The 115,343-nt window shown below is 65.4% G+C and carries 82 protein-coding genes, 2 tRNA genes, 3 rRNA genes and 1 pseudogene (2 of these 88 only partly in view); 43 read left to right on the top strand and 45 right to left on the bottom strand.

Features of this window, described 5'->3' with window-relative positions:
* Positions 1-522, bottom strand: partial view of an aldose 1-epimerase gene (locus tag CA260_RS00710; RefSeq protein ID WP_111980565.1) — the 5' portion only. The gene continues 483 nt to the left of window position 1, outside the view; the window shows 522 of its 1,005 coding nt (coding positions 1-522); the start codon lies at positions 520-522; the stop codon falls past the left edge of the window.
* Positions 523-588: 66 nt separating this feature from the next.
* Here CA260_RS00710 and pepN point away from each other — a divergent pair, with 66 nt between their 5' ends.
* Complete coding sequence (gene pepN, locus CA260_RS00705) at positions 589-3,246, top strand: aminopeptidase N (protein WP_111980564.1); 2,658 nt, start codon at positions 589-591, stop codon at positions 3,244-3,246.
* Positions 3,247-3,471: 225 nt separating this feature from the next.
* On the opposite strand, the gene CA260_RS00700 is transcribed toward pepN, so the two are convergent.
* Positions 3,472-3,657 (bottom strand): hypothetical protein, encoded by a 186-nt coding sequence (locus CA260_RS00700; RefSeq protein ID WP_111980563.1) that lies wholly within the window; start codon positions 3,655-3,657, stop codon positions 3,472-3,474.
* 579 nt (positions 3,658-4,236) lie between these two features.
* On the opposite strand from CA260_RS00700, the gene mnmG reads away from it, so the two are divergent.
* The 5 genes from mnmG (at position 4,237) to CA260_RS00675 (ending at position 12,766) form a co-directional block, all read left to right on the top strand.
* Positions 4,237-6,111: a tRNA uridine-5-carboxymethylaminomethyl(34) synthesis enzyme MnmG gene (gene mnmG, locus CA260_RS00695; protein WP_111980562.1), complete on the top strand. Its 1,875-nt coding sequence runs from the start codon at positions 4,237-4,239 to the stop codon at positions 6,109-6,111.
* Between the two features lie 122 nt (positions 6,112-6,233).
* Complete coding sequence (locus CA260_RS00690) at positions 6,234-7,010, top strand: RDD family protein (RefSeq protein ID WP_111980561.1); 777 nt, start codon at positions 6,234-6,236, stop codon at positions 7,008-7,010.
* 333 nt (positions 7,011-7,343) lie between these two features.
* A complete protein-coding gene (locus CA260_RS00685; protein ID WP_172461681.1) occupies positions 7,344-8,090 on the top strand; it encodes a winged helix-turn-helix domain-containing protein in 747 nt (248 codons plus the stop codon).
* A 92-nt stretch (positions 8,091-8,182) separates the two neighbouring features.
* Positions 8,183-10,531, top strand: coding sequence for a Tex family protein (locus tag CA260_RS00680; RefSeq protein WP_111980559.1), 2,349 nt, complete (start codon positions 8,183-8,185; stop codon positions 10,529-10,531).
* A 210-nt stretch (positions 10,532-10,741) separates the two neighbouring features.
* Entirely contained in the window at positions 10,742-12,766 is a 2,025-nt protein-coding gene (locus tag CA260_RS00675; protein ID WP_111980558.1) for an autotransporter outer membrane beta-barrel domain-containing protein, read from the top strand.
* Between the two features lie 180 nt (positions 12,767-12,946).
* Here the strand turns inward: CA260_RS00675 and CA260_RS00670 are convergent, their stop codons facing one another.
* Together CA260_RS00670 and CA260_RS00665 are read right to left on the bottom strand one after the other, a co-directional pair.
* Entirely contained in the window at positions 12,947-13,834 is an 888-nt protein-coding gene (locus CA260_RS00670) for a YbaY family lipoprotein (protein WP_111980557.1), read from the bottom strand.
* A 216-nt stretch (positions 13,835-14,050) separates the two neighbouring features.
* A complete protein-coding gene (locus CA260_RS00665) occupies positions 14,051-16,942 on the bottom strand; it encodes a TonB-dependent receptor plug domain-containing protein (protein WP_111980556.1) in 2,892 nt (963 codons plus the stop codon).
* A 351-nt stretch (positions 16,943-17,293) separates the two neighbouring features.
* Here CA260_RS00665 and CA260_RS00660 point away from each other — a divergent pair, with 351 nt between their 5' ends.
* Positions 17,294-17,860, top strand: coding sequence for a helix-turn-helix domain-containing protein (locus CA260_RS00660; protein WP_111980555.1), 567 nt, complete (start codon positions 17,294-17,296; stop codon positions 17,858-17,860).
* A gap of 59 nt (positions 17,861-17,919) precedes the next feature.
* Here CA260_RS00660 and glyS read toward each other — a convergent pair whose 3' ends face one another.
* A complete protein-coding gene (gene glyS, locus CA260_RS00655; RefSeq protein ID WP_111980554.1) occupies positions 17,920-20,067 on the bottom strand; it encodes a glycine--tRNA ligase subunit beta in 2,148 nt (715 codons plus the stop codon).
* Complete coding sequence (glyQ, locus tag CA260_RS00650; protein ID WP_038622893.1) at positions 20,064-20,975, bottom strand: glycine--tRNA ligase subunit alpha; 912 nt, start codon at positions 20,973-20,975, stop codon at positions 20,064-20,066. The genes glyS and glyQ overlap by 4 nt, the downstream gene beginning before the upstream one ends.
* 94 nt (positions 20,976-21,069) lie before the next feature.
* On the opposite strand from glyQ, the gene CA260_RS00645 reads away from it, so the two are divergent.
* The 3 genes from CA260_RS00645 (at position 21,070) to CA260_RS00635 (ending at position 24,854) form a co-directional block, all read left to right on the top strand.
* A complete protein-coding gene (locus CA260_RS00645) occupies positions 21,070-22,881 on the top strand; it encodes a GspE/PulE family protein (protein WP_111980553.1) in 1,812 nt (603 codons plus the stop codon).
* A gap of 39 nt (positions 22,882-22,920) precedes the next feature.
* Complete coding sequence (locus CA260_RS00640; protein ID WP_111980552.1) at positions 22,921-23,643, top strand: glutamine amidotransferase; 723 nt, start codon at positions 22,921-22,923, stop codon at positions 23,641-23,643.
* An 86-nt stretch (positions 23,644-23,729) separates the two neighbouring features.
* Positions 23,730-24,854: a hypothetical protein gene (locus tag CA260_RS00635; protein WP_238149577.1), complete on the top strand. Its 1,125-nt coding sequence runs from the start codon at positions 23,730-23,732 to the stop codon at positions 24,852-24,854.
* A 5-nt stretch (positions 24,855-24,859) separates the two neighbouring features.
* On the opposite strand, the gene CA260_RS00630 is transcribed toward CA260_RS00635, so the two are convergent.
* The 8 genes from CA260_RS00630 to tyrS all read right to left on the bottom strand — a co-directional run bounded on the left by CA260_RS00630 (position 24,860) and on the right by tyrS (position 33,279).
* Positions 24,860-25,183, bottom strand: coding sequence for a DUF1820 family protein (locus CA260_RS00630; RefSeq protein ID WP_111980551.1), 324 nt, complete (start codon positions 25,181-25,183; stop codon positions 24,860-24,862).
* A gap of 9 nt (positions 25,184-25,192) precedes the next feature.
* A complete protein-coding gene (locus CA260_RS00625; RefSeq protein ID WP_111980550.1) occupies positions 25,193-25,876 on the bottom strand; it encodes a rhomboid family intramembrane serine protease in 684 nt (227 codons plus the stop codon).
* Between the two features lie 456 nt (positions 25,877-26,332).
* A 5S ribosomal RNA gene (gene rrf / locus CA260_RS00620) occupies positions 26,333-26,445 on the bottom strand.
* A 178-nt stretch (positions 26,446-26,623) separates the two neighbouring features.
* Positions 26,624-29,502, bottom strand: a 23S ribosomal RNA gene (locus CA260_RS00615).
* Positions 29,503-29,703: 201 nt separating this feature from the next.
* Positions 29,704-29,779: transfer RNA gene (locus tag CA260_RS00610), tRNA-Ala, on the bottom strand.
* 64 nt (positions 29,780-29,843) lie between these two features.
* Positions 29,844-29,920 (bottom strand) — tRNA-Ile (locus tag CA260_RS00605).
* 147 nt (positions 29,921-30,067) lie between these two features.
* Positions 30,068-31,612: ribosomal RNA gene (locus tag CA260_RS00600) — 16S ribosomal RNA — on the bottom strand.
* Together the 16S, 23S and 5S rRNA genes with 2 tRNA genes alongside form the textbook arrangement of a ribosomal RNA operon.
* 455 nt (positions 31,613-32,067) lie before the next feature.
* Complete coding sequence (tyrS, locus tag CA260_RS00595; protein WP_111980549.1) at positions 32,068-33,279, bottom strand: tyrosine--tRNA ligase; 1,212 nt, start codon at positions 33,277-33,279, stop codon at positions 32,068-32,070.
* Between the two features lie 183 nt (positions 33,280-33,462).
* Between tyrS and CA260_RS00590 the strand changes: the two genes are divergently transcribed.
* Together CA260_RS00590 and CA260_RS00585 are read left to right on the top strand one after the other, a co-directional pair.
* Entirely contained in the window at positions 33,463-34,902 is a 1,440-nt protein-coding gene (locus CA260_RS00590; protein WP_111980548.1) for an OapA family protein, read from the top strand.
* Between the two features lie 6 nt (positions 34,903-34,908).
* On the top strand, positions 34,909-36,027 hold the full coding sequence (locus CA260_RS00585) for an anhydro-N-acetylmuramic acid kinase (protein WP_111980547.1): 1,119 nt from the start codon (positions 34,909-34,911) through the stop codon (positions 36,025-36,027).
* Here CA260_RS00585 and CA260_RS00580 read toward each other — a convergent pair.
* The 3 genes from CA260_RS00580 to CA260_RS00570 form a co-directional block, all read right to left on the bottom strand.
* Complete coding sequence (locus CA260_RS00580) at positions 36,024-36,323, bottom strand: hypothetical protein (protein ID WP_111980546.1); 300 nt, start codon at positions 36,321-36,323, stop codon at positions 36,024-36,026. The two genes, CA260_RS00585 and CA260_RS00580, sit on opposite strands and share 4 nt — an antisense overlap.
* Positions 36,324-36,409: 86 nt before the next feature.
* Positions 36,410-37,735 carry an AmpG family muropeptide MFS transporter gene (locus CA260_RS00575; protein ID WP_425479667.1) on the bottom strand — a complete coding sequence of 442 codons (1,326 nt, stop codon included), beginning with the start codon at positions 37,733-37,735 and terminating at the stop codon, positions 36,410-36,412.
* Entirely contained in the window at positions 37,725-38,495 is a 771-nt protein-coding gene (locus CA260_RS00570) for an exodeoxyribonuclease III (protein WP_111982932.1), read from the bottom strand. Before CA260_RS00570 ends, CA260_RS00575 begins: the two co-directional genes overlap by 11 nt.
* 46 nt (positions 38,496-38,541) lie before the next feature.
* Here CA260_RS00570 and CA260_RS00565 point away from each other — a divergent pair, with 46 nt between their 5' ends.
* The 3 genes from CA260_RS00565 (at position 38,542) to CA260_RS00555 (ending at position 40,472) form a co-directional block, all read left to right on the top strand.
* Positions 38,542-39,039 (top strand): GNAT family N-acetyltransferase, encoded by a 498-nt coding sequence (locus CA260_RS00565; RefSeq protein WP_111980545.1) that lies wholly within the window; start codon positions 38,542-38,544, stop codon positions 39,037-39,039.
* A 22-nt stretch (positions 39,040-39,061) separates the two neighbouring features.
* Complete coding sequence (gene pyrE / locus CA260_RS00560) at positions 39,062-39,709, top strand: orotate phosphoribosyltransferase (protein ID WP_111980544.1); 648 nt, start codon at positions 39,062-39,064, stop codon at positions 39,707-39,709.
* Between the two features lie 109 nt (positions 39,710-39,818).
* Positions 39,819-40,472 (top strand): DUF4124 domain-containing protein, encoded by a 654-nt coding sequence (locus CA260_RS00555; protein WP_111980543.1) that lies wholly within the window; start codon positions 39,819-39,821, stop codon positions 40,470-40,472.
* A 70-nt stretch (positions 40,473-40,542) separates the two neighbouring features.
* Here the strand turns inward: CA260_RS00555 and CA260_RS00550 are convergent, their stop codons facing one another.
* The 5 genes from CA260_RS00550 to CA260_RS00530 all read right to left on the bottom strand — a co-directional run bounded on the left by CA260_RS00550 (position 40,543) and on the right by CA260_RS00530 (position 46,547).
* Complete coding sequence (locus CA260_RS00550; RefSeq protein ID WP_111980542.1) at positions 40,543-42,873, bottom strand: phosphomannomutase/phosphoglucomutase; 2,331 nt, start codon at positions 42,871-42,873, stop codon at positions 40,543-40,545.
* A 46-nt stretch (positions 42,874-42,919) separates the two neighbouring features.
* Complete coding sequence (gene dut, locus CA260_RS00545; protein WP_111980541.1) at positions 42,920-43,375, bottom strand: dUTP diphosphatase; 456 nt, start codon at positions 43,373-43,375, stop codon at positions 42,920-42,922.
* Positions 43,372-44,577 carry a bifunctional phosphopantothenoylcysteine decarboxylase/phosphopantothenate--cysteine ligase CoaBC gene (gene coaBC, locus CA260_RS00540; protein WP_111980540.1) on the bottom strand — a complete coding sequence of 402 codons (1,206 nt, stop codon included), beginning with the start codon at positions 44,575-44,577 and terminating at the stop codon, positions 43,372-43,374. The genes dut and coaBC overlap by 4 nt, the downstream gene beginning before the upstream one ends.
* Positions 44,578-44,838: 261 nt before the next feature.
* Positions 44,839-45,738 (bottom strand): SDR family oxidoreductase, encoded by a 900-nt coding sequence (locus CA260_RS00535; protein ID WP_111980539.1) that lies wholly within the window; start codon positions 45,736-45,738, stop codon positions 44,839-44,841.
* 68 nt (positions 45,739-45,806) lie between these two features.
* A complete protein-coding gene (locus tag CA260_RS00530; RefSeq protein ID WP_111980538.1) occupies positions 45,807-46,547 on the bottom strand; it encodes an SDR family oxidoreductase in 741 nt (246 codons plus the stop codon).
* Positions 46,548-46,664: 117 nt separating this feature from the next.
* Here CA260_RS00530 and CA260_RS00525 point away from each other — a divergent pair, with 117 nt between their 5' ends.
* The 5 genes from CA260_RS00525 (at position 46,665) to CA260_RS00505 (ending at position 53,263) form a co-directional block, all read left to right on the top strand.
* Positions 46,665-47,567: a LysR family transcriptional regulator gene (locus CA260_RS00525; RefSeq protein WP_111980537.1), complete on the top strand. Its 903-nt coding sequence runs from the start codon at positions 46,665-46,667 to the stop codon at positions 47,565-47,567.
* Between the two features lie 96 nt (positions 47,568-47,663).
* Positions 47,664-48,338: a RadC family protein gene (gene radC, locus CA260_RS00520; protein ID WP_111982931.1), complete on the top strand. Its 675-nt coding sequence runs from the start codon at positions 47,664-47,666 to the stop codon at positions 48,336-48,338.
* 192 nt (positions 48,339-48,530) lie between these two features.
* Positions 48,531-50,303 (top strand): tetratricopeptide repeat protein, encoded by a 1,773-nt coding sequence (locus CA260_RS00515; RefSeq protein WP_111980536.1) that lies wholly within the window; start codon positions 48,531-48,533, stop codon positions 50,301-50,303.
* A 515-nt stretch (positions 50,304-50,818) separates the two neighbouring features.
* Positions 50,819-52,507 carry an arginine--tRNA ligase gene (gene argS / locus CA260_RS00510; RefSeq protein WP_111980535.1) on the top strand — a complete coding sequence of 563 codons (1,689 nt, stop codon included), beginning with the start codon at positions 50,819-50,821 and terminating at the stop codon, positions 52,505-52,507.
* Positions 52,508-53,263 (top strand): SPOR domain-containing protein, encoded by a 756-nt coding sequence (locus tag CA260_RS00505; protein WP_111980534.1) that lies wholly within the window; start codon positions 52,508-52,510, stop codon positions 53,261-53,263. It abuts the gene before it with no gap.
* 149 nt (positions 53,264-53,412) lie between these two features.
* Here the strand turns inward: CA260_RS00505 and CA260_RS00500 are convergent, their stop codons facing one another.
* The 5 genes from CA260_RS00500 to speA form a co-directional block, all read right to left on the bottom strand.
* Positions 53,413-57,765, bottom strand: coding sequence for an autotransporter outer membrane beta-barrel domain-containing protein (locus tag CA260_RS00500; RefSeq protein ID WP_111982930.1), 4,353 nt, complete (start codon positions 57,763-57,765; stop codon positions 53,413-53,415).
* A 308-nt stretch (positions 57,766-58,073) separates the two neighbouring features.
* Positions 58,074-58,934 carry an NAD(P)-dependent oxidoreductase gene (locus tag CA260_RS00495; RefSeq protein ID WP_111980533.1) on the bottom strand — a complete coding sequence of 287 codons (861 nt, stop codon included), beginning with the start codon at positions 58,932-58,934 and terminating at the stop codon, positions 58,074-58,076.
* A 15-nt stretch (positions 58,935-58,949) separates the two neighbouring features.
* Positions 58,950-60,128 carry a DUF3734 domain-containing protein gene (locus CA260_RS00490; RefSeq protein WP_238149576.1) on the bottom strand — a complete coding sequence of 393 codons (1,179 nt, stop codon included), beginning with the start codon at positions 60,126-60,128 and terminating at the stop codon, positions 58,950-58,952.
* A gap of 6 nt (positions 60,129-60,134) precedes the next feature.
* Complete coding sequence (locus CA260_RS00485; RefSeq protein ID WP_111980532.1) at positions 60,135-60,920, bottom strand: 3-hydroxybutyrate dehydrogenase; 786 nt, start codon at positions 60,918-60,920, stop codon at positions 60,135-60,137.
* Positions 60,921-61,102: 182 nt separating this feature from the next.
* Positions 61,103-62,992: a biosynthetic arginine decarboxylase gene (gene speA / locus CA260_RS00480; protein WP_111980531.1), complete on the bottom strand. Its 1,890-nt coding sequence runs from the start codon at positions 62,990-62,992 to the stop codon at positions 61,103-61,105.
* 276 nt (positions 62,993-63,268) lie between these two features.
* Here speA and speE point away from each other — a divergent pair, with 276 nt between their 5' ends.
* Complete coding sequence (gene speE / locus CA260_RS00475) at positions 63,269-64,123, top strand: polyamine aminopropyltransferase (RefSeq protein WP_111980530.1); 855 nt, start codon at positions 63,269-63,271, stop codon at positions 64,121-64,123.
* A gap of 143 nt (positions 64,124-64,266) precedes the next feature.
* Here the strand turns inward: speE and CA260_RS00470 are convergent, their stop codons facing one another.
* Complete coding sequence (locus CA260_RS00470) at positions 64,267-64,467, bottom strand: hypothetical protein (RefSeq protein WP_038622858.1); 201 nt, start codon at positions 64,465-64,467, stop codon at positions 64,267-64,269.
* Positions 64,468-64,632: 165 nt separating this feature from the next.
* Here CA260_RS00470 and CA260_RS00465 point away from each other — a divergent pair, with 165 nt between their 5' ends.
* The 5 genes from CA260_RS00465 (at position 64,633) to CA260_RS00445 (ending at position 69,632) form a co-directional block, all read left to right on the top strand.
* Complete coding sequence (locus CA260_RS00465) at positions 64,633-65,667, top strand: hypothetical protein (protein ID WP_111980529.1); 1,035 nt, start codon at positions 64,633-64,635, stop codon at positions 65,665-65,667.
* Positions 65,668-65,738: 71 nt separating this feature from the next.
* Positions 65,739-66,371 carry a ParA family protein gene (locus tag CA260_RS00460; RefSeq protein ID WP_111980528.1) on the top strand — a complete coding sequence of 211 codons (633 nt, stop codon included), beginning with the start codon at positions 65,739-65,741 and terminating at the stop codon, positions 66,369-66,371.
* A 44-nt stretch (positions 66,372-66,415) separates the two neighbouring features.
* Positions 66,416-66,889, top strand: coding sequence for a SixA phosphatase family protein (locus CA260_RS00455; protein ID WP_111980527.1), 474 nt, complete (start codon positions 66,416-66,418; stop codon positions 66,887-66,889).
* Positions 66,889-67,452: a YceI family protein gene (locus CA260_RS00450; RefSeq protein ID WP_111980526.1), complete on the top strand. Its 564-nt coding sequence runs from the start codon at positions 66,889-66,891 to the stop codon at positions 67,450-67,452. The genes CA260_RS00455 and CA260_RS00450 overlap by 1 nt, the downstream gene beginning before the upstream one ends.
* A gap of 314 nt (positions 67,453-67,766) precedes the next feature.
* Complete coding sequence (locus CA260_RS00445) at positions 67,767-69,632, top strand: phospholipase D-like domain-containing protein (protein ID WP_111980525.1); 1,866 nt, start codon at positions 67,767-67,769, stop codon at positions 69,630-69,632.
* A 667-nt stretch (positions 69,633-70,299) separates the two neighbouring features.
* Here the strand turns inward: CA260_RS00445 and CA260_RS00440 are convergent.
* Entirely contained in the window at positions 70,300-70,803 is a 504-nt protein-coding gene (locus CA260_RS00440) for an energy transducer TonB (protein WP_172461680.1), read from the bottom strand.
* 34 nt (positions 70,804-70,837) lie between these two features.
* Positions 70,838-72,121: an acetyl-CoA C-acetyltransferase gene (locus tag CA260_RS00435; RefSeq protein WP_111980523.1), complete on the bottom strand. Its 1,284-nt coding sequence runs from the start codon at positions 72,119-72,121 to the stop codon at positions 70,838-70,840.
* A 118-nt stretch (positions 72,122-72,239) separates the two neighbouring features.
* Here CA260_RS00435 and CA260_RS00430 point away from each other — a divergent pair, with 118 nt between their 5' ends.
* Complete coding sequence (locus tag CA260_RS00430) at positions 72,240-73,367, top strand: hypothetical protein (protein ID WP_111982928.1); 1,128 nt, start codon at positions 72,240-72,242, stop codon at positions 73,365-73,367.
* Between the two features lie 126 nt (positions 73,368-73,493).
* Entirely contained in the window at positions 73,494-75,968 is a 2,475-nt protein-coding gene (locus tag CA260_RS00425) for a sensor domain-containing protein (RefSeq protein WP_238149575.1), read from the top strand.
* Positions 75,969-76,665: 697 nt separating this feature from the next.
* Here CA260_RS00425 and CA260_RS00420 read toward each other — a convergent pair.
* The 5 genes from CA260_RS00420 to CA260_RS00400 form a co-directional block, all read right to left on the bottom strand.
* The gene (locus CA260_RS00420; RefSeq protein ID WP_111980522.1) at positions 76,666-77,121 is read right to left on the bottom strand and encodes a GNAT family N-acetyltransferase; all 456 of its coding nucleotides are present in this window, start codon (positions 77,119-77,121) and stop codon (positions 76,666-76,668) included.
* Positions 77,122-77,132: 11 nt separating this feature from the next.
* Complete coding sequence (ntrC, locus tag CA260_RS00415) at positions 77,133-78,533, bottom strand: nitrogen regulation protein NR(I) (RefSeq protein WP_425479665.1); 1,401 nt, start codon at positions 78,531-78,533, stop codon at positions 77,133-77,135.
* Entirely contained in the window at positions 78,520-79,533 is a 1,014-nt protein-coding gene (locus tag CA260_RS00410) for a two-component system sensor histidine kinase NtrB (RefSeq protein ID WP_111980520.1), read from the bottom strand. The genes ntrC and CA260_RS00410 overlap by 14 nt, the downstream gene beginning before the upstream one ends.
* A 355-nt stretch (positions 79,534-79,888) precedes the next feature.
* Positions 79,889-80,116 carry a tautomerase family protein gene (locus CA260_RS00405; RefSeq protein WP_111980519.1) on the bottom strand — a complete coding sequence of 76 codons (228 nt, stop codon included), beginning with the start codon at positions 80,114-80,116 and terminating at the stop codon, positions 79,889-79,891.
* A gap of 119 nt (positions 80,117-80,235) precedes the next feature.
* Positions 80,236-81,147 (bottom strand): LysR family transcriptional regulator, encoded by a 912-nt coding sequence (locus CA260_RS00400; RefSeq protein ID WP_111980518.1) that lies wholly within the window; start codon positions 81,145-81,147, stop codon positions 80,236-80,238.
* Positions 81,148-81,267: 120 nt separating this feature from the next.
* Here CA260_RS00400 and CA260_RS00395 point away from each other — a divergent pair, with 120 nt between their 5' ends.
* Entirely contained in the window at positions 81,268-81,687 is a 420-nt protein-coding gene (locus CA260_RS00395) for a (R)-mandelonitrile lyase (protein WP_338065706.1), read from the top strand.
* Positions 81,688-81,758: 71 nt separating this feature from the next.
* A complete protein-coding gene (locus CA260_RS00390; protein WP_111980517.1) occupies positions 81,759-82,775 on the top strand; it encodes a zinc-dependent alcohol dehydrogenase family protein in 1,017 nt (338 codons plus the stop codon).
* 245 nt (positions 82,776-83,020) lie between these two features.
* Here the strand turns inward: CA260_RS00390 and CA260_RS00385 are convergent, their stop codons facing one another.
* On the bottom strand, positions 83,021-83,500 hold the full coding sequence (locus CA260_RS00385; RefSeq protein ID WP_111980516.1) for a hypothetical protein: 480 nt from the start codon (positions 83,498-83,500) through the stop codon (positions 83,021-83,023).
* 112 nt (positions 83,501-83,612) lie between these two features.
* Between CA260_RS00385 and CA260_RS00380 the strand changes: the two genes are divergently transcribed.
* A complete protein-coding gene (locus CA260_RS00380; RefSeq protein WP_111982925.1) occupies positions 83,613-83,954 on the top strand; it encodes a zinc ribbon domain-containing protein YjdM in 342 nt (113 codons plus the stop codon).
* A 15-nt stretch (positions 83,955-83,969) separates the two neighbouring features.
* Here the strand turns inward: CA260_RS00380 and CA260_RS00375 are convergent, their stop codons facing one another.
* The 3 genes from CA260_RS00375 to CA260_RS00365 are packed head-to-tail and all read right to left on the bottom strand — an operon-like array spanning position 83,970 to position 87,313.
* A complete protein-coding gene (locus CA260_RS00375; protein ID WP_111980515.1) occupies positions 83,970-86,387 on the bottom strand; it encodes an ATP-binding cassette domain-containing protein in 2,418 nt (805 codons plus the stop codon).
* 28 nt (positions 86,388-86,415) lie between these two features.
* The gene (locus CA260_RS00370; protein WP_111980514.1) at positions 86,416-86,826 is read right to left on the bottom strand and encodes a VOC family protein; all 411 of its coding nucleotides are present in this window, start codon (positions 86,824-86,826) and stop codon (positions 86,416-86,418) included.
* 37 nt (positions 86,827-86,863) lie between these two features.
* Entirely contained in the window at positions 86,864-87,313 is a 450-nt protein-coding gene (locus CA260_RS00365) for a helix-turn-helix transcriptional regulator (RefSeq protein WP_111980513.1), read from the bottom strand.
* A 175-nt stretch (positions 87,314-87,488) separates the two neighbouring features.
* On the opposite strand from CA260_RS00365, the gene CA260_RS00360 reads away from it, so the two are divergent.
* A complete protein-coding gene (locus tag CA260_RS00360) occupies positions 87,489-88,964 on the top strand; it encodes an FUSC family protein (protein ID WP_111980512.1) in 1,476 nt (491 codons plus the stop codon).
* An 18-nt stretch (positions 88,965-88,982) separates the two neighbouring features.
* Here CA260_RS00360 and CA260_RS00355 read toward each other — a convergent pair whose 3' ends face one another.
* Both CA260_RS00355 and CA260_RS00350 read right to left on the bottom strand, forming a co-directional pair.
* The gene (locus CA260_RS00355; RefSeq protein ID WP_111980511.1) at positions 88,983-89,501 is read right to left on the bottom strand and encodes a 2'-5' RNA ligase family protein; all 519 of its coding nucleotides are present in this window, start codon (positions 89,499-89,501) and stop codon (positions 88,983-88,985) included.
* A 77-nt stretch (positions 89,502-89,578) separates the two neighbouring features.
* Complete coding sequence (locus tag CA260_RS00350; RefSeq protein ID WP_111980510.1) at positions 89,579-91,453, bottom strand: family 43 glycosylhydrolase; 1,875 nt, start codon at positions 91,451-91,453, stop codon at positions 89,579-89,581.
* 164 nt (positions 91,454-91,617) lie between these two features.
* Here CA260_RS00350 and CA260_RS00345 point away from each other — a divergent pair, with 164 nt between their 5' ends.
* On the top strand, positions 91,618-93,165 hold the full coding sequence (locus tag CA260_RS00345) for a GH39 family glycosyl hydrolase (RefSeq protein ID WP_111980509.1): 1,548 nt from the start codon (positions 91,618-91,620) through the stop codon (positions 93,163-93,165).
* Positions 93,166-93,405: 240 nt separating this feature from the next.
* Entirely contained in the window at positions 93,406-94,554 is a 1,149-nt protein-coding gene (locus tag CA260_RS21420; protein ID WP_111980508.1) for a M23 family metallopeptidase, read from the top strand.
* Positions 94,555-94,629: 75 nt separating this feature from the next.
* On the opposite strand, the gene CA260_RS00335 is transcribed toward CA260_RS21420, so the two are convergent.
* Together CA260_RS00335 and glnA are read right to left on the bottom strand one after the other, a co-directional pair.
* A complete protein-coding gene (locus CA260_RS00335) occupies positions 94,630-98,145 on the bottom strand; it encodes an autotransporter outer membrane beta-barrel domain-containing protein (protein ID WP_202864032.1) in 3,516 nt (1,171 codons plus the stop codon).
* Positions 98,146-98,543: 398 nt separating this feature from the next.
* Complete coding sequence (gene glnA, locus CA260_RS00330; protein ID WP_038622829.1) at positions 98,544-99,959, bottom strand: type I glutamate--ammonia ligase; 1,416 nt, start codon at positions 99,957-99,959, stop codon at positions 98,544-98,546.
* A gap of 341 nt (positions 99,960-100,300) precedes the next feature.
* Here glnA and CA260_RS00325 point away from each other — a divergent pair, with 341 nt between their 5' ends.
* Together CA260_RS00325 and CA260_RS00320 are read left to right on the top strand one after the other, a co-directional pair.
* Positions 100,301-101,095: an undecaprenyl-diphosphate phosphatase gene (locus CA260_RS00325; protein WP_202864031.1), complete on the top strand. Its 795-nt coding sequence runs from the start codon at positions 100,301-100,303 to the stop codon at positions 101,093-101,095.
* A 49-nt stretch (positions 101,096-101,144) separates the two neighbouring features.
* Positions 101,145-102,719 carry a winged helix-turn-helix domain-containing protein gene (locus tag CA260_RS00320; RefSeq protein WP_111980506.1) on the top strand — a complete coding sequence of 525 codons (1,575 nt, stop codon included), beginning with the start codon at positions 101,145-101,147 and terminating at the stop codon, positions 102,717-102,719.
* Between the two features lie 145 nt (positions 102,720-102,864).
* On the opposite strand, the gene CA260_RS00315 is transcribed toward CA260_RS00320, so the two are convergent.
* Together CA260_RS00315 and CA260_RS00310 are read right to left on the bottom strand one after the other, a co-directional pair.
* Positions 102,865-103,986 carry a serine hydrolase domain-containing protein gene (locus CA260_RS00315; protein ID WP_111980505.1) on the bottom strand — a complete coding sequence of 374 codons (1,122 nt, stop codon included), beginning with the start codon at positions 103,984-103,986 and terminating at the stop codon, positions 102,865-102,867.
* Between the two features lie 176 nt (positions 103,987-104,162).
* Positions 104,163-105,116, bottom strand: a complete 954-nt coding sequence (locus tag CA260_RS00310) for a LysR family transcriptional regulator (protein ID WP_111980504.1) — start codon at positions 105,114-105,116, stop codon at positions 104,163-104,165.
* A 145-nt stretch (positions 105,117-105,261) separates the two neighbouring features.
* Between CA260_RS00310 and CA260_RS00305 the strand changes: the two genes are divergently transcribed.
* The 7 genes and pseudogenes from CA260_RS00305 to CA260_RS00275 all read left to right on the top strand — a co-directional run.
* Positions 105,262-106,458 (top strand): efflux RND transporter periplasmic adaptor subunit, encoded by a 1,197-nt coding sequence (locus CA260_RS00305; RefSeq protein ID WP_111980503.1) that lies wholly within the window; start codon positions 105,262-105,264, stop codon positions 106,456-106,458.
* 252 nt (positions 106,459-106,710) lie between these two features.
* Positions 106,711-109,912: pseudogene (locus CA260_RS00300) on the top strand (efflux RND transporter permease subunit).
* A gap of 112 nt (positions 109,913-110,024) precedes the next feature.
* Entirely contained in the window at positions 110,025-111,506 is a 1,482-nt protein-coding gene (locus CA260_RS00295; protein WP_111980502.1) for an efflux transporter outer membrane subunit, read from the top strand.
* Complete coding sequence (locus CA260_RS00290) at positions 111,503-112,264, top strand: SDR family oxidoreductase (RefSeq protein ID WP_111980501.1); 762 nt, start codon at positions 111,503-111,505, stop codon at positions 112,262-112,264. The genes CA260_RS00295 and CA260_RS00290 overlap by 4 nt, the downstream gene beginning before the upstream one ends.
* 23 nt (positions 112,265-112,287) lie before the next feature.
* On the top strand, positions 112,288-113,322 hold the full coding sequence (locus CA260_RS00285; protein WP_111980500.1) for an NADP-dependent oxidoreductase: 1,035 nt from the start codon (positions 112,288-112,290) through the stop codon (positions 113,320-113,322).
* Positions 113,323-113,454: 132 nt separating this feature from the next.
* Positions 113,455-114,399, top strand: a complete 945-nt coding sequence (locus CA260_RS00280; protein WP_111980499.1) for a TolB family protein — start codon at positions 113,455-113,457, stop codon at positions 114,397-114,399.
* A gap of 94 nt (positions 114,400-114,493) precedes the next feature.
* Positions 114,494-115,343 carry the 5' portion of a sensor histidine kinase gene (locus CA260_RS00275; RefSeq protein ID WP_238149574.1) on the top strand. It continues 242 nt past the right edge of the window, so only the first 850 of its 1,092 coding nucleotides appear in the window; its start codon is at positions 114,494-114,496; its stop codon lies beyond the right edge, outside the window.

The following is a 115,343-nucleotide window of genomic DNA, read 5'->3' as shown; positions in this document are numbered from 1 at the left end:
CGCCGTCTGATCACCCACGTTGCGCATGACCGCCTCCAGCGTGAGGCCGGCGGCATCGAGCGTGTAGGTCACCGTGAGGTCGATCGCGAACGGATAGCCGGCATGCAGGCCGGGCCGGATCGCCTGCGTGCTGAAGGTCGCGCGCGCCGACTGGGCGTCGGCGGAAAGGTCAGCGAGCTCGAAATCCACCCCGCGCACGAAACCGTGGCGTGCTGCACGCGCGTCGCCTTCCACGCCCGGCTGCAGGTCGTACGACTTGCCTTCGAACTGGTATCGCGCATCGGCGATGCGGTTGGCGAACGGAACCATGACCGCGAAGCGCGAGCTGGGACGCGCGTCCAGTTCCTCCGCATCGCGGTATCCGTCCGCGATATCCCACGCGCCATCCGGCGCCGGTACTTCGAAGCTCAACAGCGTGGCGCCACGCCGGGCAATGCGAACGCGTCGGCCATGGGCCACGTCGGTCAGCACCGCCAGTTCGTGGCCCTCCAGTTGGGTACGTTCCGCCAGATAATCGGCCATCGACTTGTCCTGCCTGGAAAGGGCCGCATGTTAGCCTGACTGGTCCCTTCCACCCCAGCCGTCCCGATGAACAACCGAAGCGACACCTCTCCTACCCTGGTCCGGCTCAGCGAATATCGCGCCCCTGCATGGCGCGTTTCGCAGGTGGAACTCACCTTCGACCTCGGCATCGACACCACCGAGGTCACCTCCCGCCTCCACCTCCAGCGCGACCCTGCGCAAGATGCACCGCTGCGGCTGGATGGCGAAGGCCTGGAGCTGCTGTCGATCGCCCTGGATGGCGAACCGCTTGCCGGTGACGCCTGGCGCTACGCGGACAACGTGCTCGAAGTGGATGGCGCCCGCGACGGCAGCGTGCTGGAGACGCGCGTGTGCCTGCGCCCGGCGGCCAATACGGCGCTGGAAGGCTTGTACCTCTCCGGCCCGCGCGAGCGCGGCTTCCTGCTCACCCAATGCGAGGCCGAAGGCTTCCGCCACATCACCTTCTTCCCCGATCGCCCCGACGTGCTGGCGAGCTACACCGTCACCCTGTGCGCCGACCGCGACCGCTTTCCGGTGCTGCTGGCCGGCGGCAATCCGGACGGCCAAGGCGAGCTGGAAGGCGGCCGTCACTGGGCGCGCTTCGTCGATCCGCATCCCAAGCCCAGCTACCTGTTCGCCCTGGTGGCCGGCCGCCTGCAGAAGATCGAGCGCGATTACGCCACCGGCGGCGGCCGCGCGGTGAAACTGGTGATCTGGGCCGAGCCCGACGCGATCGGCCAGTGCGGTTACGCCATGGATGCGCTGGAGCGCTCCATGCGCTGGGACGAGGAAGCCTACGGCCGCGAGTACGATCTGGACGTGTTCCATGTCGTCGCCACGCACGACTTCAACATGGGCGCGATGGAGAACAAGGGTCTCAACATCTTCAACGCGAAATACCTGCTGGCCGACCCTGATTCCAGCACCGACGACGAATACCGCGCAGTGGAAGCGGTGGTGGCGCACGAGTACTTCCACAACTGGAGCGGCAATCGCGTGACCTGCCGCGACTGGTTCCAGCTGTCGCTGAAGGAGGGGCTCACGGTATTCCGCGAACAGCAGTTCTCGGCGGACATGAATTCGGCCGCGCTCAAGCGCATCGAGGACGTCGCCCTGCTGCGCCGCGCCCAGTTCCCGGAAGACGCCGGCCCGCTCGCCCATCCGGTGCGTCCGGCCCAGTACAGCGAGATCAACAACTTCTACACGGCCACCGTCTACGAGAAGGGCTCGGAGCTGGTGCGCATGGTCGCCGGCCGTCTCGGGCGCGACGGCTTTCGCCGCGGCATGGATCGCTACTTCGCACGCAACGACGGGCAAGCCGCCACGCTCGAAGACTTCCTCGGCGCGCTGGGCGAAGCCAACGGCATCGACCTCATGCCGTACCTCGCGTGGTACGCGCAGGCGGGCACGCCGCGCCTTTCCGCTCGCGGCCTCTACGATGCCGCGCACCGCACCTACACGCTCACGCTTTCGCAGCACACGCCGCCGACACCGCACCAGCCGCACAAGCAGCCGCTGCCGATTCCGGTGAAGCTGGCGCTGTTCGACCGCGCCGGACAGATAATGCCGCTGCACCTCACCGACGACAGCGCGGAGACATCGGGCGCCACCGAGCGTGTCGTGGTGCTCGACCGCGCCGAGCAGGCGTTCGTGTTCCAGCAGATAACCGAGGCACCGGTGCCCTCGCTGCTGCGGGGCTTCTCCGCGCCGGTGATCCTCGAGTGCGCCTACGAGCCGGCCGATCTCGCCCTGTTGCTGCGCCATGATCCCGACGGCTTCAATCGCTGGGAAGCGGGCCAGCAGCTCGCCGCACGCGCCTACGACAACCTGCGCGAGGGCAACGAGACCAGCGCGCTGGATGCGTGGTGCGACGCGCTCGAGGCGCTGTTCAACGACGGTGCCATGGATCCCGCGCTGCTGGCCGACCTGCTCACGCCGCCCGGCGAAATCGAACTCGCCGAGCGCGAGCGCCAGGTCGACCCTTCGCATGTCCATGCGTTGCGCCAGCAGCTGCAGGAACACCTTGCGTTGCGCATCGGCCAGTCCACCCTGCAGCATCGTTACGAGTCGCTGGCGGCGCATGCCAGTCTCCAGCTCGACGCCAGCAACCAGGCGCGGCGCCGGCTCAAGCGGCGCGTGCTCGAATTGCTCTCGCGTATCGATCCCTGGACCGCGCATGCGCAGGCCACCTTGCAATACGACAACGCGCCCAGCATGACCGATCGCCTCGCGGCGCTGGCCGTGCTCGTGCGTGGCAACGCTTCGCAGGCGCACGCGGCACTGGCGCATTTCCGCGAACGCTATGCGGACAACCCGCTCGCGATGGACAAGTGGTTCTCGGTGCAGACGCAGTTGCCCGGCGAACTCGTACTCGATCGCGTACGCGCGCTCGAAGCGGACGAGGCGTTCACGCTGAAGAATCCCAACCGCGTCAATTCGCTGTTCGGCGCGTGGGCGCGCAACAATCCGGATGGCTTCCATCGACCCGACGGCAGCGGCTACCAGTTGCTCGCCGAACGACTGAAGCAGCTCGACGCGCTCAATCCACAGGTCGCGGCGCGCATGGCCACCGCGTTCAACGGCTGGCAACGGCTGGAGCCCGGACGCCGCGCGCTGGCACGCAGCGCCATCGAATCGGTAGCGGCGCACGCAGCCCTGTCGCGCAATCTCAACGAGATCGTGCAGAGCATGCTGCATAGCTGAGGGCTTCGCGGGCATCCCGGTCTTGGATGTCCCGCAAATAACAACGCCCGAGTGCGGCCCGTCCATGACGGGGCACCCGGGCGTAATCTCGATCAGCGAGGGATGGACCGATCCGGCGGAATGGTCACGCCGATGGGCGCCGAGGCTTCTCGTCCATCTTCGCTCGGGCCGCCCATCGACGTTTGGACGTCCAAGGGCGATGAAGCGGATGCGTCGCCTGCGTGATCAGACTTCCAGGCTCTGCAATTCGTCACGCAAGCGGCTGATGCGCGACATCAGGCGCGGGCGAAGCACCTGACGCTCGTCTTCGCTGCGGGCATCCAGATGTTCCATCGCCATCTCGACGCGACCGAGCTCGATCAGCAGGTCGTGATGCGGATAAACGGGTTGGAAATCGAAGCTGAAATCCATGGCTGGCTCCTCCAAAAACGATGTGTCTTGTCGGCACTGTTTGGAAATGCAACGGCCATGCCAGCAATGTGATGCGGCTCACATGCAAAATGGTCTTCGATCACGAAATGACGCTGTACGTCATCTCCTGCCAAGACTCGGCACAAACAGGCGTTTTAGTCACTCCACGTTCACGCTGCAGGCCCGAATATCCACCCCACGCACAGCGACATAAAACCTCGCTGCCAGCCACCGAATCTCCGGTTTCTGGCGCCCGGCAACACGGTCATCCTGGATTCCCCCTGTTCCTGAGACCGCCGGGCGCCAGATCTTATCTAGGCCCGAAAAGCCCACGCTTGGGCAAGGCCAAAAAAAACGACGGCGCCCCGAGGGGCGCCGTCTTGCTTCCTCTCCCCGGCACGCGATCAAGCCCCTGTCGCTTGATCTCGGCGCGCGTTGTCGCGCAGCTTCTGCCCGTGGAAAGTGCGTGAAGAGTAAAGCAGGAAGCGTGCCAGCGGCCAGGACGCCGCCGTGGCAGTACCATAGCGTCGTATTTGGTCCATTCCTGCGCTTGCAGGGCAAGTTCTCAGGGCAGCTCCCATGTTTCATCCCACTCATTACGACGTCATCGTGATCGGCGGCGGCCATGCCGGCACCGAGGCCGCGCTCGCTTCGGCCCGGACCGGTGCGCGCACGCTGCTGCTGAGCCACAACATCGAGACGATCGGGCAGATGAGCTGCAACCCGGCCATCGGCGGCATCGGCAAGGGCCATCTGGTGAAGGAGATCGATGCCCTCGGCGGCGCCATGGCGCATGCAGCCGACCTCGCCGGCATCCAGTGGCGCACGCTCAACGCCTCCAAGGGCCCGGCGGTGCGCGCCACCCGCTGCCAGGCCGATCGCGCGCTCTACAAGGCCGCGATCCGCCGGATCGTCGAGACCCAGCCGAACCTGGAGCTGTTCCAGCAGGCGGTGGACGACCTGATCCTGGAAGGCGATCGCGTCACCGGCGTGGTGACCCAGATGGGCCTGAAGTTCCGGGCCCGCTCCGTGGTGCTTACCGCGGGTACCTTCCTCGCAGGCAAGATCCATATTGGACCCGCGCAATACGCCGGCGGCCGTGCCGGCGATCCGCCGGCCAGCACGCTCGCCCAGCGCCTGCGCGAACTGCCGGTGGCGGCCGAGCGCCTGAAGACCGGTACGCCGCCGCGCATCGACCTGCGCAGCATCGACTTCACCGGACTGGAAGAACAGCCCGGCGACGATCCGGCGCCGGTGTTCTCCTATCTCGGCTCGCGGGCCGAGCATCCGCGCCAGGTGAGCTGCTGGATCACGCACACCAGCGAGCACACCCACGAGCTCATCCGTGGCTCGCTCGATCGATCGCCGCTCTACAGCGGCCAGATCGAAGGCGTCGGCCCGCGCTATTGTCCGTCGATCGAAGACAAGGTGGTGCGCTTCGCGGAGAAGAGCTCGCACCAGATCTTCATCGAACCCGAAGGCCTGGACACCTTCGAGGTCTACCCCAACGGCATTTCCACCTCGCTGCCGTACGACGTGCAGCTCGCGCTGGTGCGCTCGATCAAGGGTTTCGAGAACGCGCACATCACGCGACCGGGCTATGCGATCGAGTACGACTACTTCGATCCGCGCGGCCTGCACCCGTGGCTGGAAACCAAGACGATCCCCGGCCTGTATTTCGCCGGGCAGATCAACGGCACCACCGGCTATGAGGAAGCGGGCGCGCAAGGACTGATCGCCGGACTCAACGCCGCGCTCGCCGTCAAGGGCGAGTCGCCGTGGTATCCGCGACGCGACGAGGCCTATATCGGCGTACTGATCGACGATCTCACCAGCAATGGCACGATCGAGCCCTATCGCATGTTCACGTCGCGCGCGGAATATCGTCTGCACCTGCGCGAGGACAATGCCGATCTTCGCCTCACCGAATCCGGCCATCGGCTTGGCGTGGTGCCGCAGGCGCGTTATGACGCGCTGTGCGCGAAGCGGGAGGCGGTGGAGCGCGAAACGCAGCGCCTGGGTGCGATCTGGGCCGCGCCGGCCAATGCGCTGGGTGCGGCCATCCAACAGCAGCTTGGTATCACACTCAGTCGCGAGACGAGCGCGCTCGACCTGCTTCGTCGCCCGGAGCTGGACTACACGAAGCTGACATCCGTCAACGGCGTCGGCCCGGCCGTGGACGACGACGATGTCGCGGCACAGGTGGAAGTGCAGACCAAGTACGCCGGCTATCTCGATCGGCAGCGCGAAGAGATCGCGCGCCAGCGTCGCCACGAGCAGACGGCCATTCCCGGCAGTTTCGATTACGACAAGGTGCGCGGCCTGTCGGCCGAAGTGCTGCTCAAGCTCAAGCGCGTGCAACCGGAAACCATCGGCCAGGCTGCGCGCATCAGCGGCGTGACGCCGGCCGCGATCTCGCTGCTGCTAGTGCATCTCAAGCGCTCGGCGGCCTGACATCCTCCGTGTGCCCGGCCATTGGATGATGGGCACCACGCTCCCTTCGCACATGCACCGCGAGAGGGAAATCATCGCCACCCATGGCATCATGCACGCCATTGATCTGTGGAGCGGCACGTATGGAAGTCTGGATCGGTCGGGATGGCGAGCGACACGGCCCCTACAAGGAAGTGGACGTGCGCCAATGGTTGCGTAGCGGCCAGGTGAGTCCGCAAGACCTGGGCTGGTACGAAGGCCTGGCCGACTGGCAGCCGCTGTCGGTGCTGTTTCCCGATGAAGTCCACGCCGCGCCACCTGCCTTCACGCCACCAGCACCGCCGTACGATGCCGGCCTGCGCGCGACCGATGCATCGGCCGCATTGACCGACTACGCCGGTTTCTGGAAACGCGTCGCCGCGTACATCCTCGATGCGCTGGTGCTGTGGATTCCCAACATGCTGCTGAGCGGCATGCTCGGCGCGAACGAAGCGGCGGAAACCTATCTGCAAGCCAAGCTCGTCGCGGGCAGCGATCCACAGTTGGCCTTGCAGGCGTTCGATACCTATCTTCATGCGCTCGGTCCGGCACTGATGGCGCAGACCGTGGTGACCTGGCTGTACTTCGCGCTGTGCGAAAGCTCCGCCTGGCAAGGCACGCTGGGCAAGCGTGCACTCGGCATCCGTGTGACCGATCTCACCGGCGCGCGCATCAGCTTCCTGCGCGCCACCGGGCGTTATTTCGGCAAGCTGATCAGCGCCTTCATCCTGTGCTTCGGCTTCCTCATGGTCGCGTGGACACAGCGCAAGCAAGGCCTGCACGACATGCTCGCGCAAACGCTGGTGCTCAACGGCCGCCCGGGTGAGCAGCCCTCGCGGCCGACGCCATCCTCCCGCGACCAGGGCTCGCTCAGCGCGTGAAGAGCGGACGCGCGCCGGCCGTCGCGGCGCGCGCTTTCCACGCATGTAGAACGAAAGCACGAGCGATCGCGACACGCGATTCTGCATGCGCCGCGCCCTGCGGCATGACGTCATCAGCACGCACCGTTTACGGCGCGCTCGCACTTGCTCGACACAAGGCGAACACACGCGCTTGATCGCGCACGCATGACGCATGTTCGATGTGTACGCGCCTGGCATGCGCATTCGCCGTCGCCCTGCGAGGACATCGCCACGTTATGACCTATGGCGGATGCGCAGGCACGCCGCAAGAGCGCATTCTCGTCATTGCAGGGGGCCTCACCTGGCAAGGTCATGGCCCATCCCCAACCTGATGACGGCTGGATCTATCAGTGCGAAGACATTGTGGTCGAGCCGCGTGCACATCGCCTCGAACGCGCAGGCGTCGCTCTTTCGGTGGAGCCGAAGGCTTTCGCCGTGCTGGTGGTGTTGCTGCAGCAAGCCGGCGAAGTCGTCGGCAAGGATGAACTGCTGGATGCGGCGTGGGGTCACCGGCACGTTACGCCCGGCGTGCTCACGCGCGTCATCTCGCAACTACGCCACACGCTGGGCGATTGCGCCGGCAACCCTCGCTACATAGCCACCGTACACACGCTCGGCTATCGCTTCATCGGCGACGTGCAGCGTGTCGCCCCACCCTCCGCCACGTTCGCCATGCCTCCTGAGGCGGCGGCTCCCGGCGCGCGACCCGATGTCATTGCCTTGCCCCGGGACCGGCCTTCGGCACGTCCTGAGCCACCGCCCTTGCCGTGGCTGGCGGCGGTGATCATGGTCGCCGCCATCGTGGCGATGCTCGCTGCGGCAAGCCTGTGGCATCCGCCGCGTGACCAGGCTCGTGCGCCGCGTGCGACGCCGCAGCCGGCGGTCGTGGTGCTGCCCTTCATCCACGCGGCCAGCGCGCAGTCCGCTCACGCCAGGCGCTGGCCCCATGCCCGCCGCATCGCCATCCGTTACCCGAGCGCCCACCGCGAGCCGGCGCCAGCTGAAGGCGGCGCCTATCTTCACGTCCGCCCTGAACAGGCTCCCGCCGCCCGCGACTGAGCGCGACGGCCATCTTGCTATCATCGATGGTTCGATGCGCCGCCGCGGTGTGGCGCATTCATCGTCGAACGCCAAGGAATCGTTTCAGCCTCATGCTCAGCATCGAACAACGTATTGCCCAGGACATCGCCGCCAAGCCGGACCAGGTCCATGCCGCGGTGGAATTGCTCGACGGCGGCGCCACCGTGCCGTTCATCGCGCGCTACCGCAAGGAAGCCACCGGCGGTCTCGACGACACGCAACTGCGCCTGCTGGAAGAGCGCCTGCGCTACCTGCGCGAGCTCGAAGAGCGCCGCGACGCGATCCTCGCCAGCATCGAGGAACAGGGCAAGATGACCGATGCGCTGAAGGGCGACATCCTCAGCGCCGACACCAAGGCACGCCTGGAAGACCTGTACCTTCCCTACAAGCCCAAGCGTCGCACCAAGGCGCAGATCGCGCGCGAGGCCGGGCTCGAGCCGCTGGCCATCGGCCTGCGCGAGGATCCCACGCAGTCACCCGAGGCATTCGCCGCCGCATTCGTGGATGCGGAAAAGGGCGTGCCCGACGTGCGCGCCGCGCTCGATGGCGCGCGCGCCATCCTGATGGAAAGCATCGCCGAAGACGCCACGCTCGTCGGCGAGCTGCGCGACTGGCTGTGGGAGAAGGGCCAGATCCGCGCCAAGGTGGTGGAAGGCAAGGAGAACGAAGGCGCGAAGTTCCGCGACTACTTCGATCACGTCGAGCCGATCGGCAAGATTCCCTCGCATCGCCTGCTGGCACTGATGCGTGCGCGCAACGAGGGCGTGATCGAACTGGAACTCTCGCCCGCTCTCGACATGGAGCAGGGTCACCAGGAAGGCGAAGGCCGCGTGGCCGCGCGCGCCGGCATCCTCGATCGCGGTCGTGCCGCCGATGCATGGCTGCGCGAAACGGTGCGCCTCACCTGGCGGGTGAAGCTGCATCTGCACCTCACGCTGGACCTGTTCGGCCGCGTGCGCGAGGGCGCCGAAGACGAAGCGATCCGCGTGTTCGGCGACAACCTCAAGGACCTGATGCTCGCGGCGCCGGCCGGCGCCAAGACCGTGATGGGCCTGGACCCGGGCATCCGCACCGGCGTGAAGGTCGCCGTGGTCGACGCGACGGGCAAGCTGCTCGCCACCGACACGATCTATCCGCACGAGCCGCGCAGGCAGTGGAACGAATCGCTGGCCGCGCTGGCACGGCTGTGCCAGAAGCACGGCGTGGACCTGATCGCGATCGGCAACGGCACGGCATCGCGCGAAACCGACAAGCTGGCCGGTGAACTGATCAAGGGCCTGGCCAAGACGCATCCGGACCACAAGCTGTCGAAGGTGGTGGTGAGCGAAGCAGGCGCGTCGGTGTATTCGGCCTCCGAAACCGCCGCCAGGGAGTTCCCCGATCTCGACGTGAGCCTGCGCGGCGCCGTCTCGATCGCGCGCCGCCTGCAGGATCCGCTGGCGGAACTGGTGAAGATCGAGCCCAAGGCGATCGGCGTCGGCCAGTACCAGCACGACGTGAACCAGGTGAAGCTGGCGCGCGCACTCGACGCCAAGGTCGAGGACTGCGTGAACGCCGTCGGCGTGGACGTGAACACCGCTTCCGCCGCCCTGCTCTCGCGCGTCGCCGGCCTTTCCGCCAGCGTGGCGGAGAACGTGGTGAAGCATCGCGATGCCAACGGTCCGTTCGCCAACCGCAAGGCCCTGCTCAAGGTGCCGCGCCTGGGCGACAAGGCGTTCGAGCAGTGCGCCGGCTTCCTGCGCGTACCCAGCGGTGACAACCCGCTGGACGCCAGCGCGGTGCATCCGGAGGCCTATCCGGTGGTCGAGCGCATCATCGCGCAGTGCGGCCGCGAGGTGCGCTCCATCATCGGCGACACCGCCTTCCTGCGTGGCCTCAAGGCCGAGCAGTACACCGACGAGACGTTCGGCCTGCCGACCGTGCGCGACATCCTCAAGGAACTGGAAAAGCCCGGCCGCGACCCGCGCCCGGAATTCGTCGCGCCCAGCTTCGCCGAAGGCGTGGAAGACCTGAAGGACCTGCGCCCCGGCATGGTGCTGGAAGGCCGCGTGACCAACGTAGCCGCGTTCGGTGCCTTCGTGGACATCGGCGTGCACCAGGACGGCCTCGTGCACGTCTCGGCGCTCTCGCATACCTTCGTGAAGGATCCGCGCGACGCGGTGAAGGCGGGCGATATCGTCAAGGTGAAGGTGATGGAGGTCGACATCCCGCGCCAGCGCATCGGCCTGTCGATGCGCTTGGACGACGAACCCGGCCAGCAGGCCCGCGGCGGTCGTCCGGCGGCCAGCGGCAACGAGGCCCGTGGCGGCGGCCCGCGCGACAACCGCGGCCCGCGTCCCGGCGGCGGTGCGCCCAAGCCCGCGGCCGCCCCGGCCAACAACGCGTTTGCCGACGCGTTGGCGAAGGCGATGAAGCGCTGAGTGGATGACCCACCCGCCCGATGAGGAGGCTTGTTCTGAGCTTCCCCATCGGGCGACCCCGGCACCCCGGCATCGGCGGCCGGAGCCGCATCAAGCTCCCCTGTTCGCGCCCGAAATGCTGCGATGCACCGCAGCATGCGCTGACGTATGGGCATGCATTACCGTAACAACGGAATAACAAAGACCATCCCGGTCCCAGGAGCGTCATTCATGCCCCGTACTCGCCTTATTGCCGGCGCCATTACCGCCGCCCTGATTTTCAGCTCGTCCGCCATGGCGGCCAATTCGCAGTTCAGCAACGTCATCGCCTTTGGTGACAGCCTCAGCGATGCGGGCAATATCTCGCTGGCGACGGCCCCCAGCATCCAGCCGCCGCTGGAGTTCACCACCAACCCGGGCGCGGTGACCGTCCAGAACGTGGCAAGCCACTACGGCTACAACCTGACGGCATCGCAGGCGGGTGGTAGCGACTTCGCCTGGGGCGGCGCCGGTGTGCTTACCAATTCGCCGGGCACGCCATCGGCCGTGCCGACCCTCTCGACGCAGGTGAACTACTACCTCGCCACCGGCAAGGTCGACGGCAAGGCGCTCTATTCCATCTGGGGCGGCGCCAATGACATCTTCTACGCCGCCACCGCCGCCGGTGCAGGCGCGACGGCCCAGCAGCTGATCCAGCAGAACGTCGCCGCACAGATCGCGCAGCTGCAGGCCGCCAACGTCCCGCCCGCCCAGATCGCCGCCATGACGCCGGCGATCACCCAGGCCGTCACCGCTGCCGTCACCCAGCAGGTGCTCGCCGCAGCGGGCGTCTCGGGCTTCATGACCGCGGACCAGGCGCAGGCGTCCATCGCCGCCGCCGCGCAGCAGGAAGTGAAGCTCATCGGCCAGCTGCAGGCGGCCGGCGCCAAGAACATCCTGGTGTTCAACCTGCCCAATATCGGCCTGACGCCTTCGGGCCTGGAACAGGGTGCCTCCGCCGCATCCTCGCTCACGGCGCTCAGCCTCGTGTTCAACGGCCAGCTCAACGCCGGCATCGCAACGTTGGGCAAGGGCATCATCCCGGTCGACACCTACAGCCTGCTCAATGAAGTGGTCGCAAACCCGTCGCTGTACGGATTCACCAACGTCACCAACGAAGCCTGCGGCGTGGGCTCCAGTTCGGTGCAGTGCGGCCCGCAGGGCTCGGGCCTGCCGTACACCTATGCGGCCGGCACCAACCAGACCTATCTGTTTGCCGATGGCGTGCATCCGACGACCGGTGCAGACGTAATGCTGGGCCAGTACGTGGTGTCGATCCTGAGCGCGCCGGGTTATGCCTCGCTGCTTGCCGAAGCACCGCTCGCGTCGATTTCGGCGCAGAACCGCGCGATCCGCAACCAGATGCTGGCCGATGGCCAGGGCAGCGATACCCGCGTGTTCGCCAACGTGGATTACGGCGACCAGCGTTTCGACGCCAGCAGCGGTTCGCCCAAGACCACCAGCAACAACGTCAACCTCACCCTGGGTGCGGATGTGCGCTTCAACGAGAACCTGTCCGGCGGCGTGGCCATGAACATCGGCCAGCACAATGCCGATTACCAGGGCGGCGGCGGCTACAAACTGCAGGACATCTCGGGCCTGGGTTACCTGACCTATCACCAGGGCGGCGGCTACATCGGCGGTTACCTCGATTTCGGCCAGGACAACTTCTCCGACATCGAGCGTCGCATCCAGATCGGCGCCGCGCAGCGCGGCGAAACCGCCAAGGCCGACGGCAACCACGTGGGCGGCGGCGTCACCGGCGGCTGGTGGTTCGACTTCTCCAGCCTCCGCACCGGCCCGTTCGCCACCTTCGAATGGCAGTCCATCAAGGTCAACGGCTACAGCGAGAACGGTAGCGACAGCACGGCGATGTGGTTCGGCCGCCAGCAGCGCGACGCACTCATCTCCACGCTGGGCTGGCGCCTGGAAGGCCACTGGCAGGCGGGCAACACGATGCTCACGCCGTACGCCGAAGTCGCCTTCAACCACGACAGCAAGGCGGATCCGCGCGAAGTCACCGCCGGCCTCAACGGCATGCCCGGCACGTTCTCGATGGTGGGCTTCACGCCCGACAAGACCTGGGGCACCGCCGACCTGGGCGTGGCTGCGCAGTTCACCCAGACGCTCAGCGGCTGGCTCGGCTACAGCGGTCGCTTCAGCGACAACAGCCAGAAGTACAACAGCGTGAATGTCGGCCTGAAGTACGCCTTCTGAGGCAACGGCATCGCGTTGAAAGGCCGCCTGCGCAAGTGGGCGGCCTTTTCTTTGCATGCATGCCGCTGGCAGGCGCCCAGCGTGGGAACGAACTGCCGGCAATGGCCGTCTGGATGGCCAAACGACGGGCACAAAAAAGCCGCCTCATGGGCGGCTCTTTCGTTGCGGCGATGGCTGGACTTACTTGCCCTTGCCGTTGGTCGCGAGCTTGAGGATCGCCTCGGCCTGCTTCTGCAGGTCGGCGGCGGCATCATCGCCGAGCGGCGAGGTCTTGCCGCCAGCCTCGACGGTCTTCAGCACCAGCTGACCATCCTGGCCCCAGGCGGCGCGATCGGTTTCGTTCGGCTTGGCGTCCTTGCTGGACTTCTTCTGCTGCACGACCACCCACGGCTTGCCATCCTTGTAGGCAAAGTCGGTGCTGGTGAAGCCCTTGTCGCCGTAGTCGACCTGCTCGCGGATGAACTTCACTTCACCTGCTTCGCGGAACACCTGCCAACCGCGGGAGACCTTGTCTTCGAGCTTGGTGCCGTTGCTGATCTTCATGCCGCCGATCTGCTTCTGCACGGCGGTGAAGGCAGCCAGTTCCTTCTCGCCGGCGGTCTGCTCGGCCACCAGCTGGATGTTCACCTGCGTCGGGGCGCCCTTGGTCAGCACCTGGGTCTGCAGCGGCGGGGTGTAATGGCGGTCGCCGTCGACCAGGTCGGCCTTCAGCACGTACAGGCCATTGGGGTTCACGTCGGGCGCGTTGAACTCCAGCTCGAACGTCAGCGGGAAGGTGTTGGCGGGCTGCACCGTCTTGGTGGCCAGCGGCGCGGCGTCCTGCGTCGACACGTCGACCAGGGTCAGCTGCAGCTTGGCGTCGGCGGACACCTGGGCGGCATCGCGCAGCGTCACCTGACCGGTGATGGCATTGGCCTTGGCGGGCGCGGCCGCCGGCGTAGCAGCCGAACCGGGCGCGGCAGCGGTTTCGCCGCCCTGCGTGGCGCTCTGGGAAGAATCGGAAGAATTGCCGCAACCGGCGAGAGCCAGTGCCGCGACCGACATCAGCGACCAAACCAACCTGCGCATGGGAAACCTCTATCGACTGTCAGGACTTAACGCGAGAACCAACAGGCGCCCAACACGCCTCGACTCTACACGGGGGAAGCACGCAGGATAGCCCAAAATCAAAGGCTTGTAAAAGTTGGCCCATGCGCGACCGTATGCCGCGGGTTTAGGCGTCTAAATGTCCGATAAACAAAAAGGGGCCCGTTTCCGGGCCCCCTGTAACACCTTCGATACAGCTTAGAAACGCTGCGTGTACTTCAGGTAGTAGAAGCGACCGATGTCGAAGCCACCGTAGTACACGAACGAGCTGTTCGGCTTCGAGTACATGATCGGACCTTCCTTGTCGAACACGTTGTTCGCGCCGACCGACACGATGCCCTTCCACGGCAAGGTCCAGCGGAACTGCACGTCATTGAACGTGGTGCTGGCGACATGGCGCATCGGCTGCACGCCGTAGAACGGATCGATGTGGTTCGGGTCGTTGCACTCGGCCATCGCCACGGCCACGCACTTCTCGGTCATGCCCGAGTAGTAGCGCACGGTCCAGCTCGCGCCGAAGATGCCGCGGGTCCAGTCGACCGTGAGGTTGGAACGCACGCGGAAGTTCGCACCCATGCCCGTGAACGGCTGCACCTTCGTGCTCGGATTGTTGTCCGACTTCACGTTGAGGTAATCGACGTACGTGGTGTTCCAACGCGTCGCGAACTGGCCGATCGAGTCAAACGAGAAGCGGTAGTTCACGCCGAAGTCGTAACCTGCCGTCTCTTCCCAACCCTTGTTGGTCAGGCCGTAGAACATGTTGGTGATGACGCCGGTGGACGCGTCGCGGCTGAAGCCCGAGCAACGCGACGCGATGCCGGCCTGGTAGCAGTCGTCCAGGATGTTCTGCACGGAGTCGGTGCTGATCACGTTCTCGATGCGGATCTTGTACCAGTCCAGCGAGACGTCGAAGCCTTCCACGTAGTGCGGGCTGTAGATCAGGCCCAGCGTACGGGTGGTGGCCGTTTCCGGCGTGAGGTTGGCGTTCGAACCGTTGGTGAAGGCGTAGTTGGTCTGGCACGGATAGGTCGTGCAAGCAATGCCCGCCTGGCCCAGCTGCACGAAGTTCGCGGCGACCGGCGTCTGGCCGCCGAAGCCGCCGGTGCAACGCGCCGCCACGGCCGGGTTACCCTTCGCCGCGCCGCTCTTGGTATCGCACGGGTCGATGTACGACTCGAAGCTGCTGCCCGCGCCGCCGTACAGGTCGGAAATGGTGGGAGCACGGAAACCCTGCGCCCAGCTGCCGCGCACGAGCAGGTCGTCGATCGGCTTCCACTTCAGGCTGGCCTTGCTGTTGGTGGTGCTGCCGAAGTTGTCGTAGTTCGAGTAGCGGGTAGCCACGTCGACCGACAGCTCGCGAGCCATCGTCATGTCCTTCAGAAGCGGCACGTCGAACTCGATGTAGGCCTCGTCCACCGAGTACTTGCCCTTGGTGGTGGTCGCTGCCAGGCCCGAGCTCAGGCCCGCCTGGTTGAAGGCGTCCGGCACGAAACGACCGTCTTCCTGGCGGTGTTCCACGCCTGCGGCCACGCCGATCTCACCTGCCGGCAGGGCGAACAGCGTGCCCGCGATGTTGGCGGTGTAGTCGGTCGTGGTGGTCTTGCCGAGATCATGGAATTCCGGGAACAGGAACGACTGCAGGTCAGAATCGGCCAGTGAACCGGCGCCCGCCTGGCCGTACGGCAGCAGCGGATTCCACGGCACGCAGCCGGCGATCGGATTGGCGGCGGTGCCGCAATGGACCTTGCCGTCCGAACCCATGAAGGAGGGGCCCAGCGCCTTGCCGGCTGCGACCAGGCTGAAGTCGCCGTGGCCGGTCTTGGTCATGTCGTTGCGATTGGTCATCGCGCCGACGTCCCAGTTCCACGTACGGCCGCCCAGCTCGAAGTAACCTTCAAAGCCAGCCGTCCAGCGGTAGGTCTCCAGTTCGCTGTCGGTGGTACGCGGCATTTCCCAGCCACGACGGGCGAACTGCAGATCCTTGCCCAGCGGGTTGAAGTAGCTCTGGCCGGACAGCGGCGTCTTCGGATTCCACGAACTCGACTGATACGGATAACCCGCGATCTGCTGGAGCGTGCTGCGCTTGTTGTAGAGGAAGTCGGTCTTGAACGCGATGTTGTCGGACAGGTTGTACTTGCCGGCGGCAAACAGCGAGGTGCGCTCGGTACCGGTCTGCAGCGTCATCTGCTCGTTCGAGTTGGCGTACTCGGCCGACGTGATCGGGTGGTAGTTCGCGATGTTGCGCGGATCAGTACCGTGGGTAAGGGTACAGGTGGCCGACTTGCCCCCCGGGCCGCACGGGCCGGTGAACGAGCCATTCTGGCTCACGCCGCTCCAGCCGGCGGTCGGATGGTTCGGACCCGACGGATAGGCGCTGAAATCACGGTCCTTCGCCCATACCGGATCTTCCTTCTGGTACTGCGCGCTCACCATGATGGAGCCGCGATCGTTCGCCGTACCGAAGGTGAAGTCGTAGCTCTGCTTCTTGCCGTCGCCCTGGTCGTATTCGCCCACGTAGGCGTTGGCTTCGGCGCCGGTGAAGTTGCTGCGGGTGATCACGTTCACCACGCCGGCGATGGCGTCCGAACCGTAGATCGACGAGCCGCCGTCCTTGAGCACTTCGATCCGCTCGATGGTGGACACCGGGATCTGGCCGAGGTCCTGCAGGCCGGAGGTATTGGCACCCAGGCGCTTGCCGTTGACCAGGATCAGGGTGCGGTTGGCGCCCAGGTTACGCAGGTCGATGTAGTAGCCGCCCACGTCTTCGCCCGACGACAGCGCGTTGGCGCGGCTGATCGGCGGCGTGCCGACTTCGGTCAGGTTCTGCAGGATATCGGCGACCGAGGTGAAGCCCTGGTTTTCGATCTGCTTGCGGTCGATGGTCACGACCGGCTGGGCGGTTTCGATATCGACGCGCGGAATGCGCGAACCGGTGACGGTCACCGTCTCGAGCTTCTTGGCGTTGTCCTGGCTGGCCGGGCCGGTGGCGTCCTGCGCCAGGGCGGGACCAACGATGGCGAAAGTACCTACGGACAGCGCAATACGTACGGCGACCGTAAGTTTGTTGTCGAGCATCTTGCGGAACTGCATGTCTTCTCCCCAGATAAATGACCCCGGCCCCAACCGGCGTCGAAAAAACTCGCCTTCGGGGCGAGATGCAGCGTCGAGGGTTCTGCCCGTCGACGCTTGCTGTCTGCCGGCTGAACGGGCCGGCGTGTTCTTGATCACCAATCAACGACAATTGCGTTGTCTGGACACGGCCGGCGTCTTCCCCAGAGGAACGCGGGCCCATCAAGAATTTACGAACCTAGTAGAGAAATCTTGCGAGTGTCAACAAATTCCTAACACTTGCTTCACGCTGACGCGACGCTTGCTTCACGCTGACATCTCGAACTCGGGTTCACGCTCCCCAAATTGGTCGCCATCCGTCAGGAAACTGCGATGAACATGCAAAAAATTTCGCCCAACGAGCCCTCAAATACCTTCGCGGATCGCATCAAGGTGCTGATCCAGCGCGTGGGCAGCGTCACGGAGATCGCGCGTATGTGCGGCTTCTCCGAGGGCGTCGTGCGCAGCTGGCGCGACGGCAATACCGACCCTTCGCGCGCGCGCTGCGTCACGCTGGCCAAGACCCTTGGCATTTCGCTGGTGTGGCTGGTGGCCGGCGAAGGTTCGATCCAGGCGGATGCGATCGCCTCGGGCGAGGAGCTGCCGAATGCAGAGGCTTCGGCCAACCGGCATCGCTCCAAGTTGCGCACGGCGGCCGATACGCTGCATGCGAGCGGCATGGCGATGGATCCGCAGCGCCTCAACACCGCGCTGCGCATCCTGCAGTCGGAACTCGACCTGGCCGAGAGCCGCCTGACCCTGGCCGACAACGCCGACATGCTGGCCGACCTCTACGAGATCCTCGGCCCGGGCGGTTCGGATGTGGATGCCGGCGAAATGGTGGCCTTCAACCAGCGCCTCCATGAGCGCGTGAAGCGCGGTCGCCAGGCTATCGCCTGACGGTATAGAAAAACGGCAGCCCGAGGGCTGCCGTTTTCATAGGGACGATCGCCGCGCCGTTACAGGCGGGCGATGTCTGCGATCGCGCCGAACTGCGCCTTCAGCTGACCCAGCAAGGCCAGGCGGTTGGCTCGCACGGCGGGGTTCTCCGCATTGACCAGCACGCTGTCGAAGAAGGCGTCGACCGGCGCCTGCAGTTGCGCGAGGCGCGTCAGCACGGCGGCGTAGTCGCCCGTTTCCAGCGGCGCGGATGTATCGGCACGCGCACTGTCCAACGCGGCAGCCAGGGTCCGCTCGGCGTCCGCCTCGAAGTGTGCGGGATCCACCACCGAGCCCACCGGCGATGCGCCAGCTTCTTCCGCCTGCTTGCGCAGGATATTGGCCACGCGCTTGTTGGCGGCAGCCAGGCTCAGTGCTTCCGGACGGCGACCGAACTCGGCCACCGCGCGCAGGCGACGATCGAAATCGACCAGCGTCGCCGGCGTCACCGCGAGCACGGCTTCGAACTGTTCGCCGGTAAAGCCCTGCTCGGCGTAATAGCCGCGCAGGCGCTCGAACACGAAGTCGACCAGTTCGTCGGTGAGCGCGGCGCGGCGCTTGCCGGCATCCAGCGCCGGCGCCTTGCCATCCTTGCCCGGCTTGAGACCCGCCGCGAGCGCGGCTTCAGGCAACAGTTCGAGCGCTTCAACGAAGGTCGCACGCAGGTCCAGGTCCAGGCCGCCTTCCACCAGGGTGCGCGCCAGGCCCAGCGCCGCACGACGCAGGGCGAACGGATCCTTGTTGCCGCTGGGCTTGAGCCCGACGGCGAAGATACCGGCCAACGTATCGAGGCGATCGGCGACCGCGAGCACGCGGCCCACGCGGCCCGCGGCGATCGCGTCGCCGGCAAAACGCGGCTGGTAATAGCCGTCCAGCGCATCGGCCACTTCCCTGGCCTCGCCGTGATGCGCCGCGTAGTAACGGCCCATCACGCCCTGCAGTTCGGGGAACTCGCCAACCATGCGCGTCAGCAGATCGCACTTGCTCAACGCCGCGGCGCGCGTCGCCTCGCCCGCGTCCACGTCGACGCGGTTGGCAATGATGCGGGCCAGTTCGGCGACCCGCACGCTCTTGTCCCACAGGCTGCCCAGCGCCTGCTGGTAGGTTACGTTCTTCAGCTGGTCCTGGTAGCCGGCCAGCGGCGTCTTCAGGTCTTCGTCCCAGAAGAACTTCGCATCGGCGAAGCGCGGACGGATCACGCGCTCATAGCCCTTGCGGATCTCCGACGGCTGCTTGCTCTCGATGTTGGCCACGCCGATGAAATGCTCGGTGAGCCTGCCGTCGGCGTCGAACACCGGCACGAATTTCTGGTTGGTCTCCATGGTGGTGACCAGCGCTTCGGGTGGCACGGCGAGGAACTCGCGATCGAACTGGCAGGCGATCGCCACGGGCCATTCGGTGAGGTTGGCGATCTCATCGAGCAACGCATCATCGAGCTGCGGCACGCCACCGGTTTCCTTCGCGGCGCGAGCGATTTCATCGCGGATCTTCTCGCGACGCTCGACAGGATCGGCCAACACCTTGGCCGCGCGCATCGCATCGGCCCAGCTGTCGGCGTCCACCACATGCACCGGGTGCGCATGCATGAACCGATGGCCACGCGACTTGCGGCCGCTCTTCAGGCCGAGCACGTCGCCATCGATGATGTCCGCGCCATGCAGCATGACCAGCCAATGCGCCGGACGCACGAACGTATAGTCGTGATCGCCCCAACGCATCGGCTTGGGAATGGGCAGGCCCTTGAGCGCTTCGTCCACGATTTCCGGAAGCAACGCAGCCAGCGGCTGGCCCGGCTTCACGGCGCGGAACACGAACCACGAGCCCTTGTCCGTTTCGAGCTTTTCCAGCTGCTCGACGCTCACGCCACACGACTGCGCGAAACCCTGCAGCGCCTTGCTCGGCTGGCCATTCGCATCGAGCGCGGCATTCACCGCCGGACCGCGACGCTCGATGCTCTGCTCGGGCTGGTTCACGGCCACCGACGGGATATGGACGGCCAAACGGCGCGGCGATGCAAACAGCTTCGCCGAATCCAGTGCTGCCTCCACGCCACGCTTGGCGAGGCCATCGCACACGCCGCGCAGGAACGCCGAAGCGAGTTCATCCAGCGCCTTGGGCGGCAGCTCTTCGGTGCCCAGTTCGATCAACAACGGCTTGGCGGCGCTCATGCGGCCTGCTCCTTGAGGTTCTTCTTCAGGCCAGGGAAACCGAGCTTTTCGCGCTGCGCCACATAGGTTTCCGCCACTGCGCGAGCGAGCGTGCGCACGCGCAGGATGTAGCGCTGGCGCTCGGTCACGCTGATGGCGCGACGCGCATCCAGCAGGTTGAAGGTGTGGCTGGCCTTCATTACCTGCTCGTAGGCCGGCAGCGGCAGGTTCGCGGCGATCAGCTTGTTGGCCTCGCCCTCGCACACATCGAACCAGCGCAGCAGCTCCGGCACATTGGCGTGCTCGAAGTTGTAGGTGCTCTGCTCCACTTCGTTCTGGTGGAACACGTCGCCATAGGTCACCGTACCGTGCGGACCTTCGGTCCACACCAGGTCGTAGACGTTGTCCACGTTCTGCAGGTACATCGCCAGGCGCTCGAGACCGTAGGTGATCTCACCGGTCACGGGACGGCATTCGAGGCCACCGGCCTGCTGGAAATAGGTGAACTGCGTCACCTCCATGCCGTTCAACCACACTTCCCAGCCGAGGCCCCAGGCGCCGAGCGTCGGCGATTCCCAGTTGTCCTCAACGAAGCGCAGGTCGTGCACGAGCGGGTCCAGGCCCAGCTCCTTCAGCGAACCGATGTACAGGTCCAGGATGTTGTCCGGGTTGGGCTTCATCACCACCTGGTACTGGTAGTAATGCTGCAGGCGGTTGGGGTTTTCGCCGTAGCGGCCGTCGGTGGGGCGGCGCGAAGGCTGCACGTACGCGGCCGACCACGGCTCGGGACCGAGCGAACGCAGGAACGTCGCGGGGTGGAAGGTGCCGGCGCCGACCTCGGTATCGAGGGGCTGCAGCAAGACACAACCCTGGGCCGCCCAGTAGCGGTTGAGGGTCTGGATCACATCCTGGAAGGTGCGCGCGGACATGGCTTTCCGTGGGCTTCAATAAAGCGGGTTAGTATAGCCGGGACCGCTTTCGCCGCTGGATTTTCAGGCGAAAACCCGACAGGGAGATCTCCGCATGGCAGCTTCACCGCAAACCGTGTCCTTGCTGGGCCGTCGTGCCCGCCTCGGCCTCGAAGAACTGCTCGCCGCGCTCGTGGTGGACGGTTACCTCTTGGCCGAAGACGCCAAGCAGGTGCGCATGGGCTCGCGCAGCGGCCGCGCCACGGTGGAGTTGCATCCGCTGGTGCTGGTGGCCAACGCACGGCTGGCCAACCAGCGCGATCCCGGACGCCCGCTGGCCATGGAGACGCTGACCGAGTGGCTCGCAGGCCACGCGAAGTTGCCCTATCTCAAGATCGATCCGATGAAGATCAACGCGGCCGCGGTGACCCAGGTGGTCAGCCGCGCCTACGCGGAACGTCATCGCATCCTGCCCGTGGCCGTCGCGCCGGGTGAAGTCACCTTCGCCACGTGCGAACCCTTCGACAACGCCTGGGCCGCCGACCTCGCGCACATGCTGCGTCGGGACGTGAAGCGCGTGGTGTCCAATCCGATCGACATCAATCGCTACCTGCTCGAGTTCTACGGCGTCCAGCGCTCGATCCAGCTCGCCCAGGACGCCAAGAACACCGGCTACGACTCCTCCGCCATCCTCAACTTCGAGCAGCTGGTGGAGCTGGGCAAGGGCGGCGAAGTCGGCGCCGACGACCGCCACGTCGTCCACATCGTGGACTGGCTGCTGCAGTACGCGTTCGAGCAGCGCGCGTCGGACATCCACCTGGAGCCGCGACGCGACGCGGGCCAGATGCGTTTTCGCATCGATGGCGTGATGCACAAGGTATTCGAGTTGCCGCCGCCGGTGATGACCGCGGTGACGGCGCGCATCAAGATCCTTTCGCGCATGGACGTGGCCGAGAAGCGCCGCCCGCAGGACGGCCGCATCAAGACGCGCTCCGGCGGCGGACGAGAAGTGGAACTGCGCATCTCCACCATGCCGACCGCGTTCGGTGAAAAGGTGGTGATGCGTATCTTCGACCCGGATATCGTCGCGAAGGACTTCGCGCAGCTGGGCTTCGCCGTCGAGGAAGACGCCATCTGGCGTTCGATGGTGGAACGCCCGCACGGCATCGTACTGGTCACCGGTCCCACCGGTTCGGGCAAGACCACGACGCTGTATTCCACGCTGAAACATCTCGCCACGCCCGAGTTGAACGTGTGCACGGTGGAAGACCCGATCGAGATGGTCAGCCCCGAGTTCAACCAGATGCAGGTGCAGACGGCGATCGACCTGGATTTCGCAGCGGGCGTGCGCACGCTGCTGCGCCAGGATCCGGACATCATCATGGTCGGCGAAATCCGCGACCTGAGCACAGCGCAGATGGCCGTGCAGGCCTCGCTCACCGGCCACCTGGTGCTGTCCACGTTGCATACCAACGACGCGCCCAGCGCCGTCACGCGCCTGCTCGATCTCGGCGTGCCGCATTACCTGATCCAGTCCACGCTGACCGGCGTGGTTGCGCAGCGACTGGTGCGCACGCTGTGTCCGCACTGCAAGGCTGAGACAACGCAGGATCCGCACGAGTGGACCGCACTCACGCACGGCTGGACATTGCCGCTGCCCGACAGGGTATACAAGCCGGTCGGCTGCCTTGAATGCCGCAACACCGGTTTCATGGGACGCACCGGCATCTACGAGATGATGGTGTTGTCTTCGCGCCTGCGCGGCCTTATCTCGGCGCAACTCGACCTCGGCCACTTCGGTCATGCGGCGCTGGCCGAAGGCATGCGCCCGTTGCGCATCTCGGCCGCCTCGCAAGTCGCTCGCGGCTTGACCACCGTGCAGGAGGTGCTGACGGTGATACCGCCCATCGAGCACGGTTCAGCGTGAATGCGCATGATGTCTTCTTGAACACTCACTATTAGCCACATGAAGCCTGTCCTGATCATCCGCACCGGCCGCGCACCTGCTCCGATTCGCGCACGCCATGGTGATTTCCCGCACTGGTTCCGCCTGGGTGCCCAGCTCGAGCCTCAACGCATACGCGTCATCGATGTGGAAGCCGGCGAGAGCCTGCCACCCCCAAGTGAATTCGCGGGAGCACTGATTACCGGATCGGCGGCGATGGTGACCGAGCGCGCGGCATGGAGCGAACGCACGGCCGGCTGGATTCGCGAGGCCATGGATGTCGAGCTGCCCATGTTCGGCGTCTGCTACAGCCACCAGCTGATGGCGCACGCGCTGGGCGGCCGCGTCGACTACCTGCCGGGCGGCCGCGAGATCGGCACGGTAACGATCCAGATGCTCGATGCGGCAAGGAACGATCCGCTGACCGACACGCTGCCCGCGGAATTTCGTGCCCACGCCACGCACGAGCAGAGCGTGCTCGAGCTGCCCAAGGGCGCGACGGTGCTGGCCCGTTCGTCGCGCGATCCGCACCATCTCGTGCGCTACGGCGCCCGCGCGATGAGCGCGCAGTTCCATCCGGAATTCAATGCCGACGTGATGCGCGCCTATATCGACCGCAAGCATCACGACATGCGGCGCGAAGGCTTCGACCCTCACCATACGTTTCGCCAGGTCGCACCCACGCCCTTGGCGCGCCGCCTATTCCGCCAGTTCTCCCGGCACCACGGACTCGCCGCGGGCTGACATTCCCGTCATCGTGGGTGCCTAGAATCAGACCGGGGTAGCGGCCGATCGTTCGGCGCGGCATCCCTCGGATGAGGACGGGCTCCATGGGCAAAATGCAGCCGCACGTGCACCGCGCATCGGTCATCGCCATGCGACTGGTCGATATCGCAGACACCATCGATCTGGCCGAGGTGGAAGCACGATGGGCGCGACACGCACGCACCCTGCCATCGCGCAGCCGCCTGATCACGACATCGCCCAAGGCGATGAGCTTCGGCGTGCCGCCGGTCGAGCTCGCCTTGGAATCGGTGACTGTCATCATTGGTGGCGCGCCCATGCAGGCAGCGGTGATGGCGCGCTTCTACGAGTTCGGCGTCGTCGCCTTCTCCTTGCGCGTGGCGGCGGACGATCTGTCGTGGGCAGATTTCAGTGCGCGCGTGAACGCGGTGGATGCCGCCCTGGGCATCGCTTCCGGCAGCGATCTGTGGGCCACGCTGATGACGCAAGTCACGGGAGTGCTACGGCCCGCCTTCATCCGGCCGAGCGCCGAACCGCTATACGAAGACTATCTGCTGGGCCTGGTGCACGCGCTCGATGGCGTCACCAGTACGGCGACGCTGCATGAGGAGCTCGACCTCGTGCCGATGCTTTCGGGCGAATCGCGCGCACTGTCCGAGCAGGCCACGCAGGATCTGTTGCGGCAGCGCTATTCGTATTACACCGACGACCTGGTCGTGCTTACCTGGGATCGCGCCTTCATTGTCGAACCGCGCGACGACTCCGACGTTCTCGACGTACTCGAGGTGGCCAACGCACAGTTGCTGGAGCTGCGTTACTACGACGAATTGCTCGACGCCGAGCTGCCCCGGATGTACGACCTGATCGAAGCGACGCGCACCGTCGCCAACCCTTTTGCGGCACGACGCTACGCCGACCTTGCTCGGCGGTTGCAAACCCTGGTGGCCGAAGTCACCGAGGTAACGGAAAAGGTCGACAACGCGCTGCAGGTGACCGAAGACGTCTATCTCGCCCGCGTCTATGCGGCAGCGCTGGACCTGTTCCGCGTACCCCATGTGGGCAAGGCCGTCGATCGCAAGCTCGCCATCATCCGCGACAGTTACACGGCCCTCTATGAAGAAGCCTCGAGCAAGCGGGGCGAGTTGATGGAGCTGGCGATCATCGCACTGATCGCCGTGGAGATCGTGATCGCCATGATCCGCCACGTATAGCGGCGTCAGCGTCCTCGCGGCGGCATCGGGAACGGCGTGATCTTCTGGCCATCAGCCGCGTCGCGGATCACCAGGGCGCCCTTGCTCTCCACTTCCTCGACGCGAACGACGGACTGCATCGGCAGATGCAGCACGCGCGTGTCCTTGAATTCTTCGCGGAGGCGCTCTTCCGTCGGATCGACAAGGATGCCTTCGCCTACCGGCTCGAACACCAGTTCACCAACTTCGGTGAAGCCCCACAGATGGCTGGACGCCACATGTCGGGCATAGAGCTCGTAGCACTTGCCCAGGTGGAGGAAGGTGACCTTGTAGAGTTTCTTGTTGCGCATTGCGGCATTTTAGCCGCGCAGCCGTCGGGCGATGTCATCGCGCGAAAACAACGCGAACACCACGCCAAACAGGAACCCGGCAATGTGCGTCCACCACACCACCGCGCCATAGCTCGGCCCGGCATAGCTGAAGAGCAACTGCAGCAGCACCCAGATGCCGATCAAGAGGAACGCCGGCATGCGCACGAATTCCAGATACAACCCCAGCGGCACCACGAGACCCAGCCGGGCACGAGGAAAAAGCGCGATATACGTACCCAATACCGCGGACACAGCCCCACTGCATCCGATGATCGGCGATCGCACACCCGCCAACGACAACGCGCCGACCAGGTTGGCCACGATGCCACCGAAGATGAAGAGCAGCAGGAAGCGCAGCGAGCCCAGCGCTCGCTCGGCAGGGATGCCGAAGATCACCAGGAACAACAAATTGCCCAGGAGATGCAGCCACGCCAGGTGGATGAACAATGCCGTGAACAGGCGCAACAGCGCCGGATCATGCAATTGCGGAAGAATGGGCTGCTTCGCGTCGAAGATGTTGGCCGGCACCGTACCCCATTCCAGCCACATGGATGTGCGCTGTGGCGCGGGCATCAGGGCCAGTCCGACGAAACTGATCACGCAGACAACCACCAGCAGTGCAGTGGCCCACTGCACATGGTGACGACGACGGGTTTCGACATGGACGAACACGGATGGACGCTCCGCCGGCTACCGGCCTGATTGGACTTGCATCATAGGTGATCCACGACAGGTGTCGCTGCGCATCGCACCGGAAGGTCGATGAACGTCACAGCGGATCCCGGACACGAGCGGCGGTTGCCCCGCGGAGTGCAGACGGACGTGCTTGCTGCGACCGCGCTCGGTGGTCATACCCTCACGCCTTCGCGGCGGATCGTAGCGTTTGGCGGCGCATCGCGCGTTTCCGCCGAGCGTTGACTCTGTAGGAGCGCACCCTGTGCGCGATAAACCTCGCGGCCAGGCTGACACGTGATGGTTCACCGCGGCTGTGCGTCGACGTGCGATGTCTGTGCCGTGCACGTGCCTGGCGATCGGTTTCCGCACGACCGTGGCGCCGATGGTCGCTGCTTTTCCTTTCGCGCAAAGACAAACGCCTTCCCGGGTGGGAAGGCGTTTGAGGGATAAAGCCCCTGGCGGTGACCTACTCTTGCATGAGGATTCACACTACCATCGGCGCAGCTGCGTTTCACTTCCGAGTTCGGGATGGGATCGGGTGGGACCACAGCGCTATAGCCGCCAGGGAAAGGGTGGGAACAGCGCAGTGATGCGCCAGTTCCGCAAAGGGGTAAACGAGTGACAAGCGTCTGGTGAAATTCTTTCGAGATGGTTCGTTGAAGCGTGCTTTTCCTGAGGAGTGCAGCCAGGGATGGCTGCTTTCTGCGCAGGGAAAGCGCGTTAAACAAAGCGTCTTGGGGTTATATGGTCAAGCCGCACGGCTCATTAGTACGCGTAAGCTCAATGCATTGCTGCACTTCCACACCGCGCCTATCAACCACCTAGTCTTGATGGTGCCTTAAGGAGACTCGAAGTCTCGGGAGATCTCATCTTGAGGCGCGCTTCCCGCTTAGATGCTTTCAGCGGTTATCGCTTCCGTTCGTAGCTACCGGGCAATGCCATGGGCATGACAACCCGAACACCAGCGGAACGTCCACTCCGGTCCTCTCGTACTAGGAGCAGCCCCTCTCAAATCTCCAACGCCCACGACAGATAGGGACCGAACTGTCTCACGACGTTCTGAACCCAGCTCGCGTACCACTTTAAATGGCGAACAGCCATACCCTTGGGACCGGCTACAGCCCCAGGATGTGATGAGCCGACATCGAGGTGCCAAACACCGCCGTCGATATGAACTCTTGGGCGGTATCAGCCTGTTATCCCCGGAGTACCTTTTATCCGTTGAGCGATGGCCCTTCCATACAGAACCACCGGATCACTAAGACCTACTTTCGTACCTGCTTGATCCGTCGATCTCGCAGTCAAGCACGCTTATGCCTTTGCACACAGTGCGCGATGTCCGACCGCGCTGAGCGTACCTTCGTGCTCCTCCGTTACTCTTTGGGAGGAGACCGCCCCAGTCAAACTACCCACCACACACGGTCCCTGATCCGGATTACGGACCTAGGTTAGAACGTCAAGCACTTCAGGGTGGTATTTCAAGGATGGCTCCACCGAAACTAGCGTCTCGGTTTCATAGCCTCCCACCTATCCTACACAGAAGAACTCAACGTTCAGTGTGAAGCTGTAGTAAAGGTTCACGGGGTCTTTCCGTCTTGCCGCGGGAACGCTGCATCTTCACAGCGATTTCAATTTCACTGAGTCTCGGGTGGAGACAGCGCCGCTGTCGTTACGCCATTCGTGCAGGTCGGAACTTACCCGACAAGGAATTTCGCTACCTTAGGACCGTTATAGTTACGGCCGCCGTTTACTGGGGCTTCGATCAAGAGCTTCGCCTTGCGGCTGACCCCATCAATTAACCTTCCAGCACCGGGCAGGCGTCACACCCTATACGTCCACTTTCGTGTTTGCAGAGTGCTGTGTTTTTGATAAACAGTCGCAGCGGCCAGGTTACTGCGACCCTCTAACGCTCAGTCACGCACGTGACCACGTCGGAGGGCGCACCTTCTCCCGAAGTTACGGTGCCATTTTGCCTAGTTCCTTCACCCGAGTTCTCTCAAGCGCCTTGGGATTCTCACCCTGCCTACCAGTGTCGGTTTACGGTACGGTTTCTCTGTAGCTGAAGCTTAGTGGCTTTTCCTGGAAGCGTAGTCTCAGTCACTTCGCCCAATAGGGCTCGTCTCGGTGCTCGGCATAAAGAGGGCCGGATTTGCCTAACCCTCATGCCTACCGCCTTTCCCCGGGACAACCAACGCCCGGTAGACCTAACTTTCTCCGTCCCCACATCGCACTACAGACAAGTGCTGGAATATTAACCAGCTTCCCATCGACTACGCATTTCTGCCTCGCCTTAGGGGCCGACTCACCCTGCGCCGATGAACGTTGCGCGAGGAAACCTTGGGCTTTCGGCGTGCGGGCTTTTCACCCGCATTATCGTTACTCATGTCAGCATTCGCACTTCCGATACCTCCAGCAGACTTCTCAATCCACCTTCACAGGCTTACGGAACGCTCCTCTACCGCGCACACATAGTGTGCACCCCGAGCTTCGGTGTAGTGCTTAGCCCCGTTAAATCTTCCGCGCAGACCGACTCGACCAGTGAGCTATTACGCTTTCTTTAAAGGGTGGCTGCTTCTAAGCCAACCTCCTGGCTGTCTATGCCTTTCCACATCGTTTTCCACTTAGCACTAACTTTGGGACCTTAGCTGCGGGTCTGGGTTGTTTCCCTTTTCACGACGGACGTTAGCACCCGCCGTGTGTCTCCCGTACATTCTGTCCTGGTATTCGGAGTTTGCCATGGTTTACTAAGCCGCGATGGCCCGCTAGCCATAACAGTGCTCTACCCCCAGGAAGATTCATACGAGGCGCTACCTAAATAGCTTTCGAGGAGAACCAGCTATCTCCGAGTTTGTTTAGCCTTTCACTCCTATCCACAGCTCATCCCCATCTATTGCAACAGATGTGGGTTCGGTCCTCCAGTGCGTGTTACCGCACCTTCAACCTGGCCATGGATAGATCACTCGGTTTCGGGTCTACTGCCAGAGACTATGCGCCCTATTCAGACTCGGTTTCCCTTCGCCTCCCCTATACGGTTAAGCTTGCCACTGACAGTAAGTCGCTGACCCATTATACAAAAGGTACGCAGTCACCCTTGCGGGCTTCCACTGCTTGTACGTATACGGTTTCAGGGTCTATTTCACTCCCCTCTCCGGGGTTCTTTTCGCCTTTCCCTCACGGTACTTGTTCGCTATCGGTCGGTCAGGAGTATTTAGCCTTGGAGGATGGTCCCCCCATGTTCAGACAGGGTTTCTCGTGCCCCGCCTTACTCAATTTCATTCCTAATGCCCTTTCGCCTACGGGGCTATCACCCGCTATGGCCGGCCTTTCCAAACCGTTCGGCTAAAACACTAGAAACTTTTGGGCTAGTCCGCGTTCGCTCGTCGCTACTGACGGAATCTCGGTTGATTTCTTTTCCTCCGGGTACTTAGATATTTCAGTTCCCCGGGTTCGCTTCGTTGAGCTATGTATTCACTCAACGATACTGCTTACGCAGTGGGTTTCCCCATTCGGACATTGCCGGATCAAAGCTTGTTGCCAGCTCCCCGACACTTTTCGCAGGCTGCCACGTCCTTCATCGCCTCTGACCGCCAAGGCATCCACCGTATACGCTTGGTCGCTTGACCATATAACCCCAAGTCGCCTCGGGATGATATTTCCAAACAACGCGTTCGCTTAATTGCCTCAACGACACATCTCGGTTCGGTTTCGAACCAAAACGCTTGTCACTCGTTTACATTTTCAAAGAACACAAGAACGGCCACAGTGCCGCCTCGTTTCTAAATCTTTATGTGTGCGCTGCCTTCATTTCACGTCGTGTCACCAAATGGTGGAGCCAGTCAGGATCGAACTGACGACCCCCTGCTTGCAAAGCAGGTGCTCTCCCAGCTGAGCTATGGCCCCAGGGCTTGGTGAAAAGTCCGACCAGGGATGGTCGGGCTCTTGCCGATGGATCGGCGTCCGGTGATGGTGGGTCTGGGAGGACTCGAACCACCGGCCTCACCCTTATCAGGGGTGCGCTCTAACCACCTGAGCTACAGACCCGGGAGCATATGTCCAGGCCGCCGTCCTGGCGGCCCGCTTCGTTGAAGCGTGACCGAATCCCAGACCGTGGCGGCGCGGATGTCGCGTGAAAATTGAAGTGCAGGTGTCTTGTGTGGACGTCTTGCGGGGAGAAAGATGTCGATCTCGAAAGGAGGTGATCCAGCCGCACCTTCCGATACGGCTACCTTGTTACGACTTCACCCCAGTCATGAACCACTCCGTGGTCGTCGTCCCCCTTGCGGTTAGACTAACGGCTTCTGGAGCAACTCACTCCCATGGTGTGACGGGCGGTGTGTACAAGGCCCGGGAACGTATTCACCGCAGCATAGCTGATCTGCGATTACTAGCGATTCCGACTTCACGAAGTCGAGTTGCAGACTTCGATCCGGACTGGGATCGGCTTTCTGGGATTGGCTCCACCTCGCGGTATTGCAACCCTCTGTACCGACCATTGTAGTACGTGTGTAGCCCTGGCCGTAAGGGCCATGATGACTTGACGTCATCCCCACCTTCCTCCGGTTTGTCACCGGCAGTCTCCTTAGAGTTCCCACCATTACGTGCTGGCAACTAAGGACAAGGGTTGCGCTCGTTGCGGGACTTAACCCAACATCTCACGACACGAGCTGACGACAGCCATGCAGCACCTGTGTTCTGATTCCCGAAGGCACTCCCGCATCTCTGCAGGATTCCAGACATGTCAAGGCCAGGTAAGGTTCTTCGCGTTGCATCGAATTAAACCACATACTCCACCGCTTGTGCGGGCCCCCGTCAATTCCTTTGAGTTTCAGTCTTGCGACCGTACTCCCCAGGCGGCGAACTTAACGCGTTAGCTTCGACACTGATCTCCGAGTTGAGACCAACATCCAGTTCGCATCGTTTAGGGCGTGGACTACCAGGGTATCTAATCCTGTTTGCTCCCCACGCTTTCGTGCCTCAGCGTCAGTGTTGATCCAGATGGCCGCCTTCGCCACTGATGTTCCTCCCGATCTCTACGCATTTCACCGCTACACCGGGAATTCCACCATCCTCTATCACACTCTAGCGACCCAGTATCCATTGCCATTCCCAGGTTGAGCCCGGGGATTTCACAACAGACTTAAGTCACCGCCTACGCACGCTTTACGCCCAGTAATTCCGATTAACGCTTGCACCCTTCGTATTACCGCGGCTGCTGGCACGAAGTTAGCCGGTGCTTATTCCTCAGGTACCGTCAGCTCCACCGGGTATTAACCAATGGCATTTCGCTCCTGATAAAAGTGCTTTACAACCCGAAGGCCTTCTTCACACACGCGGCATTGCTGGATCAGGCTTGCGCCCATTGTCCAATATTCCCCACTGCTGCCTCCCGTAGGAGTCTGGACCGTGTCTCAGTTCCAGTGTGGCTGATCATCCTCTCAGACCAGCTAGCGATCGTCGCCTTGGTAGGCCATTACCCTACCAACTAGCTAATCGCACATCGGTTCGTCCAACCGCGCGAGGTCTTGCGATCCCCCGCTTTCTCCCATAGGACGTATGCGGTATTAGCGTAAGTTTCCCTACGTTATCCCCCACGTTTGGGTAGATCCCGATGCATTACTCACCCGTCCGCCACTCGCCACCCATAGAGCAAGCTCTACTGTGCTGCCGTTCGACTTGCATGTGTTAGGCATGCCGCCAGCGTTCAATCTGAGCCAGGATCAAACTCTTCACTTAAGTTTTCGATCAACCGAAGCTGATCTATCTTTCTGAAGCGTATGTCCTAACCATAAACGTCAAGCTTTTGAATTGACTCTTAGGTTAGACGCTTGCATATGTTTGACATTCAGTCATCCACCGCAAGGCGCCCACACAAGTCACCTGCGCACACTGTCAAAGATCTCAATCACTTGCGGGCCGTTGCCGTTACCGCGTTGGAACATTTCGTTCCGAGTGAGCCGCTCATCTTACATCGTTTTTCCTGTCCGTCAACACCGCTAGCGAAGAATTTTTGCTTTCGATGTTGCCGTCCGGAGGGCGATGCCAGCGGCGGGAGGCGAATAATAGGGAGGCACCCCACCTTTGACAAGCCATTTTTGAATTTATTTTTGATGTTTCGCGTAAGACGTTGTTCTCACGCGAAACATCGCTTCATCGACGCATCGCGACGACGTTGCGCCGCCGCGTTCGACTCATGCAAGCGTCAACAACACACGAGCGAAGTTGCGCTTGCCGATCTGCAAAACCCCTTCAAAACCAGGGGAAAACACGCGTTGCGCATCTTCGACGACTTCTGCATCGATGCGCACGGCGCGTTCCTTGAGCTTGCGATTCGCTTCCGCGTTGCTCGGCGTAAGTCCTGCTGCCGTCAGTAGTGCAGGCAAGCGCAGGCCTTCTGCAGGCACGGCAATTTCGGTCAGTGGAAGCAGGCTGGTGTCGCCTTCGCCGCGGACGACGGCATGCCAGCCGGCGATGGCCTGCTCGGCGGCGGCGGCGTCATGGAAGCGCGTGGCCAGTTCTCGCGCCAGCTTGAGCTTGGCGTCGCGCGGGTTGAGCGCGCCGCTGGCCACTTCCTGCTTCATGCGCGCGATGTCGTCCAGCGAGGTTTCGAAGCTGAGCAGCTCGAACCAGCGCCACATCAGGTCATCGCCGATCTTCAGCGTCTTGGTGACGATGTCGATGGCGGGCTCGTTGATGCCGATGTAGTTGCCCAGCGACTTGGACATCTTGTTGACGCCGTCCAGGCCTTCGAGCAGGGGCATGGTCAGCACGATCTGCGGCGGCTGGCCGTGGTGTTCCTGCAGGGCGCGGCCCACCAGCAGGTTGAACTTCTGGTCGGTGCCGCCGAGCTCGAGGTCGGCGTTCAGCGCGACCGAGTCATAGCCCTGCACCAGCGGATAGAGGAATTCGTGGATGGCTATGGGCTGCTGGCCGGCGAAGCGCTTGGAGAAGTCATCGCGCTCGAGCATGCGTGCCACCGTGTGCTGGGCGGCGAGCTTGATCATGTCGGCGGCGCTCATCTGGCCGAACCATTCGGAATTGAAGCGCAGCTCGGTACGTTCCTTGTCCAGCACCTTGTAGACCTGTTCCGCATAGGTCTCGGCGTTGGCGAGCACGTCTTCGCGGCTGAGTGGCTTGCGCGTGACGTTCTTGCCGGTCGGGTCGCCGATCATGCCGGTGAAGTCGCCGATCAGGAAAATCACCTGATGCCCCAGATCCTGGAACTGGCGCATCTTGTTGAGCAGCACCGTGTGGCCCAGGTGCAGGTCGGGTGCCGTCGGGTCGAAACCGGCCTTGATGCGCAGCGGACGGCCCAGCTTGAGTCGCTCGACGAGTTCCTCCTGCTTGATGATTTCGTCGGCGCCGCGCGCGATCGTGGCCAGCGCCTGCTCAAGCTCGTTCATGTATTCCTCAAATTTTCGTTGTCTGGACTGCGGCGGAAATCACGGTTTCCGGGGCGGTTCCGTTAAGTGTGCGTTAACCAAAAAAATATCGCAACTCATTGATGGAAAAGGCGTTGACGCTCTTTACACAAGGCCGCTATGGTACGCGCCAATTAGAATTTTGGTACCTGGGGAACACCGGGCATGGGTGAGAGGAACACGACCGCGCGTTCAGCGCGCAAATTGGCCATGCGTCGCAAGGCGCAGCGTCGCCACTCTCACTTTTATGAGCGTTGTGCCCATTGGTCGTTTGGTTGCCATGGTGAAGCGGAGCCGATCCGCTGGCATCGCGAACGCTGGATGCTGGCAGGTACGGCGCTGCTGATCACGGCGGTTTCCGGCTTCCTTATTCCCGCGTGGGCCAGCGCGATGCGCCCGGACACGGTGTCCACCGCGCATGCGATGTTGCCGCTCGCCTTGCCCAAGGCCGCGCCCGACATCGCCCACACGCCTGACGTCGAAGACTGGCACATCGTGCAGGTGCAGCCGGGCCAGACGCTGTCGGATCTGTTCCAGAGCCAGGGCCTGAGCCTCACCGACGTGCAGCATGTGGTGGATCAGTCGGGCGACGCGAAGGCGCTGCACCATATCAGCCCGGGTCAGGAGTTCGACTTCCTGCTCGACAGCGACGGCAGCCTGAAGGGCATCCGCTTCGACAAGGACGAAGCGAACCGCACCATCATGCGCTTCGACGGCGACAAGGCCACGGTGACGGCGCAGGCACGCGAGGTGGATCGCCGCGAGCACGTCGCGCACGGCACCATCGACAGCTCGCTGTTCGCCGCGGCCTCGAAGGCCGGCATGACGAACCAGATGGTGCTCAAGCTCGCCGACCTCTTCAAATACGACATCGACTTCGTGCAGGACCTGCGCGAAGGCGACAGCTTCACGGTGATCTACGACGACGTGTATCGCGACGGCGCCTACCTGCGCGAAGGCGACATCGTGGCGGCGGAGTTCGTCAACCAGGGCCAGCGCTACACCGCCTATCGCTTCAAGAAGGAAGACGGCAGCTACGGCTGGTTCAGCGAAGACGGCCGCCCGATCCAGAAATCGTTCCTGCGCATTCCGGTGGATTTCACCCGCATCTCTTCGCAGTTCAGCGCCGCGCGCATGCATCCGGTGCTGGGGCTGATGCGCGCGCACAAGGGCGTGGATTACGCGGCACCGACCGGCACGCCGATCCATGCGGCCGGCGATGGCGTGATCAAGTACAAGGGCTGGATGAACGGTTACGGCAACTTCGTGATCGTGCAGCACAACGGTTCGATCAGCACCGCTTATGGCCACATGTCGAAGTTCGCCAATGAAAAGGTGGGCCAGCGCGTGAGCCAGGGCCAGGTGATCGGCTACGTCGGCATGACCGGCCTCGCCACCGGCCCGCATCTGCATTACGAATTCCGCGTCAACGACGTGCAGCGCGATCCGCAGACGGTGACGCTGCCCAAGCCCGAGCCGCTGCCCGCCGCGCAGCTGGCCAGGTTCAAGTCGCAGGTGGTGCAGCCGCAGCTGGCGCGCCTGAAGACGCTGGACACCAACATCAAGATGGCCCGCGCCAGCGGCAATACGCGCACCGACGACTGATCATCCGTGGACGACGCCTCGGCGCTTTATCTCGGCCTGATCTCGGGCACCAGCGCCGACGGCATCGATGCCGCGCTGGTGCGTTTCGAGGACGACAAGCCACAACTGATCGATGCCTTGGCGCACCCCTGGCCGGCGGAGTTGCGTGCGCGCATTCTCGCCGTGGCGCAGGATGAAACGCGGCTGGATCTGGATGCCTATGGGCGCCTCGACGTCGCGATCGGCCAGTGCTTCGCCGATGCCGCGCAGGCCCTGCTTGCCCGCCATGCGCAACATGCCTCTGCGGTGCGTGCGATCGGCTCGCACGGACAGACGCTGCGCCATCGGCCCACCGGCGAGCATCCCTTCACCTTGCAGGTCGGCGACCCGGCGGTGATTGCGGAGCGTTGCGGCGTCGACGTGGTTGCGGATTTCCGGCGCGCAGATGTCGCTGCAGGCGGCCAGGGTGCGCCGCTGTTGCCGGCCGTGCATGCCATGTTGCTGGCGCGGCCGGGACGGACGCGGGTCGTGCTGAACCTCGGCGGCATCGCCAATATCACCGTGCTGGATGCGGACGGTCGTGTGTTCGGCTTCGACACGGGCCCGGCCAATGGCCTGATGGATGCGTGGTGCCTGCGCCATCGTGGCCTGGCTTACGACGCGGAGGGTGCTTTCGCAGCCTCGGGGCAGACGGATGACGCGCTGCTTTCCGCGCTCCTCGCCGATACCTACTTCGCGATGGCGCCCCCCAAGAGCACGGGCCGCGAGCATTTCCATCTCGCCTGGCTCGACGCGCATGAACGCGTGGCAGTCCTTGCGCCGGCCGATGTGCAGGCCACCTTGCTGGAGCTTTCCGCGCGCAGCATCGCCGATGCGATCGAACGCCATGCGCCGGACGCCGGCGACGTACTCGCCTGCGGCGGCGGCGTCCACAACGGTGTACTGATGCGACGGCTGGGCGAGCTGATGCCGACGCGCGACGTCACCACCACGGCCGAGCATGGGATCGATCCCGATTATCTGGAGGCCACTGCCTTTGCGTGGCTAGCTCGCCAGCGTTTGCTCGGATTGCCCGGCAACCTGCCGGCGGTCACGGGCGCGCGCGGTCCGCGCGTGCTGGGCGCGGTGTATCCCGCGCCGCGTTAATTCTCGTCGTCGAGAACCCGATGCACCGGCGCCAGCTGGGTCGGCGTGGTGCGTGAGAGCGCCAGCACGGCTTCCTGGAAGGCCGCCTTTTCGCCCGCATCCCATTGGCCTGCCAAGGTGGTGAGCTCGCCCGGATCGAGCATGGTTTCGGCAAACAGGTTGGTCGCGGCCATGCCCAGGCCATGCCGCAGTGCATGCAGCACCACGTCATTGATCGACCACTGCCGCTCCTTGGCCAGCGCCTTGATGCGCTCGGCCATGAGATTGTCGATATGGCGAATGACGAGGTCCGGCATGGACTCCCCCTTCCACAGTCATAAGCCCCCTGTGCGAATTATCTTGGCACAGGGGCAAGAGGGAATGTATCGACCTCTTGGCCGATTCAGGCCGCAGTTTCTTCCGACTTGGCGTCGCCGGGGCGGTCCTTGCTGAAACGGGGCCAGAGGTAGGCGAAGAGCAGCGTGGCCGGAATGATGGAAACCACCGTGAGTACGAAATAGCCGCCGTAGCCCGTCGCCATGGCGATGCCGCCGGCAAAGAACCCGAGCACCTTGCCGGGCAGGTTGACCATGGAGCTGAGCAGCGCGTACTGCGTCGCCGTGTGCTCGCGGCTCACCAGCGAGGAAAGAAACGCCACGATCGGCGGGCCGAGGACACCGAGCGTGAAGTTCTCCACCGAAATGACGGCCGTCAGCACCGCCAGATTGCCCGGATGCACGATGAGCCACAGGTAGCCGAGGTTGCTTGCGCCGGCCAGCACCATCGAAACGCCCAGGCTGCGCCACGCGCCCCAGCGAGCCACGGCGGCGCCACCGACGAACACGCCAAGGATGCCGATCCACACGCCCCACAGTTTCGTAATGGCGCCGATTTGAGTGGTCGTGAATCCCATGTCGAGATAGAACGGCCCCATTACGCCACCGACCGTCGCCTGTTCGGGGATCTTGAACAGCAGGATGAAGAGCAGCGTGATGCTCGCCAGCAACCAGCCGTAGCGGCGGAAGAAATCCGCAAACGGATCGATCACGCTCAGCTGCATCGCGGCACGCCAGTTGCGCGGCGTGGTCCGCACCACCTCGGGTTCGCGCGCACCAAACGTTGCCAGGATCGGCACCAGCATGGCCAACGCAAACACCACGTAGATCATCGGCCACGAGAAATGATCCGCGAGGATCAGCGCACCGGCGCCCGTGACAATCAGCGCGATGCGATACCCCAGCGAGTACGTCGCCACCAGTGCGCCCTGGTCGGAGGTCGGCGCGATTTCGATGCGATAGGCATCCACTGCAATGTCTTGGGTGGCCCCGAAGAAGGCCACGACCAGCGTTGCCCCCACGAATAGCGGCAGCTGCGTGGGCGTGAGGTTGGCCATGGCCACCAGGCCGGCCATCACCGCGACCTGTGCGAGCAGCAGCCAGCTGCGCCGCTGTCCCAGCCGCCCGAGCGCGCCCGGCAATTTCACGTGGTCGAGCAAGGGCGCCCACAGGAACTTCAGCGCGTAGAACATGCCCGCGCTTGCGATCATCGTGATCTCTTTGAGCACGATGCCATGCTTTTTCAGCCAGATGGCCACCGTGTAAGAGACCAGCAGGAACGGCAGCCCCGACGAGAAACCGAACAGGAACATGGTCCAGGCGGCGGGTTGGGCAAACGCGTGCCAGATAGGCAGCTTGGCCGGCTTGCCCGCCGGCTGTGCCTCAGTCGGCATAGTCGACCGTGAACGGTGCATGGTCGGAGAAGCGCTGGTCGCGATAGATCGAGCAGCGCTTCAGGCGATCGCGCAGCGACGGCGTGACGATCTGGTAGTCGATGCGCCAACCCACGTCGTTGGCGCGCGCGTTGCCACGATTGGACCACCAGGTGTAATCCTGGCCGTTGGGATGCAGCGTGCGGTAACTGTCGACCCAGCCGTGCTTGTCGACCAGGTCGTTGAGCCACGCGCGCTCTTCGGGCAGGCAGCCGGAGTTCTTCTGGTTGGAGCGCCAGTTCTTGATGTCCAGCTCGCTGCGCACGATGTTCCAGTCACCGCACAGCACGTAGTCGCGGCCGCTCTTCATCCACTCGGCGAAGACCGGCGCGATCCAGTCCATCACCTTGAACTTGAAGGTCTGGCGCTCTTCGCCGGAGGAACCCGACGGCACGTACAGCGACACGACGCTGAGCTTGCCGAAGCGTGCTTCGATGTAGCGACCTTCGCAATCGAACGGTTCCCAGCCCAGCGCGGTGCGCACCTCGTCCGGCTCACGCTTGGCGTAGATGGCCACGCCGCTGTAGCCCTTCTTGCTGCTGGCATCGCGATAGAAGCAATGGTGGCCGTCAGGGCGGAACATCGGGTCGCTGAGCTGGTCTTCCTGCGACTTGGTTTCCTGCAGGCAGACCACGTCGGCCTTCTGCTGGCGAAGCCACTCGAACACGCCCTTGGTGCCGGCCGAACGGATGCCGTTGGCGTTGAGGCTGATGATGCGCATGTCGGGCGTGTCCTTCACGTACGGTGGATGCGCCATCATAGCAACCATGCCTGACCATCCCGATATCCGCGTCCAGCCCATCGACGCGTCCCTGCGTTCCGCCCTGCTCGAACTGGCGGTGCACGAGGCGCAGTACGATTTCGTCGGCCCTATCGCGGTGTCGCTGGTGGACGCGGAGGCCTGCGAAGGCAGCGAGCCCATGGCGATACTGCGCGATGGCGCACCGATCGGTTTCTATCGCCTGGAATACCGGCCACGCAGCATCGCCGACATGGATTTCGAGCGCGCCACGGTGGGCCTGCGCTCGTTCTTCATCGATGCGCGCTGGCAAGGCCAGGGCCTGGGTGCACGGGCGCTTGCCGCCGCCCTGGCCGATCTCGCGCAGCGCCACCCGCAGATGCGCGACGTGGTGCTGACCGTGAACCTGCGCAACACGGCGGCCCTCGCGCTCTACCGGCGCGCCGGCTTCCGGGAGACCGGTGGGCTGTACCATGGCGGGCGCTCGGGGCCGCAGCACGTGATGCTGTGCGCCCTGCCCCTTTGAACCCGATCGAGAGAACACCGCCGTGCACGATTACCAGCGCGATTTCATCGAACTCACCCTGCAGCGCGACGTGCTGCGCTTCGGCGACTTCACGCTGAAGTCCGGCCGCCAGAGCCCGTACTTCTTCAATATGGGTCGCATCGACTCCGGCGCCGCGCTGGCCCAGCTGGGTCGCGCCTATGCCGCGGCAGTGGTGAACTCGGGCATCGAGGTCGACATGTTGTTTGGCCCCGCCTACAAGGGCATCGCACTGGCCGCGGCCACCGCCATCGCGCTGGCGGACGCGCACGACCGCGACCTGCCCTGGGCGTACAACCGCAAGGAAGCCAAGGACCACGGCGAGGGCGGCGTGCTGGTCGGCGCGCCACTGAAGGGTCGCGTGCTGATCGTCGACGACGTGATGACCGCCGGCACCGCCGTGCGCGAATCGCTGGCGTTGATCCGCGCACAGGGCGCCACGCCGGCCGGCGTGCTGATCGCGCTCGATCGCCAGGAACGCGGCCAGGGTGCCATGTCGGCGGCGCAGGAAGTGACCGCCGAATTCGGCATCCCTGTCATCGCCATCACCAGCCTGGGCGATGTACTGGCCTATGCGGGCGAGCGCCCCGAACTCGCCGCCGAGCACGCCAAGCTGGTGGCCTACCGCCAGCACTACGGCATCAACGCCTGAACCTCGCGGCAGCCCAGCGACTCCGGTCACATTGGAGACAGCGAAGCCGTGGCAACGTCATGGTCTCGCCATGCGGCTGGATATACTTCCGCCCACAAGGGGGAATTCCATGCGTAAAGCACTACTCGTCATCGCGGTCCTCGCGCTGACCGCCGGCGCGCAGGCGCAGGCACAGAAGACGTCGTCCAGCAGCTACCGCTACCGCTGGAAGGACGCGTCGGGGCTGCCGCACTACAGCGACAGCCTGACGTCCGATGCGCTGAAGTACGGGTACGACCTGGTCAACGATCGTGGCCTGGTGGTGCAGCACGTCGACCGCCAGCTCAATCCGGAGGAGCGCGCCGCGGCGAAGAAGGTCGCCGATCAGCAGGCCGCCGACCAGCGCGCGGCGCAGGAGCGCGCGCGCGTCGATTCGCAGATGCTGGCCGCCTATCCCACCGAGGACGACTATGCGACCTCGCTGAAGCAGAGCCTGGACAACCTCGACCAGCAGATCGGCACCACGCGCGTCAACCTGCGCAGCCAGGAAAAGGCGCTGACCGACCTGCTCACGCGCGCCGGCGACCTGGAACGTGCGAAGCAGCCGGTGCCGAAAGTGCTCAACGACAGCATCGCCAAGCAGCGCAACGTAGTCACGCAGCAGCGCGATACGCTGGAGCGTGAATTGAATGCACGCGACGCGGCCGAGAAGAAGAATGGCGACGATCTGAAGCACTATCGCGACGTGAAGGCCGCGAAGGAAAAGGAACGTTCGGGCCTGTAAGCAGCATTCCGCCCGGCGGAAGAACGCTTTCGAACCACAAAGGCCTCGGTGACCCCGAGGCCTTTTGCCGTCAGAACGGCAACTTCAGCGACGGATCGATCGCCAACAGCTGCGAGCGGAACAGGCCCTGGATGCGCTTGAGCGCCGCTTCGTTGTCCGCATCGAAGCGCAGCACCAGGACGGGCGTGGTATTGGAGGGGCGCACGAGGCCCCAGCCATCCGGCCAGTCGGCGCGCACGCCGTCGATGGTGGTGAGGGTGGCGTCGCCGAACACGGCCTTCTGGCGGAACGCGTCGATGAAACGGTAATGCTCGCCTTCGCGCATCTCCACCTTCAGCTCCGGCGTGGACACGCCCTTGGGACAGGTGGCGAAGATCTCTTCCGGCGTGCGCTCTTCCAGGTCGCCGGCCAGGATCTCCATCAGTCGCGCGCCGGCATAGATGCCGTCATCGAAGCCGTACCAGCGCTCCTTGAAGAAGAAGTGGCCACTCATCTCGCCCGCGAGTTCCGCATCGGTCTCGCGCATCTTCGCCTTCATCAGCGAATGGCCGGTGCGCCACATCAGCGGGCTGCCGCCGGCATCGAGAATGACGCCCTTGAGATGGCCGGTGCACTTCACGTCGTAGATGACCGTGGCGCCCGGCTGGCGCGACAGCACGTCGCGCGCGAACAGCATCAGCGTGCGGTCCGGGAAGATGATCTCGCCGGCCTTGGTCACCACGCCCAGGCGATCGCCATCGCCGTCGAAGGCGATGCCCAGATCGGCGCCGGTCTGCTTCACCGCGAAGATCAGGTCTTCGAGGTTGTGCGGATCGGACGGATCGGGGTGATGGTTCGGGAAGCTGCCGTCCACATCGCAGTAGAGCGGAATCACGTCGCAGCCGATGCCTTCCAGCACCTGCGGCGCCACCGCGCCGGCGATGCCGTTGCCGGCATCGATCACCACCTTGAGGCGGCGCTCCGCCTGCACGTCGGAGGTGACGCGATCGACATAGTCGGGAATGACGTCGACGTGGCGCAGGCCGCCCTTCTCGCCGCGCGAGAGCTGGTCGGACGTGATGCGCTGGTAGAGATCCTGGATGGCGCCTTCGGACAACGTCTCGCCGCCGACCACGATCTTGAAGCCGTTGTATTCCGGCGGGTTGTGGCTGCCGGTGACCGCCACGCCGCAGCCGGTGTTGAAACGGTACGCGGCGAAATACACCACGGGCGTGGGCACGGCTCCCAGGTCGATCACATCGATGCCCGCCGTGCGCAGGCCTTCGGCGAGGGACGCCGCCAGCTCCGGGCCGGAAGTCCGGCCATCGCGGCCGACCACGATCTCGTGCAGGCCCTTTTCACGCATCACCGTGCCGATGGCCTGGCCCAGCAGGCGCGCCACATCGACCGTCAGCGATTTGCCGACGATGCCGCGCACGTCGTAGGTGCGGAAGATCGTGGGATCGATCGTCGCGGGCGCGGCCGGCGCCGCAGCTGCCTTGATGGCGGCGAGCCGGGCCGGAGCGGACGGCGGAGGTTCGGGCGGGTTCTCGATGAGATCCGCGAACACCGGTTCGTCGGTGTCCACCACGCGACGGACGCCCAGGCGGTTGCGCATCCACAGCAGGTACACACCGCCGCCAAGGCACAGCAGAGCCAACAGTCCAGTCAGTGGCCAGACACGCGGCAGCACGATATAGGCGCGCGGCAACGCGGCCACCACGCTAAGCGTGGTTTCCGCGATGGGCAGGCCCGTCGCTTCGCGCTCGGCACTCGGATTGCCGGAGGCGAGCAATCGCAGGTCGCCGCGGTCATCGCCTTGGCGCAGCTCCAGGCGACCACCCGCCGGGGGGACGGATTCGAAGCGCTCCTGCACCGGCGCAAAAGGCATCGCGACCCAGACCCAACCCTGAGGATGCTCAGGCCGCCCGACGGGCACGACCAGGCCCAGCAGGCGGCCATTCTTGTCCGGCAGCGTCTGGGCCAGCGGTTTGCCATCCGCCGTTTGTGCAGCCATGAGCTGCGCGGCCTTGCCGTAACCGAACTGGCGGTAATTGGCATGCAGCACTTCGTCCAGGCTGCCGCTGTACACGTCCACGGCGAGCGCCTGGGGAATCAATTGATGCAGTGCTGCGGCGCCCTGGACCGGGTCGGTCATCAGGGCGGCGGGATCGGACGCCTTCACTGCCGCTTCGATGTGGCCACGCTCGGCGGCGACCTCGGCGGCCACGGCTTCGGCGGCATGCTTTTGCGCGGCGTGCACGCGATCGATGGCGCTGTTTTCGTCCGCGATCAACCAGGTCTGCCACAGGCAGCCCAGGCCGAGCAGCAGCAGCAAGGTACCTGCCGCCAACGGCAGCAGGCGTCGCCAGTCGATCGGTCCAGCCAGCGGTTGTCCGCCCAAGCTGATGAATTTCGCCATGCCCTGTCCCCGCACAGGTTGTCGGGTTCCGCACCGTGGCGCGGAACTAGTTGACTCCGGTCGAACCAAAACCGCCCTCGCCCCTCTGCGATGGCGCGAATTCCTGTACCACTTTCAATCGCGCCTGCGCCACCGGCACCAGCAGCAGCTGGGCAATGCGATCGCCCACCGCGATGGTGTAGGGCTGGGTGCCGCGGTTCCAGCACGAGATCATCAGCGGCCCCTGGTAGTCGGCGTCGATCACGCCGACCAGGTTGCCCATCACCAGGCCGTGCTTATGGCCCAGGCCCGAGCGCGGCACGATGAGCGCGCACCAGCCCGGATCGCCAATATGGATGGCCATGCCGCTGGGCACCAGTACGCTTTCGCCCGGCTGCAGGGTCAGCGGCGCCTCGAGGGCGGCGCGCAGGTCCATGCCCGCGCTGCCGGCGGTGGCTGCTTGCGGCAGTTCGATGGTGTCGCCCAGGCGCGGATCGAGGATCTTCAGTTCGACATCAATCATCCGCGCACCGCCGCGTAACGCTCGGCGATCTTCGCGACCAGCTGGCGCGCCAGCTCCGTCTTGGAGGCACGCGGCAATTCGATGGCGCCCTCGGGACCATACAGGGTGAGTGCGTTGTCGGCGGCCTCGAAGCCGAGGCCGCCGCCGACCTGGTTGGCGGCGATCATGTCCAATCCTTTGCGCGCGAGCTTGTCGCGGGCGTAGCGCTCCACATCATGCGTTTCCGCGGCGAATCCGACCAAGAAGGGGCGCACGGTTTGCGCGGCCAGCGTGCCGAGGATGTCCGGATTCTCGGCCAGGCTCAGTTCCAGGGCGGCGCCGTCGCGCTTCTTGATCTTGTGATCGGACACTTCGGCGGGGCGGTAGTCGCCCACGGCGGCGGCGCCGATATAGATGTCGGCATTCGCGGTGGCGGCTACCACCGCGTCACGCATCTGGGTCGCGCTGCGTACGTCGACGCGGTGCGCCACGCCCGGTGGCGTGGCCAAGCTCACCGGACCGGCCACCAGCGTCACCTCGGCGCCGGCCTGCGCCGCGGCCTCGGCCACGGCGAAGCCCATGCGGCCCGAACTGCGGTTGCCGATGAAGCGGACGGGATCGATGTCTTCATAGGTCGGCCCCGCGCTCACCACCACCTTGCGTCCACGCAGCACGGCATGGCCTAACGACGCGACCATCGCTTCGCGCAGCTCCATCGGCTCCAGCATGCGGCCCGAACCGATGTCACCGCAGGCCTGGTCGCCGGAGGCGGGGCCGAGCAGGTGCACGCCGCGCTGGCGCAGCGTATCGACGTTGGCCTGCACGGCCGGATGCGCCCACATCTGCTGGTTCATCGCCGGCGCCACATAGAGCGGCGCCGCGCTGGCAAGGCAGACGGTGGTCAGCAGGTCATTGGCGAGGCCATGGGCGAGGCGTGCGATGAGATCGGCGCTGGCCGGAGCGATCAGGATGCGCTCGGCCCAGCGCGCCAGTTCGATATGGCCCATCGCCGCTTCGGCTTCCGCATCCCACAGACTCATGCGCACGGGTTGGCCGGACAGCGCCTGGAAGGTGGTGGCGCTGACGAAATGCGTGGCGCCTTCGGTCATCACCACGCGCACCTCGGCACCGAGATCGCGCAGGCGACGGACCAGTTCGCAGGACTTGTAGGCGGCAATGCCGCCGGATACGCCCAGCAGGATGCGGCGTTGGGCAAGACTCATGGTGTAGGCCTGACAAACGTTATGGCTGGTAGCTTACCGGAATCGTCAGTGTGGCTCGGTGACAGAGGCGCGGGCCAGCGTGTGAACCCTTCTCCCGCTGGGAGAAGGTGGCGGCCCCACGGGGACTCCCTTCGATCGCAGCCGGATGAGGGTGCGGGCGGAGCGAACCTTGTCAGGCTACGCAAGCCCCGCACCCTCTCCCCAACCCCTCTCTCCCACAGGGACTACCTTCGGGTCGCCGACGGGAGAGGGGCTAAATCATCAGGCCACCACGCGGGGATGGAGGATGTCCTCCAGCCCGATGCGGCGCAGCAGTTCCGCCCTCACACGGTCGGCCACACCGTTGACGATTTCGGCGCCGTCCTGCGAAGGGTCGACATGCACACGGAACGGCCGCCTGCCGAACGGCGCATCGACCACGGCGACGATCGCATCGGCCACCGCCTGCGGATCGGCATCGGCCGGTTCCAGCGCGGCCAGCCCCTTGAAGGCGACCTCGCTGAAATCGGAAGTCGGGCCTTCCGCATACGCTTTCGCCACCGCCTCGTCGGCCGGGGCACCGGCGTGGGCGAAATGATTGGTGCCCTGGGTGAAGGCGCCAGGCACGACGATGGAGGTCTCGATACCCCAGCGCGCCAGCTCGCCCGCATAACTCACCGCCAGCGCGTCCATGCCCGCCTTGGCGGCGAAATACGGCGCCAGATACGGCGGCGTGCCGCCACGCGTGCTGCTCGACGACACCCACACCACCAGGCCGCGCCCCTGCTTGCGCAGCTGCGGCAACGCGGCACGATTCACGCGCTGCGTGCTCAGCACGTTGACGTCGTAGAGCGCGGCGAACTGCTCGGGCGTGAACGCTTCCGCCGGCCCGTACGACATGTGCCCCGCGTTGTGCACCACCACGTCGAGACGCTCATGCGCCGCGACGATCTGCGCGATGGCGGCATCCACCGACGCCTGCGAAGCGACATCCATCTCGATGGGGCGCAGGTCGATACCCTGCTCGCTCGCGTACTGCTGCATCTCAGCGACGCGCGGCGCGTTGCGTCCCGCGGTTTCGCGCATGCCTGCATAGACCGTATGGCCCGCATGGGCGAGAGCGCGCGCCGTCATCAGGCCAAAGCCGCTCGACGCGCCGGTAATCACGATGATGTTCTGCATGGGAATCTCCAGGAGGCTTCACCGCTCGCGGCGAAGCGCTTTGACCAAGAAGGAAGGGGCGTGCCGGTTCAGACCATGCCGCCGTTGGCGCGCAATACCTGGCCGTTGACCCAGCCGCCCTCCGGGCTGGCGAGGAAGGACACGACGTTGGCGATGTCCTCGGGCTGGCCCAGGCGCTCCAGCGGCGCCACCTTCGCCAGCTGATCGATCAGCTCGGGCGTCTTGCCCTTGAGGAACAGATCGGTGGCCGTCGGCCCCGGCGCCACCGCGTTTACCGTGATGGAGCGGCCGCGCAGCTCCTTCGCCATGATGTGCGTCATCGCCTCCACGCCGGCCTTGGTGGCGGCATAGACGCCATACGTGGGCAGCAGCGTGCCGACGATGCTGGTGGAGAAATTGATGATGCGACCGCCGTCGCGCATGCGCTTGCCTGCTTCGCGCATGGCGTTGAAGCTGCCTTTGAGGTTGATGGCGATGGTGCGGTCGAACAGCTCGTCGTCGGTGCCGGCCAGCGGCGCCAGCTGCATGACCCCGGCATTGTTGACCAGCACGTCGACGCCGCCAAAGGCGGTTTCGGCCGCATCGAACAGGCGGCGCACCGCCGCCGGGTCGGCCACGTCGGCCTGGGCGGTCACCGCACGGCCACCGGCCGCTTCGATCTTGCCCGCCAGCGCCTCGGCGGAGGCGGCATCGCCGGCGTAGTTGATGACCACGGTAAAGCCATCGTGGGCCAGGCGTTCGGCCACGGCGGCGCCGATGCCGCGGGAAGCACCAGTGACGATGGCGACCTTGGAAGTGTTGGCAGACATGGAAACATCCTCTGGGAGAACCGGCGCGGTGCCGGCGTGTGCAAAGGATGGTCTTTTGCCCTTCACGGATAATCTGCTGAAATTCGCCAACATCATTCGGATATCGGGAACAATGCCGTGGACAAGGTCGACGCCATGCGCCTGTTCGCCCGCATCGTGGAGCGCCGCAGCTTCACGCGGGCCGCCCAGGACCTGGAACTGCCCCGCTCCACCGTCACCGAGGTGGTGAAGAAGCTGGAGGCGAGGCTCGGCGTACGCCTGCTGGAACGCACCACGCGCCAGGTGCGCCCCACCCTGGACGGCGAGGCCTATTACCAGCGCTGCCTGGCGATCCTCGCCGAGATCGAGGAGGCCGAAGCCGCCTTCACCGGCGCCCGGCCCGCGGGCCTGTTGCGGGTGGACGTGCACGGCACGCTCGCCCGCCATTTCATGCTGCCGGGGCTGCCCGGCTTCCTGGAACGCTATCCGGATATCCAGTTGCGCATCGGCGAAGGCGATCGCTATGTCGACCTGGTGCGCGAAGGTGTCGACTGCGTGCTGCGCGTGGGCAAGCCGACCGACAGCAGCATGATCGGCCGGCGGATCGCCGTGCTGGACGAAGGCACGTACGCCAGCCCTGCCTATCTGGAACGCCACGGCGTGCCGACGTCGCCGGACGATCTCAAGGACCACGCCATGATCGGCTTCGTGTCGTCGGCCTCGGGCAGCGTGATTCCGCTGGAATTCCAGGTCGATGGCGCGTTGCGGCAGCTCGCGCTGCCGCACGCCGTCAGCGTGGCGGGTGCGGAGATGTATGTCTCCCTGGCCCGGCTGGGCATGGGCCTGATCCAGGTGCCGCGTTACCGCGCGCAGGAGGATCTGGCCCGAGGCAGCCTGGTGGAGGTGCTCGCCAGTCACCCGCCATCCCCGTCCCCGGTGTACGTGCTCTATCCGCAGAACCGTCAGCTTTCACCGCGAGTACGCGTATTCATCGATTGGATCTCGGCGGAATTTGCCGCGCGGCTACCTGCGGCGACATGACCCTCCCTCCGCTTGCCGTCCGCTGGCGCGGTGCCTGACCTGAAGAGGGGCGGATATCCGATGGGCAGCCGTGCATCGCGCCGCCAGCCTGTGGGCATGAGCATTCGCGAATGGCCCGAACTGGAACGTCCCCGGGAAAAACTGTTGGCCCGCGGCTGCGGCGCGCTGTCCGACGCCGAACTGGTCGCGGTACTGCTCGGCAGCGGCTTGCCCGGCAAGGACGCGATCGCCCTGGGCCGTGAACTGCTGGTGGCCGCCGGCACCCTGGGCGCGCTGCTCGCCGATCCGCACGCCAGCGCACTGCGCTTGCGCGGCATCGGCCCGGCCAAGCGCGCCCGCCTGGTCGCCGCGCTGGAACTCGCCCGGCGTTCGCTGGCCGAGCAGTTGGCCGAACGCCCCGCGCTCGGCAATCCGCGCGAGAGCGGCGACTATCTCAGCGCGCAGCTGCGCCACCTGCCCTACGAAGTGTTCGGCTGCCTGTTCCTCGACAACCGCCATCGCGTGCTGGCGTTCGAAGAACTGTTCCGCGGCACCGTCGACGGCGCCAGCGTGCATCCGCGCGAAGTGGTGCGCGCCTGCCTCAGGCACAACGCATCGGCCGTCATCTTTGCGCACAACCATCCGTCCGGCGTCGCCGAGCCCAGCGCGGCCGATCGAGCCATCACGCGCGAACTGAAAGAAGCACTGCAGCTGGTTGGCGTGCGCGTGCTCGATCATCTGGTGATCGGCTCGGGAGCACCGACGTCGATGGCGGCGCTGGGGTGGATGTAAGGCGAGTCGGTGCCAACCGTTTCATCATGCGGCACGCATCGACGACAGCCATGCGCATCGCATCTGCGCTTGCGCGTCATTGCATCAACACCTGCTTCGGCCACTAAATCGCACCGGCCTTTCAGGTTATATACAAGGCCGGCAGGCTGAGTAACCTCCCGCGCTACCACGTTCCCAAGCGGAGCTCGGACCATGCGCAACCTGTGGAAGTACACGGTGCTGGCTGGGGCTGGCGTCGTTCTCACCAGTTCGTCGCTAGTCGCGTCGTTTTCGTTCGAGACGCGCGCTTTCGATCCCGGTGTCCTGGCATCTGCCATCTGTGGCGGCAAGGCATCCGCGCCGTCGCTGACGCAGCATCTGGCGCTTGCTGCGGCCGTCGCCGCGCCGTCAGGCGCAGCATCCGCGCCCATGCCACTCTTCGCCGATCTCACTACATCGCACGTGGCGATCACGACGGGGAGTGAACAGGCGCGGCGCTATGTCAACCAGGGCCTGGTGCTCACCTACGGATTCAATCACGCCGGTGCCGTGCGATCGTTCAGGGCGGCGCAACGGCTCGATCCGGATTGCGCGATGTGCTGGTGGGGCGAGGCGCTCGCGCTGGGCCCCAACATCAATGCACCGATGGACGATCGCGACCGCAACGCCGCCTTGGCGGCGATGGATCGCGCACTCGACTTGCGCGAATCCGCCTCGCCGCTGGAGCAGGCGCTGATCGATGCGATCGCTCGGCGCTATTCGCGCGACGCGAAGGCCGACCGCGCCGCGCTCGATGGGGCCTATGCGGATGCCATGCTCGATGTCGCGCGTCGATTCCCCAAGGACGACGACATCGCCGTGCTCGCCGCCGAAGCAGCGATGGACACCAGCCCCTGGAACTATTGGGAAGCCGACAAGCGCACGCCGATCGGGCGCAGCGGCGAAGCCGTCAAGCTGGTCGAGACCGTGCTCGCGCGCCATCCGGGCCATCTCCAGGCGGCGCATCTCTACATCCACCTGATGGAGAACAGCGCCGATCCGCGTCGTGCGGAAGCGGCGGCGGATCGATTGGCGCAGCCGCTTGCCCCCAGCGCGGGGCATCTCGTCCACATGCCGGCGCACATCTATGCGTTGACGGGTCGCTACGCAGACGCCATCCGCGTCAACGTCGCGGCGGCCCGCGCGGACGAGACACTGATTCGCAGCACAAACGACCACAGCCTCGTGCGCTATGGCTACTACCCGCACAACATCCATTTCATCGTCGCGTCGGCACAGATGGCAGGCGACATGGAGACGGCGATTCGGGAAGCCCAACGCCTGCGCAGCGTGCTTGATCCGGAAACCTCCGCACGCATCGCGTGGATCCAGGCGATCGATGCCGCGCCCTATCTGGCCATGGCGCAGTTCGCGCGGCCCGAGGCGATCCTCGCCATGCCACCGTCGGACCCGCGTCTCCCCTACGCCACGGCCATGCGCCTCTATGCGCGCGCCGTGGCGCACGCGCAGCGACAGGATCGCACGGCATTCGACCGCGAGCTGACGGCACTCGCCGCGCTGCGCGCTTCCGATGCGTTCGCGCCGATGATCGAACAGGGCGTGCCCGCACCCGACCTCCTGTCACTGGCTGAAGCCGTTGCCCGCGGTCGGTTCGCGCAGGCACAAGGACGTTTCGAGGAAGCGGCAGGCCATTACCGGGAGGCGATCGCCCTCGAACGCAAGATTCCCTATCAGGAGCCTGCCTACTGGTACTACCCGGTCAGCCAGTCGCTGGGCGCGGCCTTGTTCACGGCCGGCCGCTACGACGAGGCCAGCCAGGCGTTCCAGGCAGCACTCAAGCAGACGCCGCGCAACGGCTGGGCGCTCTATGGGCTGGCCCAAAGCGAGGATGCGTTGGGACATCCGCGCGAGGCGGCCGAGGCGCGCACGGCCTTCGAGCGCGCCTGGCTGGGCGATCCGTCCTGGCTGCGGATGGAGCGGCTCTGAGGGGCGGGCACCGGCGCCGGCTGTCATGCCGGCCGCCGAACTCTGAAAAAGCAACGGCGCGGGGGGAGGTCCGCGCCGTTTGGCCGTTTGTGGGGAGAGAAGGAGCACGGCGGTCTCCCGTCCGGTCCGGCGGGGAGGTGCCGGGGGACGGAAAGGAGTGTGGCAGTGCCGCATGACAGGGGCATGACGCGAAACTTGCTTCGGTGTCGACGGGTGGCTGCAGGCCTTGTCCCGGGAGTTATGCACATTCGGCCTGAGACGGCACTTTCCGCTCCATTGTTGCCAGCGGCCTCATGTGTGCACTTCAATACGCTGAATACAAAGGATATTTTTCTTTACACCTGCATTTCCGCCGCAAATGCCGCTGCCGAACCACTGTCGTGTCAGCGATTCCCCACAGAGTTATCCACAGATTTCTCCCCCGCAACGCAGCACGCCGAAAAGCCTGCAACGAGCCGGCTTGGCGGGCGCCGGTCTGATAGGATTGCGGGTTCCATCGTCGCCCGACCAACGCCGTGAAAGAACAGCTGCGTGAACTGCTGCTGCAGGCGCTTCGTACCCTGCAGAACGACTCCACCCTGCCCGCCGACCTCGAGGTACCGAGCTTCGTGATCGAGCGCGCGCGCAACCGCGACCACGGCGACTTCGCCACCAACGCGGCCATGCTGCTGGCCAAGCCGGCTCGCGCCAAGCCGCGCGAGCTGGCCGAGAAGCTGGTCGCCGCGCTGCCCGCCAACACCCTGGTGGCCAAGGTGGAGATCGCCGGCCCGGGCTTCATCAACTTCTTCCTGGCGCCGGGTGCGTACCACGACGAAGTGCGCCGCATCATGGCCGAGGGCGATGCCTATGGCCGCAGCCAGAGCGGCAAGGGCGTGATGGCGGGCGTGGAATACGTGTCGGCCAACCCGACCGGCCCGCTGCACGTGGGCCATGGCCGTGCCGCGGCGATCGGCGACTGTATTAGCCGTCTGCTCGACGCCACCGGCTGGAACGTCAAGCGCGAGTTCTACTACAACGACGCCGGCGTGCAGATCAACAATCTCGCCATCTCGGTGCAGGCGCGTGCGCGCGGCCTGGCCCCGGGCGTCGAAGGCTGGCCGGAAGACGGCTACCGCGGCGACTACATCGCCGACGTGGCGCGTGCCTACATGGCCGGCGAATCGGTGGAGGCGGACGGTGAAGTCGTTACCGGCGCGAAGAACGCCGACGATCTCGAAGCCATCCGCCACTTCGCCGTGGCCAGCCTGCGCCGTGAGCAGAACCTCGACCTCAAGGCCTTCGGCGTCCGCTTCGACACCTATTTCCTGGAATCCTCGCTGTACACCGACGGCAAGGTGGACGAGACCGTGCGCGAGCTGGTCGCCCACGGCCACACCTACGAGGAGGGCGGTGCGCTGTGGCTGCGCTCCACCGATTTCGGTGACGACAAGGATCGCGTGATGCGCAAGTCCGACGGCACCTACACCTACTTCGTGCCGGACGTGGCTTACCACCGCAGCAAGTGGCAGCGCGGTTACGCACGCGCCATCACCGAGCTGGGTTCGGACCACCACGGCAGCCTGGCCCGCGTGAAGGCCGGCCTGCAGGCGCTGGACTGCGGCATCCCCCAGGGCTGGCCGGAATACGTACTGCACCAGATGGTGACGGTGATGCGCGGGGGCGAGGAGGTGAAGATCTCCAAGCGCGCCGGCAGCTACGTGACCCTGCGCGACCTGATCGACGAGGTCGGCCGCGACGCCACGCGCTACTTCCTGATCGCCCGCAAGGGCGACTCGCAGCTGGTGTTCGACATCGACCTGGCCCGCTCGCAGAGCAACGACAATCCGGTCTACTACATCCAGTACGCCCATGCTCGCGTCTGCAGCGTGCTGCGCCAGGCTGGCGAGAAAGGGTTCACCTTCGATCTGCACAATGGGCTGGCCCACCTGGCGCGCCTGGACAACGAGCACGAGCAGATCCTGTTGACGGAGCTTTCGAAGTATCCGGAGCTGGTTGAGACCGCCGCGGCGAACCTGGAGCCGCACCTGGTCGCCACCTGGCTGCGCGAGTTGGCGAATGCGTTCCACACCTACTACAACTCGCATCAGTTCCTGGTGGACGATGCGAACCTGCGCGACGCGCGATTGGCGCTTATCGTGGCGACGCGCCAGGTTCTGAAGAACGGTCTTGATTTGCTGGGCCTCAGCGCCCCGGAGAGCATGTAAATGGCAGCACGCAAGGGCAAAGGCCGACAGGCCGTCCGCAACTCGAGCGGCGGCATGCCGGGTTGGGGCTGGGCCGTCATCGGCATCCTGGTCGGCGCCCTGCTGATGTTCGCCATGCGCGGACACCTGCCGATGGCGCCCCGCGGCAACGATGGCCCGCAGCCCAACGCGCAGGCCACGGCCCAGCGCGGCAGCGACGCCGGCGCGGCCGGCAACGAAACCACCTCGGCCAACGACACCGCGCCGGCACCGAAGAAGCCGCAGTACGACTTCTATTCCGTGCTGTCGGAGAAGGAAGTGCGCATTCCCGATGCGGTAATCAGCGCGCAGGCCAAGGCCGAGCAGCAGCAGAAGCAGCAGGCCGCCCAGCAGGCGGCGCAGGCCGCCGCGGCCCAACAGCAGCAACAGGCGGCGTCCAAACCGGCGCCGGCTGCGGTCTCCGAAGCGATCACGCCCGCGCCGGAATCGGCCGTGCATGCCGCGCCGGCCGCGGCACCGACCGCCAACACTGCCTCCACCGGCAGCGGCTACCTGCTGCAGGTCGGCGCTTTCCCGAGCGCCTCCGACGCGGAGACGCTGAAGGCCAAGCTGGCCATGCAGGGTTTCGTCGCCAACGTTGCGCCGGTCAACGTCAACGGCCAGACCTACAACCGCGTGCGCCTGGGCCCGTTCCATTCGGCCACCGAGCTGGAATCGGCCAAGCAGCGCCTGGCGTCGGCCGGCATCAATGCGATTGCGTTGAAGGAAGGCAAATAGACGGGGCGCCGATCGCTCAGCGATGTGCAAAGGAAAGCCGTGTCTCGCGACACGGCTTTTTTGTTACCTGAGGTGAAGACAAGCGGAAGGGCCCGCCTTCACCCTGACGTGCGATGGGCTGCGTGATGCCGCCCATCGCCGTTTTCCGCTCAGAACTGCCAGCGCAGGCCAAGGTTGGCCGACCAGCCCTGCTGGCCCGCATGGCCTGCCGTGGCCTGGTAGTCCGCACCGGCATATACCGAAAGCGTCCGCGTCAGTGCGCCACTCACGCCGGCGCCCAATTGCCATACCGAACCCCAGCTTCCGTTGGTGAAGGTACCCGACACATCCCAGGCATCGCTCACCAGTGTGACTGCCGTGCGGCTGGCCGAACTCGTGACGTAGTTCAGACGGGCCGATGGTGTCCAACGTTGGCCAGTATCGGTGGCAAACGTCCTGCTCAGGCTGGCGCCTATCCGACCTGTCCATGCACCCGAATCTCCAGGCGACACGCTCAGCCCATCGCTGTCACCGAAGCGATTCGTATGCAGGGACTGGTAGGTCACCTGCGCCTGTGGCTCAAGACGCAGTTCGTTGGCGAACACGAAGGGATAGCCAGCCTCCAGCGAGTACGACCAGCCGCGCGTCTTGAAGCTGGCCATGCCGTAACCGCGGTAGGCAGTGTCTACCCGCGCGCGGTAGTCGTTGCGCGCCACGACGCCATCCAGGTAGAAGCCGCCGCCGTTCACGTACGTGGCCGTTGCCGCGACGCTCCTCGCGTCCATGCGCATCGCGCTGCTGCCGTCGATGGCTTTGGGCGTGATGCGCGACGTACCGATGCTCCCGTACAGGCCCATGCGGAAGGTAGAGTCGTCATTGTCCGTCTTCAGCCATGTTCCGCCGATCTGGATGCCACGATCGTCCTGGTCGAAACCGAAGCCGTACTGGCGGAAGCTGCGATCGCTGCTGTAGCGGTAGTTGCCACCGAACACGCGCGCGTAGAACTCGCCGGTATTGCCCGCCTGCGATACATCGTCCTGATGGACCTCGCCGAGTCGGTCATGAAGCGTGCCTATGCTGCGCATGCCGTAGGACAACATGGCGGTGGCAGCACTGAGGTATGCAGGCACCTGAGGCACCACCGCCGGACGCGACGGCGTTACGTCGGGCCTGTCGTCAGGCGAAGGATCGGGCGTGGGATCGGGAACGGGCGTGACATCGGCCACGTACACGTTCTGCAGCCGGTAGTCCCAGAATCCGTTGCCGGTACCGGCAACCACGCGCTGTCCTGCATCGGCGCTTCCGGGTTGGTAGCTGCTGAGTTCATAGCGCCACGGACCCACGGCCACGTAGCCACCGCTCAACACAAACGCCGACGCGCTGGACTGTCCCGCCACCTGGGCCAGCGAAATACCCTCATTGGCCTCCGCCACGCCATTCTTGTTGGTGTCGGTCAGCGCACCCGTGCCCGAACCCGTGACCTTCAGATAGGTCGTGCCGCTGGCGTTGCCTTCCACCAATACGCGGTCGGTGTACTGATGGCTTAGCGCACCACCCTCGTTGAGGGCCGTATTCAGCGCAACGGTTCCTCCATTGCCCGCAAGGTCGCCGTGGACCACGAGGCTCTTGTAGCCCGAGGGTGAAGCGGCAAATGCGACCGTTCCCGCCAGGGTGAGCTGCTGCACGTCGGAACTGGCCGTCATGTTCCACAGACTGCTGCCGTCCACGCTGACGCTGGAAGCGTTGCGCATCGCACCGGTGAGCGACGAGCTTTGCGCAAGCGACACATGAGCCATGTTGCCCGCGAGCGCCACGACGTCGCCCGTCAGAACCACGTCATCAGTAGCCGAGAGGTGAGCCACAGTGCCCGTTCCAACGACATCGAGCAAGGTGCCATTGCCACCCGTCACCTGCGCGCCATGGCTCAGGTTCACCCAGTTGTCGCCTGCACTGGCACGGATGGCATCGTCGGCGACGGAAGCCATCGATCCGCCGGACATGTTCAGCCTATTGGTCGTTTGTTCCGTGCCGTCCGCGGAGAGCAGCGCACCGGTGTACTGAGCGAGAACAGAACTACCCGCAAGATTGATCGTGCTGTTACCGAGTGCGACACCACTGGCTTGCGTGCCATGAGTCTCTACCGTAGCACCGGTCGCATTGATCTGGCTGTCAGCGCCCAGTGAAACCAAGCCATGGGCCGTGTCGCCGCTGGTATCGATATTTGCGCCTTGCGCCAGGGTGATGGCGCCTCCATCCTGCGCCAGCGCGCCGTAGGCATCACCGCCAGTGGAGCGAACCGTAACCTGGCCAGACGTCGCCACCTCGCTGCCGTTACCGGTGGCAAGCAAAGCCATGGCGCCGACACCGCTCGTCGACACGGATGCACCATCCCTTAGCATGACCCGACCGCCACCTTCGGCATCCACGCCGTATGCACCGATACCCGATGGATCCTTCGCACCGGTCGTCTGTACTCGAACATTCGATGCTTCGATGGCACTACCGACGCCGTGCGCAGTCAAGCCGATGGCGCCATTGCCCTGCGTGATGACGTGGTCGCCCGACATGCGGATGGTCGTCGCACCGGTGGCTTGTTCGGCCATGACGCCATAAGACCCTTCACCTAATGTGCTTATCGTGTTGCCGGAAGTCTCGACGACCCCATCGACCGCAAACAGGCCAATAGACACCTCGCCATGGGTGGTGATCGATGCATTGGCGACGGTGAGGTACGAAGCTTCAGCTTGAGCTATCAACCCGCTCGAGTTGCTGCCGAATGTATCAACGCTACCGCCGGACAGGTCGACGGCGGCACCGTATCCAGCACCAACACCCGCTCCTGAATCACCATGAGCGGTGAGGACGGCGTCCCTGAGGGTAACGTGTGTCCCGGCATCCATAGCCACTACAGCGCCGGAGCCTCCGCCGATGATGCTCATACGCCCACCAACCACGTCCACCGATGCGCCGTTGGACGCAACAACACCCGCGGTCGACACGCCAGACGCGTCTATGTTCGTGTTTGAGAGGGTTACCCGTGTCCCTCTGTCCCAGACCTGCACACCATAGGCATAGCCATCACCGACTCCACCCGATGAGATCGTGCTATCGGATATGTCGATGGCGGCGCCTTGGTTAGCCATGACACCGTTGTTTGCGCCCCTCGCAACGACGGATGCGTTGGCAAGGCCGATATGCGTGCCGCTACCGGTTGCTACCACTGCGCTGTCGGTGCCGTAATAGCTCTGGCCCAGTGCTTCGATACGACCGCCCGTGAAATTCACGGTGCCACCGTCCTCTGCATAGACACCGTAGGCGTTGAAACCGTCGTTATTGCTCCCACCGATGGTCTGCACCTGTACGTCAGTGGCGTTGATCTGGCTGCCAGTGCCCGTCGAAACCATGCCCATGGCGTTGTTGCCGCTGGTGCCAACGGCTCCGCCGTTGAGCGTCACGACGCCGCCATTCATCGCAACGATGCCTACCGCGGCATTCCCTGTCGTAGACATGACGCTGTTGTCCGCCCGAATGGTTGCTCCCGCCCCATCGGCCATGACGTCATAAGCATTGGCACCTGCCGTGGCGACGGTAATGCCCTCGGCAGCGATCTGGCTGCCATCGCCAACGGCACGCACGCCTATCGCACTCGCGCCCTGCGTGGATATCGTGGCGCCACCACCCAACGTGATCCGGCCACCACCTTCGGCGTCCACGCCGTAAGCGCCAATGCCATTGGCAAGTCCGCCTGTAGTCTGCACGCGCACACCGGTCACGCTGATCTGGCTGCCAGTTTCCAATGCCACGATGCCAACGCCCGCATCACCCGACGTGGTGACCTCGCCACCAGAAAGGCTGATGGAAGCGCCTTGGTTCGCCTCCACGCCCACCGCAGCCTTTCCCGCCGTACTCGTCGTCAAATCCGTGGCCATTGCCTGCGACCCTGTCCCGGAGATGTAAAGGCCGACGCTGTTGTCAGCATGGGTACTCACTGCAGCGCCATCCAACGATGCGGAACCACCGCCTACCACAGCAACGCCGTAGGCATTCTGTCCTTGGGTCGACAGCACGGTACGAGTGATCGTGGCGCGCGAGCCCTGCCCGAGTACGAATACGGCGTCGGCCGCATAGTTGGCAGTGGAAGCACCCGTTGCGGTCACTGACCCATCGGTCAGCGTGAGTTGCCCGCCGTACCCCACATAGGCTCCCGAGGTACCGTTGCCGCTCGTAGTCACGGTCACGTTGTTGGCGATGAGCTGGGACCCCGCATCGGCTACGCCAAGGCCGACAGTATTGTCATTGGTGACCGTTACCGTGTCTCCGCTATTCAGCGTACCCGTGACGCCGCCGAACACGACAACCGGCTGGAGGTAGTCCGTGGCCAAAGCCTGGCCCTGCATGGCGATGCCGACCAGAAGTGCGGCACTGAGTTTGCTGAAACGTGGCCGATGGCTTTTCGCCAGTTCAGACACGACGGTCCATGTACAAAGCGCAGCATTCCAGACTACGCGATAGACGTGATTCATTTGGAGCTCCCTAAGATTTTCTTTCCCATTCGGCTTGAAAGCGCTTTTCGTGCAACCGGCTTTCTTTGGATCCGGCGAGTAGACATGCCCCTTACTCTCCGAACACGCCGTTCTACCGATGACCGCGAAGCACCGACATCAGAAAAATCTGAGAGCCACCAAGCTCCTTCTGGCAGACCTTCCGTCGAGGTCTTCCACAGCTCGATTTAGAACCCTTTGTCGCGCCAGCCTGCTTCAGCGCGCGCAAAAAAAAAGCCGCGCTTGCGCGCGGCCTCTTATCCCGTGCTTGTCGAGGTTGGTGGCAGCTATCAGCTCTTGCGCTTCAACCGGATCAACGCCGAGATGTCATCGTCGCCATAACCCTGGCTCATCAGCTCCGCATAATCGGCGAGCGAGCGCTCGATCACGCTGCGGTTGGTGCCGGCGCTTTCGGCGATACGACGCACGATGCCCAGATCCTTGTGCAGCAGGCCGAGCTTGAAGCCGACGCTGAACTCGTTGCGCAGCATCGTGCTGCCTCGCTTTTCCAGGAACCAGTTGCCCGCCGCGCCGGCGCCCAGCGTGGGAAGCAGGCGTTCCGGATCCAGGCCCAGCGCTTCACCGAGCGCGAGCCCTTCGCATACGCCCTGCGCGATGCCCGCCACCAGTACCTGGTTCACCGCCTTGGTGGCTTGGCCGGCGCCGACGTCGCCCAGATGCGTGATGCGCAGCGCATAGGCTTCCAGCACCGGGCGCGCGCGTTCCAGCACGGCGGCGTCACCGCCCACCATCACCGAGAGCTTGCCGTTCTTAGCGCCCTCCACACCGCCCGATACCGGCGCATCGAGAAAGTGCGCACCGGTCGGCGCCAGCTTGGCTGCAGCCTGCTTGGCGGTATCGGGCGCGACGGTGGAATGGTCGATCACGATGGTGCCTGGTTTCAGATGTGGCCCCAACGCGTCGACTAGGCCGAGCACATCGGCATCCGCAGTCACGCACAACGCGATCACGTCGCATTGCGCGGCGATGTCCGCCAGCGAGGGCGCGGCGACGCCGAGATCCTTCGCCACCGCATCGGCATTGGCCTGCGTACGGCTGGAGACGGCATGGAGCAGGCCGTGGGTTTTGAGATGCCCGGCCATCGGCGTGCCCATGGCGCCGAGTCCGATGAATGCTGCCTTGAGTGTCATGGTTGTCCTGGTGGATCAGTCTTCACAATGTACGTCATGGGTGACGAAAGGATGCTCCGCATCGGGGCGCGCGAACCACTGCGGCTCGCTCAACGTGCACTGCATATCGTCCATGCCGCTGTGCCAGTGCTGCTGCATGCTGCCAAAGCTGAACTCGTAGTCCTTGTAATGCCCTTCGTACGGCTTGTTGCGGTAAATCAGGTGGAACAGGTTGACCAGCGAGCCACCCGCATAGATCTCGGCGCGGCGATACGCAGGATCGCGGCGCTGGTCTTCGGGCACCAGCGCCATCAGGTCCTGCAGCAAACGCTGCTGCTTCTGGCGCATGCCCATGAATTCGGTGATCAATCGCGTGCGGCTGGAGTACTGGATGTCCTTGGCGCGCGCCGTCACCTCGGCGAGGTCGCGCGGCACCTCGCCGCGTGCGCTCCACAGGTCGACCTGGAAAATCAGCGCGTCGCGACACGACGCGTCGGACAGCACCTTGTACAGTGGCGTGTTGGAGACCATGCCGCCGTCCCAGTAGAACTCGCCGTCGATCTCGGTGGCCGGAAAACCCGGCGGCAGCGAGCCGGACGCCATGAAGTGCTCCACGCGCAGCTCGCCTTCGGTGTTGTCGAAGTAGGCGAAGTTGCCGGTGCGGATGTTCACCGCGCCCACCGACACGCGCATCGCGGTCTTGTGGTTGATGCGGTCGAAGTCGACCAGCCGTTCCAGCGTGGCTTTCAACGGCGAGGTGTCATACCAGCTCGCCGTGGCGGGTGAAGCGCGCAACGGCAACAGCGGAAACGGGCGCGGCACGAAGAAGCCGGGCTGACCTTCCACCAGTGCGCGCAGCGCCGACCAGCCGCTCAGTCCGTTCAACCACGGCAATTCCCACGCACTCGGATCGAGCGGCGGCGTGGGCCAGGTCGGTAGCAGTGGCGGACGGCAGATGCTCCGCCAGAACTCGCGCAGGCGTTCCACGCGATGCTTGGGTGGATTACCGGCGATAACGGCGGCGTTGAGTGCACCAATGGAAATGCCGGCGATCCAGTTCGGATGGATGCCGGCGTTATCCAGCGCCTCGAACACGCCGGCCTGGTAAGCACCCAGCGCACCGCCGCCCTGCAACACGAGGGCAAGCGTGCCGTAGTCGCGCTTGATCGCCTTGGCGAGTGCGTCCGGTGCGGGCATGTGCTTGGCGGCGTCCATGCGTGCTTATTGCATGTACCAGCCGTGGCTCACCACGATCGACTGGCCGGTGAGCGCCGCCGAGGGGAATGTCGCGAGGTACAACGCCGTCTGCGCGATGTCGTCCACCGTGGTGAATACGCCGTCGACGGTGTCCTTGAGCATCACGTTCTTGATCACTTCGTCCTCGGTGATCTTCAGTTCCTTGGCTTGCTCAGGAATCTGCTTTTCCACCAGCGGCGTGCGCACGAAGCCCGGGCAGATCACGTGCGAGCGCACGTTGTGCGCGGCGCCTTCCTTCGCCAGCGTGCGCGCCAGTCCGAGCAGGCCATGCTTGGCGGCGACGTACGCCGACTTGAGCTTCGACGCTTCGTGCGAGTGCACCGAGCCCATGTAGATCACGACGCCGCCGCGATCGTCCTTGTACATGTGCTTGAGCGCCGCGTTCGTGGTGAGGAACGCGCCGTCTACGTGGATCGCCTGCATCTTCTTCCAGTCGGCGTACGAGAACTGGTCGATCGGATTGATGATCTGGATGCCGGCGTTGGAAATCAGGATGTCGAGGTGACCGAACTCCGCGACCACCTTGTCGGTACCCGCATCGACGGCGGCTTCATCCGTCACGTCCATCGCGACGCCGATGGCCTTGCCGCCTGCCGCGTTGATCTCGGCTGCGGCCGCATCGGCCGCCTGCTGGTTGATGTCGGCGATGGCCACCGCCGCACCGTTCTTTGCATAAAGCTCGGCGATTGCCTTGCCCAGGCCGCTGGCCGCGCCTGTGATGAGTGCCACCTTGCCGTCGAGACTTGCCATAACCACTCCTGTCGATGGGGAACGGGGAAAGCAGAAACGGAATCAGCTTGTGTGTCGCGCAGCCTGTCCGCGGGGACGAACAGGCTGGCACAGCTTGTATGCACGCATCCATGCGACGAATGGACAGCTTGAGAAGCCTTTCCTATGTCGTCATTCCGGCCTGCGCCGGAATGACGAGTGATTCAGCGCACGCCTTCGGACAGATACGTATAGCCCGTCAGCCCTTCGTTCAACGTGACGAACAACTGCTCCGCCGCCTCGCCTTCCACGCCCGCCGCCGCAATGCGATCGCGGTAGCTGCGGCGCAGGGCTTCCAGGTCGTAGCCGACGTAGTCGAGCATCAGGTCGGTGGTGTCGCCGCGACGCTTGTGCGCGAAAACATACGAATCGCCATCGACGCGCACATTCACCGCGTCGGTATCGCCGAACAGGTTGTGGATGTCGCCCAGCGTCTCCTGGTACGCGCCGACCATGAAGATGCCGAGGCGATAGCTCTCGTCATCCTTCAGCGCGTGCAGCGGCAGGCTCACATCCACGCCCTCGGCGTCGACGTAGTCGTCGATGCGGCCATCCGAATCGCAGGTGAGGTCGACGATCACGCCACGGCGCGTCGGCTCTTCGTCCAGGCGCGCGATCGGTGCGATCGGGAAGATCTGGTCGATGGCCCAGATGTCCGGCACCGACTCGAACACCGAGAAGTTGACGAAGTACTTGTCCACCAGCTTCTCGTCCAGCTCGTCCAGCGCCTGGCGATGCGAGCGCTCGGCCGGCAACAGGCGCGTGCGCACGGCATTGGCGATCGCGTAATACATGTCGTCCAGGCGCGCGCGGTCTTCCAGGTTGAGCTGGCCCAGGGCGTACAGCGCCTGGCCTTCGGCCGCGTGATGCTGGGCTTCGTGGAACAGCTCCAGCGCCGGGCGCTGGTCGAGTTCGGCCCACGTTTCGCGCAGGCGGCGCAGCACCGCGGGCTCGTGCTCGTGGGGCGACGGGATGTCGCCACCGGGAACGGGCTCCACTTCCGTCACGTTCACCACCATCACCGCATGGTGCGCGGTCATCGCGCGGCCGGCCTCGGTGATGATGTGCGGCGCGGGCAGGTTTTCTTCCGCCACCGCTTCGGCGAGCGACTGCACGATGGTCGAGGCGTACTGCTCGATCGAGTAGTTGATCGAGTTGTGGCTACGCGAACGCGAGCCTTCGTAGTCCACGCCCAGGCCGCCGCCGACGTCGACGATGTCCAGCGGCACGCCCATGCGCTTCAGTTCCACGAAGTAACGCGTGGCCTCGCGCATGCCGTTGGCGATGTCGCGCACGTTGGAGATCTGCGAGCCCATGTGGAAGTGCTGCAGCTTCAGCGTGTGCTTCAGGCCCGCCTGCTCCAGGCGTTCCACCAGGGTGAGCACCTGGCTGGGCGAAAGGCCGAACTTGCCCTTGTCGCCGCCAGTGTTCTGCCACTTGCCGGCGCCGATGGAGGCCAGGCGCACGCGCACGCCAAGCAGCGGCTCGACGTTGAGCGCCTTCGCTTCGGTGAACACGTGGTCGAGCTCGGACAGCTTCTCGATCACGATGTGCACGCGCAGGCCGAGCTTGCGGCCGATCAACGCGAGGCGGATGTATTCGCGGTCCTTGTAGCCGTTGCAGATGACGATGCTGCCGGGGCGCGCCATGGCCAACACGGCCATGAGTTCCGGCTTGGAGCCGGCTTCGAGGCCGAAGCCATGCTCGCCCGCGGCCACCAGCTCGCCGGCGACGCCGCGCTGCTGGTTGACCTTGATCGGATAGACGGCCGTATAGCCGCCCGTGTAGTTCCACTCGCCGATGGCCTTGGCGAACGCGTCCTGCAGCCGCTTCAACCGGTCGGCCAGGATGTCCGGGAAACGCACGAGCAGCGGCAGGCGCAGGCCTTCGGCGCGGGCGCGGTCCACGATGGCCGGCAGCGACAGCGCGGGGCCGGTGGCGCCCTTGGGACGCATCACGATATGGCCGTCCGCGTTCACGTCGACGTAGCCGTCACCCCAGTGCGGGACGGCATAGGTATGGCGGGCAGCGTCGATGTTCCAGTGCTTCGACATGGAGGGTTCCTTCAATAACGGGCGTGAAACACCCTTTACATGTCGTCGCAGCGGCGAGCCTTGACGAAACAAAGTCAGCCGGCCGGAAGCCTCGCACGCCGCGGGGCCGGGCTGACCTGGCGGACCTGGGGCCGCGAGGCGCGGTGGTCCGGACGGCTATTGTAACGGCGTCTTGTGACAATGTACCGGCGGCGTTCCCCAACGAAAACGGGAAGATGGCGCCGGTTCGGCTACAATTCCCGCTCTTTGAACCCATCGATCGTCAGGAACGCTCCCATGTCGCAGCACCCCAGCTGGTTCACCGAAGCCCACCAGGCCTCCGGCTCCTCCATCGGCTACCGCGTGGAGAAGTTGCTGCACGCCGAGAAAACGCCGTTCCAGACCATCGAGATCTACCAGACCACCGATTGGGGCAACCTGATGGTGATCGACGGCTGCGTGATGCTGACCAGCCGCGACAACTTCCTCTATCACGAGATGATGACCCACCCGGCGCTGTTCACCCATGCGCGCGCCAAGCGCGTGGTGATCATCGGCGGCGGCGACTGCGGCACGCTGCGCGAAGTGCTCAAGCACGAGGAAGTGGAGCACGCCGCCCAGGTGGAGATCGACGAGCGCGTGACCCGCCTGGCCGAGGAATATTTCCCGGAACTGTGCGAGTCCAACAACGATCCGCGCGCCGAGCTGCTGTTCATCGACGGCATCAAGTACATGGCCGAAGCCGAGCCCGAATCGCTGGACCTGATCATCGTCGACTCGACCGACCCGGTCGGCCCGGCCGAAGGCCTGTTCAACGCCGCGTTCTACGCCAGCTGCCACAAGGCCCTGCGCCACGGCGGCATCCTGGTGCAGCAGTCCGAATCGCCGATCGCGCACCTGGAGCTGATCAAGTCCATGCGTTCGGCCATGCGCACGGCCGGCTTCAGCGCGGTGAAGACGCTGCCGTTCCCGCAGCCGTGCTACCCCACCGGCTGGTGGAGCTGCACCATGGCCCGCAAGGGCGGCGACCTGGCCGGCTTCCGCGAGCGCGGCGCGATCAGCAAGAACTTCCCCACCCGCTACTACAACGCGGACGTGCACAAGGGCGCGCTGGCCCAGCCTGAATTCATGCGCGAAGCGCTGGGCGAGTAAGCCCAAGCGCACAGACTGTAGGAGCGCACCCAGTGCGCGACCGCGGGCTATGGTTGTATCCGACGCCGGATTCCCAGCGATGGGGATGCCGGCGTCGTCGCTTCGTAGGCTCTTCGCGCACTGGGTGCGCTCCTACATGAAGATCAGAACAAGGTCTGCCGCGTCTTGGGCAGCAGCACCAGCACCAGCGTGGCGATCGGCCCGAACAGCAGCGAGAGCAGGAACCACACCAGGCCACTGCGATTCTTGCCCTGGGCCAATCCGGCATTGATCAGGGCCAGGGTGCCCCAGCCCACGAACCAGGGGGCCGCCCGACCGTCGGCCAAGAAGGAAATATCGTTCACTGCGTGTCTCCTGTTGCGCGGGACGGGGCGGACCATCCCGGGGCGTCGCGAAGCGGCCATGCTAGCAAGCCCGGGACCGTTATCCCGGCCGCACCGTCCCGTGGATCAGGCGAGCTTAATGCTTGACCGGTATGCTGGCCGCTTCGTTTTGGACGGATGACACCCATGCTTGGACGGCGCCTGCTCGTGCTCGGACTCGTTTTGGCCTCGCTGACCGGTCCGGCGCTTGCCGCGAAAACGCCGGCCAAGCCCAAGTCGGCCACCGCCAACGACCAGCAGATTGCCGCACGCCGCCAGGCCCTGCTGGCCTTCCAGAAGGACCTGGTCAGCGTAATCGCGCCCCAGGCCATGCCGGTTCCGCTGCTCGGCGGCGCCCTGCTGGCCCGCCCGCTGACCGACCTGCCGGACTTCAACAGCTTCCATACGCTGATCGACCGCGCCTCGACGGCGCCAGGCGCCGGCCCGGAGATCAACTGGGTGCGATTGAGCGACTGCGACACCAAGGCCGACGCCTGCCCCAACCCCGATGCGATGGACAAGCTGGTCGCCCAGGCGCCGGACAACGCGGCGGTGTGGCTGCTGAAGCTGGGCCAGGACGTGAAGAACGACAAGCTCGATGCCGCCCGCGAAGACCTCGGCAAGGCCGCCGCGGCCAAGGTCTACGACGACTACACCGGCATCAGCCTCAAGGCGCTGGCCACCACCGTCACGCTGCTGCCGCCACCGCCTGCGGTGATCAACCCGCTGTCGCCCACGGGCGCGGTGGGCGTGCAGGTGATGATGGTCTTCGGCCTGGCCGAAACGCAGCCGCAGCCGGGCCTGCAGGCCACCTCGCGCCTGTGTGAGGCCAACAAGGACAACGAGGGCATGAAGGCCGACTGCCTCAAGCTCGCCAAGCTGCTGGAATGGGGTTCGAGCCCGCTGGGCCGTTCGCTGGGCCTGCATCTGCGCGAGGTGCTGTCGGACGACCCGTCCCAACAGGACGACGCCCGCCGCGCGCGCCGCAACCTGGTGTGGCAGGTACAGAGCTTCGCCCAGCTGTCGTCCCGCGCGCAGGGCGACACCGCGCTCGCCCAGCATCTGCTGTCGCTGGCACGCTCGGGCGGCACCGAGATGAGCCTGATGCTCACTGCGCTTCACGACTACAACGTCAATGTCGAAGCGCCCGCCGACTGGGAGCCGTCCAAGCCGCAGGCGTGATTCGCCAAGCTTGCCTTGCCGCCCCGACCATCGTGTAGGCTTGGGCCAGGCTTGAACACAGGGGCAGCAACATGCTGACGGTTCTGGTAGCAAGCAGCAAAGGCGGTTGTGGAAAGAGCACGCTGGTCACGCAGCTCGCTTCGCATTGGGCGCAGGATGGCAAGCACACGGCCATCGTCGACGCCGACCGGCAGCAGTCCGGCTTTCGCTGGGCCACGAGGCGTCCGGACAACGTACCCGGCGTACTGGCCCTGGAAGGCAACCGCCGATCCCTGGAAAAACTCCCGCCCGACACCCAGCGCGTACTGATCGACACCGCCGCCGGGTCGCAGGAGCGTGATCTCGAGCCCTACCTGGAAAAAGCCGACGTGCTGCTGGTGCCGGTGCTGCCGTCAACCTTTGACCTCGACGCCACGTTGGACTTCCTCGATCACCTGAAACAGATCAGTCGCATCAAGCGTGGCAAGCTACCCGTGGGCCTGGTGGGCAACCGCCTGAAGCCCTGGACCCATGCAAGCCAGGACGCGATGACGCGGTTGGCGGAACAGGCGCCGTTCCCCCTCGTGGCGCAGTTGAGAGACAGTCAGGCGTATGTGCTGCTCGCCGCACTCGGCAAGGGTATCTTTGACTACGCTTCGGAAAACGTCCGGAGCCACCAGGAGGATTGGAAACACCTCCTCCGCTGGATCAAACGCCAGCATTGACCAGCGTGGCTACGCCATCGCGGCACGATCTTGGAGCCTTGCCCATGCACGAACTCATCCTGTTGCGACATGCCGAAGCACAGCCGGCCTCTTCCGGAGGCGACGACCAGAGCCGGCGCCTGAGCGGGCGTGGCGAACAGGAGGCCAAGGCAGCGGGCAAGTGGCTGGCCTCGCACGGCGTGAAACCCGACCGCGTGCTGTGTTCTCCCTCCGAGCGCACGCGTGCCACGGCATCGCTGGCGCTCGCCTCGATGAAGCATGCGCCGGAACCGCAGTTTGCCGAGGACATCTACGAAGCGACGCCGGGCGAGCTGCTGGCGCTGCTGGATCAGCATGCCGATGCCGGCACGGTCGTCCTGGTAGGACACAACCCCGGCATCGAGCGACTGGTGGCGCTGCTGGTCGAAGGTCGCTCGGACGAATTCCGCGGCATGCCGCCGGCGGGCCTGGCGGTGCTGCACCTCAACGGTGCGCTGGAACCGGGCAACGCCCGCCTGGACGCCTTCTGGTCTCCCTGATGCGGCGCTTCATCGGCGGGCTGGCCTTGTTCCTGCTGGCCATCCTGCCGGTCCAGGCCGCTGATTACCGCATCGATTCCACGCGCTCCCACGCCGATTTCGGCGTGCGACTGTTCTGGCTGAGCCAGATCAGCGGACGCTTCCAGCAGATCGACGGCGACGTGACCTTGAACCCCCAGCACGACACCGCGGTGGTCGACGCGCGCATCACCGTGGACAGCATCCAGATGGGGTCCGACCGCATTCGCCGCTGGGTGCTGGCGCCGGAATTCTTCGACGTGGAGCGCTACCCCACGATTCATTTCGTATCCGAGCCGATCACGCTCGCCTCGCTGGAAAAGGGTGGCGACCTCGACGGTACGCTCACCCTGCGCGGCATCACGCGGCCGGCGCATTTCGAATTGCTGCCTTCCCCGTGCCCGCTGCATGAGCCACAGCAATGCGTGATCGCCGTGCGCGGCGCCATCCAGCGCAGTGACTTCGGGATGACCGGACACCGCGCCGCGCTGTCGGACAAGGTGGAATTGGGTCTGTCGATCAGCCTCGATTACATCAGCCGTTGACGTAGGGATGCTCTGATTAACTCTGCGCAGGCGTCACCGGCTCTGTCCGTTCGCAGGCCATAGGACCATCGGCGATGGCAGACTGGCTGTCTGTTGAGACGATGGGCCGAAGGCCTGCGAACGGACAGAGCCGGCCCCAACATATTGAAATTCAGAATGATGGGGTGATGTCCAGAAGGCCCCCAGGCTGTGCCGCGCGGCTTGCACAGACGGCCAGTCTGCACGACGCCACGCAACCCACCCTGGGGGCCTTCTGGACATCATGCCGCCTGCGCAGAGTTAATCAGATCATCCCTAACCCGTATCATTCCGGCATGCACCCGCGCTGGATCGCCCTTGCCTCCCTGCTCGCTGCGATCCTGGTCCTGCCGGGATGCGCCGTGTCGCCGTCACACATCCATCGCGCGGATGCGGTGGTCGCCGCCGACACGCATCACGAGCTGGACTGCGACCGCGCCGATCATTGCGCCATCGACTCGCCACTGCTGGACGCTGCGCGCGAGGCGCTGGAGGATGCCACCGACGCCCAGCCCGTGCACGTGGTCACCCTGCTCAACGACAGCGAAGCGGCGATGGTGGCGCGGCTCAACCTGATCCGCGCCGCGCAGCGCAGCATCGACGTGCAGACCTACATCTGGGATCAGGACGACGCCGGCCAGCTGGTGCTGGACGAACTGTTCAAGGCCGCGAGGCGCGGCGTGAAGGTGCGCATTCTCGCGGACCAGCTGTTCTCCTTCAACGACGCCGCGCTGTTGAAGCGCCTCGCCGACGCGCACGCCAACCTCGAAGTGCGCCTGTACAACCCGACCTTCCACGAGGCACAGACGTCGGCGGTGGAATTCGGCGCGAGCATCGTGTGCTGCTTCCATCACTTCAACCAGCGCATGCACAACAAGCTGCTGCTGGTGGACGACGCGATCGGCATCACCGGCGGCCGCAACTACCAGGATCGCTATTTCGACTGGGACGACGACTTCGATTATGTCGACCGCGACGTGATGGTGGGCGGACCGGCCGCGCGCGCCATGGCGAGCAGCTTCGAGACCTTCTGGAACCACAAGCGCGCGACGCCGCTGACGCACCTGCGCGACGTCAACCACGACATCCTCGCCGCCGATGGCCCCGTAAGCTGGCCGCAACCGCACTACACGCATCCGCAACGCGTGGCACGCGTGCTGGATGAGGCCGACGATGCCGACTGGCTCGACGCGGCGCTGGTGAGCCAGACGCTGCGCACCGGCCGCGTGGACTACTTCAGCGACCTGCCCGCCAAGACCACGCAGCCCGACAAACGCAGCGCACAGGAATTCACCGCGCACGTGATGCGCATGATCGGCGCCGCCCAGCATGAAATCGTGCTGCAGACGCCCTATCTCGTGCTGAGCGAACGCGCACAGGCGATCTTTGCCGGCCTGCGGCAGAGCGCATCGCCGCCACGCATCATCGTCTCGACCAACTCGCTGGCGTCCACCGATGCGTTCGCCGTGTATGCGATCTCGTACAAGCATCGCAAGCACTACCTCAAGGAATACGGCTTCGAGATCTACGAGATGAAGCCGCACGCGGCGGGCCCCGCCGAAGACAACGCGGAAGCCGCGGCGGACGAGGGACCTTCGATCGCCACGCACGATGGCACGCAGGCACGCCGACGCATCGGTACCGAACGCGGCCTGCTTGGCAGCCATGGCAAGGCACGACGCAACCGCCCCGCACCGTTGACCACGCCCGGCCGACGCTTCGGCCTGCACGCCAAATCCATCGTGGTCGACGACGACTTCGCCATGGTGGGTTCGCACAATTTCGATCCGCGTTCGGACCACTACAACACCGAGGCCGGTGTGATCGTGTACGACGCGCGCTTCGCCGGCGAACTGCGCGACAGCATCCTGCGCGACACGCAACCGGAAAATGCCTGGGTCATCGCACCACGCCAGCAAGGCGGCCTCAGCATGGCGATCGGCGACGTCTCCGCCAGCCTGCCCATCTTCGACCTGTGGCCCTACCGCTACGCCACCAGCTACGACCTCAAGGCCGGCTGCACACCGATGCGTCCCAGCGATCCCGCGTTCTTCAGTTGCTACACGCCGGTGGGCGATTTTCCGGACGTGGCGATTTCGTCGAAGTTGATCTACACGCGGTTGATTACGGCGTTTGGTTCGGGGGTGAAGGGGATTCTCTGATCGCTCCCGACGCCGCTTTTTTTGTGGGAGCGCACCCAGTGCGCGGCCGCCGCGTTGCTGCGTGACCTCAGCTTGCGCAGTCGCGACCACCGCAGACCGAGACAGTCATGTCAGTTCGCGGTCGCGCACTGGGTGCGCTCCTACAATGGGGCCGCAGGCTTCGCGAAGCGATGTGCCGCGTAGCGGCACGAGCCTACAAATAACCCCTGTGTGGCGGTGATGGGTGGACGATCAGGCCCCGCAGGGGTGCCCGACAGGACGTCGGGCACTTTTCGCCCGGGCAGGAGCCCGGTCGAAAAGCCCGGCCGCCCCTCACGGACTGGCTGGAAGCAGCCCAGACAGCGCCACGCGGGGTGCCGTTCTCTTTGGTTACTTTCTGACGCGAAGCTAATCCCTGTGGGACTTGGGCAAGCAAGAGAAAGTGACCCGAGCCGCAGCAGCGGCTCGGAAGCCCGCCGCCCCACAGGGACTCCCTTCGGTCGCAAGCGAGCCCGCTCGCCGAAGCGCCAGAGCAGAAGCGAAATTCCCCGCATGACTCGCCACGCCCCCTTTTGGCGTTGTGCGCGTTCGCCCTGCGTTCGCGGAAGCGATCGATTGGAAAGACCGAGGCGAACGGCGATCGTGCACTGGGTGCGCTCCTACAACGGTAGCTAGCGGATGGTGCGGTCTACTCGTCGAAGCGCATCACCAGCTGACCGGTGAGCCCACCGGGATGATCTGCCGGCACCGCAAAGCGCCAGCCCAACGCCATGCGCACCGCGCGATCATCCAGCGCCGCATCGCCGCTGGATTGCGCCACCGAGGCAGATTGCGCGCGACCTTCGCCGTCTACGGACAAGCGCAACACCACACGCCCCTGCCCCGACGCCGTGCGTCCGAGCCACGAGCCCGGCAAAGACGGCATGTCGATCGGCGTCAACGACGGCAGAGCCGGCGCTGCCTCGGCGCGAGGCACGCCTGCCGCGGTAGCCGTGGCGGGCTCGCGCAGGGGCACTGCCACTTGCATGCGCGCGGGTCGTGCATGGCGGCGCAGCACGGTACGCACCTTGTCCGCATGCGACGCCATCGACGGTGCCGGACCTTTCCACTCGTCGGTGAACGTACTCAGCCAGGCCGTGCCTGCGATGCCCACCAGCAAGGCCAACACGCTCAGGCTGGTGGTCGTGCGCAAAGGGAGCATCGGCGAGGGCGACCTGCCGCCGCGTTCAGCGCTCGAGGATGGCGGTGACGCCCATGCCGCCGGCGGTGCAGATGGAGATCAGGCCGCGGCCCGAACCCTTCTGTTCCAGCAGCTTCGCCAGCGTGGCGACGATGCGCGCACCGGTGGCCGCGAACGGGTGGCCGACCGCAAGGCTGGAGCCATGCACGTTGAGCTTGGCCGGGTCGATCGAGCCCAGCGGCTGGTCGAGGCCCAGGCGGTTCTTGCAGTAATCCGCGCTTTCCCACGCGCGCAGCGTGCACAGCACCTGCGCGGCGAAGGCTTCGTGGATCTCGTAGAAATCGAAGTCCTGCAGGGTGAGGCCGTTGCGCGCCAGCATGCGCGGCACGGCGATCGTGGGCGCCATCAGCAGGCCTTCGCCATGCACGAAGTCGACCGCGGCGACTTCGGCATCACGGAACCATGCCTGCACCTTCAACCCGCGTTTGGACGCCCATTCCTCCGTGCCCAGCAACACCGCCGCCGCGCCGTCCGAAAGGCCGGTTGAGTTGCCCGCGGTGAGCGTGCCGTGGCCGGAACTCTTGTCGAAGGCGGGCTTGAGCGAGGCCAGCTTCTCCATGGTGGAGTCCGGACGCAGGAACCCGTCGCGTTTCAAACCGCGGAACGGCACGACCAGGTCGTCGAAGAAGCCTGCTTCGTAGGCGGCGGCCAGCTTGTGATGGCTATCCAGTGCGAGCTGGTCCTGGCCCTGGCGGCTGATGTGCCACTCCTTGGCCATCTTCTCGCAGTGGTCGCCCATCGACATGCCGGTGCGCGGCTCGGCCACGCCCGGAAAAGCCGGCTTGAATTCGCGGAAGGAGAAACCCTGGGTGGCGGCGCGCAGCTTGTCCTGCCAGGTCTTGCCACGATTGATGGCGAGCAGGCGCTTGCGCAGCCGCTCGCCGAGCACGATCGGCACGTCGCTGGTGGTGTCCGAGCCGCCGGCAATGCCCGCCTCGATCTGCCCGGTGGCGATCTTGTTGGCGACGATGATGGCGTTGTCCAGCGAAGTGCCGCAGGCACGCGCCGTGGTGATGGCGGGCGTGGTGGGCGCCAGGCCCGAGGACAGCACCGCTTCGCGGGCCAGGTTCCACTCCGACGAGTGCTTGATCACCGCACCCATCGCCACTTCGCCCAGTTCCTGGCCGTGCAGGCCGTAACGCTCCACCAGCGACCCAAGCACCTTCACCGACATGCCGAAATTGCCGACATCGGCGTAGGCGGTGTTGTTGCGGCAGAACGGAATGCGTACGCCGCCGATCACACCGACGCGCTTGAGCGTGTTTTCCATGGTGGGGACGAGTCCAGACAAGCCGAGTCCCCAAGGCTAACCCGCCCTGCCGCGCCACGGAAGCCCAAAAGGCCCGAATGCTAGAATTCGGTTCTTTCGCTGTTCGGGTTTGTCATCCGTGGAAGCACAACCGCTCGTCGCCCTGCCCGTGGTCCTGGCCCTGGAATTGTCGCCTGGAGACACACCCTCGCACCGCACGCTCACGCGCGATGAGGCCGCCGAGCTCGCCGCGCTGGTGGCCGCTGACCTGCACAAACTGGTGCCGCAAGTCGACGAGGCGCGCCTCGCCCTGGCTGGCGCCCTGTTCGACGCGGTGGAACTGCTGCGTCCCGGCTTCCCGGTGTGGGGCACGCTGGATGAACTGGCGCGCCGCGTGCCGCGCGGGCATCTGGAGAACGTGGTGGCCTTCGGCACGCACGAAGGCCACATGCCGGCCCAACCGCTGGAACCCGAAGCCGCCTTCGCGGATGGCCCGATGCGCCTGTTGCCGATCTCGCTGCTGGCACCCGAAGCACTGGCCGGGGAACTCTCCGAAAAACTCGAAGTGGAACTGGTGGGCCGCGGCGAGGCCGGCGAGCGCACGTCCGACTGGCTGATGCGCACGCTCGGCGTGCGGCTGGAGCACGCGCGCTACCTCAGCCGCAACGATCTGCTCGCGCTGACCTGCGTGCAATACGAGCACGTCAACCTCGCGCCGTTGTGGAGCCTGCTCGAAGCCGCGCTGCTCACGCCTTACCGCGACGAGGCCACCATGAGCGCACGCGGCCTCGGCCTGCGTTATCACGAAGGCGCGGTGGAAGTGCAGTCGCCCGGCGAATGGCTGCGCGCGCAGGGCGACGATGCGTTGCAGCGTGCGCACGACCTCGCCGGCATCGTGTTCGAACTGCGCCAGTACGCCGCCCTGCTCGATGCGCACCACCTGCCCCTGGTGCTTGCCGGTTCCACACCGACGGCCGGCTATCTGCGGGAGACGCTCGATACGGCCGATCCGCGCTACGGCGCGCCGTCGCTCCATGCCCACGAGGCGGCCGGCCTCGGCGTGGTCGCGGTGACCGTGGCGCAGCGTGGCGACGGTGGCCACGCACGCGTGCTTGCCCATGGTTATCCGCTGCACCCCAAGGCGCTGGGACCGCTGGTGGCGGCACTGGCCGACCAGTACGGCATCGCGCCCGACCTGCATGCGCTGGGACGCATCGTGCTCGATACGCAAGGCCAGCTCGGCGCACCTTCCGAACCGCTGCACTAACCTCGCCGCTCGTCGTCCCGGCGACCGCTGCTCGTCGCAAAGCCATCGCGCAGCACCTGCACATCCATCGCCACTTGGCGCATGATGCGGCGATGGGCGCAGGGGAGCGCCGGCGGACGACTTTCAGTGCAACCAATCGATCGCACGTTCGTCCCGGCCGGCGGGGAAGCCCAATGGGCTGACCATGTGCTCCGTGGCGCTCCTGCGCTCATCACCTATATCGACCGCGATCGTCGCTTTCGCTTCGCCAACGCCACGCACCAGGCGTGGATCGGGGTGGATCCTTCGCGCATCGTCGGCCGCACGGTCGACGAGGTGATGGACGCGTGGAGCCTGCGTCAGGCTGGCTCCGGACTCGATCGGGCGCTCGCCGGCGAACCCGCCGTGTACGAAGGGGAGTTGTTCAGCGGCCCGGCCCGGCGCTACGTGCACGGCAACTTCCAACCCGACTTCGATGACGACGGCCAGGTGCGCGGCGTGTTCACCGTGTTCCTCGACATCACCGAACGGCACGAACTGGAAACGCGGCTGCGCGAGAGCGAGCAGCGCATGAACCGTGCGTTCCAGCACGCGCCGATCGGCATGGCGCTGGTAACGCCTGGCGGCTACATGCTGCGGGTCAACCACGCGCTGTGCCAGATGCTGGGCTACGACGAGCAGGAACTGCTGTCGATGGCCCTGATCGACCTGACCCACCCCGACGACGTGGCCACGTCGCGCGAGCTCTCGCGCTCCCTGCGCGAAGGCGACCGCGAAACCTATCAGCTGGAGAAGCGCTACATCCATCGCGACGGCCGCGCCGTCCATGTGCTGCTGAGCGTCTCCGTGGTGCGGCGTGCGGAAGGCGAGCCCTTCCAGGCCGTCGCGCAGATCATGGACATCAGCCAGCGCAAGGCCTACGAGGAAGCGCTGTTCCGCGAGCGCGAACTGGCCGAAGTGACGCTGCGCTCGATCGGCGATGCGGTGATCACCACCGACCTGGAGCATCGCATCACCTCGCTCAATCCCATCGCGGAAGCGATGACCGGCTGGAGCCACACCGAGGCGGTGGGCAAGCCGATGAGCGAAGTGTTCCGGCTGATCGACAGCCGCACGCGCGAGCCGCTGCACAACCCGTTGCTGGACGCGATTGCCCGCGACGCCATCGTCGAGCTGAAGGGCAATGCGGTGTTGCTCCACCGCAATGGCTTCGAGACGCCGATCGAGGATTCGGCCGCCTCCATCCACGATCACGCCGGCAGCGTGATCGGTGGCGTGCTGGTGTTCCACGACGTCAGCGAAACGCGCGCGCTCGCGCTGAAGATGGCGCATCTCGCGCAGCACGACACGCTGACCGGCCTGCCCAACCGCAGCCTGCTGCAGTCGCGCCTCGAGCAGGTGCTGGCCGCCACGGTGCGGCGCCACGACCAGGCGGCGCTGCTGCACATCGACCTGGACCACTTCAAGCAGATCAACGACACGCTGGGCCACGCCGCTGGCGACGAACTGCTGCGCGCATTCGCCACGCACCTGCGCGAACACCTGCGCAACGAGGACACGGTCAGCCGGGTCGGTGGTGACGAGTTCGTGGTGCTGCTCTCGCACGTCGACGGACGCAGCGGCGCCAGCCAGCTCTGCGAAAAGCTGATGCGCACCTGGCAGGCTTCGCCCGCCAGCCGCATGGGCGAGTTCACCATCGGCTTCAGCGTGGGCATCAGCGTGTATCCGGACGACGCGTCGGACGCCGAGACGATGCTGCGCAACGCGGACATCGCCGCCTACGAGGTGAAGGTGCATGGCCGCAACGGCTATCGCTTCTTCATGCCGTCGATGAGCGAACGCCCCGCCGCCCGGCTGCGCATCGAGCAGGAGTTGCGCAAGGCGCTGCGGCGTGGCGATCTCAAGCTGCATTACCAGCCGAAGGTCGATGCGCGGACCGGCGCCATCGTGGGCGCCGAGGCCTTGTTGCGCTGGCTGGTCGACGGACGCGAGATCTATATCCCGGACGAGTTCATTCCCGTGGCCGAGGAGTCGGGCCTGATCGTGCCCATCGGCGAATGGGTGCTGCGCGAAGCCTGTCGCCAGACCGGCGAGTGGTACCGCGCCGGCCGGTCCATCGTGGTGGCGGTGAATGTCTCGGCGCCGCAGTTCCAGCACCCCGGCTTCCACGCCGCGCTGCAGACCGCGCTGGCCGAAGCGGAACTGCCGCCGTCGCTGATCGAGCTGGAGCTGACCGAGCGCATGGTGATGTCGGCCGGCGACCAGAGCCGCGCCCTCATGCAGCGCATCAAGGACCTGGGCGTGAGCCTGGCGCTGGACGACTTCGGCACCGGCTATTGCAGTCTTTCGTACCTCAAGTATTTCCCCATCGACGCGCTGAAGATCGACCGCACCTTCGTGCGCGATATCGCTTCGGACGCGGACAATGCCGCCATCACCGACGCCATCATCGCCATGGCGCACGGGCTGGATATGGTGGTGGTGGCCGAGGGTGTGGAGACGCCTGCGCAGGCGGAGCATCTGCGCGAGGCGGGTTGTTCGCTGCTGCAGGGCTTCCTGTTCGGCCCTGCCATGCCTGCCGACGAATTCGAACGCCAACTCGTCGCGGAAGCCCCCTTGTAGGAGCGCACCCAGTGCGCGACAGCTCATCGATTTCCCAGGTAGTGCGAGCGTTGGCTCCCTCCCTCTGCGGGAGAGAGGGCTGGGGAGAGGGTGCGGTTTTCGCGTGATCTCTCACTTGAGGAAATGGTTTTGACTCTAGGGGCGTTGCCTTCGGTTGCCATGCTGCCGCTAGGTTGCCGCTTACGACGCAAAGCTAGTCCCTGTGGGACGCAGCGGGCGTTTCGATCGTCTGCCGACGCTCGAGTCACTTTTCTTTTGCTGGCCCAAAAGAAAAGTAACCCAAAGAAAATGGCCTTCAGAGCCAAGGCTCATAGCAGTACGTGGGATAGAAGCGTCGGATGACCGAGGCCAGCCTTGATGCGCTCGTTACTACCTCGGACGGAGCGGCTACACCGCAACGCGCCATAGCGAAGAGGACTTAAAGCAGCTTCGTTCGACGGTGAGGGAGTATGTAGGGTGCCTCCGCCTTTTCTCCCTCTCCCCTCCGGGCGACCCGAAGGTAGTCCCTGTGGGAGAGAGGGTCGGGGTGAGGGGCGGGTGCTCGCAAGGGCACTACCTACTACCTCTGTAGGGGCGCACCCAGTGCGCGACCGCAGCGCAGCGATGTACCTCGTCTCGCGCCATCGCGACCACTGAGGCAACCATGCCAGTCCGCGATCGCGCACAGGGTGCGCTCCTACAAAAGCGAAAAGGAGTGTCAGCGCGCGAATTCGGTTTCGTACATGAAGTAATGGCAACGCTCCATGCCCAACCCCGCATAAGTACGTTGCGCCCGCTCGTTCTCCGTTTCCACGTACAGCCGGATACCCACCGCGCCGGCTTCCTTCGCTCGCTGCTGCACCGCTTCGTACAACCGGCGGAACACGCCTTCGCGGCGCGCCGATTCCACCACGTAGACGCTCTGGATCCACCAGAAGTCGCCGGCGCGCCAGTCGCTCCATTCGTAGGTGACGAGCAGGCAGCCGACGGGTTCGCCGGCGCGTTCGGCCATCAGGTAGAAGCCGCGGCGGGGTTCGTCGAACACGGCGGTGACGCCGCGTTCGAGCACGGCCGGATCCAGCGCCTTGTGCTCGGTTTCCCACGCCATGGCGACGTTCCACCGGGCGATGGATGAAACGTCGGAACGGACGGCGAGGCGGGTGGTGATGGTCATGTCGGGTCAGCTCATTTGGTGGGACGCCGCGTGCGCGACGCGCCCAGCTTGCGGGTAAGGGTGTTGCGGCCCACGCCGAGCGCGGCGGCCGCATGCTGGCGATGGCCTTCATGGGTTTCCAGCGCCACCTGCAGCAAGGTGTGGTCCAGCGCTTCGCGAGCGCGCGTATGGATGTCCACTTCACCATCGGCGAGCGCCTGCACCGCCCACTCGCGCAGTGCATCGGTCCAGCCGTTGGCGGTTGCCGCCGTCGTGGTAGTGCCGAGATCGGCGGGCAGGATCTCCACGCCCGGTGCAATCACCGCAAGGCGCCGGCACAGGTTTTCCAGCTCGCGCACATTGCCGGGAAAATCGCGCTGGGCGATCGCCTTGAGCGCGGCGCGCGAGAAACGCTTCGGCGGCAGCTTCAGCTCGTGCGCCGCCGCGGCGAGGAAGTGCTGCGCGAGCAGCGGGATGTCCGTGCGGCGTTCGCGCAACGATGGCAACTCGATGCGCACGACGTCCAGTCGATGCTTGAGGTCGGCGCGAAACTGGCCGGTCGCCACGCGCGCGTCCAGGTCCTGGTGCGTGGCGGCGATGATGCGCACGTTGCCGCGGATCAGCTCCCGCCCGCCCACGCGATAGAACTCGCCGCCGGCGAGTACGCGCAGCAGGCGCGTCTGCAGCGCGAGCGGCATGTCGCCGATTTCGTCGAGGAACAGCGTGCCGCCTTCGGCCTGCTCGAAGCGGCCGGCATGGCGACGCGTGGCGCCGGTGAATGCGCCCGCCTCATGGCCGAACAATTCGCTCTCCAGCAGCTCGCTGGGAATGGCGGCGGTGTTGAGCGCGACGAAAGGCTTGTCGCGCCGCGCGCTTTCATCATGCAGCGCCCGTGCGACCAGCTCCTTGCCCGTGCCGGTTTCGCCGGTGATGAGCACGTTCAGTTCGCTGGCGGCTACGCGGCCGATCAGCCGGAACACTTCGCGCATCGCCGGGCTTTCGCCGAGCAGGGCGTGCGTCACCGCAGCAGCCTCCGGCGCCGGCGACTGCGTGATCGGCACGTCGCTCAGCGCGCGCTGTACCGCGGCCACGGCCTGGTCGAGGTCGAAGGGTTTGGCCAGGTAGTCCACCGCGCCGGCGCGATACGCGGCGGCCGTGGTGGCCACGTCGGTGTAGGCGCTCATCACGATCACCGGCCCGATGCCTTGCGTCTTCCATGCGGCGACGAGGGCGAGTCCGCCCTCGCCCGGCATGCGCACGTCGGTAAGCAGCAGCGCGGGGCGCGCTTCGCGCAAGGCCGCGCGCACTTCCTCGCCGCTGCCGAACTCGCGCACCAGCAGGCCCGCATCGCGCAGGGCCTCGGCGAGCACGAAGCGCACGCCACCGTCGTCGTCGGCGATCCAGATGTCGGGACGTGGCTCAGTCATGGGCATGCCCCATCGGCAGGTAGAGGGAAAACGCCGTCTCCCCGGGACGGCTCGTGTAACGCAGTTCGCCGCCGTGCTCGCGGGCGATTTCGCGGGCCAGTGCCAGGCCCAGGCCGCTGCCTTCGCTGCGTCCGGACACCAGCGGCTCGAACAAAGTGTCGCGCAGCGAAGCAGGCACGCCCGGGCCGTCGTCGATCACATCCACGCGCAGCGCCATGCGCGCCACGCGATCGCCCAATCGCGTGGCCGGTTCGGCCCGCGTGCGCAACACCAGCGTGTGCGCGCCTGCTTCCAGCGCATTGCGCGCGAGATTCAGCAGCAACTGCAGCAGACGGTCGGCATGGCCCTGGATGTCGGGCAGGCTGGGGTCGTAGTCGTGGCGAATGACCGGGCCCGAAGGTTCGGCGCGCAGCAGTTCGCCCAGCCGCTCCAGTTGCTCGTGGATGTTCACCGGTTCCGGCCGCGCCGCCGTGCCGTCGTTGCGCAGCAGGCGGTTCGCCAGCGTGGCAAGGCGATCGGCTTCGGCAATTACCAGCCCCGCCAGCGAGCGCAGTGCCTCGTCATCGATGCGTCGCTGCAGCAGCTGCGCCGCGCCGCGCAGGCCGGCGAGCGGGTTCTTCACCTCGTGGGCGAAACCGCGCAACGTCGCCGACAACGGCGTATCGGCATTCGCCGGCGCGGCGAGCGCATGCACTTCCAGCAGCAGCTCGCCGCTGGGCAGGGCCTGCATCGACACGTCCATGCGCCCGGCATCGCCGCGGGTCGAGGGCACGTCGACGCCGCGCAACTGCAGCGGCGAAGGCTCGCCGAGCGCGCGCTTCGCCAGCGCCATCCATTCGGGCTGGTGCAACAGCACCGCCAGCGACTGGCCCACTGCGCTGCGCGGTCCGATGTCGAGCAGTTCGGCCAGCGAGGGATTGATCCAGCACAGGCGCAGCTGCGCATCCGCCAAGGCCACCCCGGTGGCCAGCGGCTCCGCCCAGCGACGATCGGCCCTGTCGTTCATTGCACCATCATGGACAATGCTTCGACATGGTGCAATGCCATCTTTCGCGCAAGCTTCGAGCGAAGCAGTCGGGTGTTCCTATTCGCATTGTTTGTAAGGGCTGTACAGACTTTGGCGTTTAGCCCTTGAACAAACCTTGCCGTTCGATTTTTTGCGCAAAAGGACGGCAAATCAGCGAGTTACCAATCATTCCCGTAGTGGCTTGAGCAAAAAGAGCAGTCAACCGGCCGGTGAGGCCAGGGAATCTGCGGCTTTGAGAGGCATGTCCGCCTTTGGTTGTTGGCCTCAAATGCGGTCTTCGCGGACAACGCTGTGCTACCTAAGCCAGCCATTCCATCGCACGAACGTGACGCGGCTACATGCTGTAGCCGGGCTTCTTATAAAGGGCATCCCACTGAGCCTTGATATCCGGTCCATAGACTTGTTCTGCCCATTGATCGGGGGCCACCTCAACGAATGCCACGGACACTGCATCTTCGTTATAGGCGAGAACATCCATGACGTCTTGTGTGATTCGCCGCGTCAATTCGCGCTTCTGTTCTTCGGTTTTTCCAGGCCAGGCTTTGACGATGATATGCGGCATGGTGTTCTCCGTAGTGATCCAAATGAGTAGGGGTCAGGCCGCGCGTTCGCGCCACGTGGATTGCTGCAGGCGTTCGCTAATACGGCCGAATTGCATCTCCCCTTGCATCGGCTGGCTACCTACGCGGCAGTGCCGTGACGCCCTGTTAGACGCAGCGCCTCAAGTACCAATTTGAACGCAGGCGACGGCTGCCGACGGCTGGGGTAGTAGAGGTAGTAGCCCGGAAAGAAGGGACACCAATCCTCCAGCATGCGGACGAGACGGCCCTCAGCCACATGGGGTGCAAACTCTTCCTCCGGAAGAAACGCCACGCCCATGCCCTCCAACGCTGCTTGCACGATCAGCGGCGAGGTATTGAAGGTCAGTTGGCCTTCGACATGCACGTTCACCGGACGCCCGCGACGTTCGAACTCCCACGCATAGAGACCGCCGTACGTGGGCAGACGCATGTTGATGCAGGTGTGGGACAGGAGGTCCTGTGGCTTTTTCGGTGGGGCGCGGGAGGCCAGGTAGGACGGCGATGCCACGGCTGCCATTCTCAGCGGCGGCCCGATGGGCATGGCGATCATGTCCTTGTCGATGCTCTCGCCCAGTCGCACGCCTGCATCGAAGCGATCGGCGACGATGTCCCTGAAGCCATAGCTGAGGTCAAACTCGATCCGCACATCCGGGTAGGCACGCAGCAACGGCATCACCTTGGGCAGGATGGTGGTTCGCAGCACGTGGTCACCACAGGTGATGCGCACGTTGCCGGCAGGTTTGTCGCGCAGTTCGGTCAGCGCGTCGAGTTCGGCCTCGATCTCGTCGAAGCGCTGCCCCACCTTTTGCAGGAGCCGTTCACCCGCCTCTGTCGGCGACACGCTGCGTGTGGTGCGTGTCAGCAAGCGGATGTCCAGTCGCGCCTCCAACTGGCGTATCGACTGACTGAGCGCCGATTGGGTCACGCCCAGCTGAGCTGCGGCCCGGGTAAAGCTGCCCTCGCGGGCCACCACCACGAAGGTCTGCAGATCGTTGAGGTTGCGTTTGGCCATGACCGAAGTGTGGCACGTCCATTAAGTAGTAAAACTTATAGACCATGTAAGCATTCATCAGCTAGTTCCGGGCCAATCCGGGGCTCAGACTGTGCAGGGTCACGTCATCCGGAGTCACCCATGCAGATGCGCATTTTTCGAAACGGATCCCGTCCCTCGGTGAAGGGGCCCGCCAACTGGTTCACGGGCAATGCCCGCATCGACCCGCTGTTCGATCCCGCCGAGCCAGGCCGGGTGTCTGCCGCGCTCGTCACTTTCGAGCCGGGTGCACGAACCAACTGGCACACGCATCCGCTCGGCCAACATCTGGTAGTGCTCTCCGGCGTGGGCTGGACCCAATGCTGGGGTGGGCCGAAGAAGGAGATCCGCGCGGGGGACGTGGTGTTCTGCAACTGCGGCCAGAAACACTGGCACGGCGCGACCGGGTCCACCGCCATGAGCCATATCGCCATCCAGGAGTGGATGAACGAGTCGCCGGTGGATTGGCTGGAGCCCGTGCCGGACGACGTGTACGGCGCGCCCGTGGCGCACGACGACTGACCACGCCGTACGCATCCGTTCCATGACCTCCGTGAGCGAACGACGCTCCTGAACGACTTTGGAGACCCACCATGCTTGCCACCGTTCTGCACGGCCCCGGCGATGTTCGCTTCGAGCACGTCGAGGAACCCAGGATCCTGTTGCCCACCGACGCCATCATCAAACTGTCCGCCTCGTGCATCTGCGGATCGGACTTGTGGCCCTATCGCGGTTTGCAGCCCATGAATGGCCCGGCGCATATGGGGCATGAGTATTGCGGCATCGTCGTCGACGTCGGCAGCGACGTGACGACGGTCAAGCCGGGACAGTTCGTGGTCGGCTCGTTCTGCCTTTCCGACAACACCTGCCCGCATTGCCAGCATGGCTTCCAGTCGTCTTGCGTGCAGCGCGAGTTCATGAGCGGCGCGCAGGCGCCCTATGCGCGCGTACCGCTGGCCGACGGCACGCTCGTCGCGACGCCCGAGGTACCGCCGGAAGATCTCATTCCCAGCCTGCTTGCCGTATCTGACGTACTCGGTACCGGTTGGTATGCCGCGGATGCCGCGCGCGTACAGCCCGGCTCGACGGTGGTGGTCGTCGGCGATGGCGCCGTGGGCCTGATGGGCGTGTTGTCGGCCAAGCAGATGGGGGCTGGGCGAATCATAGCCATGAGCCGCCACAAGCACCGACAGGAGCTCGCTTTGGAATACGGCGCGACGGACATCGTGACGGAACGCGGCGAAGCCGGCGTCGCTCAGATCAAGGCGCTTACCGGCGGCGTGGGTGCGGACTCGGTCCTCGAATGCGTGGGTACCCAGGAGTCGATGCGGCAGGCATTGCAGAGCGCGCGCCCAGGCGCCATGGTCGGCTACGTCGGCGTCCCCCACGGCGTGGAATTCGATGGGCAGTCGCTGTTCTTCGCGCAGGTCGGCATGCTCGGCGGTCCCGCCCCGGTGCGCCGTTTCCTGCCACACCTGATGGACCTCGTGCTCACGCGCAAGATCAATCCGGGCAAGGTGTTCGATCTGGCAATCCCGTTGGCCGACGTCGCCGAAGGCTATCGCGCCATGGACGAACGACGGGCGATCAAGACACTGCTTCGAGTGTAAGGCCTGCAGAGGGCTCAGCGCGCCGCGTCGAGCCCAAGACGTCCGCTACATCCGCTGTCCATTGCATGCGCTCGCCACTCGACGTCCGGGCGTACGGCATCACTCGCCCCCGGTGCTGTACTGGCGGGCGTGGCGAAAGACCTGTCCTACGTAGCTGCAGAATCAATGTTTGTGCCGCCAATCGGTTGAACCAACAAACGACGGGCCAGAAACAGGCAGCTACGCGAGGTTATGGACACGCGTCACTAGCCCACGGTGCTGTTGAACAGGCGACTGGCCCGCAGCAGCGTTTCGGCGGTCTTGTTGGCGGTGTAACTCAGGCCGTGCGCGAGGTGCAGGGCGTTCCTGGGCGTGAGCTCGTGGCTCACGGCGAGCAGGGCCAGTTCGCCCAGGGTTTCGAGGTCGACGATGCTGTCCTTCAGGCTTTTGCTCAGGTCGGCCGGGATCGACGCCAGTGTGGGATGCTCCAGCGCGCCGCGCATTCGTCGGGCCGCCTCGTCGGCCGACTGGTGCAGGGTCGAAGCCATGGGTTTGGCCAGCTTGCCGGTCGCCATCGCCTCATTGGCAAACGCCCGGAACGCCTCGACGACGCTCAATGCCCGCGTCAGGGTACCGGTCACTTCGTGGTACACGGTGTTCCTCTTGCTCCGCCTGATGTCGGCGCCGACGTCCTTTGCCGGACGTCGCGCCGGCCTATGCTCATCAAGGCGCAGCGCCAGCTCCATCACGGCAAGCCGTGAGCCAGGTGAGAAAGCGTGAGGTATCGGCGCGGCGGCAGGACATCCGGGGCGAGCGCGTACAATGGCGGGCCTTTGCAAACGGTGAGCCCCCATGCCGATGTCCCAGATTCCCGCCTGCCCGCTCTGCGGCATGGAAAACACCTATCCTGACGGCGACCACTACATCTGCCCGGATTGCAGCCATGAATGGCCGCAGGTGGCCGCGCCATCGGACGAGGCCGAACTCGTCGTGCGCGACGTCAACGGCAACGTGCTCGAGAGCGGCGACTCGGTGGTGGTGATCAAGGACCTCAAGGTGAAGGGCTCCTCCATCCCGCTCAAGCAGGGCACCGTGATCCGCAACATCCGCCTGGTGGACGGCGATGCGGAACACATCGAAGGCAACTCCGACAAGATCAAGGGTCTTGTGCTGAAGGTCTGCTTCCTCAGGAAGGCCTGACCGCCCGCTGCCCGATCACTTCTTTGATCGGGCGCCCACGTAGGCCGCGAGATGTTGGCCGGTGAGCGTGGAACGCGCGGCCACCAGCTTGGCGGGCGTGCCCTCGAAGACGATACGCCCGCCGTCGTGGCCGGCACCTGGGCCGAGGTCGATGATCCAGTCGGCGTGCGCCATCACCGCCTGGTGGTGCTCGATCACGATCACCGACTTGCCCGCATCGACCAGCCGGTCCAGCAGGCCGAGCAGTTGCGCGACATCCGCCAGATGCAGGCCGGCGGTCGGTTCGTCGAGCACGTAGATGCCGCCCTTTTCCGCCATGTGGGTGGCCAGCTTGAGTCGCTGGCGCTCGCCGCCCGACAGCGTGGTGAGCGGCTGGCCCAGGCTGAGGTAACCCAGCCCCACGTCGGCGAGCCGTTCGAGAATGGCCACCGCCGCCGGCGTGTGTGCCTTGCCGCTGCCGAAGAAGGCCTGCGCCTCGTCCACCGACATCGCGAGCACCTCGCTGATGTCCTTGCCGCCGAAGGTGTACTTCAGCACCTCGGGCTGGAAGCGCTTGCCGCCGCATTCCTCGCACGGCGTGGCGACGCCTGCCATCATCGCCAGGTCGGTATAGATCACGCCTGCACCGTTGCAGGCCGGACAGGCGCCTTCGGAGTTCGCGCTGAACAGTGCGGGCTTCACGTTGTTGGCCTTGGCGAAGGCCTTGCGGATCGGTTCGAGCAGGTCGGTGTAGGTGGCCGGATTGCTGCGCCGCGAACCGCGGATCGGGGTCTGGTCCACCGACACCACGCCCTCGCGCCCGGACACCGAGCCGTGGATCAGCGAACTCTTGCCCGAGCCCGCCACGCCGGTCACCACCACCAGCACGCCGAGCGGAATATCCACGTCGACATCCTGCAGGTTGTGCGTGCTGGCGCCGCGCACCTCCAGCGTTCCCGATGGCTTGCGCAGCGATGTCTTCAGTGAGGCGCGATCATCGAAGTGGCGACCGGTGACGGTACCGCTGCCGCGCAGCTGTTCGACCGTGCCTTCGAAGCAGATGGTGCCACCCGCCGCACCGGCGCCCGGCCCGAGATCCACCACGTGGTCGGCAATCACGATGGTCTCCGGCTTGTGCTCCACCACCAGCACCGTATTGCCCTTGTCGCGCAGGCGCAGCAACAGGCCGTTCATGCGCTGGATGTCGTGCGGATGCAGGCCCGTGGTGGGCTCGTCGAACACGTAGGTGACATCGGTGAGCGAGGAGCCCAGGTGGCGGAGCATCTTCACGCGCTGCGCCTCGCCACCCGACAAGCTGCCTGAGGCGCGATCGAGCGAGAGATAGCCGAGGCCGATTTCCACGAACGAATCGAGTGTCTGCAGCAGCGTGGCCAGCAGCGGCGCCACCGCCGGCATGTTCAGCCCGCGCACCCAATCGGCGAGATCGGTGATCTGCATCGCGCAGGCATCGGCGATGTTGACGCCCTTGATCTTCGACGAACGCGCCGCCTCGCTGAGCCGCGTGCCGCCGCACTCGGGACAGGTGGTGAACGTCATCGCGCGCTCCACGAACGCACGCACGTGCGGCTGCAGCGCATCGACGTCCTTGGCCAGCATCGATTTCTGGATGCGCGAGATCACGCCCTCGTAGGTGAGGTTGATGCCGTCGACCTTGATCTTCGTCGGCTCCTTGTAGAGCAGGTCATGCAGTTCCTTCTTGGTGTACTTGCGGATCGGCTTGTCCGGATCGAAGAAGCCGCAGCCGGTGAAGATGCGCCCGAACCAGCCGTCCATGCTGTAGCCGGGTATCGTCAGCGCGCCTTCGTTGAGCGACTTGTTCGCGTCGTAGACCTGCGTGAGGTCGATGTCGGTGATCGCGCCCCTGCCCTCGCAACGGGGACACATGCCGCCGGTGCGCGAGAAGGTCTGCTTCACCGTCTTCCGGTTGCCGCGCTCGACCGTGATCGCGCCGACCGCCTGCACCGACGGCACGTTGAACGCGAACGCGTTGGGCGAGCCGATATGCGGCTTGCCCACCCGGCTGAACAGGATGCGCAGCATCGCGTTGGCGTCGGTGGCGGTGCCGACGGTGGAGCGCACGTCGCCACCCATGCGCTGCTGGTCGACGATGATCGCCGCCGTCAGGCCCTGCAGTACATCGACCTCGGGCCGCGCCAGCGTCGGCATGAAGCCCTGCACGAAGCTGCTGTAGGTTTCGTTGATGAGCCGTTGCGATTCCGCGGCGATGGTGTCGAACACCAGCGAGCTCTTGCCCGAACCGGACACGCCGGTGAACACGGTGAGCCTGCGCTTGGGGATCTCGACGCCGACGTCCTTGAGGTTGTTGACCCGCGCGCCGTGCACGCGGATCACCTCATGGCTGTCGGCACCGCCGCGCGGTGAAGGGTGCTTGTGCTGGCCCGCGTCCGTGCGCGTGCCCTTCTTCGTGGCCATGCGTGTCGTTCCCTGGCGTTGGCGCCGATCAGCGCAGCTGCTGGATGCGGATCATGTTGCCGGCGGGGTCGCGAACCGCGCAGTCGCGCACGCCGTACGGCTGGTCGGTGGGCTCCTGCACGATGTCAGCGTCACGTGCTTGCAGGCGCTCGAACGCGCCCGCGAGGTCGTGCGTCGCCAGCAGGACGATGCCGAAGGTGCCCTTGGCCATCATCTCCGCGATGGTGCGGCGCTCGTCGTCAGTGATGCCGGGGCTGGCTTCCGGCGGGTACAGCACGATGGAAACTCCCGGCTGGCCCGTTGGCCCGACGGTGATCCAGCGCTTGCCGCCATAGCCGACGTCGTTGCGCACTTCGAATCCCAGCGTGTCGCGATAGAACGCGATGGCGGCTTCGGGGTCGTTCTGCGGAAGGAAGCTGGAGTGGATGGTGATGTCCATGACGGTCTCTCTCAGTGGGTGGCGAGGTCCATGGCGATCAGTCTAGTTGCGGCTCGCCGGCCTTCGCTTCTCGATTCCTGATCGGTCGCGTGACCTGCCTCGCCACGCACGAAGGCATGCCCGCCGTCGCCTGCGCCTGCTCGGCCTTGTAGACGCTGGGCGACATGCCGACCAGTTCGGTGAAGCGCGTGCTGAAGGTGCCGAGCGAGGAGCAGCCGACCTCGAAGCAGACCTCCGTCACGCTGAGCTCGCCATGACGCAGCAGCGTCATCGCGCGCTCGATGCGGCGCGTCATCAGATAGGCGTACGGCGATTCGCCATAGGCGGCGCGGAACTGCCGGCTGAGATGTCCGGCCGACATGCCTACGCCCTGGGCCAGCGCTTCGACGTCCAGTGGCTGCGCGTACTCGCGATCCATGCGATCGCGGACACGACGCAGGCGCGCGAGATCGCGCAGGCGTTGCACGTCGTCAGGTCGGCTCGTCATCGTCGGAATCGTGTCACTTCGCGCCAGGCGGCTCAAGTGCGGTGGTCCGCGTGTTCTGGAACCCGCGCACGAACCTGTCGTGGGTTGCGTGTAGTGTGTGCCGTCGCCGGGAGCCGCGCGTGTCCGCGCATGCGCGTGACTGTCCGTTACGCTGGCAGGCACGCCAAGGATCCGCATGACCATCGACGCCGCCCCATCGCAAAGCACACGACGTCTTTCGCCGCTGTTCCAGGCAGGGATCGAAGCCACGGCGACCATGCTGGCCGCGCTCGCCACCCTGCTTTGCGCGACGGCGCTAGCGCCAGGGCCGGGACCGGCCGTGTTGGGCGTGGTGCTCGCCTTGTCGCTGTCGCGCAGCCAACTGGACCGCGACGGTCGCGGCCGCATCGAGGCCGCCCTGGTCCTGCCGGCGGTGGCCTTTGCCGCGCTCGGCGTGGGCTGGCTGCTGCATCACTGGCCGTGGCTGGGCGCAGCGGTCTTCGTCGCCGGCATGGCGTTGCCGATCTGGCTTCGCCGCTTCGGATCCATGGCGCGTCGCGCGGGCAGCCTGATTGCGCTGCCCTTCGTCACCCTGCTGACGGTGCCGCATGTCCATGCCGCGACAGGCGGTCTGCTGCCATCGTGGCTGGCGCCGGTGGTGATCGCGCTGTTGGCCTTGTTCTGGGTCAACGTCTTCCACCAGTTGGTGAAGCTCCTGACGTTGCAGACGATCGCGCCAGAGGATGCATCGACGACGCTGACCGCGGTGCGCGAGGGCGCCCCGCGCACCGCGGCCAGCACGCGCATGGCGGTGCAGATGGCGGTGGCGCTCGCCGCGGCCTTCATCGTAGGTTACCTGTGCTTCGCCGAGCGATGGGCATGGATCGTACTCACCGCCTTCATCGTCAACAGCGGCAACCGCGGACGACTCGACGTGCTCTACAAGAGCGGCATGCGTGTGCTCGGCGCCGCCGCGGGCACGGCGGTCGCCCTGCTGTTCAGCCTGCACCTCGGACTGGACGGAAGAGCCACGGGCGCGCTGATACTCGGTGCGCTGTTCCTCGGTGTCTGGCTGCGCCCGTTCGCCTATGCATGGTGGGCCTTGTTCGTCACCGTGGCGCTGGCCTTGCTGCAAGGATTCGATGGGGACACGCCGTCGGCGATGCTGTGGCTGCGGCTGGAAGAAATCGTCATCGGTGCCGTGATCGGCGTGAGCGCTGCCTGGTGGGTGCTGCCCGTGCGTTCCACCGACGTATTGCGTCGTCGCCTCGCCGACGCGCTGGCAGTGCTCGCCGACGCGCTCGACCCGGCGTCGAAACGCCAGGCGGCGCAGGTCGAGGAGGCGATGGAGCTCGTGGCGCAAGTCGCAGCACCGTTCAGGGCAGTGCGCTGGTTGACGCGCCGAACGCGGCCACTGCAGCCGGCGGACTGGGCCGACACCTTGCTCGCCTGTCGCGCCTGCGCCCGCACGGTGATCGCGCGAGGCAATCCGCCGGGCAGTTTGCGGCACGCCGTCGGCTCCGCACGAAAAGCCTTGCGCGAACCCGAAGCGCTGCTGCCGGCGCTGCAACATCTGCAGCGATCGATGCAGGCATGCGCCCTTGAGCCGAGGCCCACGCCAGCGCCGACGATGGCCGCAGCGACGACACAGCCAACGGCAGGCGAGGCATAACGGCTTCTGCCGCCACGCTCAATGCAACAAGGGAAACTCCGCCAGCCGGTGCCAGCGGCGATCCTCGTTGACCAGCAACGCGACGCTATCGCACCAGCAGTAGATCGGGCCGTAGTCGGCGATGCGCGCCCTTACCTCGTTGGCGATCGCTTCCTTTTCCTGCGGCACGCGTCGGGCCACCGTGAGATGCGGAACGAATTCGGGAAAGGCGCCGCCGCCGATGGGCTGTTCGGGAAAGGCATGTTCCAGCGCCGAGGCCAGCTGCATGATGGAGCGCGTCGGTTCGGGCGCCAGCCACACCACCGCGGGAAAGGTGCGCACCTCATGCAGGCGGAACATCGGCGCGGGTACCTCGGCGATCGTGTCGCGCAGACGCGCCAGCACGCCGGCCGACAGCAGCTCGCTTTCCACGAACGGGTAGATGAGCGTGATGTGCGCGCCCAGTCCGCGACGCGCCGAGGGATCGTGCTGATCCCGGAAACTGGCGACGACGGGATCGGCTTCGGGAACCAGGAGTGCCAGCAGGGTTCGGGCCATGCCCGATCTTTGCACGGAACCGCGTCATCGCCACGCCGCAGCGCACATGGACGCCGCCTTCACGTTGAGCGCGAACGTCAGAAGTTCTGCGTGGCGGACAACACCGACACGCCGTGTTCGTCGAAGGCCTCCACCGCCACTACATAGCGCACGCCCTTGTTCAACGAACGCAAGGTGAGTTTCGTCGGCTGGTCGGCGAAGCGTTGGTAAGTGCTGTGCAAGCGGTCGGGGGAAAGACCCCAGCGCACGTTGTAGCCGACGGCACCGGGCACAGGCGACCAGGTGATGTCCGCGTTGCGCGTGTCGGCCAGTCGCCGCGCGGTGACCTGTGCCGGCGCGGCGGGTGGCGCGCCGTCGGCGTTGCCGAACACGCGCAGGTCGGCGATGGCCAGCGTGTGTGCGCCGACATGGCCGTGCACATAGCGCACGTAACGCATGCGCGCTTCGCGCGGCAGTTCGAGATAGGCGTCGGGGCGATCGCGCGTTTCGTGCGAAAGATCCACCAGCGTGTCCCAGTGCTGGCCGTCGCGCGAACCTTCGATGCGAAATTGCGCCACGATGTCCGGTGCATCGCCGTAACGACCGGACTGGTAGTCGGCGAAGTTCACCTGCAGCGCGCGCACCGTGCGTTCACCGCCGAGATCGAGCGTGAGCGTCTGGCCCGGCGTATTGCTTGCCGCGACCCAGAACGTGCGCGGGTTTTCATCGGCGGCGTCGGACGCCGGGTGGCCGGGCAAGGCGGAGGAAGCGCTTGCCGACTTGCGATACGACAGCAGCATCCATCCGGCGAAAGTGTCTTCGTTTTCCTTCAGTCGGTGATCGGGCATGCGCTGCGGAAAATCGCCGAAGCGCGTGTCCACCCACATCTGGCCGTCCGCATGAAAGCCGGCGCGATACAGGCCGATGCGGCGCTCGAAGGTCCAGTTGCTGCCGATCCACGAGGTACCGGTGTTCCACCAGTTGCCGTACGCATCCTGGAAGGTGGAACCATGGCCCACGCCCTGCACGAAGCCGCCGGGCTTTTCACCGATGGGGTTGTAGGGCGCGTACTCGAACGGGCCGAGCGGCCCCTTGCCCACGTACACGCCGGTGCCGTACGCGTTGTACTCGGTGCCGGGCGCCGCGTATTGCAGGTAATAGCGATCGCCCTGGCGATTCATCCACGCGCCCTCCATGAAAGGCAACGTGTGTTCGTCGGTGTGGTCCTGCCCGAAACGTTCCCAGCCATGTTCGGCGGGATGCAGCGTGAACAGCGCTTGCGGCTGGGTGACGAAGGCGAGGCGCTTGCCCTCGCCTTGCGACTCGTCGCCGAGCTTCAGGTCGAGCTGCGCGGCGTACAGGGGGTGCACGTTGGACGAACCCCAGTACAGGTACGTCTTGCCGTCCTCGTCCTGGAACAGGCCCGGATCCCACGGTCCCGGCGGCAGCTCGCCGGGCTTGAGCGTGTAGTGCTCATCGCTGGAGACCGCGCCCGGGACCGGCGGCAGCAGGCGCGTCCAGAAGTCCAGACGTCCATGGGCAGGATCGGTGGAATACAGCAAGGGCCGCGGCTGCGTCGCCGCCTGCATCAGGAACAGCCTGTCGCCCGCCACCAGCGTGGCCGGCGCCACTTCGCTGTCGAACGGCCAGCGGCTCGGTTTGACGAATTGCCAGTGCAGCAGGTCGGTGGAACGCCAATAACCGTCGGCCAGGGTGAGGAACAGGTAGTAGGCATCGCGGTAGCGCACCACCGCCGGGTCGGCGCCGGTGCGATACGAGACGCCCTCGTTCATCTGCTCGAAGTTGTAGCGGTAGTCGATATCGACGGGGTTGGCCCAGGTGTGCGATGGCGACTCTTGCGCTGCAACAAATGGCGCCACCAACACGAGCGCCACGGCGAGCGCCGCCGCCCAACGACAGCGACGCGAATGGCTTGAGGGCGCCTCGGCGCGAGAACCAACGAACACAGGCATGGGCCGACTCTCCTGCAGTGCGGCGCAGCAGCGGGCGCTTCTGCGAAGTGCGTGTATTGATCGGATGGGCCGGTCTGTATAAGACTCGCGGCCTGCCATGTAAACGTTTACATCCTAGCCGGGCCTTGATCGGCCGGCTACCACCCTGCCGAAGGAACCGCCTCATGCCAGCCCCTTCCCCGCTCCGCCGCCTGGCTACCAGCGCCGCCATCTGCCTTGCCCTGATGGGCACGGCCCACGCCGCCGCCAGCGACACCGTGCAACTGCAGGTGGACGCCACCGCCAAGGGCACGCCGCTGCCGCACTTCTGGGAGCAGATGTTCGGCTCCGGTCGCGCCGTGCTCGCGCTGCGCGACGACTACCGCAAGGACCTCGAAGCGGTGAAGGGAGCCACCGGGTTCAGCTACATCCGTTTCCACGGCATCTTCGATCGCGACATGGGCGTGGCCTACCGCGATGCGCAGGGCAAGCTGCAGTACAACTTCAGCTACGTGGACCAGGTCTATGACGGCCTGCTCGAGCGTGGCGTGAAGCCCTTCGTGGAACTGGGCTTCATGCCGCCGGAAATGAGCACCGATCCGGCCAGCCACCACGACTTCTGGTACCACCCCAACGTGATGCCGGCGAAGGACTGGAACGAATGGGACGCGATGGTGCGTGCCTTCCTGCAGCACGTGGTCGAACGCTACGGCATCGACGAAGTGCGCACCTGGTACTTCGAGGTCTGGAACGAACCGAACCTGGCGTTCTGGGGCGGCAAGCCGGAGAAGCCGACGTACTACGAGCTGTACGATCGCACGGCGCGCGTCGTGAAGTCCGTCGACAAGCAGTTCCGCATCGGCGGCCCCGCCACCGCGCAAGCCGCATGGCTGCCCGAATTCCTCAAGCACGTGAAACAGAGCGGCGCGCCGATCGACTTCGTCAGCACGCACGTCTACGGCGACGACACCGCCGACAACGTGTTCAAGACCAACGAGAAGATCCCGCGCAAGGACATGGTCTGCCGCGCGGTGGACAAGTCGCACAAGGAAATTCTCGCCTCCGCGTTCCCGAAGCTTCCGCTGATCTACAGCGAATACAACGCCTCGTACGCGAACCTGCCCAACGTCACCGACACGGTGTACATGGGCCCGTGGATGGCCAACACCATCCGCGAATGCGCGGGCAAGGTCGACATGATGAGCTACTGGTCGTTCTCCGACGTGTTCGACGAACAGGGCGTGGTGAAGAACCCGTTCTACGGCGGCTTCGGCCTGATCGCCGCCGACCGCATCGAAAAGCCGGCCTTCAATGCCTTCGCCATGCTGCACAAGCTGGGTGACGTGCAGCTGCCGCTGAAGACCGACAGCGCGCTGGCAACGAAGCGCGGCGACGGCACCGTGGTGTTGGCGCTGTGGAACTACACGCCGCCGCTCGGTGACACCGCCGACTACACGCCCGGCAACCCGACGGGTCCGAGCAAGCATTTCGATGTGGACGTGAAGCACCTGGGCAACGCTTCGCAGGCCACCGTGTGGCGCCTGGACGAAACGCACGGCAACGCCGTCGCCGCGTTCGACAAGATGGGGCGTCCCAACACGCCGAGCCGCGAGCAGATCAAGCAGCTGCGGGAGGCGGGCAAGCTTTCCGCACCGGAACAGGCCACGCTGAATAACGGCAAGCTCAGCATCGACGTGCCGGCGCAAGGCCTGGTGGTGGTGGAGTTGCACTGAAGGCAACGCACCGTTACCTCCACTGTGGGAGCGCACCCTGTGCGCGACCGCGGAGGTACGGTGTTCCAGCGCGTTTGCGGCTTTCGCGGTGTGTTCCGTTCTTGCCTATTCACGGGCGGCGTGAATCGCGCACTGGGTGCGCTCCTACAGAGCGCGCGCCCGCTGCCAGTGACCTCCGGCAGTGGCGCCGCCATGGCCGCCTGACGAAAGCTCCAGGCTTCGTCGCGTGGAGCATCGTCCATGGCATGGCGCATCTTCCTGTGGTCCGTGCTGGCGCTGACCAGCCCGCTTGTCGTCGCGCAGCGCGCACCCGTCACGCAGTCATTCGACCTTCGCGTGTCGTGGGCGCCTGAACCCGTGAGGGTCGAAGGCAAGGCTTCGCTCGTCTACGAGCTGCACCTCACCAGCTATGCGAAGGCGCCACTGCGGCTGGCAAGCATTGCCGTTGTCGACGACGATGGGCATGCGCTCGCCACCTTCGAAGGCAAGGCGCTGGAAGCCGTGCTGGGCCGTCCGGACCATCCTGCGGACAAGGACCCCACGCGGATACCGCCAGGGGTGAACGCCGTCGCTTATCTCTCGGTGCCGTTCGATCCCGGTGTTGCGCCACGCCTGCACCATCGCGTCACCTATACGACGGATCTCGCGTCGGCATCGCCCATGGCCATCGAGGGCGGTGTCTTCGCCGTGACATCACGAACCTCGCTGGCGCTGGGCCCGCCGCTGCGTGGCGGCCCGTGGGCGGCGATCTACAACGCGCAGTGGGAGCGCGGCCATCGTCGCGTGCTCTATGCCACCAACGGCGCCGTGCATGTACCGGGTCGGTTTGCGATCGACTGGATACGCGTGGGCGCGCAAGGCGGGTTTGCCCACGGCAATGGTGCGAAGCCCACTGAATGGCTGGGCTATGGTGCCGACGTGCTGGCTGTCGCCGATGCAACCGTGGTTTCGACAGGCGAAGGCATCGGCGAGGCAGCGACGCTCGCGGAACATGCGATGCAGAAGGTGCCGCTGGAAGACGCCGCGGGCAACTATGTGGCGCTTGATCTCGGCGACGGTCGCTATGCGTTCTACGAACACCTCCAGCCAGGCAGCATCGCGGTGAAGCCTGGCCAGCATGTTCGACGCGGCGACATCATCGGACGGCTGGGCTTCACCGGCGAATCCACCGGGCCGCACCTGCACTTCCACGTTGCCGATGCTGACGTGCCGCTGGCCGCGGAAGGCCTGCCCTATGGCTTCGAACACCTGCACGTGATCGGCCACTACGGCGACATCGAGGCATTCGCGCAAGGCAAGGCATGGGACCGCGCTTCACCTGCGAGCGGCAAGGTTCTGGACAACAGTTTTCCCGCGCCACTCGACGTGGTCGAATTTCCGCAAAAATAGCTGTCTTGAAATGGCCGTCCAAACGCGTGGCCACATGGCGTCTGCGTCTTGCTGCCGGCGACGCCATAATCCGATCTACCACCGGACACGTACGCCGACGTCGCCGGCGAGGCCCTCCCGATCCTGGTTGCCCGAGCTCACGCCGAACTGGTAGCCCAGCTGGGCGTAGAAGCTGAAGCCCGTCGCCAGCTTGGCGGTCACGCCCGCTGCGACATCCATGCGTGTGGCCTGCGACGCCAGCGGCACCTGGTCGACGCCCGCATACGTGGCCGTGGAACCGCCGCCCATGTCACGCCACACGTTGGCGCGCACATACGGCTGCCAGACCTGGCCGTTGTCGCGCACGATGGTCCACTGTCCGCGAACGCCGAGCCGCCCTGTCGAACCGTTCGAAGAGCCGAGCGATACCCTGCTGTAGATGTCTTCGGTCGATCGAAACCACACGTGCTGCCAGATCCACTGCAGCTGCGGCTCGAGAATGAAGTTGGGGCCCCATGACAGGGCGACGGGATACCCGCCTTCCAGCGACGCGAGCAATCCATCGCCGCGTGCCACCAGCGAGGCGTATTGCGTGCGCGCCGTACCGTTGTAGCGCGTGCCCTGCACTACGCCATCGAGGTACCAGCCCGAGGGGCCGTAATGCGTCCAATAGCCGCCACCCGACACGGCATCCATGTTCACGCGGCCGGTGTGCGTCAACACGTAATCCGTCAGCTGCGGATTGGTGACCAGGCCATCGATGTCGGCATGCGTGTTGGCGTAAGCCATGTACACGCCCGCGGCATCGTAGTGCCCCGCTGCGAGGCTGCCTTGCCAGACGTCGAATCCGGCTTGCGCGCCCAGCAACCGGCCGTTGGCACGCGGGTCGGCGTACGCGCGATAGCGATTGTCGATATCGCGCCCGAACACGCGACCCCACGCCGACGTGGCCCAGCCTTCGGGGTCGCCCTGCAGGTTCGCTCGCGTCAAGGTATCGCCGATGCGCTCGTGCATGGTGCCCAATGTCGTGAGACCCATCATCTGCGCCAGCGGTTGCACCGCACCGTAGGTCGCAAGCTCCGGGCCGATGATGGGATAGGTGCCCGGCGGCAGAGGTTCGGGCGGCGGATCAATCGGCAGGGGAGGCGGCGGCGGGGGTGGCTCCGGCGGAGCAGGTTCGGGGGCCGGTGAGGGTGAAGGTGAAGGTGAAGGTGTTGGAGCGGGAGCCGGTGCAGGCGGTACGACGAAGTCCGATCGCAGGTACCAGCTCTCCGCGTCGCTGCCGTCGACAGCGCCGCGTAACAGCGCGTAATCGTAGGCGCCTGCGCGGAGCTCGCCGCTCAATGCGAACGCATCGCTGCTGGTTATCGCATTGTTGGTCGCGTCCACCACCAGGATGCCGTTCGCGCGCGTCACGGCACCCGGGCCGCCGGTGTTGTTGATCAGCAGCTGCGTGTGTCCGTTGGCCGAACCGCCGTCGATCACCAGACGATCCGACGGCGCATCGTCGCCCGCGAGATAGGTGTTGAGCGCGATCGTGCCCTGGGTGCCCATGTAGTTGCCGGCAACGGTCACGGTTCGATAAAGAGTCGCATCCGTCGGCGTGGCGGAGAGCGCCGCGGTGACCGGAAAATCGATCAGGCTGCCGGCATTGCTGAGGTTGGTCAGGTTCGAGCTCGCCGTGACGTGCCACGTGCTGTTGTTGCTCATGTTCAACGTGGTGGTGCTGAGCGTATCGGTCATGATGCGGCCATCGAGTATCGAATGGCTGGCGTCCATGACCAGCGTTGCGCCCAGTTGGCCGCTGGTCGTCAGCGGCCGCGCCGAACTGTAGACCGCTGCCGTCGCGCCGGTGAGCGTGGAACCGGCAAGGGAGACGTTGGCGATACCGCCATAGATGCGCAAGGCAGCGCTGGTATCGGAGATCACCGTGGTGTCCGCCAGCACCATGTTGTAGCCGCCGTTGATCGGCGGATCCAGCGCGGAGCCGATGGGCGCACCGGCGTCGGTGACAGCGACCAGCGCCACGTTGGGCGGCGGCACCGGCGGCAACGTGTCGATGGCGAGCGGTGGTGGCGGTGCAGTCGTGTCCTGCTCCGGTATGGTCGGCGGCATCGCCGGCAAACCCGGCGTCGCGCCTACCAGCGGCGACGTCGCGAGTGTGGCGGGCGCATCGAACACGATGCCGGCGCCGCCCGCGCCGCTGGCATGCAGCGTGGCGCCGGTCGCGTTGAACGTGCCGCCGTTCTGGATGCGCACGCCATAGGCATTCGCACCGGTCGTATTGACCGATGTACCGCCCGTCGCGCTCGCCAACAGGTTGACGGTGCCCGCGTTGACGTAGATGCCATACGTACTGGCCTGGTCGGTCGCGATGCTGCCACCACTGAAATTCGTGGTGCTGCCGGTCCAGCCGTAGATGCCGTAGCCGCTGCCGCCGTGCGTGGCGATGGTGAAGTCGCTGAGGTTGACAGTCGCGGCACCCGAGCCCGCGAGCAGGCCATAAGCCGACGTGCCCTGTGTGGTGATCGAACCACCCGCTAGCGTGGCGGTCGAGCTGCCGGAAACCCACATGCCGTAGGCGGTTGCACCTTGCGTGGTGATCGCGATCTGCGAGCCGGTAAGCGTCGACGTGCCGCTTTCCTGCAGTCCATACGTACTGGCCTGCGTGGTCTGGAGCGCGAGGCGGTTGAGGTTTCCCGTCGCCGTGCCGAGCTTCACCGCATGACTACCCGCACCCGTCGTCGACACGGTGACCGTGCCAGCGATCGACGAATCCGTATTGGTGTTCAGGGTGCCCCCTGACTCGGCGTTGAGGCCGAGGTTGCCGGCGACACCGGTGGTGATGAGGGAGTTGCCGTTGATGGTGGCGGTCGAGCCATTGTAGACCTGCACGCCACCGGCGCCCGCGCCGGTGCCGGTACCCTTGGCGCCATTGGCGGTGATGTTGCTGTCGGTCAAGGTAATCTGGCTGCCGCCCCACGAGCGCACGCCCCAGCTGTCCTGGCCATTCACCGTGATGGACGTGTCGTGGAGGTCGATCGTCGAGTTGGCGCCATAGGGCCGCATGCCATCGGCCTTGAGGCCATTGGTGACGATCGCAACGTTCGAGCCGGTGAGCAGCGAGCTGCCCGTGCTCGCTTCAGGCATGTACAACCCGTGCACCTGCTCGCCGTTGCCGGTGAGCAGCACCCCTGCGCTGCTTGCAACGATATTGACCGTACCGTTGGCGATGTAGAGCGCATCGTTGGGTGCGCCCGAGCGATAGTCGGACGTTATCGCCACCACACCTGGCGTGCCGAGATTGGGATCGATGGTGACGGATGCACCTCGGAACACGCTGACGCCAGCGCCACCGAGCTGCGACGGATAGGGCGGCGCAGGATGGATCGTGACACTGCCTTCGATGACACCCGTGGGTACCTTGGTACCATCGTAGTACTGCTCGTAGGTGAGATTGGTATTGGACGTGATGACAGGGCTTGGATAGACCTGCGCGTGCGCGGCCTCGGCCGCAAACAACGCCAGCGAGATCGCCAGGGCCAATCGTTTGCGATTGACGCGGGGCGACGGCCCATCGATACGCTTGGTGACGAGACGCGGTGTCCGCATAAAAAACAGCCTCCCTGGCGGATGCCTGGCCCGATCGGGGGCGGATTAGCCAGGCGAAGCGTTGGCCGCGACGTTGAGCGCGACCTGACGCATATGGGAAGCTCGATGATCGAAGCGCGCCGCCATTCGCACAACCGCATAACTACCTAAACGGTGCTGCGTAGAACCACGAATACCATTCACCTGCGTGGACGTCCATTTCACGCAGCGGTCTTCAAGGACGCATTCAAACATGTGCACGCATGGTGGCGTCCGTTATTCGCGGCACTCTAGAGCTTGCGTCGGCGCTTGCCGGCTTGGCGGAGACATCGCCGGGGGCGGCGCACCATCGCTTGAACCGGAAAAAACGACGGGCGCCGAAGCGCCCGTCGTTCCTGCATGCATCGATGGTTGCGCGATCAGATCGCGTAATACATCTGGAACTCCAGCGGATGCGTGCTGGCGCGGTAGCGGGTCACTTCCTGCATCTTCAGCGCAATGTACGCGTCGATGAAGTCGTCGGTGAACACGCCACCGGCCTTGAGGAAGTCACGGTCCTTGTCGAGCGCGACCAGCGCTTCGTCGAGGCTGGCGCACACCTGCGGGATCTTCTTCTCTTCTTCCGGCGGCAGGTCGTAGAGATCCTTGTCGGCCGGAGCGCCCGGGTCGATCTTGTTGATGATGCCGTCGAGGCCGGCCATCATCAGCGCGGTGAACACGAGGTAGCCCGAGTTCATCGGATCGGGGAAGCGCACTTCGATGCGGCGGCCCTTCGGGCTCGACACGTACGGAATGCGGCAGCTGGCCGAACGGTTGCGGGCCGAGTAGGCCAGCATCACCGGCGCTTCGAAGCCCGGCACCAGGCGCTTGTAGCTGTTGGTGGTGGAGTTGGCGAACGCATTGATGGCCTTGGCGTGCTTGAAGATGCCGCCGATGTACCACAGCGCCGTCTGCGACAGGCCGCCGTACAGGTCGCCCGCGAACAGGTTGTTGCCGTCCTTCGACAACGACTGGTGCACGTGCATGCCGCTGCCGTTGTCGCCGACGATCGGCTTGGGCATGAAGGTCACGGTCTTGCCGTTCTGGTGGGCGACGTTCTTGATGACGTACTTCATCGTCATCAGTTCATCGGCCTTCTTCACCAGCGTGTTGAAGCGCGTGCCGATTTCGCACTGGCCGGCGTTGGCCACTTCGTGGTGGTGTACTTCCACCACCTGGCCCAGCGATTCGAGCACCTTGCACATGTCGGCGCGCAGGTCGCCCAGCGAGTCGACCGGGCTGACCGGGAAATAGCCGCCCTTCACGCCCGGACGGTGGCCGGTGTTGTTGTCTTCGTACTTGTAGCGCGAGCTCCACGCGGCTTCTTCGGAGCCGATTTCGTAGAACACGCGGCCCATGTCGTTCTGCCAGCGCACCGAGTCGAAGATGAAGAATTCCGGCTCCGGACCGAAGAAGGCGGTGTCGGCGATGCCGGTCGACTTCAGGAACGCTTCGCCGCGCTTGGCGATGGAGCGCGGGTCGCGGCCGTAGGCCTGCATGGTCGAAGGCTCCAGCACGTCGCAGTGGATGACCATCTGCGTGTGCGCGCTGAACGGATCGATGTAGGCCGTGTCCGGATCGGGCATCAGCACCATGTCCGATTCGTTGATGCCCTTCCAGCCGGCAATCGACGAACCGTCGAACATCTTGCCGTCCTCGAACGTGCCCTCGTCGATGGCGTGGGCCGGGAACGTCACGTGGTGGTGCTTGCCGAGCATGTCGGCGAAGCGGAAGTCGACGAACTCGACCTCGTGTTCCTGGATCTGATCGAGCACTTTCTGGACGGCGGACGACATGGACAACCTCGGCGGGCTAAAGGTGAGGAAACGACAGCCATTGAGCAAGGCGCGTGCCAAGCTTATGGAGCCTTATCTATCAGACAGTTGCACTCGAAACGAAAGCATGGCAGAGGCCGGCTGCACTATAATGAAGCGCCTGAACGCACCACATTGGTGCGACCAGCAGTGCCGCCCCGCGATCCCCGCTTGATGCCCGGCAGCTTTCCATGCCCTGCCCTAACGCAGCGGAAACGCAAGATCGCGCGAATCCCTGCCGCCCCGAAATCGCCATGGCGTTCCCTTAAGCTAAGCCGCTTTGCGCCGGCATGGAACCCGGCCGCCCACTTCCAGGAGTCTCCGTGAGCGATCTGATCAACGTCGTCCTGCTTGGCATCATCGAAGGCATCACCGAATTCCTGCCCATTTCCAGCACGGGGCACCTGCTGATCGCCGAGAAGTTCGGCCTGGGCGCGCGATCGGACCTGTTCAACGTGGGTATCCAGGCCGGCGCGATCCTCGCGGTGACCTTCATCTACTGGAACCGCATCTGGCAGCTCTTCACGCAGTGGCGCGATCCGGCCAACCGCAGCTACCTGGCCAAGCTGATCGTGGCGTTCCTGATCACCGCGGTACTCGGCTTCATCGCCGTGAAGCTCGGCTTCAAGCTGCCCGAGGAAATCACGCCGGTGGCGTGGGCGCTGGTGATCGGCGGCGTGTGGATGATCGCCGCCGAACGCCTGGCAGCACGCCAGCCGGACCGCACCGACGTGACCTGGCGCGTGGCGATCCTCGTCGGCATCGCGCAGATGGTGGCCGGCATCTTCCCCGGCACCTCGCGCTCCGCGGCCACCATCTTCACGGCCATGTTGTTCGGCACCAGCAACCGCGCTGCCGCCACGGAGTTCGCGTTCCTGGTGGGTATCCCCACGATGTATGCGGCGACGGGCTACGAGCTGCTCAAGGTGTTGAAGGAAGGCGGCGTGCACGAGGATTGGACGGCGTTCGGCGTCGGCTTCCTGGTGTCGGCGGTCGTGGCCTTCATCGCGGTGAAGTGGTTGCTGGGCTATATCCGCGGGCATCGCTTCACGCCGTTCGCGATCTACCGCATCGTGCTGGGTATCGCGTTGCTGCTGCTGGTGCCTGCCGGCGCCTGAGCGAACCATGCGAGGATAGCGATGACCCTTTCGCCGCCTTCCTCGCCTCATGAGCGCCACGCGCTACCGCCTGCTGGATCTCGAGATCGATCTTGCGCGCCAGCGTGTCAGCCGCGATGGCGTTGCGCTGGAAGTACAGGGTCTGAGCTTCCAGTTGCTGGCCTGCCTGCTGCGCCACGGCGTCGAGGTGGTGAGCTTCGACACGCTGATCGATGACGTGTGGTCGCCCGCCGTGGTCGGCGAGGAGACCGTCACCCAGCGCGTGAAGCTGCTGCGGCAGGCGCTGGGCGACGACGGGCGCTCACCCCGCTATATCCGCTCGGTGCGCGGGCGCGGCTACCAGCTGTGCGACGTGCCGCGCGAAGAGACAGCCGAAGCCGACGCGTTGCCTGCGCGCGCAACACCGGCACCCTGGAGCATCACCGCCGCGGTATCGCTGGGCCTTGCCGTCGTCGCGTGCGGCGGCTGGTGGTTGCTCCGTTCGCGCGCGACACCGCTCTCGGCCACGCAGGAACTCGTGCAACGCGCGGGCTACTACGCCGGCATCGGCCAGCGCGACAACAACGAACGCGCGCTGGCGCTCTACCAGCAGGCGCTGGCCGACGCGCCGCGGGACCGCGATGCGCGCATCGGCCTTAGCCGTGCCTACAGCGCGCGCGTGTGCCTCTACAACTTTCCGTACGAGTGGGCGCAGAACGCGCAGAAGCTCGCCGATGCAGCGGTAAAAGACGAACCTTCGCGCGCGGCTGCATGGTCCGCCCTCGCCTACGCGCGCGATTGCATGGGCGATATCGACGGTGCCACCGGCGCCTACGAGAAGGCCTTCGCGCTCGATCCCGCTGACAACGCCAGCCGCGCATCGGCCGCCTATCTCTACCAGGAGCGCGGACGCCTCGACGAGGCGCTGCACGCCAACCTCGACATGCATGGCGATGCCTCGCACGTACGCTTCCGCGAGGTGCAGATCGCCCGCGAACTGGAACTGCTGGGCTTCACCGAAGCGGCCGGCCAGCGCTTCGCGCGCAGCTTCCAGCTCTATCCGGACAACGTGTTTTCCAACATCGCGTGGCCGCGTTACCTGTTCCTGCGCGGCCGCCTCGTGGAGGCGCAATCGGCGGTGGCCGAAGCGATGGAGCGCAACACGCCGCACGTCGAGCTCTACGTGCTTGCCGGCGAACTGGCGCTGCTGCGCAATGATCGTCCCGCTGCCTTCGCCGCTTTCACGCAGGCCGCCCAGCTGCGCCCACAGATGAGCCTGCCTGCCACCTTACTTGGCCTCTATGGTGAGCGCGCGCCCGATGCGAGCTGGTTCGCCACGCGCATCGACGAGGTGCGCAACGCGTCGTCGCAACAGGCGCTGTACCCGGGCGAGTGGCTGGAGCTGGCCATGCTGCTGCAGGCGCGTGGCGAACACGAGGCCGCACTGCAGGCGGTGGACGCCGCCGTGCGCAACGGCTACAGCGACAGCGCCTATCTGCAGGCGTCGCCGTTGCTGAAGCCATTGGCTTCGGAGCCCGCCTACGCGGCGGCCATCGCAACGATCAACCGCCGCGTGGGCGAGCAGCGCCAACGCGTGCTGGCGGCAGCGTGGTGCCCGCCGGAGTTGCGCGGCCATGGTCCTTGACGCCCTCACCGACGCGCGCTGTTTGCTCATCATTCCGGCGTAGGTCGGAATCCAGTGGCGACACCATTCATATCTGCGACGTCCCGCACGTAGGTGTCTTTCGGCAGCTGGATTCCGGCCTACGCCGGAGTGACGACAGAAAAACCTACGGCAAAGCCTTCAACACGTACTCGCGAAAGACTTCCTGCGACTGCGCATGCGCATTGCGCTGGTTGTACGCGGTGCTGGTGATCACCGTGACCAGCTGTTGCGACGGCATCACGAACACGTAGTTGCCGCCGTTGCCCGACATCGCCCACACCGTCTGGTCGACCCCATGCACGGGGAAGCGGAAGCGCCACCACAGGTAACCGTAGTCCGCATCGTCGCGCGCCTGCGTATGGGGCGACAGCATCTGCGTGATGTAGGCGGTGGAGATCACCTGCCGCCCTTGCCAGCGGCCGCCGTCCAGCGCGAGCTGCCCCAGCTTGGCGAGATCGCGGCTGCGATAACGCGTGCCGCCACCACCCATGCCGATGCCCAACGGCGAGGCATTCCACTGCACCGCGGTGATGCCCAGCGGTTTCTCCAGTACCTCGGAGGCGAATGCGGCGAGGCCTTTGTGCGTGGCCCGCTCGACCACGGCGCCCGCGGTGAATGCGCCGGCCGTGCAATACGAGAAGGCGCGGCCATACGGGCTGTCCTTGGGCCGGGTCATCCACGGCGCGAAGCCCTTGATGGGCAGGTCGAGCGCGAACTGCAGCCAGTCCTCGGTGACGTACATGCGTTCTTCGTTGCCGGTGGAGAACGGGTTTTCGTCGTCGCATTCCCACAGGGAGCTCATGGTCAGCAGGTCTTCCAGCGTGATGGCCTGCTTGCGCGGATCGGGATGCTGCACCGGCTGCTTGTCGGGAAAGTAGTCGTAGACGCGAGCCTGCACATGGGGAATCAGCCCCCGGTCGATCGCCGCGCCGACCAGCAGCGCGGTCACGCTCTTGCTGGCCGAGCGGACGTCGTTGAGCCGGTCGGCCTCGCCGCCGTTGAAATAGCCCTCGTAGACCAGCTTGCCGTGCTGAGCCACCACCACGCTGGTGATGCCCTTGGTGCTGCCATCGGTGAGCCTGGTCTCCAGCGCGGCCAAGGGCGCGAGATCCCAGTGGGCTGCCCTCGCGTCGGCGACCGGCCAGCCATCGGAGCCAGCCGTCGGTGGTTGGTAGTCCTTGGCGGGCGCCGCGAGGGGGAAGATCAGGATCGACGCCAGCAACAGCCGGCGGAAGGCAATAGGCATGGTCACGCTCCATCGTTGGGATGCGCGGAGCGGACCACGGCCGCGGATGAAGTGCCTGAAACGCGAATGAAGTTTTCTGTAGGAGCGCACCCAGTGCGCGAAAAGCCTACGCAGCGGTGACGCCGAACCTCCGCGGTCGCGCACTGGGTGCGCTCCTACAGGAAGAGCGGAGACTTTCAGGCCCGGATGCGCTCCGGCTCCGCCACCGCCACCAGCGGCTTCTTGTGCTTCCCCGGCTCATTGGTCTGCTCGAACACCTCGCGCACCCACTCGATGAAGGCCTGCACGCGGGCCGACAGGTGCTTCTTCTGGGGGTAGACGATCCACACCGGCTTGCCGGTGGAGATGGTGTCCGTCATCACCAGCTCGAGCTTGCCGAAGTCGAGCATGCATGACGCGATCACATGCGGCGCCTGGGTGATGCCGAGACCCGACACCACCGCCTGGATCACCGATTCGGCATCGTTGATCAGGATGTGGGCCTCGATGTCCACGCCGACCTGCCCGCTCGGCGTATCGAACTGCCACTGGCGTGGGCGTCCGTTGGGCTGCACATAGTTGATGCAGCGGTGGTTCTTGAGGTCGTCGAGGCTTTGCGGGGCGCCGTAGCGGGCCAGGTATTCCGGCGAGGCGATGATCACGTTGCGCAGGTAGCCGATCTTGCGGGCGATCAGGCTGGAATCCTCCAGCGGCCCCACGCGGACGGCGCAATCGATGCCTTCCTCGTTGAGGTCGTAGGGGTAGTCGCACATCGACAGTTCCAGCCGGATATCCGGATAGCGCTGCTCGAATTCGGCCAGCCTCGGGATGATCACGGTGCGCCCCACCGACGCCGGCACACCGATGCGCAGCTTGCCGGTCGGCTTGCGCGCGGCATAGCCCAGCGCCTCCGTCGCCTCGGCCAGATCGGCGAGGATTTCCTTGCATCGTGCGTGGAACGAGGCGCCATCGTCGGTCAAGCGCAGCGAACGCGTGGATCGATAGAGCAGCCTGGCGCCCAGGCTTTCCTCCAGGCGGGACACGGCGCGGCTGACGCCGGACGGCGTCATGCCCAGCTGGGCGGCGGCGGCGGCGAAGCTCTTGGCCTCGACCACGCGGACAAACGCGGAGATTGCGGCAAAGTCTTCCATAGGATCGATTCTCTACCCATTCGTGACTGGGAGTCACTATTGCATTGCACAAAGAGGTATTTATTGAACCGTATCGTATACCTATTCTCTCGGCCCTGCTCGCCGGCTACCCCCGATGCCGGTGGGACCAATATGGGAGCCCGACATGAAAAAACGATGGATCCTCGCCATTCTCGCGCTAGCCGTGGTGGGCGGCAGCTGGGCCGTGCTCGGCCATAACGGCGAAAGCCATGCCCAGGCCGGCCCGCCGCCGGCCCCCGCCGTCACGGTGGCGCAGGTGCTGGTGCGCCCGGTGGATGACGCCGACGAGTTCACTGGTCGCCTGCAGGCGGTCGACACCATCCAGATCCGCCCGCGCGTCAGCGGCTACGTGGATTCGGTGCACTTCAAGGAAGGCGCCGTGGTACGCAAGGGCGACCTGCTGTTCCGCATCGACCCGCGTCCCTACCAGGCGGAAGTGGATCGCCTCTCGGCCAATCTCAACCAGGCCAAGGCCGAACAGGCACTGGCCCAGGCCAATGCCGAACGCGCCGGCCGCCTGCTCGACCAGCACGCCATCTCCAAGGAAGAAGCCGACCGCCAGGTGACGGCCGCGCAAAGCGCCAAGGCCCAGGTGGCCTCGACCGGCGCCGCGCTCGACGCCGCCCGCCTCAATCTCGGCTTCACCGAAGTACGTGCGCCGATCGATGGCCGCGTGAGCAATGCCCTCGTGACGCCGGGCAATCTGGTCACCAGCAGCGATGTGTTGACCAGCGTGGTGAGCGTGGACCCGATCTATGCCTACTTCGACGTCGACGAGCACAGCTTCCTCAAGTTCGACCGCCTTCGACGCGCGCACAACGGCACGCTGCAGGTGGCCATGGCCCTCGCCGACGAGAAAGGCTATCCGCACGCCGGCCGCGTCGATTTCGTCGACAACCAGCTGCGCGCCGGCAGCGGCACCATCCGCCTGCGCGCGGTGTTCGACAACGCCGACGCCAGCTATACGCCCGGTCTCTACGTCCGCGTGCAGCTGCGCAGCGACAGCCGCCAGCCGCGTGCACTGGTCGACGACCGCGCCGTCGGTGCCGACCTCGGCAACAAGTTCGTCTACGTCGTGGCCAAGGACAACAAGGTGGAATACCGCCGCGTGGTCACCGGTCCGCTACTGGACGGCCTCCGTGTGGTTACCGAAGGTCTCGACGCCAAGGACACCGTGATCGTCAACGGCATCCAGCACGTGCGGCCGGGCGTGGAAGTGAACCCGAGCAAGGTGGCGATGGAATCGCGCAGCCTCGATCCGAACAAGCAGCTGGCGATGGCTGGCAGCGCGTCGGGCAAGAACGCGGCTCAGCAGAAATAGTTCTTGATCGTCATTCCGGCGCAGGCCGGAATCCAGAAGCGTCAGTGCTCATACGTACTAGCACCTTCACGCTTTATCGCTACTGGATCCCGGCCTGCGCCGGGATGACGGATTAGGAAAGTGATTGGCAAGTAACGGAAGCCCTCTCTTTTGAGAGGGCCAGGGAACCTTTGTCTCCGCATCGCGCGAACAAGGCTCCCCAAGTCCCCGCCTCGCGCGGGAATGGTGCCTAGAGCAACCAGGACGAATGCAATGAAACTCGCCCAATATTTCGTGGACAGGCCGATCCTGGCCGGCGTCCTCTCCGTGCTGATCCTCATCGCGGGCAGCATCGCGCTGTTCAAGTTGCCGATCAGCGAATACCCCGAGGTGGTGCCGCCGACCGTGGTGGTGCGTGCTTCCTATCCCGGCGCCAACCCCAAGGTGATCGCCGAAACCGTCGCCACGCCGCTGGAAGAACAGATCAACGGCGTGGAAGGCATGCTCTACACCAGCTCGCAGTCCACCAGCGACGGCGCGATGACGCTCACCGTCACCTTCGCGCTGGGCACCGACCTGGACAACGCGCAGGTGCAGGTGCAGAACCGCGTGTCGCAGGCGCTGCCGCGTCTGCCCGAGGAAGTGCAGCGTCTAGGCGTGACCACGCAGAAGAGCTCGCCTGACCTCACCATGGTGGTGCACCTGATCTCGCCCGATCAGCGTTACGACATGCTGTACCTGTCGAACTACGCACGCCTGCACATCAAGGATCAGCTCGCCCGCCTCGACGGCGTCGGCGACGTGCAGATCTTCGGTGCCGGCGAATACAGCATGCGCGTGTGGCTGGACCCGGAGCACCTGGCGTCGCGTCAGCTCACCACCGGCGACGTCGTGCATGCGATCCAGGAGCAGAACATCACGGTGGCGGCCGGTGCGCTGAATGCGCCGCCGGGCCCGACCAATTCGGCGTTCCAGCTCAACATCAACACGCAGGGCCGCCTGATCACTGAGGAGGATTTCCTCAACATCATCGTGCGCAAGGATGCCGACGGTTCCTTCGTGCACCTGCGTGACGTGGCCCGCGTGGAACTCGGTTCCAACAGCTACGCGCTGCGCAGCCTGCTCAACAACCAGCCTGCGGTGGCACTGCCGATCTTCCAGCGCCCGGGTTCCAACGCGATCCAGATCTCCGACGAAGTCCGCGCGCTGATGGCGGACCTGAAGAAGGATTTCCCGCAGGGCGTGGATTACCAGATCGTCTACGACCCGACCGTGTTCGTGCGCGGTTCGATCGAGGCGGTGGTGCATACGCTGTTCGAAGCCATCGCCCTGGTCGTGCTGGTAGTGATCCTGTTCCTGCAGACCTGGCGCGCCTCGATCATCCCGCTGGTCGCCGTGCCCGTGTCGCTGATCGGCACGTTCGCGGTGATGCTGCTGGCCGGCTTCTCGCTCAATGCGCTGTCGCTGTTCGGCCTGGTGCTGGCCATCGGCATCGTGGTCGATGACGCCATCGTGGTGGTGGAGAACGTCGAGCGTCACATCGAGCACGGCCTGTCGCCGAAGGACGCGACACGCCAGGCCATGAAGGAAGTGACCGGGCCCATCGTGGCCACGGCGCTGGTGCTGTGCGCGGTGTTCGTGCCGGCGGCGTTCATCAGCGGCCTGACGGGCCAGTTCTATCGCCAGTTCGCGCTGACCATCGCCATCTCCACGGTGATCTCGGCCTTCAACTCGCTCACGCTGAGCCCCGCGCTCGCCGCCCTGCTGCTGCAGGAACACGGTGCGCCGAAGGACAAGCTGAGCCGCTTCATCGATCGTGCGTTCGGCTGGCTGTTCCGTCCGTTCAACCGCCTGTTCGTGAGCAGCGCGAACCGTTACGTGGGCGGCGTGAAGCGCATCCTGCGCTCGGGTTCGATCGCGCTGATCATCTACGGCGGCCTCGTGCTGCTGGGCCTGTTCGGCTTCGCCCACGTGCCCACCGGCTTCGTGCCGCCGCAGGACAAGCAGTACCTGGTGTCGTTCGCGCAGCTGCCGGATGCCGCCTCGCTGGACCGTTCGGAAGACGTCATCCGTCGCATGAGCGATATCGCGCTCAAGCAGCCGGGCGTGGAAAGCGCCGTGGCATTCCCGGGCCTGTCGATCAACGGCTTCACCAACAGCACCAACTCCGGCATCGTGTTCGTGACACTCAAGCCGTTCGAGGAGCGTCGTGACGCCTCGCTGTCGGCCGGTGCGATCACGGCGGCGCTGCAGCAGAAGTACGCGGCGATCCAGGATGCGTACATCGCGATCTTCCCGCCGCCGCCGGTAAACGGCCTCGGCACGATCGGCGGTTTCCGCCTGCAGGTGGAGGATCGTTCCGATGCCGGCTTCGAGGAGCTGTACAAGCAGACGCAGAACCTGATCGGTGCAAGCACCAAGGTGCCGACGCTGGCGGGCCTGTTCTCCAGCTACCAGGTGAGCGTGCCGCAGATCGACGCGGACGTGGATCGCGAGAAGGCGAAGGCCGAAGGCGTGGACCTGGCCGATGTGTACCAGACCATGCAGGCCTATCTCGGCTCGCTCTACGTGAACGACTTCAACCGCTTCGGCCGCACCTACCAGGTGAACGTCTCGGCAGAGCCGAAGTTCCGCCACGAAGCCAGCGACATCCTGCAGCTCAAGACGCGCAGCGCCTCGGGCGAGATGATCCCGCTGGGCTCGTTCCTCACCGTGAACCAGACGGTCGGCCCCGACCGCGTGCAGCACTACAACGGTTATCCGACCGCCGAAATCAACGGCGGTCCGGCACCGGGCTTCAGCAGTGGCCAGGCACAGGCGGCGATCGAGAAGCTGGCCAAGGACAACCTGCCCAATGGCATGACCTTCGAATGGACCGAGCTGACCTACCAGCAGATCCTCGCCGGCAATACCGCGGTGCTGGTGTTCCCCTTGTGCGTGCTGCTGGTGTTCCTGGTGCTGGCCTCGCTGTACGAAAGCCTGACGCTGCCGCTCGCGGTGATCCTGATCGTGCCGATGGTGCATGCTGTCCGCGCTGACCGGCGTGTGGCTCACCGGCGGCGACAACAACATCTTCACGCAGATCGGCCTGATCGTGCTGGTGGGCCTGGCGTGCAAGAACGCGATCCTGATCGTGGAATTCGCCCGCGAAGCGCAGATCCTCGAAGGCATGGACCGCGTGCAGGCCGTGCTGGAAGCCGCCCGCCTGCGACTGCGCCCAATCCTGATGACCTCGTTCGCTTTCATCATGGGCGTGGTGCCGCTGGTCACCTCGCACGGCGCCGGTGCGGAGATGCGTCACGCGATGGGCGTGGCGGTGTTCGCCGGCATGCTGGGCGTCACCTTCTTCGGCCTGATCTTCACGCCGCTGTTCTACGTGCTGGTGCGCGGCTGGGGCGAACGCATGAGCGAACGCCGCCGCGCCCGCAAGGCCGCGCGCCTTGCGCAGGCCGGCAACCTTATCGAGGAGCATTGATATGTCTTCGTTGAAAAACCTCTTCGCCGCACTTCTCCCTCTCCCCTCCGGGGAGAGGGCCGGGGTGAGGGGCCACGCTCGCGATTTCCTTGAAAGGGGCCACGCCGGCTTCATGGATCTCGCCGCAAGCCCCGCCCCCTCACCCCAACCCTCTCCCCGGCGGGGAGAGGGAGCAAAGCGTGTCACCGCCATCGCCGCCGCCATCATGCTCTCCGGCTGCGTCAGCGTCGGCCCGGACTACCACGCGCCGCAGGAGACCCCGCCCGTCGTGCAGGGCGTCGACGCGCACGAGTCGACGACGAACTTCCAGGCCGACTGGTGGAAGCAGTTCAACGACCCGACCCTCGACGCGCTGATCCAGCGCGCCGCGGCGAACGCGCCGGATCTCAAGATCGCCTATGCCCACCTGCGTGAATCGCGCGCCCTGCTCGGCGTGGCGAAATCGCAGCAGATACCGGACATCGAAACGGTCGCCAACTACTCGCGCAGCCGCGGCCAGCAGCCGGGCTTCACCGACCAGCGCACCACCGTCACCAGCTACCAGGCCGGTTTCGATGCGAGCTGGGAGATCGACCTGTTCGGCGGCGTGCGCCGCTCGGTGGAAGCGGCGCGTGCAGACGCAGGCGCCAGCGAAGCCTCGCTGCGAGACGCACAGGTGACCCTGTTCGCCGAGGTCGCGCGCTATTACTTCGACTTGCGCGGCGTGCAGCTGCGCATCGACGTGGCGAACCGCGACATCGAGAACCAGCGCCAGTCGCTGAAGCTGATCCGCGCGCGCCTCGATGCCGGTACCGGCTCGGAGCAGGACGTGGCCAGCGCCACCGCGCGCCTCAGCGCGGTGGAAGCGCAGCTGCCTTCGCTGCAGACGCTCGCGCAGAACGACACGGCGCGCCTCGCCGTGCTGCTGGGCGAGCGCCCGGGTGAACTCGACATCGACCTGTCGGCGAAGTCGTTCAAGCCGATCGACGTCGCGCTTTCCATCGGCAGCGCCGGCGACGTGCTGCAGCGTCGTCCCGACGTGCGCGTGGCCGAGCGCGAGCTCGCCGCCAGCAACGCGCGCATCGGCGTGGCCAAGGCCGACTACTATCCGCACATCTCGCTGGGCGGTTTCCTCGGCTTCCTCGCCGGCCGCAGCAACGACTTCGGCGGTGCAGCGTCGCGCGCCTGGTCGATCGCACCGAGCATCACCTGGTCGGGCCTCAACGTGGAGCGCGTCCGTTCCAACGTGAAGGCGAGCGAAGCGCGCAACGACGCCGCGCTCGCCAACTACCAGCGCACGGTGCTGCAGGCGCTGGAAGACGTGGACAACGCCATCGTCGGCTACAACCTGCAGCGCGAACGCGTGCTCAAGCTGGAGGACCAGGTGACGCAGAGCCGCCGCGCCGCGGATCTGGCGCGCATCCGCTACAACGAAGGCGCCGCCGACTTCCTGCAGCTGCTGGATGCCGAGCGTACCCAGCTGGCAGCGGAAGACTCGCTGGCCGATGCGCAGGCCGCGATCAACCTGCGCGCGGTGTCGGTGTACAAGGCGCTGGGCGGCGGCTGGCAAGCCTGCGCCAGCGAGCGTTGCGACCAGCTGGCCGCCGCGCCATGAACGCGGTGGCGTTTCCGGGGAGGCCGCGTCGCCGCACGGGGGTGGCCGAACCGGAGCCGTCGCAGCGCATCGCGCTGGTCAGCGGTGCCAACCGCGGCCTCGGCTACGAGGTCGCGCGGCAACTCGCAGCGCAGGGTGTCACCGTGCTGCTGGGTGCGCGCAAGCCATTGCTCGGCGAAAAGGCCGCGCGGCAGCTGCGGCGCGAAGGCGGCACGGTGATTCCGGTGAAGCTCGACGTGACGTCGACGCAGGACGTCCGCGAACTCGCCGCTCGTATCGACGGCGAGTACGGCCGACTCGACATCCTGGTCAACAACGCCGGCGCCTACTTCGACATCGACGACGATCCCTCGTCGGTGAACATCGACCTCGTGCGACAGGCGCTGGAAACCAACCTGATCGGCGCATGGCAACTCACCGAGGCTGTGCTGCCGCTGATGCAGCGCCACGGTTACGGCCGCATCGTCAACGTTTCCAGCGGCTGCGGCGCCATCGACAGCGAAGGCAGCGCCTGTCCCGCGTACCGCGTCTCCAAGGCCGCACTCAACAGCCACACGCGGATGCTCGCCACCGAACTTGCCGGCAGCGGCATCCTGGTCAACGCCGTATGTCCCGGCTGGGTCGCCACCGACATGGGCGGCCACGGTGGCCGACCGGTTGCCGAAGGCGCCGCCGGCATCGTATGGGCGGCGATGCTGCCCACGCGGCCGGCCATCAACGGCGGCTTTTTCCGCGATCGCCAGCGCATCGACTGGTGACCGGACCACGAAGGGAATTGGACATGCCACAGAGCAATAACCGCAATCGCCGCATCGTGCTGGTCTCCCGGCCGCAGGGCCAACCTACGCCGCACGACCTGCGCCTGGAGGAAACGGCGATTCCCGAGCCGGGCGACCGCCAGGTGTTACTGCGCACGCTCTATCTCTCGCTCGATCCGTATATGCGCAACCTGATGGACGAGCGCGGCACGAGCTATGCGCCCGCGGTGCCGCTGGGCGAACCGGTCGTGGGCGGCACGGTCAGCCGCGTCGTCGCCTCGAAGCACCCGCAGTTCCGCGCCGGCGAACTGGTGCTCGGCAACGCGGGCTGGCAGGACTATGCGTTGTCCGACGGCGAGGACCTGACGGCGCTGGGCGAGATGCCCCAACCATCGCTGGCGCTGGGCGGCCTGGGCATGCCCGCATTCACCGCCTATGTCGGCCTGCTGGACATCGGCCAGCCCAAGCCCGGCGAAACCGTGGTGGTGGCAGCAGCGACGGGCGCGGTCGGCGCCGTGGTGGGCCAGATCGCCAAGCTCAAGGGCGCGCGCGTGGTCGGCATTGCCGGCGGCGCGGACAAGTGTCGCCACGCGGTGGACGAACTTGGCTTCGATGCCTGCCTGGATCGCCACGACGAGCGCCTCGCCGAACAGCTCGCCGCGGCCTGCCCCGACGGTATCGACGTCTATTTCGAGAATGTCGGCGGCGCGGTGTTCGACGCCGTGCTGCCCCTGCTCAACCTGCATGCGCGCGTGCCGGTGTGCGGCTTCATCGCGCACTACAACGACGACGGCGTCCACGCCGACACGGATCGGCTGCCGGCGGTCACCGCCGCCATCCTGCAGAAGCGCATCCGCATGCAAGGCTTCATCATCCTCGACCATTACGCGACCCGCTTCGCGGCCTTCCGCCGCGACATGGACGAGTGGATCGCGAGCGGCCGCGTGAAGGTTCGCGAGGACGTGGTGGACGGCCTGGAGCGCGCACCTGAAGCTTTCATCGGCCTGCTCCAGGGCCGCAACTTCGGCAAGCTGGTGATACGCGTCGCGGACCATTGACGCCGTTCGCCCACGGCGGCCTACCGCTCGTGGACGCCAGCACGCCGCTTGTCACAGAAGCGATGACGCCGCCCGCGCGGCGCCCTAGCTTGATGCGCTGTCCGCCCTCGTCGCGCATCCAGGAGACTAGCCATGTGGCAACAGATGATCTGCGTCGTGCTGGTGCTGATCTCGCCACTGATCACCCTCTCGCCCGACGCTCCCACGCTCTTCACGCCAGGCGATCATGGCGATGCGGTCTCGCCCGCATTCACGCCGGATGGCAACACCGTGTATTTCATGCGCGGCACGGACCAGGGCGCGTCGGTGATGTCCTCGCGGCGGGTGAACGGAAAATGGGCGGCTCCGGTGGTGGCACCGTTCTCCGGCCACTGGCGCGATGGCGATCCGAGCATGGCGCCGGACGGCTCCTTCCTCGTGTTCGCGTCGAACCGGCCTGCGACCAATGACGGCCAGCCCATCGACGCGGTGCGCAACGGCAAGGTCTTCAAGGGCCAGGGCATGAACCTGTGGCGCGTGGATCGCAAGGGCGACGGTTGGAGCGAACCCGTGCGCCTTCCCGATGCGGTGAATACCTGCAACAGCACGTTCGCTCCCAGCATCGCGCAGGACGGCAGCATCTATTACATCGGCTGCGCGCCCGACGGCGTGCTGCGTCCGCTGCATACCGCCTACGAGAACGGCCGTTACACGGCGCCCTACGTGGTGGCGGTGGGCGACAAGCAGGCGCAGATCCGCGACGTCGCCATCGCGCCGGATCGCTCCTTCATGGTGTTCAGCATCAAGCTCGATCCCAGGCAGCCCTATCGGCTGGCCATTTCGTTCCACACCGCACAGAACTGGTCCGAGCCGCAGGACCTGGGCGATGCGGTGAACGGCGGCACCCACAGCATGGGTTCGCAGCTGGGTTGCGATCATCGCACGCTGTATTACTCCAGCGACCGCGCGACGCCGTCCGATGGTTCCGCGCCGGCGGCGAAGGGAGACGATCACATCTGGCGCATCTCGCTGCTGCCCTGGCTGGAGGCGCACGGCGAAACCGCGCCCACGGTGCCAGCGACGTGCACGACGGGCTGACGAGGCGGGCACGCCTTCAGGCACTGTCATCGCGCCTGGCGGGCCGCCACACTGCCGTGATCCGCCGTTGCGGCCTGCGCCCGGGAGGCGTCGCGTGTCCAACTCGATGAGCGTGCCACGCTGGAAAACCCAGGGGCTGGCCTTTGCGTTCTGGACGCTGCTGGCCGGCTCCTACACGGCCAGCGCCATCCTTTCCTCGATCAGCGAAGGCATGCCGGTGGTGTGGTATCGCCCGCTGGCGTGGAACTTCACCAACTTCTACCTGTGGATGTTGCTGACGCCACTGGTGGCGTGGCTGGGCCGGCGTACCGCGAGCCATGGCTGGGGCCGCTTCTTCGCGGTGCACCTGCCCGTGAGCGTGGTACTGGCGACACTGCAGGTGCTGATGATGCAGGCGATCTACTGGCAGCTGTGCGGACCACCGCTGTCCCAGCCGCACATGACCCTCGGCGCCTTCATGCGCATGCAGTTCGCGTACAACTTCCATCTGGCATGGATCACTTACGGCGTGCTGCTGGTGGTGTTGCGCGCGATCGACTCGCAGCGCCGCCTGCGCGACGAACGCCTGCGCAACTCGCAGCTGGAAACCCAGCTGGTGCAGTCGCAGCTGCAGACGCTGCGCGTGCAGCTGCAGCCGCACTTCCTGTTCAATACGCTGAACGCCATTTCCGCGCTGGCGCTGGCCGATCCGGTGCAGGCGCGGCTGATGATCGCGCGGCTCAGCGACTTCCTGCGGCTCACGCTGGAGGAACGCCACGCGCAACAGGTGCCGCTGTCGCGCGAGATGGAGTTCCTGCGGTGCTACCTCGGCATCCAGCAGGTGCGCTTCCAGGATCGTCTGACCACGCACCTGGATGTCGCCACCGATACGGTGCGCGCACTGGTGCCCAATATGATCCTGCAACCGCTGGTGGAAAACGCATTGCGGCATGGCCTGCTCGACA

The organism is Dyella jiangningensis, from assembly GCF_003264855.1.
Taxonomy (GTDB): Bacteria; Pseudomonadota; Gammaproteobacteria; order Xanthomonadales; family Rhodanobacteraceae; genus Dyella; species Dyella jiangningensis_C.
The sequence above is the reverse complement of the archived record's forward strand: the minus strand, read 5'-3'. Positions and strand labels throughout refer to the sequence as shown.

Coding starts and splice junctions, on each gene's coding strand:
- CA260_RS00565 (WP_111980545.1), top strand. CDS start 38,542: ATGCCTGACCATCCCGATATCCGCGTCCAGCCCATCGACGCGTCCCTG.
- CA260_RS00370 (WP_111980514.1), bottom strand. CDS start 86,826: ATGGACATCACCATCCACTCCAGCTTCCTTCCGCAGAACGACCCCGAA.
- CA260_RS00515 (WP_111980536.1), top strand. CDS start 48,531: ATGCGCAACCTGTGGAAGTACACGGTGCTGGCTGGGGCTGGCGTCGTT.
- glyS (WP_111980554.1), bottom strand. CDS start 20,067: ATGAGCGCCGCCAAGCCGTTGTTGATCGAACTGGGCACCGAAGAGCTG.
- CA260_RS00350 (WP_111980510.1), bottom strand. CDS start 91,453: ATGCCTGTGTTCGTTGGTTCTCGCGCCGAGGCGCCCTCAAGCCATTCG.
- radC (WP_111982931.1), top strand. CDS start 47,664: ATGAGCATTCGCGAATGGCCCGAACTGGAACGTCCCCGGGAAAAACTG.
- CA260_RS00380 (WP_111982925.1), top strand. CDS start 83,613: ATGTCCCAGATTCCCGCCTGCCCGCTCTGCGGCATGGAAAACACCTAT.
- CA260_RS00360 (WP_111980512.1), top strand. CDS start 87,489: ATGACCATCGACGCCGCCCCATCGCAAAGCACACGACGTCTTTCGCCG.
- CA260_RS00315 (WP_111980505.1), bottom strand. CDS start 103,986: ATGCCTATTGCCTTCCGCCGGCTGTTGCTGGCGTCGATCCTGATCTTC.
- speE (WP_111980530.1), top strand. CDS start 63,269: ATGTCGCAGCACCCCAGCTGGTTCACCGAAGCCCACCAGGCCTCCGGC.
- CA260_RS00490 (WP_238149576.1), bottom strand. CDS start 60,128: ATGGACGCCGCCAAGCACATGCCCGCACCGGACGCACTCGCCAAGGCG.
- CA260_RS00290 (WP_111980501.1), top strand. CDS start 111,503: ATGAACGCGGTGGCGTTTCCGGGGAGGCCGCGTCGCCGCACGGGGGTG.
- CA260_RS00435 (WP_111980523.1), bottom strand. CDS start 72,121: ATGGAAAACACGCTCAAGCGCGTCGGTGTGATCGGCGGCGTACGCATT.
- CA260_RS00580 (WP_111980546.1), bottom strand. CDS start 36,323: ATGCCGGACCTCGTCATTCGCCATATCGACAATCTCATGGCCGAGCGC.
- CA260_RS00690 (WP_111980561.1), top strand. CDS start 6,234: ATGGAAGTCTGGATCGGTCGGGATGGCGAGCGACACGGCCCCTACAAG.
- CA260_RS00335 (WP_202864032.1), bottom strand. CDS start 98,145: ATGCGGACACCGCGTCTCGTCACCAAGCGTATCGATGGGCCGTCGCCC.
- CA260_RS00400 (WP_111980518.1), bottom strand. CDS start 81,147: ATGGCCAAACGCAACCTCAACGATCTGCAGACCTTCGTGGTGGTGGCC.
- CA260_RS00295 (WP_111980502.1), top strand. CDS start 110,025: ATGGATCTCGCCGCAAGCCCCGCCCCCTCACCCCAACCCTCTCCCCGG.
- CA260_RS00700 (WP_111980563.1), bottom strand. CDS start 3,657: ATGGATTTCAGCTTCGATTTCCAACCCGTTTATCCGCATCACGACCTG.
- speA (WP_111980531.1), bottom strand. CDS start 62,992: ATGTCGAAGCACTGGAACATCGACGCTGCCCGCCATACCTATGCCGTC.
- CA260_RS00670 (WP_111980557.1), bottom strand. CDS start 13,834: ATGCGCAGGTTGGTTTGGTCGCTGATGTCGGTCGCGGCACTGGCTCTC.
- CA260_RS00410 (WP_111980520.1), bottom strand. CDS start 79,533: ATGAACGACAGGGCCGATCGTCGCTGGGCGGAGCCGCTGGCCACCGGG.
- CA260_RS00280 (WP_111980499.1), top strand. CDS start 113,455: ATGTGGCAACAGATGATCTGCGTCGTGCTGGTGCTGATCTCGCCACTG.
- CA260_RS00485 (WP_111980532.1), bottom strand. CDS start 60,920: ATGGCAAGTCTCGACGGCAAGGTGGCACTCATCACAGGCGCGGCCAGC.
- CA260_RS00365 (WP_111980513.1), bottom strand. CDS start 87,313: ATGACGAGCCGACCTGACGACGTGCAACGCCTGCGCGATCTCGCGCGC.
- CA260_RS00535 (WP_111980539.1), bottom strand. CDS start 45,738: ATGCAGAACATCATCGTGATTACCGGCGCGTCGAGCGGCTTTGGCCTG.
- CA260_RS00680 (WP_111980559.1), top strand. CDS start 8,183: ATGCTCAGCATCGAACAACGTATTGCCCAGGACATCGCCGCCAAGCCG.
- glyQ (WP_038622893.1), bottom strand. CDS start 20,975: ATGTCCGCGCGCACCTTCCAGGATGTGATCCAGACCCTCAACCGCTAC.
- CA260_RS00445 (WP_111980525.1), top strand. CDS start 67,767: ATGCACCCGCGCTGGATCGCCCTTGCCTCCCTGCTCGCTGCGATCCTG.
- coaBC (WP_111980540.1), bottom strand. CDS start 44,577: ATGAGTCTTGCCCAACGCCGCATCCTGCTGGGCGTATCCGGCGGCATT.
- CA260_RS00495 (WP_111980533.1), bottom strand. CDS start 58,934: ATGACACTCAAGGCAGCATTCATCGGACTCGGCGCCATGGGCACGCCG.
- CA260_RS00355 (WP_111980511.1), bottom strand. CDS start 89,501: ATGGCCCGAACCCTGCTGGCACTCCTGGTTCCCGAAGCCGATCCCGTC.
- CA260_RS00660 (WP_111980555.1), top strand. CDS start 17,294: ATGAACATGCAAAAAATTTCGCCCAACGAGCCCTCAAATACCTTCGCG.
- CA260_RS00500 (WP_111982930.1), bottom strand. CDS start 57,765: ATGAATCACGTCTATCGCGTAGTCTGGAATGCTGCGCTTTGTACATGG.
- CA260_RS00420 (WP_111980522.1), bottom strand. CDS start 77,121: ATGACCATCACCACCCGCCTCGCCGTCCGTTCCGACGTTTCATCCATC.
- CA260_RS00630 (WP_111980551.1), bottom strand. CDS start 25,183: ATGCGCAACAAGAAACTCTACAAGGTCACCTTCCTCCACCTGGGCAAG.
- CA260_RS00310 (WP_111980504.1), bottom strand. CDS start 105,116: ATGGAAGACTTTGCCGCAATCTCCGCGTTTGTCCGCGTGGTCGAGGCC.
- CA260_RS00305 (WP_111980503.1), top strand. CDS start 105,262: ATGAAAAAACGATGGATCCTCGCCATTCTCGCGCTAGCCGTGGTGGGC.
- CA260_RS00675 (WP_111980558.1), top strand. CDS start 10,742: ATGCCCCGTACTCGCCTTATTGCCGGCGCCATTACCGCCGCCCTGATT.
- tyrS (WP_111980549.1), bottom strand. CDS start 33,279: ATGAACGAGCTTGAGCAGGCGCTGGCCACGATCGCGCGCGGCGCCGAC.
- pepN (WP_111980564.1), top strand. CDS start 589: ATGAACAACCGAAGCGACACCTCTCCTACCCTGGTCCGGCTCAGCGAA.
- dut (WP_111980541.1), bottom strand. CDS start 43,375: ATGATTGATGTCGAACTGAAGATCCTCGATCCGCGCCTGGGCGACACC.
- CA260_RS00455 (WP_111980527.1), top strand. CDS start 66,416: ATGCACGAACTCATCCTGTTGCGACATGCCGAAGCACAGCCGGCCTCT.
- CA260_RS00590 (WP_111980548.1), top strand. CDS start 33,463: ATGGGTGAGAGGAACACGACCGCGCGTTCAGCGCGCAAATTGGCCATG.
- CA260_RS00375 (WP_111980515.1), bottom strand. CDS start 86,387: ATGGCCACGAAGAAGGGCACGCGCACGGACGCGGGCCAGCACAAGCAC.
- CA260_RS00550 (WP_111980542.1), bottom strand. CDS start 42,873: ATGGCGAAATTCATCAGCTTGGGCGGACAACCGCTGGCTGGACCGATC.
- CA260_RS00465 (WP_111980529.1), top strand. CDS start 64,633: ATGCTTGGACGGCGCCTGCTCGTGCTCGGACTCGTTTTGGCCTCGCTG.
- CA260_RS00685 (WP_172461681.1), top strand. CDS start 7,344: ATGGCCCATCCCCAACCTGATGACGGCTGGATCTATCAGTGCGAAGAC.
- ntrC (WP_425479665.1), bottom strand. CDS start 78,533: ATGCCCATGACTGAGCCACGTCCCGACATCTGGATCGCCGACGACGAC.
- CA260_RS00635 (WP_238149577.1), top strand. CDS start 23,730: ATGGGCAAAATGCAGCCGCACGTGCACCGCGCATCGGTCATCGCCATG.
- CA260_RS21420 (WP_111980508.1), top strand. CDS start 93,406: ATGGCATGGCGCATCTTCCTGTGGTCCGTGCTGGCGCTGACCAGCCCG.
- mnmG (WP_111980562.1), top strand. CDS start 4,237: ATGTTTCATCCCACTCATTACGACGTCATCGTGATCGGCGGCGGCCAT.
- CA260_RS00450 (WP_111980526.1), top strand. CDS start 66,889: ATGCGGCGCTTCATCGGCGGGCTGGCCTTGTTCCTGCTGGCCATCCTG.
- CA260_RS00555 (WP_111980543.1), top strand. CDS start 39,819: ATGCGTAAAGCACTACTCGTCATCGCGGTCCTCGCGCTGACCGCCGGC.
- CA260_RS00645 (WP_111980553.1), top strand. CDS start 21,070: ATGGCAGCTTCACCGCAAACCGTGTCCTTGCTGGGCCGTCGTGCCCGC.
- CA260_RS00570 (WP_111982932.1), bottom strand. CDS start 38,495: ATGCGCATCATCAGCCTCAACGCCAACGGCATCCGTTCGGCCGGCACC.
- CA260_RS00390 (WP_111980517.1), top strand. CDS start 81,759: ATGCTTGCCACCGTTCTGCACGGCCCCGGCGATGTTCGCTTCGAGCAC.
- CA260_RS00575 (WP_425479667.1), bottom strand. CDS start 37,735: ATGCCGACTGAGGCACAGCCGGCGGGCAAGCCGGCCAAGCTGCCTATC.
- CA260_RS00505 (WP_111980534.1), top strand. CDS start 52,508: ATGGCAGCACGCAAGGGCAAAGGCCGACAGGCCGTCCGCAACTCGAGC.
- CA260_RS00530 (WP_111980538.1), bottom strand. CDS start 46,547: ATGTCTGCCAACACTTCCAAGGTCGCCATCGTCACTGGTGCTTCCCGC.
- CA260_RS00460 (WP_111980528.1), top strand. CDS start 65,739: ATGCTGACGGTTCTGGTAGCAAGCAGCAAAGGCGGTTGTGGAAAGAGC.
- glnA (WP_038622829.1), bottom strand. CDS start 99,959: ATGTCGTCCGCCGTCCAGAAAGTGCTCGATCAGATCCAGGAACACGAG.
- CA260_RS00640 (WP_111980552.1), top strand. CDS start 22,921: ATGAAGCCTGTCCTGATCATCCGCACCGGCCGCGCACCTGCTCCGATT.
- CA260_RS00320 (WP_111980506.1), top strand. CDS start 101,145: ATGAGCGCCACGCGCTACCGCCTGCTGGATCTCGAGATCGATCTTGCG.
- CA260_RS00405 (WP_111980519.1), bottom strand. CDS start 80,116: ATGCCGCATATCATCGTCAAAGCCTGGCCTGGAAAAACCGAAGAACAG.
- CA260_RS00385 (WP_111980516.1), bottom strand. CDS start 83,500: ATGGAGCTGGCGCTGCGCCTTGATGAGCATAGGCCGGCGCGACGTCCG.
- CA260_RS00395 (WP_338065706.1), top strand. CDS start 81,268: ATGCAGATGCGCATTTTTCGAAACGGATCCCGTCCCTCGGTGAAGGGG.
- CA260_RS00665 (WP_111980556.1), bottom strand. CDS start 16,942: ATGCAGTTCCGCAAGATGCTCGACAACAAACTTACGGTCGCCGTACGT.
- CA260_RS00285 (WP_111980500.1), top strand. CDS start 112,288: ATGCCACAGAGCAATAACCGCAATCGCCGCATCGTGCTGGTCTCCCGG.
- CA260_RS00345 (WP_111980509.1), top strand. CDS start 91,618: ATGCCAGCCCCTTCCCCGCTCCGCCGCCTGGCTACCAGCGCCGCCATC.